Below are 115,343 nucleotides of genomic sequence, written 5' to 3'. Positions count from 1 at the left end.
TCTTGGTGTCGATGCCGTACTGCACGGCGTTGTACAGCTTGCCCGAGGACGACACTTTGGCGCCGTGGGTCAGGTGACCGCCGTGGGCCAGGCTCATGCCGAGGATGGTGTCGCCGGCTTGCAGCAGGGCCAGGTACACGGCGCTGTTGGCCGAGGAACCGGAGTGCGGCTGGACGTTGGCGTAATCGGCGCCGAACAGTTGCTTGGCGCGTTCGATGGCCAGGGCTTCAACCTTGTCGACGTGCTCGCAGCCACCGTAGTAGCGCTTGCCCGGATAACCTTCGGCGTACTTGTTGGTCAGGCCGCTGCCTTGCGCTTCCATCACGCGTTTGCTGGTGTAGTTCTCCGACGCGATCAGCTCGATGTGATCTTCCTGACGTTGCTCCTCGGCATTCATCGCCGCCAGCAGTGCATCGTCGTAACCCTGGATCTGGTCTTGCTTGCTGAACATCGCGTCTCTCCCAGCGGCGGCTGTGCGCCATTCGTCTCGGTGAGGCACTGGTTTTTCGGCAGTGCCCTTTGATAGCGATGGTATGACCGGCTTCGAGTGGTCAAATGCCTATGGACGCCACGCAAAGGTGCGTTTACGACATGGCGGGAAATGGCATGCCAGACACAAACCTCAAATCAGCATGGATCCCTTGTGGGAGCGGGCTTGCTCGCGAAGGCGGTGTGTCAGCAACATGGATGTCGCCTGACACTCCCTCTTCGCGAGCAAGCCCGCTCCCACAGGGTCAGGCGATAGCCTGTCGCACTGCCAGCAACAGCAGGAAATGCACGGGATACAGCGCATACGCCCAACGCCGCATCGGTGGTGCTTTTACGCCTTTTGCATGTCGCAACAAGAACAGCCCGAGCCATGGCGCGATCAGACAAGTGGCGACTGCCGCCATCGCCACGTGATTGCCCAATCGAACGGCGTAATACAACACCTGCCACTGATTGGCCGCCAGGCACACCAACCCCGCCAACAGTGCGAAATACCACGGTCGCTGCATTACCAGCAGCATCGCCAGCGGCAACAGGACGCCAAAGAAACCGAACATCAATCGCTGGGAGAAAAACGCCGCCAGCAGCAACGCCCCCGCCACCAGCAGTCGCGACGCAAGCACCGGCTGCTGCCAGCCACGAACCACCAGCAAGCCCAGGGCAAGGGTGGGCAGCACGTTCAAGGTGTCGGGATTGGGAATGTACATTCGGCAGGGAATTTCACTCACCGCACTAAACAGCAACAACCAACCCAGATAGCGCCACTGGCCACCGGTCGTCGTAGTCCGCACGCGCGCCAGATTGGCCGCCATCGCCAGGCAGAACCACGGAAACGCCAGGCGCCCCGGCACATACAGCCAATCGGCGGAATAACCGACATATCGCAGGTGATCGAGCACCATGCTCAAAAGCGCCAGCCACTTGAGCAGATCCAGTGCCCCGTCGCGCTGCTTTAAGTGCATGGTCTTGTGCATGGTCTTGTGCAATGTCACGTGCATAATTGCCCTTCCACTGTGTATGTTCCCCACAGCGACATCCTGTGCGCTCCACCTGACGATCTTGGGTACAGTGCGCATCCTCATTGACCACGGGACGCTTCACCATAGGCATCTCGACCACGGAAACAGGCCATGACCGACAAGAGCCAACAATTCGCCAGCGACAACTATTCCGGCATCTGCCCTGAAGCCTGGGCGGCCATGGAACAGGCCAACCACGGCCACCAGCGCGCCTACGGTGACGACGAGTGGACCGCTCGCGCCTCCGACGATTTCCGCAAACTGTTTGAAACCGACTGCGAAGTGTTTTTCGCCTTCAACGGCACCGCCGCCAACTCCCTGGCCCTTTCGTCGCTGTGCCAGAGTTACCACAGCGTGATCTGCTCGGAAACCGCCCACGTCGAAACCGACGAATGCGGCGCCCCGGAATTCTTCTCCAACGGTTCCAAACTGCTGATCGCCCGCACTGAAAACGGCAAGTTGACCCCGGAATCGATCCGCGAGGTCGCGCTCAAGCGCCAGGACATCCATTACCCGAAACCCCGCGTCGTCACCCTGACCCAAGCCACCGAAGTCGGCAGCGTCTACACCCCGGACGAAATCCGCGCCATCAGCGCCACCTGCAAGGAACTCGGCCTGAACCTGCACATGGACGGCGCACGCTTCTCCAACGCCTGCGCGTTCCTCGGCTGTTCCCCGGCTGACCTGACCTGGAAGGCCGGCGTCGACGTGTTGTGCTTCGGCGGCACCAAGAACGGCATGGCGGTGGGCGAGGCGATCCTGTTCTTCAATCACAAACTGGCCGAAGACTTCGATTACCGCTGCAAACAGGCCGGGCAGCTTGCTTCAAAGATGCGCTTCCTGTCGGCACCGTGGGTCGGAATCCTGGAAAACGATGCCTGGCTCAAATACGCCCGCCACGCCAACCGTTGCGCGCAATTGCTGGCCGAGCTGGTCAGCGACATTCCGGGCGTGGAACTGATGTTCCCGGTGCAGGCCAACGGCGTGTTCCTGCAACTGTCGGAGCCGGCCATCGCCGCACTGACCGCCAGGGGCTGGCGTTTCTATACCTTCATCGGCAACGGCGGCGCACGCTTCATGTGCTCGTGGGATACCGAGGAAGAGCGTGTGCGTGAGTTGGCGAAAGACATTCGTGAAGTGATGTCCCTCTAAAACTCTGGTTTACACCGCCCCCCCTGTGGGAGCGGGCTTGCTCGCGAAAGCGGTAGTACATTCAGCATCTGCGGTAACTGACCCACCGTATTCGCGAGCAAGCCCGCTCCCACAGAAGCCAATCCAATCGCCCCTCATCGTTCGCGCCTGAAGACTTCGTCTACATTGTTTGTCGAGCCGACCCGCTCACATAACAACAATCAGGAGCGTCAGCATGTCATTGCAAGGCAAAACCCTGTTCATCACCGGCGCCAGCCGCGGCATCGGCCGCGAGATCGCGCTGCGGGCCGCACGCGATGGGGCCAACATAGTGATCGCCGCCAAAAGTGCCGAACCCCACCCCAAGCTGCCGGGCACGATTTTCAGCGTGGCCCGAGAAGTGGAAGCCGCAGGCGGCAAGGCGTTGGCTTTGCAGGTGGATGTGCGTGAAGAGGATGCCGTACATGAGGCGCTGGCCAAGGCCAACGAGCATTTCGGCAGTATCGATGCGCTGATCAACAACGCCGGGGCGATCAAGCTGACCGGGGTCCAGCACCTCGAACTCAAACGCTTTGACCTGATGCACCAGATCAACACCCGTGCCGTATTGCTGTGCAGCCAGGCTGCGCTGCCCTATCTGAAGAAGTCCGGCGGCCACATCCTCAATCTGTCCCCACCGCTGAACCTGGCCACCAAATGGTTCGCCCAATACAGCCCGTACACCGTCACCAAGTACGGCATGAGCATGCTGACCCTGGGCATGAGCGAGGAATTCAAGAACTACGGCATCAGTGTCAACTCGCTGTGGCCACAGACGATGATTGCCACCGCTGCCATCGAGTTTCAGTTGGGATCACGCGAGTCATTCAAGCATGCGCGCACGCCTGCGATCATGGCCGATGCGGCGCATGTGATTCTGAGCAGCGCAAACCGCAGCTTGACCGGACGCTTGTTGATCGATGAGGAAATACTGCGAGAACACGGGGTGACCGAGTTCGAGCACTATCGGTTCGCACCCGACAGCGATGCAGCACTGATGCCTGACTTGTTTGTAGATTGAAACACCGACCATTGTGGGAGCGGGCTTGCTCGCGAAGACGGTGTGTCATTCAACATCAATGTTGACTGATTCGACGCCTTCGCGAGCAAGCCCGCTCCCACAGGTTCTACGATGTGGATCAGTACTCGATGCGCACGTCGCCCTTTGGCACGCTGCAGCACGACAGGATGTACCCTTCGGCTTCGTCTTCCTCGGTGATCCCGCCGTTGTGTTCCATCTCCACTTCGCCGCCCAGCTTCATCACCTTGCAGGTGCCGCAGATGCCCATGCCGCAGGCTTTCGGAATCATCAGGCCAACCTTGGCCGCCGCCGCATGCACGGTTTCGCCCGGGGCCACGCGAATGCTCTTGCCGGAGGCGGTGAACTCCACTTGATGCAGGTCCGCCGCGTCCACTTCCGGTGCCTCGGCCGCTTGTTCGGCATGTTCCTCGGCGTCGGCGCGGGCCTCGGGCGGAGTCGCTCCGAAGGATTCTTCATGGTAGCGCTTCATATTAAAGCCGGCGTTTTCCAGCAAGCGCTTGACCGCGTTCATGTAGGGCGTCGGGCCGCAGCAGAACACTTCGCGCTCAAGGAAGTCCGGAACCATCAGTTCGAGCATCTTGTGGTTCAGGTAACCGCGATATCCGGCCCATGGCTCACCGAAACCGTGCTTCTCGCAAATCAGGTGCAGGCTGAAGTTTTCGATCCGCGCCGCCATATGCTCCAGCTCGCGGTGATAAATGATGTCCTTGGGCGAGCGGGCGCTGTGGATGAATGCCATGTCGACGTTGCCGTTGGTATCGAAGAACCAGCGTGCCATGGACATGCACGGTGTGATCCCCACGCCGCCGCTGAGGTACAGCACTTTCGGGTTTGGGAAATCAATGGCGTTGAACAGCCCCACCGGACCGTGCACCGCCAGTTCATAGCCTTCGCGCAAGGTGTCGTGCAGCCAGTTCGAGACCTTGCCGCCCGGCACCCGCTTGATCGTCACCGAAAAGCTGTACGGCACCGACGGCGAGCTGGAGATGGTGTACGAACGCATGATCGGCTGGCCTTCGATTTCCAGCTCCAGGGTGACAAACTGCCCCGGCTTGAAGAAGAACATGATCGGCTGGTCGGCCATGAAGCAAAAGGTGCGCACATCCCAGGTTTCCTGGATGACTTTGACGCAACGGACGATGTGTCGGCCATTGGCCCAGGTCTGGGTGGTTACCGGATTCAGGAAGCTGTTGGACATGCTGATCTCCACGGCCGACTGTCGGCCTTCATGTTGGCGATTCTGCGTATAGCGCGAATCACCCATTTACCTATCTGCGACATTGACATGCTTATCGCGACCAGCCCCCAACGACCGGGGCTTGCGCGTCGGGAACAGATTGCACCATGTCGCCCATGGATAAGGTTCTGGCCTGCGTCGGCCCCACACTCGCCCCATACCAAGACACATTCTTTACACCTTGCGTAGCAACCCTGAGCAGCACACCTGATTAGCCACTTTCGCCGGCCACACAGAATGGCCTTGAGGATTAAACGATGGACGTCACTACTACCCTGAGCCTGGGCGATCCGCTGGAACCCGCACGCAAGGCCACCGCCCAGATGCTGCAAGAGCGCGAGCGCACGTTCTCGCTGCCGCAGCCGTTTTACTCTGACGAGCGCCTGTTTGATATCGACATGCAGGAAATCTTTCAGAAAGAGTGGCTGATCGCCGGCATGACCTGTGAGATCCCCACCAAGGGCAACTACCTGACCCTGCAGATCGGCAAGAACCCGATCATCGTCATCCGCGGCGCCGAGGGCGTGGTACACGCGTTCCATAACGTCTGCCGCCACCGTGGCTCGCGCCTGTGCACCAGCGACAAGGGCAAGGTCGCCAAGCTGGTTTGCCACTACCACCAGTGGACTTACGAACTCGACGGTCGCCTGCTGTTCGCCGGCACCGAAATGGGCGCCGACTTCGACATGAATCAGTACGGCCTCAAACCGGTGAACGTGAAGACCGCCGGCGGCTACATCTTCATCAGCCTGGCGGAGAACCCGCCGGCCATCGATGACTTCCTGTCGACGCTCAACCATTACATGGAACCGTACGACATGGAAAACACCAAGGTGGCGGTGCAAACCACCTTGATGGAAAAGGCCAACTGGAAACTGGTGCTGGAAAACAACCGCGAGTGCTACCACTGCAACGCGTCGCACCCGGAACTGCTGAAAACCCTGCTGGAATGGGACGACGTCACCGACCCGCGCGCCGACCAGGCGTTCAAGGACCACGTCGCCGCGTCCGCCGCAGCCTGGGAAGCCGAGAAGATCCCTTATGCCCACGCCAGCTTCGGCCTGCGTAACCGCATCGTGCGCATGCCGCTGCTCAAGGGCACCGTATCGATGACCATGGACGGCAAACAGGGTTGCGCCAAGCTGATGGGTCGCATCAAGAACCCGGACCTGGGCTCGATGCGGATCCTGCACCTGCCGCACTCCTGGAACCACTGCATGGGCGACCACATCATTGTGTTCACCGTGTGGCCGATCAGCGCCCAGGAAACCATGGTCACCACCAAGTGGATCGTGCACAAGGACGCGGTCGAAGGCGTGGACTACGACGTGGAGCGCATGCGCCAGGTCTGGGACGCCACCAACGACCAGGACCGTCGCCTGGCCGAAGAAAACCAGCGCGGCATCAACTCCACCGCCTACCAGCCTGGCCCGTACTCCAAGACCTATGAGTTCGGCGTGGTCAACTTCGTGGACTGGTACAGCGAGCGTCTGCTGAGCAATCTTGGGGCCGAGCCTGCGCCGTACCTCAAGGGCGTTCCGGTTCAGGGTTAAATCAACAGCAAAAGCTTCGCGAGCAAGCCCGCTCCCACAATGAATCGGTGGCGTACACAACTTTTGTGAACGACACGGACAAATGTGGGAGCGGGCTTGCTCGCGAAAGCGACCTCATTTTCACCCTGCAACTTAGAACTGTACGAAATATGATCTATCTCGTTCAGACCTAAGCCAGCCGCGCCTCCCAGCCTTCCGCGAACAAGTTATCCACATCTCCACCCACAGCTATTGGGGACAACTGTGGAAATGCTGCAAACTTTTTTCAAAGAAACCAAAGAAAAACCGTGACTTATCCAGAAGCATGCTTCCCTTGGAGGGTTGGTCGTTTTTTGATCGAAAGCCTGAAACGCCCGGACTGCATAGCTTCCAGAGGATGACGAACACCTTATCCACAGAAGCGCCAACAGACTTTGGGGTTAACTTCAAAGTCCCTGTGGAAAACAGCTAAAACCCGCAGAAACCCGGCGTTAGCCTGGAACCGGACAGCGTAAAACCGTCCGTTGATCAAATTATGATCAGAAGCCTGCATACCGCTGTTTATAAGGTCTGCAGCCGATAGCAAACATCTTATCCACAGAAGCGCCAACAGAGATTGGGGGCAAGTCTGCGTCGACGTCAGTACTTATCCCCTTGAAAAAGCTTGGAAAAACCACGAACAAGGCTGGTTGTTTTTTGAACGACACCTTGCAGGGCTTGATTTGTATGGGATGTAGCGAGGGGCGAACATGTTATCCACAGAACCACCAACAGGGATTGTGGGTAAACACGGGAGTTGTTCAGACTTTATTGAGACATGACCGACCTGACTCCAGGTCCAGGTTCAACTCAAAATCTTTGAAGGCGCGCCATCCGAGCAATACCGACGGGACGGATTGCCCGCCTATCAGCGACGGCGGGATGGTGAAGCCCGGGTAATATTTGTAGGTGACAGCCATGGTGCCGCCTTGCAGGGCCAATACGCCGTCGAAGCTTTGAAAGCGCTTGTTGTCGCCGGTGTAAACGGTCGAGCTTCCCGGTGTCAGCGCCTGCACAACGCTGACTTGCCTGCCGGGCGACGCGGCCGTCAGGTAGTCCACATTTCCGCTATCGATGATTGCCAGCGTTGTCCGGCGATCCAGTTGTGCGGCAACCACCAGCCGTTGATTCAGACCCTGGCGGCTATAGAAAATCGGCGCATCACAGCGCGTGGCAGGCAGCGGGTTAAGCTCCAGGGCACTCCTGGTTAGCTTCAAGCGCCCCAGCTTGCTGATCAGATCCAGCCCCAACAGATTCTCCCGGTCGCTGACAAACACCAGGACGTTCCTGAACTTTCGGGTGCCGACTTTCAGCGACTCGAGAATTCCCAACCTCGCGGCCAAGCCCTTTTCACCATAAAAGGTGCTGTAGCGATAATAAGCATCGGGCAACAACCTGATGCCCATCTGTTTCGCCGTCTCGATGTTGACCCGGGTTTGCGGCGCGCCCGTGTCCAGGACAAAACGCGCCGAGACACCATTGGCCGCGGCGACCTCGATAAATGGCTGCACTTGTTTTGCGATGTAAAAGTCGTTGGCATACGGATGGAGCGGCAGCACCTCATGCCGTGCCGAACCGCTGACCGAGAAACTGCCGGTCGCCGCCAGGATAGCCAGTGATTCGCTGCCAAACGTGGAGAACAGAGGCTTCAGATTGGCGTTGGCCGCAATCATCCGGGCATGTTTGCCCTTGATCGCCAGATAGTATTCGGGGAGTTGGTTGGCGGCTTTGGCTTCGAGCATTCTGGCGAAGACCGTCACCGAACAGCTGAGGTGTTTATTGGCATCCAGTACCTTGTCGCACTGTTGCCGCAGTTGCGCCAGGGACGCGCTGCGCCCCTGCTCGGAATTGATCCACCGATAAAAATCCTGATCAGCCTCAGCCCCTGCCACGGGCGCTTTTGACTGGGCGGCAACCGTCAAGCCTGTGGATACCCACATAGCCAATGCAAAGAGCACCAGAAGAGCGAAAGTCTTCATATTCAAGCCAGTCATAAAAACCGGGTTTTATGAGTCAGCGCTGAACGTCTGAAAACTCCCGAAAGCGTGCCGCACCCTGGATCAGCGCATAGAAAACTGTAGCTCACCGCCCTCGTCAGCGTGAGACGGGAAGGAGGGTTCGTGGCGTTGTGGATAACTGGCGCGGGGCGAGCCCTCGAGCAAGCTCAGGGCCTGTGCATAAGATAGGCGTCACCGGTGACGCGGATCATTGGATGAGGGGTGACCTGGCAGGTTTTGATGATCCCGAATCCGTGTCGCTCGTAAAAGCGCCGGGCGCCAGTGTTGGCGGCATAGTCGATCAGGCTCAGGCCATTGAGCCCCAGCCGCTCGGCACGTTCTTGAGCGTGGGCGAGAAACTGCACGCCCAACCCCCGATTGCGCCAGCCTTCATGCAGGGCCAGGCTGGAGATGTACAGGGTATCGGGCACCTCCATGTCGGCGTAAGGCGCCAGTACCGGGTCGGTCGTCGGCTCCGCCAGTGGATCGTGACGCATCACGTAGCTGTGCATCATGCCAATGACCTGGCCATCGGCTTCGGCAATCAGGCAGTTCTGGTAGGAGAAATCCACGTCGTCGCGGGCATACCGAATGGCGCCGACATCCAACAGATCCTGGCTAGGCTCTGCGATCTGGCTCCAGATGTAATCTGAAGCGCCCTCGGATGAGATCTGGAACAACCGCGCAATCTCACGCGCATCCGCGCGCTCTGCCGAACGAAACTCAACTGCCATTGTTCCCCCATAAATTTCGGTGAGATGAAGCCTTTCTGTGGGAGCGGGCTTGCTCGCGAAAGCGGCGGGCCAGGCAATATTCATGTCGACTGACACACCCCCTTCGCGAGCAAGCCCGCTCCCACATTTGATCCAGGGTGACTATTTGTCAGCGGACCACACCTTCTTCAATCAGCAACTTGAGGATCGCTTCAGCCCCCGCTTGTGCCGTAACGCCCTTGAGCACTTGTCCACCGCCGCCACTGGCCTTGGCCGTCGCGGCTTTCATGCGGTCGGCACCGCTCTTGGCCTTGATCACCTTCAGGCGCTTGGGCCGGGGCTTGGCCGGTTGCAGGCTGGCGACCGCGAGCAGTTCATCATCGATGACTTCAACCTCCTGCGCTTGCAGCACGCCGCGTCGGGCCGGGCCATAGGCACTCTGCCGTGGCTTGGGTGCGGCGTTATCCACCGTTGCCAGAAACGGCAGGCGCACCTTCAACCGACGGCGTTGACCGCGCGGCAAGGCTTGCAATACCAGCGCCGAATTGCCATCGATGGATTCGACCTGCGCCAGCCCCACTACCAGCGGCCAGCCCAGGCTTTCAGCCAGCAGGAACGGCAACATGCCCGAGCCTTCACCGGTTTCCGCCTGGCTGCCGGTCAACACCACCTGCGCCCCGGCATCGCGCAGATACTCGGTCAGTGCCGGTAGCGCATCGGCGCCTTGCGGTTGTTCCAGCACATGCAGTTGCTCCAGGCCCATGCCCAGGTAAGCACGCAATGCAGGCTCGGCAATGTCGCCGGCATGCAGCACTTGCAGGTTATCCCCAGCCAGTTGCAGGCCCAGTTCCACCGCCCGTGCATCCTGTTCCGCGCGACGCGGCCGACCGGACGTCGGGTGGGCGCCGATGGACACCAGGCTGATGATTTTCGTGCTCATAACCCTTTCCTTCCCTTAAGCCGCATCGCGCTTGGCGTCGTTGCGGTAAGCCTCTACCGCCTCGATCAAGGCTTGAAGAATCTCCGCGCTCTCACCAATCACCGAGAGGTCCGCGCGCTTGATCATGTCGCAGCCAGGGTCGAGGTTGATCGCCACCACCTTGTCGCAGGCACCAATGCCTTGCAGGTGCTGGATCGCCCCGGAAATCCCCACCGCCACATAGACCCGTGCGGTGACCCAGGTACCGGACGCGCCAACCTGACGGTCGCGAGCCATGAAACCGTCGTCCACCGCCACCCGGGATGCGCCCTCGGTCGCACCGAGGGCTTCGGCGGTCCTGTGGAAAAGTCCCCAGTCCTTGACCCCGTTGCCGCCAGAGAAAATGAACTCGGCCTCGGCCATTGGAATTGCAGCCGGATCGACTGCCACCGCGCCCAGATCTTCGATCCGCGACAGGCTGCGTGCCACGGTTGTGGATAACTCCACCGGCAACGCTTCATGACGGGTTTCGCTGACCGGTTCGGCGCACTCGGCAGCCGCCAGAATCAATCGCGCCAGCGGCCGGGCAAGGTCTTGCAGGCCAGCACCCGCGCGGCCGATGCATTCCTGATCCTTGACTTGCCAGACCCGCGTGGCCGGGCGTTCGCCCAGAGCCGCGGCAAACCGCCGGCCGAGTTCACCACCGCCACTGCGGCTGTCCGGTAGCAACCAGTGACGCGGGCTGAACTGGTTATCCACAGCCCGCAGGCCCTGGACCCGTTGTTCCGGTGCATAACCGTTGAATTCTTCGCCTTCCAGCACCAGCAGGCGGTCGACGCCCGCCGTGGCGAACGTATTTTCCTTGTGCTCGCCAAACACCACCGCCAGCACTGCGCCGTCCTTGCCGGCCAGTTGATGCGCGAGGCCCAGCAAGTCGCGGTCGTGACTGCTCAAGCGACCACCGACCATGTCCGGCACCACGCTGATGTAAAACGCCGGCGCGGCCACCTGATGCAATGGCAACAGCACTTCAACAGCGGCTGAACGTTTGGTTGCCCCGCCCTGCTGAGCGCCACTGCGGTCGATGCGCTTGATGCCGTTGGGGCCGATAAAGCCAATGCCATGGGGATTCTTGCGGATGACGCCGTTAGGCCCCATCCAGCTGTGTTGCGCCGGCTGCATCGCCGCATGCAGCGGATGCAGACGGTTGCGGGCGATCCATTCGGCCCGGGGGTCGCGGCGGATAATGTCGCTCATCAGTGGGCCTCCGCAGGTTCGCGCTTGACGGGTGTCTTGGCCGGCGTGGCGTCGTCGAGCAACGCGTCAGCCACCAGTTCGGCAATGTCCTTGATCAGCGGCCGGGGTTCGACCACGCCTTCGAGCATCGCCGTGCATTGTGGACAACCCACGGCCACCAGTTCGGCACCGGTTTCGCGGATGTCTTCCATGCGCATGTCAGGAATGCGTTGCTTGCCCGGAATGTCGGTGATCGGCGCGCCGCCACCGCCGCCGCAGCAGCGCGAACGGAAGCCGGAACGTTGCATCTCTTTCACTTCGATTCCGAGGGCGCGCAGTACCTCGCGCGGTGCCTCGTATTCGCCGTTGTAGCGACCGAGGTAGCACGGGTCGTGGTAGGTCACGCTGTCGCCTTTGTGCTGACCGAGGTTCAGCGCGCCGGCCTGGATGATTTCCGCCATGTAGGTGCTGTGGTGCTGCACCAGGTAGTTGCCATCGAACGCGCCGTACTCGTTTTTCAGCACGTGGAAGCTGTGCGGATCGCAGGTGACGATGCGGTTGAAGCTGTACTTGGCCAGGGTCTGGATGTTGCGCTTGGCCAACAGCTGGAAGGTTGCTTCGTCGCCCAGGCGTCGCGCCACGTCACCGCTGTCGCGCTCTTCGAGACCGAGCACGGCGAAGTCGATTTTCGCCGCCTTGAGCACTTTGACGAAGGCGCGCAGGGTGCGCTGGTTGCGCATGTCGAAGGCGCCGTCGCCAACCCAGAACAGCACGTCGGTGGATTTCTTTTCGCTGAGCAGGTTGAGGTTCAAGTCCGCCGCCCAGTTCATCCGCCCGCCCGGCGCGAAGCCGCCCGGGTTGTCGGTGGCGATCAGGTTTTCCAGGACTTCCGCGCCTTTGTTCGGCGTGGCGCCCTTTTCCAGGGTCAGATGACGGCGCATGTCGACGATGGCATCGACGTGCTCGATCATCATCGGGCATTCCTCGACACAGGCGCGGCAGGTGGTGCACGACCACAGGGTCTCGGCGTCCACCAGACCGTTGACGATCGGTTGATGCGGATTACCCGCGTGTTCGCCAATCGCCTTACCCGGATACGGGCTGCCGGCGAATTTCGCATCGGTGCCGCCGGCCAAGCCGACGACCATGTCCTGAATCAGTTTTTTCGGGTTCAGCGGCTGGCCGGCGGCGAACGCCGGGCACGCGGCTTCGCATTTACCGCACTGCACGCAGGCGTCGAAACCGAGCAACTGGTTCCAGGTGAAATCCTTGGGTTTTTCCACACCCAGCGGCGCGGTCGGGTCGTTGAGGTCCAGCGGTTTCAAACCGGTGGAACGGCCGCCGCCAAAGCGCTCGGCGCGACGGTGCCAAGCCAGGTGCAAGGCACCGGCAAAGGCGTGCTTCATCGGCCCGCCCCAGGTCATGCCGAGGAACAGTTCCGATACGCCCCACAACACGCCAACCCCGAGAATCGCCGCCAACAGCCAGCCACCGAAGTTTTCCGGGAGGATGCCCGCCACCGGCAGGGTCACCAGGAAGAACGAAGCCGAGAACGCCAACAGGCTTTTCGGCAGGCGCATCCACGGGCCTTTCGACAGGCGCGCCGGCGGGTTGCGCCGACGCAGGTAAACAAAGATCGCGCCGACGAACATCACCGCCGTCATCAGCAGCAGCGCATAGCCGAGGAAACGGTTATGCAGGCCGAAACCATGCACCAGAATCGCCAGCACGATGGACGCCACCGCACCGCCAGCCGTGGCGACGTGGGTATTGGCAATGTATTTGTCCCGCGCCACTACGTGGTGCAAGTCGACCATGTAGCGCTTGGGCATGGCGAACAGGCCACCGATCAGGTCGACTTTCGAAGCCCGGCCTCGGCGCCACATGGCCACCCGCCGCAACGCGCCCAGGACACCAAGGCCGATGGCTGCGAACAACAGGATTGGAAGAAGGGTGTTCAACATGGTGAAGCTCCCAAAGACCGCAGGATCTTGCAGGTCGAGATGCCTTACTCGGTTCCTGTGGGAGCGGGCTTGCTCGCGAAAGCGGTAGGTCAGTCAATTCATGTGCGACTGACAGAATGCATTCGCGAGCAAGCCCGCTCCCACAGGGTCATGTGCAAGCCTTTAGAAGTCTTTGCACAACCGCAGCGCGTCGTAGATCGCCGCGTGTACGTTACGCTGGGCCACGCAGTCGCCGATGCGGAAAAGCAGGTAGCCGTCGCCGCTCTGTTCCAGGCATGGCTGCGGCTTGATCGCGAACAAGGCTTCGACGTCGATCTGGCCTTTGTTACGCGAGCCTTCCTTCAGTGCGTAGTAGATTTCTTCGTCCGGGCGCACGCCGTTTTCAACGACCACCTGGTCCACCACCCGCTCCTCTTTGGCGCCGGTGTATTCGTTTTCCAGCACCGCCACCAGCTTGTCGCCTTCGCGGTAGACCTTCTCCAGCATCATGTCGCCGGTCATGATCACTTCTTTCGGATACATGCTGCGGTAGTAAGTCGGGAACGACGTACCGCCAATCGCCACGCCAGGTTTGATGTCGTCGGTGACGATCTCGACCTGACTGCCCTTGTCGGCAATGAAGTCGGCGGTCGACATGCCGGTGAATTCGCAAATGGTGTCGTAGACCAGTACGTTCTTGCCCGGCGCTACCTTGCCATCGAGAATGTCCCAGCTGCTGACCACCAGACCTTCAGCCGCACCCCAATGCTCGTTCTGCTCGATGAACGGATGACCGCCGACCGCCAGCACCACCACATCCGGACGCAGGTCCATGATGGTCGGCGCATCCGCCGCGGTGCCCAGGCGCAGGTCGACTTTCAACCGTGCCAGTTCCAGCTGATACCAGCGGGTGATACCGGCGATCTGGTCACGCTGCGGCGCTTTCGACGCCGTGGTGATCTGCCCACCGATGAATTCCTTCTTCTCGAACAGGGTCACGTCGTGACCACGCTCGGCGGCCACACGAGCGGCTTCCATCCCCGCCGGGCCAGCACCGACCACCACCACCTTGCGTTTCTTACCGGTGGTTTTCTCGATGATGTGCGGCACGCCCATGTATTCACGGGAGGTTGCCGCGTTCTGGATGCACAACACATCCAGGCCCTGATACTGACGGTCGATGCAGTAGTTGGCACCGACGCACTGCTTGATCTGGTCGACCTGGCCCATCTTGATCTTGGCGATCAGGTGCGGGTCGGCGATGTGCGCGCGGGTCATGCCGACCATGTCGACGTAACCGCCTTCCAGAATACGGGTGGCCTGGTTCGGGTCCTTGATGTTCTGCGCGTGCAGCACGGGAACCTTGACCACTTCCTTGATACCGGCCGCCAGGTGCAGGAACGGCTCCGGTGGATAACTCATGTTCGGAATCACGTTGGCCAGGGTGTTATGGGTGTCGCAACCCGAACCCACGACGCCGATGAAATCGAGCATGCCGGTGTCGTCGTAATACTTGGCGATCTGCTTCATGTCCTCATGGGACAGGCCATCGGGGTGAAATTCGTCACCGCAGATACGCATGCCCACGCAGAAATCGTCACCGACCTCGGCGCGCACGGCCTTGAGCACTTCCAGACCGAACTTCATGCGGCCTTCGAAGGTGCCGCCCCATTCGTCGGTACGCTTGTTGACCCGAGGGCTCCAGAACTGGTCGATCATGTGCTGGTGCACGGCCGACAGTTCGACGCCGTCCAGGCCACCGGCCTTGGCGCGACGCGCAGCTTGCGCGTAGTTGCCGATCACCCGCCAGATTTCTTCCGGCTCGATGGTTTTGCAGGTGGCGCGGTGCACCGGTTCACGAATGCCGGACGGCGACATCAGCGTCGGCCAGTTGAAGCCGTCCCAACGGGAGCGACGGCCCATGTGGGTAATCTGGATCATGATCTTGGCGCCGTGCTTGTGCATGGCGTCGGCCAGATTCTGGAAGTGCGGAATGATGCGATCGGTGGACAGGTTCACCGAGCTCCACCATTCCTGCGGGCTGTCGATGGCGACTACGGACGAACCGCCGCAAATCGCCAGGCCGATCCCGCCCTTGGCTTTCTCTTCGTAGTACTTGACGTACCGGTCGGTGGTCATGCCGCCGTCGGTCGCATAAACCTCGGCGTGCGCGGTGCTGAGCACGCGGTTACGGATGGTCAGTTTGCCGATCTGGATTGGCTGGAACATTGCTTCGAAAGCCATGGCGGGTTCCTCGACTTACAACGGCTTAACGATGAACAAGCCGTCTTCGTGGCCCTCTTCGGAGCCACCGTAGACTTGCTCGGCCACGGTGCGGATCTTGCTGCCGCGAGCGGCGAGAATCTGATCCATCGCACCGGCAAACCAACCGGTGAACATGTAGTCGACCTTGCGCCCGACCTTGCCGTAGACGTAGACGAATGCCGAGTGTTCAAGCTTGACGCTGGCGGTGCCTTTGTCGAGGTCGATGTCCTGGATCTTGAACAGGCCCCAGCCGCGCTGCGACAGGCGTTTCATGTAGTGCTCGAACACTGCGACGCCTTCCAGGCCGTGGCATTCGGCTTCTTTTTCGCACCAGTGCCAGGCGGACTTGTAGCCGGCCTTGTAGAGGATTTCGGCATAGGCTTCAGCGCCCAGCACTTCCTCGATGCCCATGTGGTTGTTGACGAAGAAATGGCGCGGTACATACAGCATCGGCAGGGCGTCGGAGGTCCAGACACCGGTTTCGCTGTCGACTTCGATTGGCAATTGCGGGGCGATCTTGGCCATGGAAACTTAACTCCAGAAAATTCGTTGTGTGTTTTGCGTAGCAGCTGCCGAGGTACGAGGCTGCATTGCGTGTCCGTAGGACCGCCCTCGGGGGCCGCTTCGCAGCCCGACGCAGCCTCGTACCTCGGCAGCTGCTACAAGGGATCGTTGTTCAAAGTGGGCTTATTCGCCCCAAACGTCTTTCAGGACGTTTACCCAGTTCTCGCCCATGATCTTGCGTACCACGCGCTCGGAGTGGCCGCGCTTGAGCAGGGTCTCGGTCAGGTTCGGGAACTCGCCCACGGTGCGGATGCCCAGCGGGTTGATGATCTTGCCGAAGCTGGTCAGTCGACGGGCGTAGCCCTTGTCGTGGGTCAGGTATTCGAAGAAGTCCTGGCCATGGCCCTGGGTAAAGTCGGTGCCGATACCGATGGCGTCTTCGCCGACGATGTTCATCACGTACTCGATGGCTTCGGCGTAGTCGTCGATGGTCGAATCGATGCCCTTGGCCAGGAACGGCGCGAACATGGTCACGCCGACAAAACCGCCGTGGTCGGCAATGAACTTGAGTTCTTCATCGGACTTGTTACGCGGGTGCTCCTTGAGCCCCGACGGCAGGCAGTGGGAGTAGCAGACCGGTTTCTTCGATTCGAGGATGACTTCTTCGGAAGTCTTGGAGCCAACGTGGGACAGGTCGCACATCACGCCGGCCCGGTTCATCTCGGCGACGATTTCGCGACCGAAGCCCGACAGGCCGCCATCACGTTCGTAGCAACCGGTGCCCACCAGGTTCTGGGTGTTGTAGCACATCTGCACGATGCCAACGCCGAGCTGCTTGAACACCTCGACATAGCCGATCTGGTCTTCATAGGCGTGGGCATTCTGGAAGCCGAAGAGGATGCCGGTCTTGCCCAGCTCCTTGGCCTTGCGGATGTCGGCGGTAGTGCGCACCGGCATCACCAGGTCGCTGTTCTCGCGAATCAGCTTCTGGCTCGCGGCAATGTTGTTGACAGTGGCCTGAAAGCCCTCCCACACCGACACGGTGCAGTTGGCCGCGGTCAAACCGCCCTTGCGCATGTCTTCGAACAGTTCACGGTTCCACTTGGCAATAATCAGCCCGTCGATAACGATGCTGTCGGCGTGCAATTCGGCTGGGCTCATCAGGCTGTCCCCTTATTAGCGATTCATGCGCCGAATCATCTGCCGGCGCTTTGGGGCCAGCATATGCCTCGGTGCCTAAGCAGCCGGGTGCAAAAACGACAGGGGGTTTGCCGAAAGCGTCAATCCGCGACAAAGGGTCGTAGTCAGGCACAATCAGCGACCTGTTCAAGGCCCTCGGCTTGGGCCAGAATTCGCCGCATCACTGGAATAGAGCGGCGACCTGAATGAAATCCATCCTTCTGGCTTTGGCACTGATTGCGACCGGCGTACACGCAGCAGAGGAGTCCGACGACAACCCGTGCGACAAAGTCGAAAACGACGTCCAGACCCTCGAGTGCTCGGTCTTCAGCAAAACCACCGCCGAAGACCTGCTCAAGGAAAACTTCAAGGGACTGACCGAACGCATGCAGTCGCAGTACGGCAAAAACCCGTCGCAACTGGCCGACATCAACGCCAAGCTCAAGGCCGCCCAACAGCAATGGCTGAAGACCCGCGACGCAGACTGCGCCGTGGAGGCCTTCCCGGCCACCAGTGGCAGCAAGGCGTTCACCATTGCCCAGAACGACTGCATCGCGCGGATGAGTGACGAGCGGTCGGAGTTTTTGGAGTCGATTGGGCAGGAGTAGTCCCCATCCATCCGTCGAAAGCTGGTATCACCACCGGCTTTCAACCTAAGAAACACCCTTTCCCACAATTTCTTCCGATCGTGCCTACAACTTTCTCCTGAACGCGTTGTTTGGCATGCTTTTCGCGCAATATCCCGACAGATTTCCCTGGTTGGCCACCTGAAAATATAAGTAAAGATTCGCAAATCTTATTAAAGACTTATATTCTTTCATGAACAGCATTCACTGGAATCGAAAGGCCGTTAAGCAACTCTTGAGATTGCATTCCGTTCACCAGATTCAGGTTCGTGATGCCATCACAGCGCTCGCTGGCATGCCGGATGTTGGCAATGTCAAGGCACTGGTCGGTCATGACTTCGCTTATCGGCTGCGTGTCGGTAACTATCAGGTCATGTTCGACTGGGATGGCGCGATCAAAGTGGTCAGTATTCAAGAGGTCAAAAAACGCGATGAACGCACCTACTGACGTTCAAATCATCAATGACGAAAACGGGAACCCCGCGTTCGTCGTCATTCCCTACGCGCAATATATCGCGCAGAAAATCGAGCCTGATCTGATACCCCACGAAGTGGTGAGTCGTATCGTCGATGGCGCCACCCCTATCCGCGCCTGGCGCGAACACTTGAACCTTACACAGGATGAGGTGGCCAAACGCATGGGCATAACCCAGCCTGCCTTTGCCCAACAGGAAACAGTCGCCAAGCCCCGTAAAGCCACTCGCGAAAAAATCGCTTTGGCGTTTGGCATCACTGCCAGCCAGCTTGAGCTGTAAGCTGCTCACCCTCTGTCACTAATGGGATTGAACATGAAAGTCTGCGGCATCGAAATCAAGGGCAGCGAAGCGATCATCGCCGTGGCCACGCTGGACGGTCAGGCGCTGAACCATGTCGCGCTCGCCACCAAGAAAATCGCTCTGGACGATGACGACGAAGCTGCCAACGTCAAAGTGTTCGCAGCCCTGGTCGCGTCGTTTGTCCGTGAGAATTCCATCGACCGCATCGCGATCAAGAAGCGCAGCAAGAAAGGCGAGTTCGCTGGCGGGCCGACCACGTTCAAGATCGAAGGGGTTTTCCAACTGCTGGAGAATTGCGAAGTGACCTTGCTGTCGCCGCAGACCATCACGGCGCAGAGCAAAAAATTCACCGGCGAGCTGCCGGGGACGCTGAACAAGTATCAGCATGAGGCTTATAAAGCAGCGTGTTCGGCGTTGATGAAGAAGTAATCCTCTTTCCAGACGCCCAAGATCAAATGTGGGAGCGGGCTTGCTCGCGAATGCGGTGCATCAGTCAACATCGATGTTGAATTGAATGGCCTCTTCGCGAGCAAGCCCGCTCCCACACTGGATATTTGTTGAGCCTTAAAACTCGATTAGGCTTTAGCGGTACGTCGGTCTTCCCGCGGGCACCGCTCATACTTCGCCCGATAACTGCGGGTGAAATATGACGGCGATTCAAACCCGCAGGCAATGCTCACTTCAAGCACGCTCATGTCGGTCTGACGAAGTAGTTGCCGGGCCTTTTCCAGCCGTAAGCGCAGGTAGAAGTTGCTCGGCGTATCGTTCAGGTGCAAGCGAAACAGGCGCTCCAGCTGCCGCCGCGTCACCTTGATCGATTCCGCCAGTTCCAGGGTGCTGAGTGGCGGCTCGCTGTGCTGCTCCATCTCGCCAATCACATGCACCAACTTCTTGTTGCTGATGCCATAACGCGTGGCGACTTCCATGCGCTGGTGGTCTTTGCGCGGGCGGATACGGCCGAGTACGAACTGTTCGCTGACCTGGATCGCCAGATCGGGACCGTGGGCCTGGGCGATCAGATCCAGCATCAGGTCAATGGACGCGGTGCCGCCGGCGGAGGTGATGCGCCGGCGGTCGATCTCGAACAATTCCTGGGTGACGCTGAGCTGTGGATAAGACTCCTTGAAGGCGTCGATGGCCTCCCAGTGCAGGGTCAGCCGATGGCCGTCGAGCAAACCCGCCTCGGCGAGAATGAAGCTGCCAGTGTCGATCGCGCCCAGGGTCACGCCTTCGTTGTCCAGCCGCCGCAACCAGTGTTCCAGCGCCGGGGTGGCGAACTTCAGGGGTTCGAACCCGGCGACCACCAGCAGTGTCGCGCCTTTTTTCAACGGTTCCAGCGCCGCATCGGCGTTGACCGACATGCCGTTGCTGGCCAGCACTGCCCCGCCGTCAGCACTCAACACATGCCAGCGATAGAGTTCGCCGCGAAAGCGATTGGCGACCCGCAACGGCTCGATGGCCGAGATAAACCCAATGGCCGAGAAACCCGGCATCAACAAGAAGTAGAAATCCTGGGACATGGAGCGCACTCGCTTAGCAGGTAACAAGAGGCCAGGTAACGAGAGGGCGGGCAGCGTAGGGATGTTGATACGCCTGTTGCACGCGGCATTCAAGAGCACAGGTCGCTGCAGTGCAAGAGCTGGTCGCCGCAGTGCGCTTTCACGGCCGCTTAGCTGCGTAACTTGGCATCACCGGCGCATCAGACACCGGAACTCACAATAAACGAACTGCCGAGGAACCTGAGATGAAACGACTGATCAGCAGCTGTGTTCTTGCACTCAGTGGTACCGCTTTGCTGAGCGCCAGTGTCATGGCCGCCGAACCCGCCGCGTGCCAGAACGTGCGCATGGGTGTAGTGAACTGGACCGACGTGATCGCGACCAGTGCCATGACCCAGGTATTGCTCGATGGCCTCGGCTACAGCACCAAACAAACCAGCGCCTCCCAGCAAATCATCTTCGCCGGGATCCGCGACCAGCGTCTGGACCTGTTCCTCGGCTACTGGAACCCGCTGATGACCCAGACCATCACCCCGTTCGTCGACGCCAAACAGGTCAAGGTGCTTGAAGCCCCAAGCCTGCAAGACGCCCGCGCGACCCTCGCCGTGCCGACCTACCTCGCCGACAAGGGCCTGAAAACCTTCGCTGACATCGCCAAGTTCGAAAAAGAACTGGGCGGCAAGATCTACGGCATCGAGCCTGGCTCGGGCGCCAACACCCAGATCAAGGCGATGATCGCCAAGAACCAGTTCGGCCTCGGCAAGTTCCAGCTGGTCGAGTCCAGCGAAGCCGGCATGCTCGCCGCCGTGGATCGCGCCGTGCGTCGCAACGAAGCCGTGGTGTTCTTCGGCTGGGCGCCGCACCCGATGAACGTCAACGTGAAGATGACCTACCTCACCGGCAGTGAAAACGCCCTTGGGCCGGACGAAGGCAAGGCCACGGTATGGACCGTCACTGCGCCGACCTACGCCGAACAATGCCCGAACATCGGCCGTTTGCTGACCAACCTGACCTTCACCGCCGAAGACGAGAGCCGGATGATGCAGCCACTGCTGGATCACAAGGACGCCTTCGAATCGGCCAAGCAATGGATCAAGGATCACCCGCAGGACAAAAAACGCTGGCTTGAAGGTGTCACCACCTTCGATGGCAAACCGGCCGCTGAAAACCTGCAACTGACCAGTAAATAAACCCGAACGTATCTCCGACTCGCAGCCCCCAACGGGCTGCGAACGGGACCACCACGCCTGGCCTAAACCAAAAACTCGCCTGTAAGGAACCGCCAAATGAACCACGACGTCATCATCACCTGCGCACTCACCGGTGCTGGCGACACGACCAGCAAGAGCCCACACGTGCCGGTCACCCCGAAACAGATCGCGGCTGCCGCCGTGGAGGCCGCCAAGGCCGGTGCCACCGTGGTTCATTGCCATGTGCGCGACCCGCAAACCGGCAAGTTCAGCCGTGACGTGGCGCTGTACCGCGAAGTGATGGAGCGCATCCGCGAGGCGGACGTCGACATCATCGTCAACCTCACTGCCGGCATGGGCGGCGACCTGGAAATCGGTGCCGGCGAAAATCCGATGGAGTTCGGCCCGAACACCGATCTGGTCGGCCCGCTGACCCGCCTGGCCCACGTCGAAGAACTGCTGCCGGAAATCTGCACCCTCGATTGCGGCACCCTGAACTTCGGCGACGGCGACACCATTTACGTCTCTACCCCGGCGCAGTTGCGTGCTGGCGCCAAACGCATCCAGGAACTGGGCGTGAAAGCCGAGCTGGAAATCTTCGACACCGGTCACCTGTGGTTCGCCAAGCAGATGATCAAGGAAGGCCTGCTCGACAACCCATTGTTCCAGCTGTGCCTGGGCATCCCGTGGGGCGCGCCGGCGGACACCACCACCATGAAAGCCATGGTCGACAACCTGCCCGCCGATGCGGTCTGGGCCGGCTTCGGTATCGGTCGCATGCAGATGCCGATGGCTGCGCAAGCGGTGCTGCTCGGCGGCAACGTGCGGGTCGGCCTGGAAGACAACCTGTGGCTGGACAAGGGCGTACTGGCGACCAACGGCCAACTGGTCGAGCGCGCCTCGGAAATCCTCAGCCGCCTCGGTGCCCGGGTGCTGACCCCGGCTGAAGGCCGCAAGAAGATGGGCCTGACCAAGCGCGGTTAAACCCACACATCACCTCTGTAGGAGCCGGCTTGCCGGCGAAGAGGCCGGTACATCCGCCGTCATCCTCGGTGGTGCTGAAACCGTCTTCGCCGGCAAGCCGGCTCCTACAGGGATCACCGAATACTTCAGGAAGTCGCCATGAGCTTTATCACCGAAATCAAAACCTTCGCCGCCCTGGGCAGCGGTGTCATCGGCAGCGGTTGGGTGTCCCGCGCCCTCGCCCATGGCCTGGATGTCGTGGCCTGGGACCCGGCACCCGGCGCTGAAGCAGCCCTGCGCAAACGCGTTGCAAATGCCTGGGGTGCGCTGGAGAAACAAGGCCTGGCGCCGGGTGCATCGCAGGATCGCCTGCGCTTTGTCGCGACCATCGAAGAGTGCGTGCGCGATGCCGATTTCATCCAGGAAAGCGCCCCGGAACGACTGGAGCTGAAACTGGAACTGCACAGCAAAATCAGCGCGGCGGCCAAGCCCAATGCATTGATCGGTTCCAGTACCTCCGGCCTGTTGCCGAGCGAGTTCTACGAAAGCGCCACGCACCCGGAACGCTGCGTGGTCGGTCACCCGTTCAACCCGGTTTACCTGCTGCCGCTGGTCGAAGTGGTCGGTGGTAAAAACACCGCCCCTGAAGCGGTGCAAGCCGCGATGAAAGTCTATGAATCCTTAGGCATGCGCCCACTGCACGTGCGCAAGGAAGTACCGGGTTTCATCGCCGACCGCTTGCTTGAAGCGCTGTGGCGCGAGGCGCTGCACCTGGTCAACGACGGCGTCGCGACCACTGGCGAGATCGACGATGCCATCCGCTTTGGCGCGGGCTTGCGTTGGTCGTTCATGGGTACGTTCCTGACCTACACCCTCGCCGGTGGCGATGCCGGCATGCGTCACTTCATGGCTCAGTTCGGCCCGGCGTTGCAATTGCCATGGACCTACCTGCCGGCGCCGGAGCTGACCGACAAACTGATCGATGACGTGGTCGATGGCACCAGCGATCAACTGGGCAAACACAGCATTTCGGCGCTGGAGCGCTATCGTGATGATTGCCTGCTGGCGGTGCTGGAAGCGGTGAAGACCACCAAAGAGAAGCATGGGATGGCCTTCGCCGACTAGCACCTCGCACCTTGTAGGAGCTGGCTTGCCAGCGAAGACGCCAGTACATCCACCGCCATTTTTCGCGGTGCTGAAATCGCCTTCGCCGGCAAGCCGGCTCCTACAGGTATTCATGACCTCAGGATTTGATGACATGCCCGCATTGACCACCTACCAAACCACCATCATCCCCGACTGGGTCGACTACAACGGCCACCTGCGCGACGCCTTCTACCTGCTGATTTTCAGCTACGCCACCGACGCCCTGATGGATCGCCTGGGACTCGACAGCAACAGCCGCGAGGCCAGCGGCAACTCGCTGTTCACCCTCGAACTGCACCTCAACTACCTGCACGAAGTGAAGCTCGACGCCCAAGTCGAAGTGCACACCCAAATCATCGCCCACGACAGCAAGCGCGTGCACCTCTATCACAGCCTGCATCTGGTCGGTGATGACCAGGCCCTGGCGGGCAATGAACAAATGCTGCTGCACGTCGATCTCGCCGGGCCGCGTTCGGCACCGTTCAGCGAACTGTCCTTGAGCCGGCTGCAAGCCATCGTCGCCGAACAGGCAGATCTGCCAACGCCCGAGTACATTGGCCGAGTGATCGCATTACCCCCAAAAAAATAACAAGGAGATCGCCATGAACACCGCCGCTGCATTTGCCGACTTTCGTACCTATCCGTTGATCAGCGCGCTGACTGGCGTGCAGACCCTGGCCGACCGTGTTCTGGTGAAGTGGGCCGACGATCGCGTCAGCCCTTTCCACCATCAATGGCTGCGGGATAACTGCCCATGCCCGCAATGCGTCTACACCGTGACCCGCGAGCAAGTGCTGGAAATCGTCGATGTGGCTCAAAACCTGATGCCCGATAACGCCCGTATCGACAACGACGGCTGCCTGGCGGTGGATTGGCAGGACGGCCACTGCAGCCGCTTCGACCCCGGCTGGCTGCGCGCCCATGCCTATGACGACGAATCCCGCGCCGAGCGTCAGCAGCGCAAGCCTAAAGCCAGGCTCTGGCACAGCGACTTGCAGTTGCCGGTCTTCGAGTATCAAGCGCTGATGAACGATGCCGACGCCTTGTTGCAATGGTTGTTGGCGGTGCGCGATGTCGGCTTGACCCAGGTCCGTGGTGTGCCCACCGAGCCCGGCTCTCTGAAGCTGATCGCCCAACGGATTTCCTTCATCCGCGAGAGCAATTTCGGCGTGCTGTTCAACGTGCAATCCAAGGCGGACGCCGACAGCAACGCCTACACCGCCTTCAACCTGCCGCTGCACAGCGATTTGCCGACCCGGGAGTTGCAACCGGGGCTGCAATTTTTGCATTGCCTGGTCAATGACGCCGAGGGCGGCGAGAGCATTTTTGTCGACGGTTTTGCCATCGCCGATGCGCTGCGTCGCGAAGACCCGGAGTCATTCAAAAACCTTTGCGAAATCCCCGTGGAGTTTCGCAACAAGGACCGTCACAGCGACTACCGCTGTCTTGCGCCGATCATTGCCCTGGATGCGTTGGGGCAGGTGTCGGAAATCCGCATGGCCAATTTTCTGCGCGGGCCGTTCGATGCTTCTGTAGAGCAAATGCCCAAGCTCTATCACGCCTACCGGCGCTTTATCGCGATGACCCGCGAGCCTCGATTCAGGCTGATGCAGCGGCTCAATCCCGGTGAGCTGTGGTGCTTCGACAACCGTCGCACCCTCCACGCCCGCAACGCCTTCGACCCCGCCACCGGCGCGCGGCATTTCCAGGGCTGCTATGTCGACCGGGATGAGTTGTTGTCGCGGATTCTGGTGTTGCAACGCTAGACCGCGTCATCGTTTTTCGCGAGCAAGCCCGCTCCCACATTGGAATGCATTTCAACTGTGGGAGCGGGCTTGCTCGCGAAATCGGTCTATTTATCGACACAGAACCCATTGATTCACAGACAAAAAAAAGCCCCGATCAAGCCGTGACAGGATCGAGGCAGAGGGTACTGTTGAGGAGCTGCCATGCGAGGGTGACCAAACCTTCGTGAAGCGAGCTGAGCCCAGTGTGCCCACTCCTCTGCACGGCAAGTTAGCCGAAAACGACCTGTTCATAGGTATTGCGGCCATTGCGACAAATCGCCCTTGCCGCCACCTTGTGGCCCTACCAGAATCGAGTCACGACACCGTTCCCTGAAGAAGGATTGCGTCATGATGCACGCTGATTTGATAGACCAGGAAGACCTGTTGGGCCAGCTCAAGTCGTTGGGATTCGAAGTGCCCACCGGCTCCACCGCCGAGCAGGCCTGCGAATGCGCGGTACGGGGTCTGAACGACGTTCGGGCGATGACGCTGCGGACCATGGTCAAGCAGATGTACACCAGCAGCGCGACCATCCTGCCGGCGGTGCGCCAGGCGATCGACAAGCAGTTGTTGCCGGCGTTGGCGGAGTATCAGCAGAGCCACACAGGCCGATAAAAAGCCTTCGCGAGCAAGCCCGCTCCCACAGTTGAAATGCATTCCAATGTGGGAGCGGGCTTGCTCGCGAATGCAGCACCTCTGGTTTAAAGCCTTACGCTGGCAAACGTCGACTCATTGCGCGCCTGGCTCAACGCCGACAACGGCCCGGACAACGGCGACAGCACCAGCGCTTGTGGCAACGGCATCATCGCCACTTGCTGGGTAGTGTTGGAGCCTACGCGCTCGTCACGCGGCGGAATGCCGAAGTATTCGCGGTAGCACTTGGAGAAGTGCGGCGTGGATACGAAGCCACACACCGATGCCACTTCGATGATCGACATCGGCGTTTGCTTGAGCAATTGCCGTGCGCGGATCAGGCGCAGCTTCAGGTAGTAACGCGACGGCGAGCAGTGCAGGTATTTCTGGAACAACCGCTCGAGCTGCCGACGGGACACCGCGACATACACCGCCAGTTCGTCGAGGTCGATCGGCTCTTCGAGGTTGGCTTCCATCAATGCAACGATTTCCTGCAACTTCGGCTGGTTGGTGCCGAGCATGTGCTTGAGCGGCACACGCTGGTGATCCTGCTCGTTACGGATGCGCTCGTAGACGAACATTTCCGAAATGGCCGCCGACAGTTCACGCCCGTGATCGCGGCTGATCAGGTGCAGCATCATGTCCAGCGGTGCGGTGCCGCCGGAGCTGGTGAAACGGTTACGGTCGAGGGTGAACAGACGGGTGCTCATGGCCACCCGCGGGAAAGCTTCCTGCATCGCTGCCAGACATTCCCAGTGCACGCTGCAATCGAAACCGTCGAGCAGGCCGGCGCAGGCCAGGGCCCAGCTGCCGGTGCACACCGCGCCGAGGCGGCGGGACTGGCGGGCCTGGCTTTGCAGCCAGGACACGTGTTCGCGGGTAACAGTGCGCTGGATGCCGATACCGCCGCACACGATGACGGTGTCCATTGGCGGGGCTTTGTGCATGGAGGCGTCGGGGGTGATCTGCAGGCCGTCACTGGCCCAGACCTGGCCGCCATCGACGGTGAGGGTGGTCCAGCGATATAGCTCGCGACCGGACAACTGGTTGGCCATGCGCAGGGGTTCCACTGCGGAGGCCAGAGAAATCAGCGTGAAATTGTCCAGCAGCAGAAAGCCGATGGATTGAGGCGCACGGTTCTGGGGTTGGGCCCCGGAGTTGAACGTCGTCATCGCGGTATCTCCTCACACAAAGCGGGTGATGGCCTCAGGCGGAGGCTCTTTTTATTGCCATCGTTCTCGCGTGGGAGACGGGCTTTGTAATGACAGAGCAATTGCCATGCCTAAATTTGAATGCGCGTTCAATAACTCCTAAAAACGACGTCGGAATGTGTCTATATATGTCTTGCAAGGCATGGGGATTTAAATGGCCATCAGGACTGGCAAGCGTCCCGGCCCACGAGCTGTGAGCAATTCGGTAGCACTTGTGGGAACGGCGTTGCGCCGCGTCGGAAAGGAGTGTCACCGCAGGCACGGGTGACGAGTGGTAAAAGGCGGGTTGGTGCCCGATCACTGGCGAGGCGATTTATCTGTAAGCGACGCGCTAAAAGGTGGCGCACTTTCGAGCGGGTGTTCACTTAGCGCGCAGTTTTGACTGGTCTGGCAGTGTGTAGGAGCTGGCTTGCCAGCGAAGAGGCCAATACATCCGACACATCTTCAGCGGTAGAACCACTGCCTTCGCTGGCAAGCCAGCTCCTACAGAGACGTGTGTGTCAACACTCCACCGCACTCACCGCCAACCCACCCCGCGATGTCTCCTTATATTTGTCATGCATGTCGGCACCGGTATCGCGCATGGTGCGGATCACCCGATCCAGCGAAATAAAGTGCTGGCCATCGCCCCGCAATGCCATTTGCGCAGCGTTGATCGCTTTCACCGCGGCAATCGCGTTGCGCTCGATGCACGGCACCTGGACCAGACCACCCACCGGGTCGCAGGTCAGGCCGAGGTTGTGTTCCAGACCGATCTCCGCCGCGTTGCACAGTTGCTCTGGCGTGGCGCCAAGGATTTCCGCCAGCCCGGCCGCCGCCATGGCGCAAGCCGAACCGACTTCGCCCTGGCAGCCGACTTCAGCGCCGGAGATCGAGGCGTTCTTCTTGCACAGGATTCCCACCGCCGCCGCACTGAGGAAGTAGTCGACGACATTGGCGTCGGTCACGGCCTCGCTGAATTTCATAAAGTAGTGCAGCACTGCCGGAATGATCCCCGCCGCGCCGTTGGTCGGTGCCGTGACCATACGCCCGCCGGCAGCGTTTTCTTCGTTGACCGCCAGGGCGAACAGGTTGACCCATTCCATGGCGCTCAAAGTCGAGCCGATCACGTTGGGTTTGTTCAGTTCCTGCAGGCTGCGATGCAGCTTGGCTGCGCGGCGACGCACGTTCAGCCCGCCCGGCAGAATGCCTTCGTGTTTCAGACCTTGTTCAACGCAATCCTGCATGGCGCGCCAGAGCTTCATCAGGCCGCTGCGGATTTCCTCTTCGCTGCGCCAGACTTTCTCGTTGGCCATCATTAATTCAGCCACGCGCAGGTTGTGCTTCTTGCACAGCTGCAACAGCTCGGCGGCACTGGAAAAGTCATAAGGAAGTACGGTGCGATCCAGATCCACGACACCGCTGGAAGCCTGCGCCTCATCGACGACAAAACCGCCGCCGACCGAATAGTAGGTGTCGCGATGCAATTCGCCGTCATCACCTTCGACAATCAAGGTCATGGCGTTGGGGTGAAACGGCAGGTTTTCGTCGATCAGGCGCATGTCCCGAGCCCAGACGAACGGCACCGACAGGCGACCGTCGAGCAACAGCGTGTGGGTTTCGCGCAGGGCCTGGATACGAATGCCGATTTGCGACGGATCGATCGCATCCGGCCACTCACCCATCAGGCCCATGATCACGGCATTGTCGCTGCCATGGCCGATACCGGTGGCGGACAACGAGCCGAACAACTGGACTTCGACACGCCGCACCTGCTCCAGCAACCCGCGCTCGCGCAAGCCTTGCACAAACAACGCCGCCGCCCGCATGGGCCCCACGGTGTGCGAACTGGAAGGGCCGATGCCGATTTTGAACAGGTCGAAAACACTGATAGCCATGACTGCCGAACTCCTGAATGGGCCCACTGCGCACGCGAAAGCGCACGGCGACGGAGCTGCTACGCTCACAAGCTGCAATCCGCCGAGATGACCGCATCATCAAGCTTTTATCGTGTTGTTCGACGTCTCTAACCGACGCACTCATGCCCACCAACGCCGCGTGTCTTTTACGCCGTGTTTTCGCCGTTTTTTTGCGGTTCAGAGGGGAAAAAAGGGCTGAAAAAATCTGTAAACGACGTCACCGACACTGGATGCGACCATCCCTGTACTGGATACGACGCACCCTGTAGGCGTCAGATTTTCACTGGTACATGATCATATCGACTCGATTGCAAGGCGCAGTGGTAGAGCTGTCTCCAGAACGCCATCCAACCGCAACCTATAAGTGCGGTGGTCCAGTCGGAACACTGCCAAAAAAAACACCAAGGAGTCCATCCATGAAAGGTTCCCCGTCGTTGTTGTTGGCCGCCATGCTTAGTCTGCCGGTTCTGGCGCAAGCCGCAGAACCGGCGCAGTGCAGTACCGTAAACTTCTCCGATGTCGGCTGGACCGACATCACCGCCACGACCGCGACCACCAGCGTCGTGCTCGATGCCCTCGGCTACAAGACCAAGACCACCATGATTTCCGTGCCCGTGACCTACAAGTCCCTGGCCGACGGCAAGAACATGGACGTGTTCCTGGGTAACTGGATGCCGACCATGGAAAACGACATCAAGGCCTATCGCGACGCGGGCACCGTGGATGTCGTGCGCACCAACCTCAAGGGCGCCAAGTACACCCTCGCCGTTCCCCAGGCGCTGTACGACAAAGGGCTGCATGACTTCGCCGACATCGCCAAATTCAAGAAAGAACTCGACGGCAAGATCTATGGCATCGAGCCGGGCAACGACGGCAACCGCCTGATCCAGACGATGATCGACAAGAACGCCTTCGGCCTCAAGGACGCCGGCTTCAAGGTCGTCGAGTCCAGCGAAGCCGGCATGCTCTCGCAGGTCGACCGCGCGCAGAAACGCGACACCGCCGTGGTGTTCCTCGGCTGGGCGCCGCACCCGATGAACAAGCGCTTCAAGATTCAATACCTGACCGGTGGTGATGACTTTTTCGGCCCGGATTTCGGTGCCGCCACCGTGGCGACCAACACCCGCAAGGGCTACACGCAGGAATGCAGCAACGTCGGCCAGTTGCTGAAGAACCTGGAGTTCACCGTCGACATGGAAAGCTCGCTGATGGGCAACATCCTGGACGACAAGATGAAGCCTGACGCGGCCGCCAAGGCCTGGCTGAAAAACAATCCACAGGTACTCGATACCTGGCTCGCTGGCGTGACCACCATTGACGGTAAACCAGGCCTGGAGGCCGTGAAAGCCAAGCTCGCCAAGTAATCGCTTATGCCGGGCGGCCTCGGCCGTCCGGGCTGTTTATTTCCTTGCATGCGGACGTTCACTACCATGCTGATTGATCAGAAAATCCCCTTAGGCCAGTACATCGCGGGCTTCGTTGAATGGTTGACGCAACACGGCGCCAGCACCTTCGACGCAATCGCCGTGACACTGGAAACGATGATCCACGGCGTGACGTTTGCGCTGACCTGGTTCAACCCGCTGGTACTGATCGGCCTAATCGCACTACTGGCACACTTCATTCAACGCAAATGGGGCCTGACCGCGTTTGTCGTTGCCTCCTTTCTGCTGATCCTCAACCTGGGGTACTGGCAGGAAACCATGGAAACCCTCGCCCAGGTGATGTTCGCCACCCTGGTCTGCGTGGTCATCGGCGTGCCGTTGGGCATCGTCGCCGCGCACAAGCCGATGTTCTATACTTTAATGCGTCCGGTACTCGATCTGATGCAGACCGTACCGACCTTCGTGTACCTCATTCCTACCCTGACCCTCTTCGGTCTGGGTGTGGTCCCGGGTCTGATCTCGACGGTGGTGTTCGCGATTGCCGCGCCCATCCGCCTGACCTACCTGGGTATCCGCGATGTCCCGGAAGAATTGATGGACGCCGGCAAGGCCTTTGGCTGCTCGCGCCGTCAACTGCTCTCGCGAATTGAACTGCCTCATGCCATGCCAAGCATCGCGGCCGGTATCACCCAGTGCATCATGCTGTCGTTGTCGATGGTGGTGATCGCCGCACTGGTGGGCGCCGACGGCCTGGGTAAACCCGTGGTCAACGCACTGAATACCGCTGATATCGCCCTGGGCTTCGAAGCAGGCCTGGCGATCGTACTGCTGGCGATCATGCTCGACCGTATCTGCAAACAACCCGACGCCAAAGTAGGGGGTGACGCATGAGCATTATTCGCTTCGATAACGTCGACGTTATCTTCTCCAAGGATCCACGCGAGGCACTCAAGCTGCTGGATCAAGGCATGACCCGTAACGAGATCCTGAAAAAGACCGGGCAGATTGTCGGCGTTGAAAAAGCCAGCCTGGACATCGAAAAAGGTGAGATCTGCGTACTGATGGGCCTGTCCGGCTCAGGTAAATCCAGCCTGCTGCGTTGCATCAACGGCCTCAACACCGTCAGCCGCGGCAAGCTGTTCGTCGAGCACGAAGGCAAGCAGATCGACATTGCGTCCTGCACCCCGGCAGAACTGAAAATGATGCGCACCAAGCGCATCGCGATGGTGTTCCAGAAGTTCGCCCTGATGCCCTGGCTGACCGTTCGCGAGAACATCAGCTTCGGCCTGGAGATGCAGGGTCGTCCCGAGAAGGAACGCCGCAAGCTGGTGGATGACAAGCTTGAGCTGGTGGGCCTGACCCAGTGGCGCAACAAGAAACCCAACGAGCTCTCCGGTGGTATGCAACAACGCGTGGGCCTGGCCCGTGCGTTGGCGATGGACGCCGACATCCTGCTGATGGACGAACCGTTCTCGGCCCTCGACCCGCTGATCCGACAAGGTCTGCAAGACGAACTGCTGGAACTGCAACGCAAGCTGCACAAGACCATCGTCTTCGTGAGCCACGACCTCGATGAAGCGCTGAAACTGGGCAGCCGTATTGCAATCATGAAAGACGGCCGGATCATCCAGTACAGCAAGCCGGAAGAAATCGTCCTCAACCCTGCGGACGACTATGTGCGGACCTTCGTGGCCCACACCAACCCGCTGAACGTACTGTGCGGCCGCAGCCTGATGCGTACGCTGGACAACTGCAAACGCATCAACGGCTCGGTGTGCCTCGATCCGGGCGGCGATTCGTGGCTGGACCTGGCCGAAGGCAACACCATCAAAGGCGCACGCAAGAACGGTTCGTCAATGGACCTGCAGAACTGGATTCCGGGGCAAGCCGTCGAAGGCCTGGAACGCAAGCCGACGCTGGTGGACTCCAATATCGGCATGCGCGATGCGCTGCAGATTCGTTATCAGACCGGCAACAAACTGGTGCTGCACGACAACAACCATGTGGTGGGGATTCTGGGCGACAGCGAGCTGTATCACGCACTGCTCGGCAAGAACCTGGGGTAAGGCAGCAGAAACAAAAACGCCGCGAGAGAATCGCGGCGTTTTTGTTTGAGCACGATAGACGCTGTCTCTGTAGGAGCTGGCTTGCCAGCGAAGGCGGTGAACCAGATATACCGAGGTGCGGCATTCGCTGGCAAGCCAGCTCCTACAAAGGCAATGCGGTGGATCAGATGCACCGAGGTGTCGCGTTCGCTGGCAAGCCAGCTCCTACAAAGGCAATGCGGTGGATCAGATGCATCGAGGTGTGGCATTCGCTGGCAAGCCAGCTCCTACAAAAGCCAGGTGGTGTGTCCGAGACTCTGTAGGAGCCGGCTTGCCGGCGAAGGCAGTGTGTCAGACACACCACGGCGGGGCATTCGCTGGCAAGCCAGCTCCTACAAAAGCGGTGCGGTGTGTCAGGCACACCGCACCGCCATTACTCAGCTGTAAACCCGGCCAAGGAGCTGCCGATGGCTTTCAAACTGATCGAGCACGTCACGGGTGATCTGATCCTGGGTGAAGCCCATCAAATCGTAGTCCTGGCTGCCGTTGTGCAGGTACACCTCGGCACGGTAGTAACGCTGACGCGCCTCATCGGACTGAGCCGATTCAGTCGGCGTGGCCAGGTAACCGTCCAGGCTCACTTCGTAGACGAAAGGGTTGCCCTCTTCCATCTCGACCCGTACGCCCATGCAACGCTTGGACTTGCCCAGCAGAGTCTGAACCTCCAGACCTTGAGCACGCATTTGCGCCGTCGCATCTTGCAATGCCGGGCTGACATGCTTGTCCATGAAGCGCTGAACGATCGACTGGCTCGGTTGCAGGTCCAGTTGGGTCAAGCGCTCGCTGAAACCACGACGACCGCGCGCAGCCAACTCCGCTTGCTCCTGTTCGATCTGCACGTCCTGGCGCATGGCCTTGTGCAGGCCGAACATGAAGAACACCAGCACCACCGAGAACGGCAGACCGGCCAGCACCACCATGGTTTGCATGGCTTCGAAGTTACCGGCGAACAGCAGGCCGATGGTGACCAGGGTGATCACCACCGACCAGAAGATCCGCAGCCAGTGCGGCGCGTCTTCATCGACGGTACCGCCCTTGCAAGACAGGTTGGCCATCATCACCGCGCCGGAATCCGCCGGGGTCAGGAACAGCACGAAACCGACAAAGATCGACACGCCGATCACCACCTTCGACGCCGGGTAATGCTCAAGCAACTGGTAGATCGCCATGGACGGCTGTTCCAGCGCCGTCTTCCCGAGCTCCACCGCCCCGTGATTCATCACCAGGTCCAAAGCCGAGTTACCGAAGATCGACAGCCACGCCAGGGTGAAGCCCAGTGGAATCAGCAGCACGCCGGCTACCAGTTCGCGCACGGTGCGACCACGGGAAATACGTGCGATGAACATACCCACGAATGGTGCCCAGGAAATCCACCAGGCCCAGTAGAACAGAGTCCACAGGCCCAGCCAGCGGTCGGACTTCTCACTGTCGCCTTCGTACACATAAAGGTCGAAAGTCTTCAGCACCACGCCATTCAGGTAGTCACCGACGTTCTGCACGAAACCGTTGAGCAGGTGCAGGGTCGGGCCGAACAACAGGACGAAAATCAGCAGGCCGCTGAACAGCACGATGTTCAGGTTGGACAGACGACGGATGCCGTTTTCCACGCCCGACACGGCAGCGATGGTCGCCACGGTGCTCATCACGATGATCACGATCAGCAGGTTGGTGTTGCTGTGCTCCATGCCGAACAGGTTTTCCAGCCCCGACGACACTTGCAGCGAACCAATCCCCAGGTTGGTCACCAGCCCCAGCAGCGTCACGAACATGCCGAAGCCGTCCACCGCATGCCCGGCCGCGCCCTTGACCCAACGCTCGCCCACCAGCGGATACAACGCCGAACGCAACGCCAGCGGCTGGTTATGCCGGTAGGCAAAGTACGCCACGGCCAACCCCACCAACGCATAGATCGCCCAGCCATGCAGGCCCCAGTGCAGGAATGTCAGCTGCACGGCCTGACGTGCCGCCAGGTTGCTGCCGGCCACGCCTTCCGGCGGATTGAAGTAGTGGTCCAGCGGCTCGGACGCACCGAAGTACAGCAACGAGATGCCGATACCCGAGGAGAACAGCATCCCCGCCCAGGCGCCGTAGCTGAAGTCCGGGGTGTCGTCCTTGCTGCCCAGTTTCAGTTTGCCGTAGGACGAAAACGCCAGGCCAACGACGAAAATCAGGTAGGCGGCAATCACCACCATGTAGTACCAGCCGAAGCTGCGGGACAACCAGGCTTGCGCCGTACCCAGCATTCTGCCGGCCTCTTGCGGGGCGATGATCAGAATGGCGGTCAACAACAGAATCAACGCGGTAGAGGTGTAGAACACCCAACCGTTGACCGTCACCTTCTCGGGTGGGGTCTTTATTAGCGAGGCAGAACTCATGGCACAGATGCTCCGGGCAGTGCGAGAGAAGAACGCAAGACAAACGAGTTACCCGACCAATCGGTTAGTGGGCAGCCGACCGGCGGGTGATATAAAGACAGCCCGAAAAAAGCCCGAAGCCCTTGAGACGCCGTGGCGTATAGGCTTCGAGCTGTTTCGGATGTCGGTTTGTCGCCATTTACACGTAGGAAAAATCTGTAAGCAGCGACGATTTGTCGCAGATCTTATTCTTTGTTGATTGAACGTTCAATCAAAACAAAATAGACTGGCCCTCAATCCGGTAGCCGTTTGACGTCTGCCGGAAGGCCTAAGGAGATGTGCAAGATGCCCAAGGTCGGTATGCAACCCATCCGCCGCCAGCAATTGATCGAAGCCACTTTGCAGGCCGTCGATCAGGTCGGAATGGGGGACGCCAGCATTGCGCTGATCGCCCGTTTGGCCGGTGTCTCGAACGGCATCATCAGTCATTACTTTCAGGACAAGAACGGCCTGATCGCCGCCACCATGGGGTACCTGATGACAGTCCTGAGCGAGAACGTCACCCTGCGCCGGCAGGCGCTGACAGATGACAGCCCGCGGGCGCATCTGCAGGTGATCATCGAAGGCAACTTCGACGCCAGCCAGGTCAATGGCCCGGCAATGAAAACCTGGCTGGCCTTCTGGGCCACCAGCATGCACCAGCCGTCTTTGCACAGGTTGCAGCGGATCAACGATCACCGTCTGTATTCCAACCTGTGTTGCCAGTTCCGCCGCGTGCTGCCGCTCAATGATGCGCGCAGTGCCGCCCGGGGCCTGGCAGCGTTGATCGACGGTTTGTGGTTGCGCGGCGCGCTGTCGGGAGACGCTTTCGACACCGAGCAGGCGCAACAGATCGCTTACGAATACATGGATACCCAACTGGCCAAGCGGGTGAGTTAGAGCACACATAAACGCTCAACCACCGAACCGCGCCAGCCACTTAATGCTCTTGCGAGGACTTTATGGCCCGTTTCGAACTGCAAAAACTCTACATCGATGGCGCGTACAGCGACGCCAGCAGCGACGCCACTTTCGAAGCCATCAACCCGGCTAACGGTGAAGTCCTCGCAAAAGTACAACGCGCAACCAAGGAAGACGTGGAGCGCGCCGTAGTCAGCGCCGAAAAGGGCCAGAAAATCTGGGCTGCGATGACCGCCATGGAGCGTTCGCGCATCCTGCGTCGTGCCGTGGAAATCCTGCGTGAGCGCAACGACGAACTGGCCGCCCTGGAAACCCTGGACACCGGCAAGTCGTACTCTGAAACCCGCTACGTCGACATCGTCACCGGCGCGGACGTACTCGAGTACTACGCAGGCCTGGTACCGGCCATCGAAGGCGAGCAGATTCCGCTGCGCACCACTTCGTTCGTCTACACCCGTCGCGAGCCGCTGGGTGTCGTGGCCGGTATCGGCGCGTGGAACTACCCGATCCAGATCGCCCTGTGGAAATCCGCACCGGCCCTGGCCGCCGGTAACGCGATGATCTTCAAGCCAAGTGAAGTCACCTCGCTGACCACCCTGAAACTGGCCGAGATCTACACCGAAGCCGGTCTGCCAAACGGCGTGTTCAACGTCCTGACCGGCAGTGGCCGTGAAGTCGGCACCTGGCTGACCGAGCACCCGCGCATCGAAAAAGTCTCCTTCACCGGCGGCACCGACACCGGCAAGAAAGTCATGGCCAGCGCCTCGAGCTCTTCGCTCAAGGACGTGACCATGGAACTGGGCGGTAAATCCCCGCTGATCATCTGCGACGACGCCGACCTCGATCGCGCCGCCGACACCGCGATGATGGCCAACTTCTACAGCTCCGGCCAGGTCTGCACCAACGGCACTCGCGTGTTCGTTCCGGCCCACCTGAAAGCCGCTTTCGAAGCCAAGATCGTTGAGCGCGTTGCGCGCATCCGCATCGGTAACCCGGAAGACGAAAACACCAACTTCGGCCCGCTGGTCAGCTTCGCCCACATGGAAAGCGTGCTGGGCTATATCGCCAAGGGCAAGGAAGAAGGTGCCCGCCTGCTGTGCGGCGGCGAACGTCTGACCGACGGTGATTTCGCCAAGGGTGCATTCGTGGCCCCGACCGTGTTCACCGACTGCACCGATGACATGACCATCGTCCGTGAAGAAATTTTTGGCCCGGTGATGGCGATCCTCACCTACGAAACCGAAGAAGAAGTGATCCGTCGCGCCAACGACACCGACTTCGGCCTGGCCGCCGGTATCGTCACCCGCGACCTGAACCGCGCACACCGCGTGATTCATCAGCTGGAAGCCGGTATCTGCTGGATCAACGCCTGGGGCGAGTCCGACGCGAAGATGCCGGTTGGCGGCTACAAGCAGTCGGGTGTCGGCCGTGAGAACGGCATCAGCTCGCTGAACAACTTCACCCGCATCAAATCGGTACAGGTCGAGCTGGGCGATTACGTCTCGGTGTTCTAAGACGCCCCCGCACAACCTGTAGCAGCTGCCGAGGCACGAGGCTGCGTTTCTGTAGCAGCTGCCGAGGTTCGAGGCGGCGTTGGGCTGCGCAGCGGCCCCCCGAGGGCGGTCCTGCGGACACGCACCGCAGCCTCGTGCCTCGGCAGCTGCTACAGGCGACCTGAACCAACTTCAAAGAGGGTGCATTCAATGTCCCAAGAATTCGACTACATCATCATCGGTGCCGGCTCAGCCGGTAACACCCTGGCGACCCGTCTGACCGAAGACGCAGGCGTTACCGTCCTGCTGCTGGAAGCGGGCGGCCCGGACTACCGCCTCGACTTCCGCACTCAGATGCCGGCCGCCTTGGCGTTCCCGCTGCAAGGCCGTCGCTACAACTGGGCCTACGAAACCGATCCTGAGCCACACATGGACGGTCGTCGCATGGAATGCGGTCGCGGCAAGGGCCTGGGCGGTTCCTCGCTGATCAACGGCATGTGCTACATCCGCGGTAACGCCATGGACTACGACGGCTGGGCAAAACTGCCAGGCCTGGAAGACTGGACCTACCTCGACTGCCTGCCGTATTTCCGCAAGGCCGAAACCCGCGACATCGGCCCGAACGACTACCACGGTGGCGAAGGCCCGGTCAGCGTGACCACGCCGAAAGCCGGCAACAACCCGTTGTTCCACGCCATGGTTGAAGCCGGCGTGCAGGCCGGTTACCCGCGCACCGAAGACCTCAACGGTTACCAGCAGGAAGGCTTCGGCCCGATGGACCGCACCGTGACGCCGAAAGGTCGTCGTGCTTCCACCGCCCGCGGCTATCTGGACGTGGCCAAAAAGCGTTCGACCCTGACCATCGTCACCCACGCCCTGACCGACAAGATCCTGTTCGAAGGCAAGCGTGCGGTCGGCGTGCGTTACCTGGTCGGCGCTGCCGAAGAACGCGTCGAAGTCAAAGCGCGCAAGGAAGTGCTGCTGTGCTCCGGCGCCATCGCTTCGCCGCAGATTCTGCAGCGCTCCGGCGTCGGCCCGGCCGAGTTGCTGAACAAGCTCGACATTCCGGTGGTTCACGACCTGCCGGGCGTTGGTGAAAACCTGCAGGATCACCTCGAGCTGTACCTGCAATACGCTTGCACCCAACCGGTCTCGCTGTACCCGTCGCTGCTGTTGCACAACCAGCCGGCCATCGGTGCCGAGTGGCTGTTCAATGGCACCGGCATCGGCGCGAGCAACCAGTTCGAAGCCGGCGGTTTCATTCGTACCCGTCCGGAATTCGAATGGCCGAACATCCAGTACCACTTCCTGCCGGTAGCGATTAACTACAACGGTAGCAACGGTGTGAAAGAGCACGGCTTCCAGGCGCACATGGGCTCCATGCGTTCGCCAAGCCGTGGTCGCATCCAGGCCAAGTCCAAGGACCCGCGCCAGCACCCGAGCATCCTGTTCAACTACATGGCCACCGAGCAGGACTGGCAGGAATTCCGCGACGGCATCCGCCTGACCCGTGAAATCATGCAGCAACCAGCGCTGGACGCCTTCCGCGGTCGCGAGATCAGCCCAGGCATCGAGGTGCAAACCGACGAGCAACTGGACAAGTTCATCCGCGAACATGCCGAGACCGCTTTCCACCCGTCCTGCTCGTGCAAGATGGGCACCGACGACATGGCTGTGGTCGATGGCGAAGGTCGCGTGCATGGCATGCAAGGCCTGCGTGTCGTCGATGCCTCGATCATGCCGATCATCACCACCGGCAACCTCAACGCACCGACGATCATGATGGCCGAGAAAATCGCCGACAAGATCCGTGGTCGCAAGCCATTGCCGCGCAGCACAGCCACCTACTATGTGGCGGGTGAAGCGCCGGTGAAGGGCAAGCCGGTGCGGGAAGTGAGCCAGACGGCGTAAGGCGTTACACCGCGTCACGGCCATTCGCGAGCAAGCCCGCTCCCACATTTGATCTGGATGTACTGAAGATCCAGTGTGGGAGCGGGCTTGCTCGCGAAGAGGCCCGGTCAGGCAACACCTCTCCCCCGGGCAATCACTCGCAAGTCCGATCCAAACTTGATCCTCCCCCCTCGCAAGCCTAATCTAGCGCCACGCAATCGTTTCACCCCTCCCCTCGCAGTACCGCTCCACCGCCACTCCACTCCAAGGAGGTTCACGAATGTTCGATTTCTACCCCCAGCTCAAGCAGCGCTTCGCTGCCTTGCGTACGGGTGCCGAATTCTTTTCCCTGCGTTATGTGCGCGAATCCGGGCAGTACTTGTCGGTACGCAAGAACGTCGCCGAACCGCCAAGCCTGAGCCGTGACGAAGGGGCGATGCTGACCGTGCGGGTCAATGGCGTAGAGGCCTATGCGGCGACCAACGATTTGTCGCAACAAGGCCTGCAAACCGCCATCGAACGTGCCGAACTCCAGGCCCGTCGACTCAAGCCGCACGCCTTGCTGGACTTGCGTGAACAGGCCGTTTCCAGCGACCGCGCCGATTACTTTTCACCCAACCTCGACCGGGCCTTCCCGTCCCTGAGCGACTGCTACCAACTGCTCGGCGCCGAGTCGGCCGCCGTGCCCAGGGACGAGCGCCAGGTGAACTGGCAGGTCAGCCTTGGCATCACCCACGTCGAGCAGATCTACCTCAACAGCGCCGGTGCCGAGCTGCGCCAGGCCCAACGTTTTGTCTACCCAGGCCTGGACGTCACAGCCTACGACGGCAACGACAGCCAGACCCGCAGCCTTGGCCGCGAGAACTTCGGCCAGCAAGGCGCGGCGGACGTCATCAGCCGCTGCGGCCTGATCGGTGCCGGCGCCCAGGTGGCCGATCAGGCCCTGCAATTGCTCATGGCGCCAAACACCCCGCAGGGCAAGCGCGACCTGTTGCTGATGCCCGACCAGATGATGCTGCAAATCCACGAGTCCATTGGCCACCCGCTGGAGCTGGACCGCATCCTCGGTGACGAGCGCAACTACGCCGGCACCAGTTTCGTCAAAGCCAGTGATTTCGGCAGCCTGCAATATGGCTCCAGCCTGCTCAACGTGACCTTCGACCCGGACATCCCCGAGGAGCTCGCCAGTTACGGCCATGACGACGACGGCACGCCCGCCAGCAAACAATTCCTGATCCGTGAAGGCCTGTTGCTGCGCCCGCTGGGCGGTGCGTTGTCGCAATTCCGTGCCGGTATGGACGGCGTCGCCAATAGCCGCGCCTGCGGCTGGAACCGCCCGCCCATCGACCGCATGGCCAACCTCAACGTCGAACCGGGCGATCGGTCCATTGAACAACTGATCGGCGGTATCGAACTCGGCGTGCTGATGTCGACCAACCGTTCATGGTCGATCGACGATGCACGCAACAAATTCCAGTTCGGCTGCGAGTGGGGCCAACTGATCGAAAACGGCGAACTCAAGGGCGTGGTGAAGAATCCCAATTACAGGGGCATCTCCGCGCAGTTCTGGAAAAGCCTCAGCGCCGTCGGCGATGCCAGTACCGTCAAGGTCCTCGGCACACCGAACTGCGGCAAGGGCGAACCGAACCAGGTGATCCGCGTCGGTCACGCGTCGCCGGCCTGCGTGTTCAGCAACGTTGATGTATTCGGAGGAGACGCCTGATGAATCCTTCAAACAGCCAGTCCGCGTCGTTCAAGGCGCTGGTCAACAGCCTGCGTGCAGCCCTTCACGAGCCCGAGCAGTTCACCCTCAGCTACGCCGCCGAATCGTCTGCCTTCGTGCGTTTCAACCACGCCAAGGTGCGTCAGGCCGGTCAGGTGCAGCAAGCGAATATCGGCCTGAAACTGATCAACGAAGGCCGCCATGCCGACCTGAACATCACCCTGGCCGGCGATCCCCAGGTTGATCTGCAACGTTTGAACGAAGGCCTGCAACAGCTTCGGGAAACCCTGCCGCTGCTGCCTCAGGATCCTTATTTGCTGCTCAACCACAATGGCTGGCAGAGCAACAATGTGCAGGCGCACCCGCTGCCGGACACCGAGCAAGTGGTTGCTGAAATCACCCAGGCCGCCGAAGGCCTGGATCTGGTCGGTTTTTATGCTGCCGGGCCTATCAGTCGCGGCTTTGCCAGTTCTTCGGGCGCTTTCGGCTGGCATCAGGCCAACAGTTTCAACTTCGATTTCAGTCTGTTTCACGAGAACGGCCAAGCGGTGAAAGCCAGCTACGCCGGGCACCTCTGGAGCAGCGAAGGCTTTGCCAAACGCTTCCAGCAAGCCCGCGAGCAGCTTGAGTTTCTGGGTCGGCCGTTGCGCACTTTGGCGCCCGGCCAATACCGCGCCTACCTGGCACCGGCGGCGCTGGAAGAAATCATGGGCATGCTGTGCTGGGGTGGTTTCTCGGCACAGTCGATTGCCAGCAAAAGCAGCCCGCTGCAAAAACTCTACGCAGGTGACAGCACTTTCAGCCCGCTGGTCTCGCTGGATGAAAAAGTCAGCGGCTCGCTGAGCCCGGCGTTTTCCGATGAGGGTTATCCACGCAGCGATCTGGGGTTGATCGTCGACGGTAAGGCCGGGGCGCAACTGGTCAGCTCGCGCAGCGCCGCGGAATACGGTTTGAGCGCCAATGGCGCCAGCGGTGGCGAGTCACCGAGTGCACTGAACATGAAAGCCGGGGATTTGCCTGATGCTGACATCCTCAAGCAATTGGGCACGGGGTTGTACATCAGCAACCTGTGGTACCTGAACTTCTCGGATCAACCGGCCGCACGCCTGACCGGCATGACCCGGTTTGCCACGTTCTGGGTCGAGAACGGCGAGATTCAGGCACCGGTCAGCACCATGCGTTTTGATGACAGCGCCTTCAGCCTGCTCGGTTCGCAGCTGGAAGCGCTGACCCGGGAACGCGAGTTGCTGTTGTCGGCCAGCACCTACAGCCAGCGGGCTACCGCTTCGGCGTTGTTGCCGGGGGCGTTGGTCAGCCGACTGACCCTGACGCTGTAAACACGCATACCCCTGTAGGAGCGAGCTTGCTCGCGATGGTCGTGAACGATGACGCATGCTGCCTGGAAAAATGCGCCGCCTTCACATTCATCGCGAGCAAGCTCGCTCCTACAGGAACGGTGTAAAGCTCACACTGACAAGAGATCCCATGCCCAACCGCCCGCCTCTCGACCCTGTCACCGCCCGCTGGGTGCCGTGGGTTGTCGCCATCGCGTTTTTCATGCAGTCCCTCGACGGGACGATTCTCAACACCGCCCTGCCGGCCATGGCCCGCGACCTGGCCGAAGACCCATTGCGCATGCAGGGCGTGATCATCGCCTACATGCTCACGGTCGCGTTGCTGATCCCGGCTTCGGGCTGGATCGCCGATCGCTTCGGCACCAGGAAAATCTTCTTCGGCGCGATCCTGTTATTCAGCCTTGGCTCGTTGCTCTGCGCGCTGTCGACCAGTTTGAGCCTGCTGATCGGCGCTCGGGTGATCCAGGGCCTGGGCGGCGCATTGATGCTGCCGGTCGGGCGGCTGGTGGTGTTGCGCGCCTACCCGCGCTCGGAGCTGGTGCGAATCATGGGTTTCATCACCATACCCGGGCTGCTCGGCCCCTTGATCGGCCCGACCATGGGCGGCTGGATGGTGCAATACCTGACCTGGCACTGGATCTTCCTGATCAACCTGCCGGTGGGCCTGGTCGGTTGCTACGCCGTGTGGAAATTCATCCCGGACCTGCGCGGCTCAGAGCGTACCCGTTTCGACGGATTGGGCTTTATGCTGTTCGGCGCGGCGATGATCCTGATCACCATCGCCATGGAAGGCCTGGGCGAATTGCACCTGCCGCACCTGCGGGTGATGTTGCTGCTGTTCGGCGGCATGGCTTGCCTGGCGGCGTACTGGCTGCGTGCCGGGCATATCGAAAACCCATTGTTCGCACCGTCGCTGTTCAAGACCCGGACCTTTGCCGTCGGCATTCTCGGCAACCTGTTCGCCCGTCTCGGCAGCGGCGCCCTGCCCTTTCTGGTGCCGTTGCTGCTGCAAGTGGCGCTGGGCTATTCGCCGTCCCAGGCCGGGATGAGCATGTTGCCGCTGGCGGCGGCGGCGATGATCGCCAAGTGGGTGGCGCGGCCGCTGATCGAGCGCTTGGGTTATCGCATCGTGCTGACCGGCAACACCCTGGCACTGGGGATCATGCTGGCGGGCATGGGCCTGGTCAGCGAGCAGACGCCGTACTGGCTGCTGCTGTGCCTGCTGGCGATCCTTGGCGCGATCAACTCCTTGCAGTTCACCGCGATGAACACCGTGACCCTGATCGACCTCGACGACGCCAGCGCCAGCAGCGGCAACAGCCTGCTGTCGGTGGTTGCGCAACTGTCCCTGAGCCTCGGCGTGGCCTGTGCCGGTGCGCTGCTCGGGGGGTTTACAGCAGAGATTGGAAACGATGGTGTGGACACGGTGCTGGGCGCGTTCCAACTGACATTCGTCACCGTCGGAATCATGGCGATGCTGGCTGCGACGATTTTCTCGCAACTTTCACCAAAGGATGGCCGACGGATGGTCAGCCGCGAGCACGATATAGAGCACTGACTTGTAGCAGCTGCCGAGGCACGAGGCTGCGTCGGGCTGCGTAGCGGCCCCGGAGGGCGGTCCTGCGGACACGCAACGCAGCCTCGTGCCTCGGCAGCTGCTACGACTATTCGTCCAGAATTTGCAGGTGAAGAGCACGGGACTGGTACACTGCGCGACATTTTGTTTTGCAGGCCAGTCCCGTGACCACCATCGCCACCGAATTTAATACTTTGCCGCTGTCCGCCGCCATGCTGGCTAACCTCGACTCCCTCGGTTATGCCCAGATGACGCCGATCCAGGCGCAAAGCTTGCCGGTGATCCTCAAGGGGATGGACCTGATCGCCCAGGCCAAGACCGGCAGCGGCAAGACCGCAGCCTTCGGCATCGGCCTGCTGAACCCGATCAATCCGCGCTACTTCGGTTGCCAGGCACTGATCCTGTGCCCGACCCGCGAGCTGGCCGACCAGGTCGCCAAGGAAATCCGTCGCCTGGCCCGTGCCGAAGACAACATCAAGGTCCTGACCCTGTGCGGCGGCGTGTCCCTCGGCCCGCAGATCGCTTCGCTGGAGCACGGCGCGCACATCATCGTCGGCACTCCGGGGCGCATCCAGCAGCACCTGCGCAAAGGCTCGCTGGTACTCCACGGCCTGAACACCCTGATCCTCGATGAAGCCGACCGCATGCTCGACATGGGTTTCTACGACTCCATCGAAGAAATCATCATGCAGGCCCCGGAGCGTCGCCAGACCCTGCTGTTCTCCGCCACCTATCCGGTGGGCATCAAGCAGCTGGCCTCGAAGTTCATGCGCAATCCGCAGCAGGTGAAGGCCGAGGCGTTCCACGACGACACGCAGATCGAGCAGCGCTTCTACGAGATTTCCCCGGACGACCGCATGAGTGCGGTGACCAAGGTGCTTGGCCACTTCCGCCCGGCGTCCTGCGTAGCCTTCTGCTTCACCAAGCAGCAGGTTCAGGAAACCGTCGATCACCTGACCGCCAAAGGCATCTCCGCCGTCGGCCTGCACGGCGATCTGGAACAACGTGACCGCGACCAGGTGCTGGCGATGTTCGCCAACCGCAGTACTTCGGTACTGGTCGCCACCGACGTCGCTGCCCGCGGCCTCGATATCGATTCCCTGGACATGGTGATCAACGTCGAATTGGCCCGTGATTCGGAAATCCACATCCACCGCGTCGGCCGTACTGGCCGCGCCGGTGAGAAAGGCCTGGCAATCAGCCTGGTGGCGCCGTCCGAAGCACAGCGTGCACAAGCCATCGAGCAATTGCAGAAAACACCGCTGACCTGGGATCAAGTGGACAACCTCACCTCCAAGGGTGGTGGCCCGCTGCTGCCGCAGATGAGCACCCTGTGCATCGCTGCCGGTCGCAAGGACAAGGTCCGTCCGGGCGACATTCTTGGCGCACTGACCGGTGACGCCGGCATCCCCGGCGCCCAGGTCGGCAAGATCGCGATTTTCGACTTCCAGGCCTATGTGGCCGTGGAGCGTGGCGTTGCCAAGCAGGCCTTGCAGCGTTTGAACGACGGCAAGATCAAGGGCCGTTCGTTGCGCGTGCGTATTTTGTAAGCAGTCACTGTGTAGGAGCCGGCTTGCCGGCGAAGGCGGCGTGCCTGGCACACCGCGCTGCCCGATTCGCTGGCAAGCCAGCTCCTACAGGAATTGTGCCTGTAGTGGAATTTGTGTGAGGACACCGTTTTGCGCTCTACCGAAGTCGTGATCATTGGCGCTGGCGCCGCAGGGTTGATGTGTGCGCTGACCGCCGCCGGGCGCGGGCGCAAGGTGTTGCTGCTCGACCATGCCAACAAGGCCGGCAAGAAAATCCTGATGTCGGGCGGTGGCCGCTGCAATTTCACCAATATGTACACCGAACCGGGCAATTTCCTTTCGCAGAACGCGCATTTCTGCAAATCCGCCCTGGCCCGCTACACCCAGTGGGATTTCATCGGCATGGTGGCCAAGCACGGCGTGCCGTACCACGAGAAAAAACTCGGCCAGTTGTTCTGCGATAACAAATCCAGCGACATCCTCGAAATGCTGCTGAACGAGTGCGATCAGGTCGGCGTCAGCCTGCACCTGGACACATCGATCCAGACCATCGAGAAACTCGAGAAGGGTTATTTGCTGGACACGACGCTCGACCAAATCACCTGCGAATCCCTGGTGATTGCCACCGGCGGCCTGTCGATCCCGACCCTGGGCGCCACCGGTTTCGGTTACCAGGTGGCCAGGCAATTCGGTCACGAGCTGCTGCCGACCCGCGCCGGTCTGGTGCCGTTCACCATCACCGATCAGCTCAAGGCCTTGTGCACCGAGTTGTCCGGTACGTCGGTGGATTGCCTGGTGAGCTGCAACGACCAGAGCTTTCGCGAGAACATCCTGTTTACCCACCGCGGCCTCAGCGGCCCGGCGATTTTGCAGATCTCGTCGTTCTGGGAGTCCGGCGATACCGTCGAGATCAACCTGCTGCCGGATCACGACGTGCTGGACTGGCTGCAACAGCAACAGGCCGAACGTCCCAACAGCGAGTTGAAAACCCTGCTCGGGGAAATTTTCACCAAGAAGATGGCCAACCTGCTGGCGGACAACTGGTTCGTCTCCAAACCGATGAAGCAGTACACCCACGCGGAACTGGCCGATATCGCGGAAAAACTGGCGAGCTGGAAAGTCGTGCCGGCGGGCACCGAAGGCTATCGCACCGCCGAGGTGACCCTGGGCGGCGTCAACACCAATGAAGTGTCGTCCAAGACCATGGAATCGCTGAAAAGCCCGGGCCTGTACTTCATCGGCGAAGTGCTCGACGTGACCGGGCATCTGGGCGGCTTCAACTTCCAGTGGGCGTGGGCCTCCGGTTACGCCGCGGCGCAGTACGTCTGATCGCACCGCGTTATCGTTCTTCGCTGGCAAGCCAGCTCCTACAGAAATGCGCTGGACCTGTAGGAGCTGGCTTGCCAGCGAATACGATTTATCTGACACACCGAATTGCATCGTTTGCCTGCAAGCCGGCTCGTAGATCAGGGAAGGAACAAATTTTGCTGTCTGATGTGATCGACGCCATTGCGTCGGCGTCATTAGTGGCTCAATTTAGCGTCATTGCCTCGGAAGGCCTTCGCATTTCATGTCATCGACTTCATTCCGCCAGTCTCTGCGTCGCCTCTGGGCGCTGGATAAATTCAGCTACAGCGTGCGGGTATTCATTGCCCTGACCGGCACCATGGCGCTGTGTTGGTATCAGGACGAAATGGGCCTGTTGATCCCGTTGTTCCTGGGGATTATCGCCAGCGCCCTGGCCGAGACCGACGACAGCTGGCAGGGCCGTCTCAACGCGCTGGCCGTGACGCTGGTGTGTTTCGCGGTTGCCGCCCTGTCCGTTGAACTGCTCTTCCCCTACCCCTCGCTGTTTATCATCGCCTTCGCCCTGGCCGCGTTCTGCCTGACCATGCTCGGCGCCCTCGGCGAGCGCTATGGCGCGATTGCCTCAGCGACGCTGATTCTGTCGGTCTACACCATGATCGGCGTGGACCAGCGTGGCGGTGCGGTCATCGACGTCTGGCACGAGCCGGTGCTGCTGGTGGCCGGTGCCGCCTGGTACGGCCTGCTCTCGGTCTTGTGGCAGGCGCTGTTTTCCAATCAGCCGGTGCAGCAGAGCCTGGCGCGGTTGTTCCGCGAGCTGGGCTTTTACCTGAAGCTGAAATCCTCGCTGTTCGAACCGATCCGGCAGATGGACGTGGAGGCGCGGCGCCTGGAACTGGCCCAGCAGAATGGCCGGGTGGTGGCGGCACTGAACGCCGCCAAGGAGATCATTCTGCACCGGGTCGGCAACGGTCGCCCGGGGTCGAAAGTCAGCCGCTACCTCAAGCTGTACTTCCTCGCCCAGGACATCCACGAACGCGCCAGCTCATCGCACTACCCCTACAACGCCCTGGCCGATGCCTTCTTCCACAGCGACGTGCTGTTCCGCTGCCAACGCTTGCTGCGCCAGCAAGGCAAAGCCTGCCGGGCCCTGGCCGAATCGATCCAGATGCGCCAGCCGTTCACCTATGACGCCAGTTTCGCCGAGGCCCTGAGCGACCTGGATGCCTCCCTCGAACACCTGCGCGTCCAGAGCAACCCGGCCTGGCGCGGTTTGCTGCGCTCATTGCGGGCACTGGCGGCCAACCTTGGCACCCTCGACCGCTTGCTCAGCGACGCCAGCAACCCTGACGCCCTGGCCGACGCTACCGACAGCAGTTTGCTTGACCGTTCGCCGCGCAATCTCAAGGACGTGTGGCTGCGCTTGCGCACGCAGCTGACGCCGACCTCGCTGCTGTTCCGCCATGCCCTGCGATTGCCCCTGGCATTGAGTATCGGCTACGCCATGGTGCATATGATCCACCCGTCCCAAGGTTACTGGATCATCCTCACCACACTGTTTGTCTGCCAGCCGAACTACGGTGCCACCCGACGCAAACTCGGTCAGCGAATCATTGGCACCGCCATCGGCCTGACCCTGGCCTGGGCGCTGTTCGACCTGTTCCCGAACCCGCTGATCCAGTCGTGCTTTGCCATCGCCGCCGGGGTGGTGTTCTTTATCAACCGAACCACCCGCTACACCCTGGCGACGGCGGCGATCACCCTGATGGTGCTGTTCTGCTTCAACCAGGTGGGTGACGGTTACGGGCTGTTCCTGCCACGGCTTTTCGATACCTTGCTCGGCAGCCTGATCGCCGGGCTCGCGGTGTTCCTGTTCCTGCCGGACTGGCAGGGTCGACGCCTGAACAAAGTGCTGGCCAACACGCTGACATGCAACAGCATTTACCTGCGCCAGATCATGCAGCAATACGCCGCAGGCAAAAGCGACGACCTGGCCTACCGCCTGGCCCGCCGCAACGCGCACAACGCCGACGCGGCGCTGTCGACCACACTGGCCAACATGCTGATGGAACCGGGACACTTTCGTAAGGAAGCGGACGTGGGCTTTCGCTTCCTGGTGCTGTCGCACACGCTGCTCAGTTACCTGTCGGGCCTGGGTGCGCACCGGGAAACCCGGCTACCGGCGGACGTGCGCGGGCACTTGATCGAAGGGGCCGGGGTGAAGCTGGCCGCCAGCATCGACGAGATCGCCCAAGGGCTGGCGAGCAAGTCTTCGATTGCGATTCAGAGCGATGAAGAAGAAGCACTGGCCAATGAACTGGAACAGATGCCCGATGAAATCGATGAAGGCCAGCGGCTGGTGCAGACGCAACTGGCGCTGATTTGTCGGCAGCTCGGACCGTTGCGGACATTGGCGGCGCATCTCATCAAGGACACCAGTGAGGATTGAGATCCAGGCTCCCTTCGCGGGCAAGCCCGCTCCCACACTGGATTTACGTCGCTCACAGAACCCCTGTGGGAGCGGGCTTGCCCGCGAAGAGGCCATCAACAACAGCACAGAACCTGGATCTGTCCACTCACATCCCATGCTGCTTCATCAACTTGTCATAACTCCCGTCCGCCTTCATCGCCGCGATCTCGCGGTCGAAACCGGCGACGATCTGCTCATGCTGCGGATTTTTCAGGCTGACCAGAATGTGCAGGCTGTTCTCGCTTAATGGCTGGGGCAGGAATTCCACGGCATTACGTACCTTGGGTGACTCGCGGGCCAGGTAGTAGCGGGCGACGTATTCGTCTTCCAGAGTGAGCTTGACCCGATCGGCCGCGAGCATGCGCACCGCCATGGCGAAACTGTGCACGGGGATTTTCTGCAGCGAGTCGTCGTTGTCGAACGCGGGCGAATAAGCGTAGCCACGCACGATGGCAATCGGATAAGTGTGCAGTTGCTGCAGGTTATTGAACTCGATGGGCGCGTCTTTGCGCTTGAGGAAACGCACGCGATTGAGCAGATACTCGCCGGAATACTGCCCAAGCCTGGTCCGCTCCTCGGTGTACCAGGCGTTGACCAGCACGTCGTATCGGCCCTCGCCCAATCCCATCAAGGCCCGTGCCCAGGGCACCTGCTCGAACTCACTGGCATAGCCGGCCCTGGCGAGCGCGGTACTGACAATATCCGTGGCCAAGCCACCGTTGACGAGCGTGGCATCGGTAAAGGGGGGCCAGGCATCGGCGACCAATCGCAGTTTTTCTGCCGCCGCTCCCTGAACCAGCAACAGCAATCCAATCAAAGCAAAAGCTCGATGCAATCGCGGCATGCTAGAGAATCCTTAGCGGGCGGGTTGCCCGACGTGTTTTCAGCCAAAACCCCAAGGCCTCGTACCGGAATGACCCGGGTACTAAACATTAGCTCATCGAAGCCATAGCACAGCGCTTCGATCCAGATTACACAAAGAAGACATCTGCGCGAGAAATGAATGATGGCATTTTGGCCTATGTCACAGATTCTTCCGCCATAAAGACTTCTGGCGTGAGTGCGCTTAGTATCGAAACGACGTTTTCAGGGAATCAAAACATGACAGTCGATTGGATCTGCAAACACCACAGCGACCTGGGCAAGGAGCAGCTGTACGCCATTTTGCAGCTGCGCGCAGAAGTGTTCGTCGTCGAGCAGCAATGCGCTTATCAAGACGTGGATGGCCAGGACCTGGAAGGTGACACTTGTCACTTGATGGCCTGGGACGGTAATCAACTGGTGTCCTATCTGCGGCTGCTCGACCCGGAACTGCAAGGCGGGGACGTAGTGATCGGTCGGGTGATCATTGCTCCACACGCTCGAGGCGCCGGGCTTGGACATGAGTTGATGGACCAGGCGTTGAAGCAGATAGAAGAACGCTGGCCGGAAACGCCGATCTACCTCTCAGCCCAGACGCATTTGCAGGGGTATTACGGGCGGTACGGCTTTGTCGTGGCGGGTGAGGAGTTTATCGAGGATGGCATTCCGCATATCGGAATGCGCCGTCCGTAAGGACCTCTTCGCGAGCAAGCCCGCTCCCACATTTGATCTCTATCGCACACAAAACCTGTGCTCACTGCTGATCTAATGTGGGAGCGGGCTTGCTCGCGAAGACGTCGGCTCAGGCGCTACAGATTTCAGGGATACTCCAGCACCGCCTTGATCTGCCGTAGATTACGCTCGATCCACCCCCGATCAATCGCCCCCCACTCGCGAACCCGATAGCGCCCCGCATGGTTGCGCGCGCCTTCTTCCTGCTCGAATTCACAAACGATATCCAGATCCGCCAACGCCGCGATGGTGTCCTGTGCCGTGCGCCGGGGCATGCCGGTGACCTCGGTCAGCGCCGGGACGCTGCTGGCCAGCCCGCTGTCGATCAGGTACGCCACGTACAACCGGCGATAGAAGCTGCTCTTGGTCTTGCTCACGTCCATCCAATGCTCCTTAAAAGATCGCAGCCTGCGGCAGCGCCTACAGATCCCGCCACGTCAGGTAAACCCGCACATCAAATTCCACCTGGTGATAACCCGGCAGCATGTGCTCGCACAGTTTGTAGAATGCCTTGTTGTGGTCCGATTCCTTGAAGTGCGCCAGCTCATGTACCACGATCATTTTCAGGAACTCGCAAGGCGCTTCCTTGAACAGCGAAGCGATGCGGATTTCCTTCTTGGCCTTGAGCTTGCCACCCTGCACCCGGGATATCGTGGTGTGCAGGCCGAGTGCGCGGTGAGTCAGGTCCAGGCGGTTGTCGAACAGCACCTTGTCGATGGCCGGAGCATTACGCAGGTATTCCTGCTTGAGGTCCAGGGCATAGGTGTATAGCGCCTTGTCGCTCTGCACCCCGTGTTTTTCCGGGTAGCGCTGGCTCAGGTAGTCGCCCAGCCGACCGTCGGCGATCAGCTGGCGCACCTGATCCTGCAAGGTAGCGGGATAGGCCTGGAGATATTTCAACACGGTCATCGGGGCGGCAATACACGTCACTGGAAGGTCGCCAGTGTAGCGAATTCAGCGAGGCAGCGCGCTCCAGTCAAACGGTTGGACAAAGACCCCGGTGTCTTCGGCCATCATCGGCCGGGCCACCAGAAAACCTTGCACATATTCACAGCCGTTGGCTCGCAGCCATTCATACTGTGCGACGGTTTCCACCCCTTCGGCAATCACCAGCATCCCGAACTGCTTGCACAGGTCAATCACGCTGCGCACCAGCACCGCATCCCTTACCGACTCCGGCAACCGGGCGATCAGAGAGCGGTCGATCTTGAGAGTGTCCAGCTCCAGGTCACGCAAGTGCGACAGGGAGCACGGTCCGGCCCCGAAGTCATCCAGTGCCACTCGTACGCCCAGGTTACGTAGCAGGCGCAATTGCTTGCGGGTTTCCTCGGGGTTGTGCATCAAGGCCTCCTCCGTGACCTCGACCTCCAGATGACGCGGCTGCAAACCATGGCGCTCCAGCACCTGGCGCAACTCGGTGACCAGGTTGGGCATGCCGAACTGCGTACTGCTCAAACTGACGCCCAGCACCAGATCCTCGGTAAACAGGGACTCCCAGGCTTTGCGTTGCCCGGCGCTGCGATGGTAGATCCAGCTGCCCAGACGGCTGATCAGCCGCGCCTCCTCGAGCAATGGCAAAAACAGCCCCGGAGGTACATCGCCAACGCTTGGATGCTGCCAGCGCAACAAGGCCTCGAAGCCACGAATCCGCCCGTCCGCAATTGCAACCTGAGGCTGATACACCAGATTGAAATCGCGGTTCTCGATGGCCGTGCGCACACTTTCTTCCAGCATCAGCCGCGAGCGCGCCCGGCCGTTCATTTCCTGATCGTAGAAGCGATACTGCTGACGGCCGGCACGCTTGGCTTCGTACATGGCGATGTCGGCCGCCCGCAGCATCCCGTCGAGATTGGCGCCACAATCAGGGAACGTGGCGATACCGATGCTGGCACCCAGGGCGATATCGAGGCCATCGATCTGCTGACAGATCGACACCCGCTCAATGAGCTTCTCGGCAATCTTCGCCGCCTGCTCGGGGAACTCCAGATCCAGCAGCGCGGTGAATTCGTCGCCGCCCATCCGCGCCAGAATGTCGAAGGGCCGCAAACAGGCCTTCAACTGCTCGGAGACCCAGCGCAGCACCCGATCACCGGCATCATGCCCGAGCGAATCATTGACTCGCTTGAAGCCGTCGAGGTCCAGGTACATCAAGACCCAGGAACTGTTGGAACGCTCACCGCGCAGCAGCAAATTCTCTACGGTCTGGTAGAAACCCCGGCGGTTGAGCAGTCCGGTCAGCGGATCGGTGACCGCCTGAAACTCCAGTTGCTGATGCAGATGGCGCACCACCGACATGTCCAGCACGGTCACGACCATCGCATGTTGCTCGGCCGGCAATGGCGCGCAGGACAAGGCCACCGGCACCTGCTGGCCGGGCGCCGTACGTAGCAGGGCATCGTGCAGGCGCAGGGTTTCGCCGCGTTTATATCCGGCCAGCAACTCGGAATCGGCCCAGATCGGGATATGCGGTTTTTGCAGGTAGTCCAGGAACTCCTTGCCTTGCAGTTCCTGCACCGTGGCATTGAGCAACCGCGACATCGCCGGATTGGCAAAACGAATCAGACCGTCCTCTCCCAGCACCAGAATGCCTTCGGCTGTGTTATCCAGCACCGATGCATTAAAGGCACGAGCCGCTTCCAGGTCATGACTCAGACGCTGCAAGGCCCGGCGGTTACGTTGGTGTTCGAGCAACGCCTGAACCTTGGGCGTGAAGATTTGTGGGTCGAACGGCTTGAACAGGTAATCCACCGCACCACTGGCATAGCCCTTGATCACGGCGTCCTGGGACTGTTCGTTGGCGGTCAGGAAAATGATCGGCGTGAGACGGGTTCGCTGGCTACCGCGCATCAGGCGTGCCACTTCATAACCGTCCATACCTGGCATCTGCACGTCCAGCAGCACCAGGTCGATATCGTGTTCAAGCAACAAGCCGAGGGCCTCGAAACCCGAGGCGGCAGTAATGACCCGCCAGTCCTGGCGCTGTAACAACGCGCACATGCTGATCAGGTTTTCAGGGTAATCGTCGACGACTAAAAGGGTTGAGCTGCCTTCTACTGGCGTGGGTTGCGCGCATTCCATGCTGCTTCTCTAATTGCGGGGCGTCAGACCGGTTTCTCGTGAAAACCGGACAAATTCTGTGCTTTCACTCTAGACCCGGTTCTGCAAAAGCAGAAGGTGTCAGTAAGCCATCATTTAGTCATTGTGTCTTTTTGCCGACTAACGGTCGATGGTTCAGGCCGATGAAAAACGGAAAGATGGCATTTCGACAGGATGTTGACGTCAACCACCCGTCAGACGAACGTTAACAAAATATCCCGCTACGCTTATAAAGGCCGCCCCAAAGGCGCGCCCTAGAGCTTCTGGCACGCCCGTGCAGCATGAATCGAGTGGAAGAACCGACATGATCGATCTCGCAACCTGGAACCTCAGCGTCCCCGTCGGCAGCCCGCCGTACACCGTCGAAACTTCCAAACTGGTGAATGGCTTCAAAGATCAATACTTCCATTCCGACACCGGCACATTGTTTTTCTGGTCGCCCGTGACCGGTTCCCGTACCGAAAACGCGATTTATCCGCGCACCGAATTGCGTGAAACCTACAGCAACGGCACGTTGCGCAACTGGTATTACCCGGATGCCGACAATTTGTTGCATGCCACTCTGGCAGTGAACCAGGTGCCGAGTTCCGGGAAAATCGTCATCGGCCAGATCCATGCCTATCAAAGCCAGAAACCTCTGGTGAAAGTCGAATACCAATACAAAACCAGTACAGCCACCGGCAATATCGTCGCCAAGGTCCGGATGCATCCCGATGACAATGAGGGCCGGGTGATCATCGTTGCGACGGGGGTGAAGCTCGACCAGGAGTTCAACTATCTCATTCACCTCAGCCCCGGTGGGGCCTTGGGCATCAGCGCGGCGGGTTACCAATGGGATACCAATATCAGCGCGACGTGGCGCGACAAACCGCTGTACTTCAAGGCCGGGGTGTATGTGCAGGACAACACCGGGTACACCAGTGAAGGCGGGAAAGTGACTTTCAGCAAGCTGGATATCGATCACAATCAATGATGTCGAGGCACCGTTGACCCTGTGGGAGCGGGCTTGCTCGCGAAGGCGTAATGTCAGGCGACATTAATGTTGAATGACACACCGCTTTCGCGAGCAAGCCCGCTCCCACACTGACCGCGTCGACCATGGATCATCGCCCACAAAAAACCCGCCTTTCGGCGGGTTCTTCGTTTGTGCAGCTTAACGCCCGGGCTTAGTTGACCTTGGCGTTCAACTCACCTTTCAGGTAACGCTGATACATGCCTTCCAGCGAGATCGCCTTGATCTTCGAAGCGTTGCCGGCAGTACCGAAGGCTTCGTAGCGAGCGATACATACGTCGCGCATGGCGGTGACGGTGGCGCCGAAGAATTTACGCGGGTCGAACTCGCTCGGGTTGGTGGCCATCAGGCGACGCATGGCGCCAGTGGATGCCAGGCGCAGGTCGGTGTCGATGTTGACCTTGCGCACGCCGTGCTTGATGCCTTCGACGATTTCTTCAACCGGTACGCCGTAGGTTTCCTTGATGTCGCCGCCGTACTGGTTGATGATCGCCAGCCACTCTTGCGGAACCGAAGACGAACCGTGCATCACCAGGTGGGTGTTCGGAATGCGCTTGTGGATTTCCTTGATGCGGTCGATGGCCAGCACGTCGCCGGTAGGCGGCTTGGTGAACTTGTAGGCGCCGTGGCTGGTGCCGATGGCGATGGCCAGGGCATCCACCTGAGTACGTTTTACGAAGTCAGCGGCTTCTTCCGGGTCGGTCAGCATCTGGCTGTGGTCCAGAACGCCTTCGGCACCGATACCGTCTTCTTCACCGGCCATGCCGGTTTCCAGCGAACCCAGGCAGCCCAGCTCGCCTTCTACCGAAACGCCACAGGCGTGAGCCATGGCCACGGTCTGTTGGGTCACACGGACGTTGTAGTCGTAATCGGTCGGAGTCTTGCCGTCTTCACCCAGGGAACCGTCCATCATCACCGAGCTGAAGCCCAGCTGGATGGAGCGCTGGCAGACGTCAGGGCTGGTGCCGTGGTCCTGGTGCATGCACACCGGGATGTGCGGGAATTCTTCGATGGCGGCCAGGATCAGGTGACGCAGGAACGGTGCGCCGGCGTATTTGCGAGCACCGGCCGAAGCCTGGACGATCACCGGGGAGTCAGTCTTGTCAGCGGCTTCCATGATGGCGCGCATCTGCTCAAGGTTGTTGACGTTGAAGGCTGGAACGCCGTAGCCGAACTCGGCTGCGTGGTCCAGCATCTGGCGCATGCTGATAAGTGCCATTGTGTGTATCTCTCCCGGTTGAGGGTCGTTAATCGTGCCAGCCTGCCGTAGCGGCGGCGGCTATTCAAGTTATTGCAGATCGGGGGTTGGCCCGGCCTGCGAATTCGGTAACTACTTTAACGCATCCCCTGTAGGAGCCGGCTTGCCGGCGAAGGCGTCCGATTGAACACTGCATGCCTCAAGGGCCTCTTCGCTGGCAAGCCAGCTCCTACAGGTTTGACGCAAGCCTTCAATTACTGCGCTTTACAGCCACGGCCAATCAAATCATTGGTGGCGACCCAGTAAACCAGGCCTTCCTCACCTTTTATGTGAAACGCCAGCATGTCATTGCTGTACAGCGAACCCGATGCACCCGGTTCCTGCTTCAAACGGTAGACCTGATCGGCACCGCCCAGACGCACGTCGACTTCCCTAAGGCTGTCGTCGGTGTAACGCCACAGCACTTTGGCTTGGCTGTCGCAGGTCCAGGTGGTCCAGTTATCTGCAGGTGCCGACGACTGGAACAGGTTCAACTGAGCACAACCGGCCAACAGCGCCAGCGCCGTGACGGCGATAAAACCTTTCATCCGTGTCCCTCGACTGACGGCGCACGCCGCCAGCCCTGAGTAAAGAGTCAGACCCGTCAAGGGCAGCCATGTTCCTTGGCAGGTGTCTGGGTCTCGTATTTATCCAGGCCGTCAGGCCCGGAGCGCTTGTTGAGCACCGGGTTGGTTTCGGCTTGCCAGTCAGCCTGGTAACAGCCTTTGTCCGACTCGGACGGCGCCGGCTCCGCAGTGGCCTTCGGGTTACTCCCGCAAGCCACCAGTGAACCGGCGACGATCAACAGCGCTAACGTCTTGACCATGTCAACACTCCCTTGCCTGGTCAAACGGGCGACCCTCAGGCCTTGGCCCGGCTTTCCAGGACTTCAACGGCTGGCAGAACCTTGCCTTCGACGAATTCGAGGAACGCGCCACCACCGGTAGAAATGTAGGAGATCTGCTCGGCCACGCCATATTTGTCGATGGCGGCCAGGGTGTCGCCACCGCCGGCAATGGAGAACGCCGCGCTGTCTGCGATAGCCTGGGCCAGCACTTTGGTGCCATTGCCGAACTGGTCGAACTCGAACACACCGACCGGACCGTTCCACAGGATGGTCTTGGACGACTTCAGCAGCTCGGCGAAATTCGCCGCGGTCTGCGGGCCGATGTCCAGGATCATGTCGTCGGCAGCAACGTCAGCGATCAGCTTGACGGTCGCGGCGGCGCTTTCAGCGAATTCCTTGGCAACCACCACGTCCACTGGCAGCGGCACGCTGACTTTGGCGGCGATGGCGCGAGCGGTGTCGAGCAGATCCGGCTCGTACAGCGACTTGCCGACCGGGTGACCGGCAGCGGCCAGGAAGGTGTTGGCGATGCCGCCGCCGACGATCAACTGGTCGCAGATCTGGCTCAGACTGTTCAGTACGTCGAGTTTGGTCGACACCTTGGAACCGGCAACAATGGCAGCCATTGGCTGGGCTGGAGCGCCCAGGGCCTTGCCCAGTGCATCCAGTTCAGCAGCCAGCAACGGGCCTGCAGCAGCGACTTTGGCAAACTTGGCCACGCCGTGGGTCGAACCCTCGGCACGGTGAGCGGTACCGAAGGCGTCCATCACGAACACGTCGCACAAAGCGGCGTACTGCTGGGCCAGGTCGTCGGCGTTCTTTTTCTCGCCTTTGTTGAAGCGCACGTTTTCGAACAGCACGATGTCGCCGGCCTTGACGTCAACGCCGCCCAGGTAGTCGGCCACCAGCGGCACTTCACGGCCCAGGGCACGGCTCAGGTAATCGGCAACTGGCTTGAGGCTGTTCTCGGCCGAGAACTCGCCTTCGGTCGGACGGCCAAGGTGCGAGCAGACCATCACGGCCGCGCCTTTTTCCAGGGCCAGCTTGATGGTCGGCAGCGAGGCCAGGATACGCGCATCGCTGGTGACAACACCGTCCTTGACTGGGACGTTGAGGTCTTCGCGAATCAGTACGCGCTTACCTTGCAGATCGAGGTCGGACATCTTCAACACGGTCATGGGTCGCACTTCCTACGGTTTTTTTGAAGTTGCTGTTTGCAGATAGTGTTCCGCAACATCCAGCATACGGTTGGCAAAACCCCATTCGTTGTCGAACCAGGCCAGGATGTTCACCAGCCGTGGGCCGGAAACGCGGGTCTGACTGGCATCGACGATCGCCGAATGTGGGTCATGGTTGAAATCACAGCTTGCGTGGGGCAGCTCGGTGTAAGCCAGCAGGCCTTTGAGCGGGCCGCTGGTGGCGGCGTCGCGCAGGATCCGGTTGACCTCGGTGGCGTCGGTCGCGGTGGCGGTCTGCATCGTGATATCGAGGCAGGACACGTTGACCGTCGGCACCCGCACGGCTTTGGCCTGGATTCGCCCGGCAAGTTCCGGCAACAGGCGTTCGATGCCACGCGCCAGACCGGTGGACACCGGAATCACCGACTGGAACGCCGAACGGGTGCGGCGCAGGTCTTCGTGGTGATAGGCATCGATGACCGGCTGATCGTTCATCGCCGAGTGAATGGTGGTGATCGACACGTAATCCAGGCCAATGGCCTGATTCAGCAGGCGCAACAGCGGCACGCCGCAGTTGGTGGTGCAGGACGCGTTGGACACCAGCAGTTCGTCACCGGTCAGGCAATCCTGGTTCACGCCGTAGACGATGGTCGCGTCGACATCCGTCTCGCTGGCCATCGGCTGGGAAAACAGCACACGCGGCGCACCGGCGTCGAGAAAACGCTGGCCGTCCTCGCGAGTGTGGTAAGCGCCTGAGCACTCCAGCACCAGATCGACGCCCAGGGACGCCCAATCGATGCCTTCGGGGGTGGCACTGCGCAGGACCTTCACGCAGTCGCCATTGATATGCAGGCAATCGCCGTCGACCTTCACCTCGCCGGGAAAACGCCCGTGGGTGGAGTCGAAGCGTGTCAGGTATTCGATGCTGGCCATGTCGGCCAGATCGTTGATCGCGACAATCTCGAACCCGGCCTTGTCGCCTCGCTCGAACAACGCACGCAAGACGCAACGACCAATCCGGCCGTAGCCGTTGAGTGCAACTTTGTAGGGACGCGGTTGAGGCATGGGGTTCTCGATAGACGCAGGCAGACGAATTTTCATTAACAACACCCCCTTGTAGGAGCTGGCTTGCCAGCGAAGGCGGCCTCAAGAACACTGCAAGGCTTGAGGGCCTCTTCGCTGGCAAGCCAGCTCCTACAGGGGATCGCGGCGGCAAGAGCCACCGCGTCGTGTTTTAGTCTTCCAGCAGCTCTTCCGCCTGACCCAGGATGTTTTCCAGGGTGAAGCCGAACTCTTCGAACAAGGCCGACGCAGGTGCCGACTCGCCGTAAGTGGTCATGCCGATCACGCGACCTTCCAGGCCGACGTACTTGTACCAGTAGTCGGCGTGGGAAGCTTCGATGGCGATACGGGCGCTGACCTGCAACGGCAGAACCGATTGCTTGTAGCCGGCGTCCTGGGCATCGAACACGCTGGTGCACGGCATGGAAACCACACGAACCTTGCGGCCTTGCTCGGTCAGTTTGTCGTAAGCCTGAACGGCCAGACCGACTTCGGAACCGGTGGCGATCAGAATCAGCTCAGGCTCGCCCGCGCAGTCCTTCAACACGTAACCGCCACGCGCGATCTCTTCGATCTGAATCGCATTGCGGGTTTGGTGCTGCAGGTTCTGACGCGAGAAGATCAGGGCCGAAGGACCGTCCTTGCGCTCCAGTGCGGACTTCCAGCACACCGCCGATTCAACGGCGTCGGCTGGACGCCAGGTATCGAGGTTCGGGGTGCAGCGCAGGCTGGCCAGTTGCTCGATTGGCTGGTGAGTCGGGCCGTCTTCGCCCAGACCGATGGAGTCGTGGGTGTAGACGTGGATCACACGCTGCTTCATCAAGGCCGACATGCGCACCGCGTTGCGCGCGTATTCCATGAACATCAGGAAGGTCGCGCCGTAAGGCACCAGGCCGCCGTGCAGGGCAACGCCGTTCATGATCGCGGTCATGCCGAACTCGCGCACGCCGTAGTACATGTAGTTGCCGCTGGCGTCTTCGGCGGTGACGCCTTTGCAACCTTTCCACAGGGTCAGGTTGGAACCGGCCAGGTCAGCCGAGCCGCCAAGGAACTCAGGCAGCAGCGGGCCAAATGCGTTCAGGGCATTCTGGCTGGCTTTACGGCTGGCGATGGTTTCGCCCTTGGCCGCCACTTCGGCGATGTAGGCCGAGGCTTTTTCGCTGAAGTCAGCTGGCAGGTCACCGCTCAGGCGACGAATCAGTTCGTTGGCTTCAGTCGGGAACGCGGCGGAGTAAGCAGCGAAACGCTGGTCCCACTCGGCTTCGACAGCTTTACCTGCTTCCTTGGCGTCCCACTCGGCGTAGATGTCCGCCGGGATTTCGAACGGGCCATGATTCCATTTCAGCGCCGCACGGGTCAGGGCGATTTCCGCGTCACCCAGCGGGGCGCCGTGGCAGTCTTCCTTGCCTTGCTTGTTCGGCGAACCGAAACCGATGGTGGTCTTGCAGCAGATCAGGGTTGGCTGCGAGCTTTTGCGCGCAGTCTCGATCGCGGTCTTGATCTCTTCCGGGTCGTGACCGTCGACGTTGCGGATCACTTGCCAGTTGTAGGACTCGAAACGCTTCGGCGTGTCGTCGGTGAACCAGCCTTCGACTTCGCCGTCGATGGAGATGCCATTGTCATCGTAGAAGGCAATCAGCTTGCCCAGACCCAAGGTGCCGGCCAGGGAAGCGACTTCGTGGGAAATGCCTTCCATCATGCAGCCATCACCCAGGAACACGTAGGTGTGGTGGTCGACGATGTTGTGGCCAGGACGGTTGAACTGCGCCGCCATGACTTTTTCAGCCAGGGCAAAACCCACGGCGTTGGCCAGGCCCTGACCCAGTGGACCAGTGGTGGTTTCAACGCCCGGGGTGTAGCCGAGTTCCGGGTGGCCCGGGGTGCGGCTGTGCAGTTGACGGAACTGCTTGAGGTCATCGATCGACAGGTCGTAGCCGGTCAGGTGCAGCAGCGAGTAGATCAACATCGAACCGTGGCCGTTGGACAGCACGAAGCGGTCACGGTCGGCGAACGATGGATTGCTCGGGTTGTGCTTCAGGTAGTCGCGCCAAAGTACTTCGGCGATATCCGCCATACCCATAGGGGCACCGGGATGGCCGCTGTTGGCTTTTTGCACGGCATCCATGCTGAGGGCACGAATGGCGTTGGCACGCTCACGACGGCTAGGCATCGCTGATCTCCTGGGGTTTGAATAAACGAAACGGAAAAAAGGCGAGCATTTTCCCTCACCGGGCCGCCTCGGGGCAATGACAGATAGTCATCTGGAGGCGTTTTTCCAATGGATAACGACGGTTTCTACTGATGAAACCTTTCCGCTGCTCGTTTGTTGACTGAAGCTAACGTTAAGAAGTGCCATCTATCGAGCAATATCAAAACTTTTTGATATTGCTCTTGCGATGCATTCGACCCGTGACTAGACTGCCGGCCCTATGAACTTACGCGTGCCCTCCATTCAACATGACGATTGCGATGAGCTGGCGGCCTTGTGCAAGGCTGGCGGCGATCCCCTGCGGTTGAATGTTTTGCGCGCACTGGCCAACGACTCGTTCGGTGTGCTGGAACTGGCGCAGATCTTCGGCATCGGCCAGTCAGGCATGAGCCACCACCTCAAGGTACTGGCCCAGGCCGACCTGGTGGCAACGCGCCGCGAAGGCAACGCGATTTTCTACCGTCGCGCCCTGCCCCACACCGAGCTGCTGGGCGGCAAACTGCACGCAGCGCTGCTCGAAGAAGTGGACAACCTGAAGCTGCCGGCCGATGTGCAGGCGCGCATCGCCCAGGTCCATGGGCAACGTGCGGCAGCCAGCCAGGACTTTTTCTCACGGGTTGCGGAGAAGTTTCGCGCCCAGCAAGACTTGATCGCCGGCCTGCCGCAATATCGCGAAAGCGTGGTGGCCCTGCTCGACAAGCTGAGCTTCGACAAAGACGCAACGGCCATTGAAGTCGGCCCCGGCGATGGCGCATTCCTGCCGGAACTGGCGCGCCGCTTCTCGCAAGTCACGGCGCTGGATAACAGCACCGCGATGCTCGAACTGGCGCGTCAGGTCTGCGAACGCGACAAGCTGACTAACGTTAGCCTGCAACTGGCCGATGCATTGAATGGCGTCAGCCTCAAGGCCGATTGCGTGGTACTGAACATGGTGCTGCACCATTTTGCCGCGCCGGCCGATGCGCTCAAGCACATGGCCCGCTTGCTGCAACCAGGCGGTAGCCTGTTAGTGACAGAGTTATGTAGCCACAACCAGAGTTGGGCCAAGGAGGCCTGCGGTGATCTCTGGCTGGGGTTTGACCAGGACGATTTGGCCCGTTGGGCCACCGCTGCGGGACTCGCTCCCGGGGAAAGCCTCTATGTAGGCTTACGCAATGGTTTCCAGATCCAGGTCCGCCATTTTCAGCGACCGACTGGCGACACTCACCATCGGTAATTTCAGGAAAACATCGAGATGAGCGAATACTCCCTTTTCACCTCCGAGTCCGTGTCTGAAGGGCATCCGGACAAAATCGCCGACCAGATTTCTGATGCGGTGCTGGACGCCATCATTGCTGAAGACAAGTTCGCCCGTGTGGCGTGCGAGACTCTGGTGAAAACGGGCGTGGCAATCATCGCCGGCGAAGTCACCACCTCGGCCTGGGTTGACCTGGAGCAGATCGTTCGTGACGTGATCACCGACATCGGCTACACCAGCTCCAACGTCGGCTTCGACGGTGCGACCTGCGGCGTGATGAACATCATCGGCAAGCAGTCCCCTGATATCAACCAGGGTGTCGACCGTGCCAAGCCTGAAGATCAGGGCGCCGGCGACCAGGGCCTGATGTTCGGCTACGCCAGCAACGAAACCGACGTGCTGATGCCAGCGCCGATCACCTTCTCGCACCAACTGGTGCAGCGCCAGGCCGAAGCCCGTAAATCCGGCCTGCTGCCTTGGCTGCGCCCGGATGCCAAGTCGCAGGTCACCTGCCGCTACGAAAACGGCAAGGTTGTCGGTATCGACGCCGTTGTTCTGTCGACCCAGCACAACCCGGAAGTGTCGTACAACGACCTGCGCGAAGGCGTGATGGAGTTGATCGTCAAGCACGTGCTGCCTGCCGAACTGCTGTCCAAGGACACCCAGTTCCACATCAACCCGACCGGCCAGTTCATCATTGGTGGCCCGGTGGGCGACTGCGGCCTGACCGGCCGCAAGATCATCGTTGACAGCTACGGCGGCATGGCCCGTCACGGCGGTGGCGCGTTCTCCGGTAAAGATCCATCGAAGGTTGACCGTTCGGCCGCCTACGCCGGTCGTTACGTGGCCAAGAACATCGTTGCCGCCGGCCTGGCCGATCGCTGCGAGATCCAGGTTTCCTACGCCATCGGCGTTGCCCAACCGACGTCGATCTCGCTGAACACCTTCGGCACTGGCAAGATCAGCGATGACAAGATCGTCAAACTGGTCCGCGAAGTGTTCGACCTGCGTCCATACGCGATCACCACCATGCTCGACCTGCTGCACCCGATGTACCGCGAAACCGCGGCGTACGGCCACTTCGGTCGCACCCCGGCAACCAAGACTGTTGGCGAAGATACCTTCACCACCTTCACCTGGGAAAAAACCGACCGCGCCGACGCTCTGCGCGCTGCTGCCGGCCTGTAAGACTTCCCCGCAACACCCGAAGCCCCGCACGGTTCGCGCCCTGCGGGGCTTTTTATTAGGACTCGCTTTACACCGCGTCGCGGCCTTCGCGGGCAAGCCCGCTCCCACAGGGGGAATGCGTTCCAAATGTGGGAGCGGGCTTGCTCGCGAAGAGGCCAGCACAGCCACCGGAAATACCCGGCAAAACACCCCCTCGCTGCACCGACGGATACTGACCTAGCCTTCACGTACCTCACCGAGCAAGGACGCTCAAGATGCTTCCCGACCTGCGCCTGTTTTTCGCCGCCTTACTGACCCTTGCCTGCCTGAATGCCAGTGCCACCGAGTGCCCGGACTGGCCATCCGAACGCGCCCTGAACGAAGTCGGCAAACTGCAGCAACAAATCGACCTCTGGGACGACAACTATCACCGCCAGGGCCGCTCCCTGATCGCCGATGATCTCTACGACCAGTCCCGCGCACGACTCACCCAATGGCGCCACTGTTTCAACCTGAGCCCGCCCGCCGAACCCTTGCGCACTGCACGCGGCACGCTGCCCCACCCCATCGCCCACACCGGCCTGGACAAACTGCACGATCAAACCGCCGTGGAAAAATGGCTGCGTGATCGAACGGACGTCTGGGCCCAGCCTAAAATCGATGGCGTGGCGGTGACCCTGGTTTACCGCAACGGCCTGCTGGCCCAGGCCATCAGCCGTGGCGACGGCGAGAGCGGTCAGGACTGGACGGTTCCGGCACGGCAAATTCCGGCCATCCCGCAACGGCTATCGCAGCCCCGGGACTTGCTCGTGCAAGGCGAACTGTATTGGCGCCTGACCGATCATGTGCAAGCCCGGGCCGGCAGCCTCAACGCTCGCGCCACGGTGGCCGGCCTGATGGCGCGCAAGGTGTTGAGCGCCGAGCAGGCCGCCGGTATCGACCTGTTTGTATGGGACTGGCCACAAGGCCCTGCCAGCATGTCCGCCCGCGCCGCAGCACTGACTGCGCTGGGATTCCCGAGCACCACGGCATACAGCCAGCCAATCGGCACCATCGTTGACGCCGAACGCTGGCGCGAACACTGGTATCGCTCACCCCTGCCCTTTGCCAGCGATGGCATCGTCCTGCGCCAGACCCAGCGCCCAGCCGCCGAACGCTGGCAGGCCAAGCCACCCTACTGGGCCATCGCCTGGAAATACCCTTTCGCCCAGGCACTGGCCGAAGTCCGCCAGGTTCACTTCAGGATCGGCCGGACCGGGCGGATCACTCCGGTACTTGAACTGACCCCGGTAATGCTCGATGACCGGCAGATCAAACGTGTCAGCGTCAGCTCCCTGCAACGCTGGCAGGCGCTGGACATCCGTCCGGGTGATCAGGTCGCCATCAGCCTGGCCGGGCTGACCATTCCCAGGCTCGATGGCGTCGTATTGCGCAGTAGCGAACGCGTCGAATTGAACGTGCCGCAGGCAGCGGACTTTCATTCGCTGAGTTGCTGGCAACCGACCCCGGGCTGCGAAAGCCAGTTTCTCGCGCGCCTGACCTGGCTCAGCAGCAAACAGGGGCTGGCGCTGCCCAATGTGGGTCCGGGCACTTGGGAAAAAATTCTTGCAACAGGTCGCCTGAACGGTCTGCTGGATTGGTTGACCCTCGATGCCCAAGAGCTTGCTACCATTGACGGTTTCGGCGAACGCAGTGCGGCTCGCCTTGCAGACAGTTTCAACCTGGCCCGGCAACGCCCGTTCGCGCTCTGGCTGAAAGCCCTGGGACTACCGCCAACAGGTCAGGCACACCTTGGCGATGCATGGCAGGTACTGGCACAGCGAGATATCGAACAATGGCAGGCCGAGGCAGGTATCGGGCCCGGACGCGCGGCGCAACTGAACGCTTTTTTCCGCGACCCACAGGTCCTGGCCTTGAGTGAAACATTACGTGATGCGGGGATTGGCGGCTTTTAGCTGCCAGCCCTGAGCCCACCGGGAACCCCACGGGACCGCTGGGCTCCAACAAGCCATTGCCACACCGGCCTGCTTGCCTTCTTACATGGAGCTTTTATGAAATTTCTTTCACCGCTCGCCCTGTTGACCCTTTGCAGCGTGCTGGCCACCCCGTTGATGGCGGACGAGGAAGCGCCGGGGCTGACCGGTTGCGCCGCCAAGAAGCAAGGCATCATCAACCAGATCGAATTGGCCAAGGTCCACGGCAACGCCGACCAGCAGGCCGGCCTGGAAAAAGCCCTCAGCGAAGTCGAAGCGAACTGCACCGATGCCTCGCTGAAGAAAGAACGGGAAAACAAGGTGCTCGATGCCAAGCACGAAGTCAGCAAGCGTCAGGCGGACCTGGACAAGGCCATGAGCAAAGGCGACCCCGACAAGATCAACAAGCGCAAAGACAAACTCGCCGATGCCCGCAAGGAATTGCAGGACGCACTTGATGAGCTGGATAAATAAGCACTGGCAACGAACATCGATCTTTGGTGCTACTAAAGCAGCCTTCGCGAGCAAGCCCGCTCCCACACTGGATCACCGTCGAGCACAGATTTTGTGTCCACTGAAAATCAAATGTGGGAGCGGGCTTGCTCGCGAAGACGTCAGACCGAACAACACCAATCAATGATCCCGAAACGCCTTATGACACGCACTGCAAGCATCTTCGACTTTCTGTACCGCCGGCCCCAGGTTGCTTACCTTGTAGGGTTGAACCTGGCTGGCGATCACCAATTCACCGGTGGCGCTCTCAAGGTCACGGGCCATTGTCTGAAAGCGTGCCTGTTGCTCCCAGACATCGCTCTTGGCGCTGGTGTGATCGTCCTCGCGCACTTGCGGGAAATGTTTCCACGGCTCACGGGACAGCACATCGAGTTTCACCGCGCCCTCGGCGAACTTCGGCCCATCGAAGGCAATGCGCCCACGCAACATGCCACCCAGGTCTTCTCCAGTCTTGAGCATCTGCTTGAAAATGGCCTTGCGCTGGCCGAGCGGCGAGTTGGGGTCGACGCCGCCACAAGCGGACAGCGTCAGGCAGGCCAGCAATACAACAGAAAGTCTTTTAAGAGTCATGGTGGCTTCAGGTCACGGAAACGGCGGCCAGTATCCTCGTGTCATCGGCAAAGACCAATAGCCCTATTATCAACAAGGGTTGCCTGAGCGCATGGAGCGCTCAGGCAACCGGCAAAGGAATCACTCCATGAACAGCCGTTTCAAGGCATGGCGTCACAGCCTGGCCTGGACCCTGCCGATGGTGGCCCTGCTCGCAGGCTGCACCGGTGGCGACAAGCAACAACCGAAAACCCATGCCCTGGCTACTTACTCCAGCGCTACATGGGACGCGCTGCCGGCGGTGTCCGACACCGACCTGGTCGCCGGTTTCGGTTCGTGGCGCAGCGCCTGCACCCGACTCAAGGCCGACCCGGTCTGGGGTGGCACCTGTGCAGCCGCCGCCACGGTGCCGCAAACCGCCAGCGACATCCGTGGCTTTCTTAAGCAGAACCTCGACGTTTATGGCCTGCGCGCCGCCAACGACAACCCCGACGGCCTGATCACCGGCTACTACGAACCGGTCTATCCCGGGAGCCTGACCCAGACCAGCGCTGCCAATGTCCCGGTGTATGGCGTCCCCGAGGACATGATCATCGTCGCCCTCGACAGCATTTACCCGGAACTCAAGGGCAAACGCCTGCGCGGACGGCTCGAAGGTCGCGTGCTCAAGCCGTACGACGATGCGGCAACCATCGAAAACAAAGGGGTCAAGGCGCCGGTCGTGGCCTGGCTGACCGATCCGATGAACCTGCAGTTCCTGCAGATCCAGGGCTCGGGTCGCATCCAGCTCGACAATGGTCGTCAATTGCGCATTGCCTATGCCGATCAGAATGGCCATCCGTATCGACCGATCGGCCGCTGGCTGGTAGAGCAAGGTGAGTTGAAAAAGGAAGACGTGACCATGGGTGCCATCAGCACCTGGGCCAAGGCCAATCCGTCACGGATTCCCGAACTGCTCGGCAGCAACCCCAGCTATGTGTTCTTCACCCGCAACCCGGACAGCAACGAGGGTCCGCGCGGCTCGTTGAACGTACCGTTGACCGCCGGTTACAGCGCAGCGGTGGATCGCAAGGTGATTCCGCTGGGCAGTCTGTTGTGGCTGTCCACCACCAAACCGGACGGCACAGCCCTGGTTCGCCCCGTGGCAGCACAGGACACCGGCGGCGCGATTGCCGGCGAAGTCCGGGCGGATCTGTTCTGGGGTACCGGCGATGCGGCCGGGCAATTGGCCGGGGACATGAAACAGCAGGGGCAGATCTGGATGCTCTGGCCCAAAGGTGCTGCGCTGCCGCAAGTGCCGCAGGTGGCGGATGCGGTCAAAGCCAATCCTTGAGCAACTGATTACTGTAGGAGCCGGCTTGCCGGCGAAGGCGGCGGGCTGATCAACAATTATGTCGCCTGACACTCCGCTTTCGCCGGCAAGCCGGCTCCTACAGGTCAATGGTGTCGGCGAAGATCTTTTAGACCGACACCACAAAGAAACTCACGATCAACGCCATTCCCACGAACCACACCAGCGACCGCAGCGTCGCCCAGTCCGCCAGGTAGCAAATGATGTAGAGCAGGCGACTGGTGATGAACAACACCGACAGCACGTTGATCGTCACCAGTTCGGCATTGCCGGCCAGGTGCGCCACGATCACCGCCGCGGCAAACGCCGGGGTCACTTCGAAACTGTTCAAATGCGCCGCGTACGCCCGTCTGCCCAAGCCATCCAGAGAGTCGAGAAAATCCCGAGGGTCATGATTGTCTTTCAGCCTGAACCCGCCGCTGATCTTGGCGGTCCACGTACACACATACGGCAGGAAAATCGCGATCAAAATGCACCACAGAGCCACCGTCATAACGCCGTCCTTTCTTCCAGTTGTGGAGGGTTGAATTCCATCGGGGCGATCAAAACTTCATCACCAGTATGCCGATCAGTACCAGCCCGCAGGCCAGGAGCCGGGGTCGACCAAAAGGCTCCTTGAGGTAACGCATGCCAAACAGCACCACTAGAATCACACTGATCTCGCGCAGTGCCGCCGCTTCGGCAATCGACCCCAGCTGCATCGCCCACAGCACCAGAGCGTAGCTGAACAACACGCAGAACCCGACCGCCAGGCCCAACCGCCACTGCTCGCGCCAGAACAGCATGAACGCGGGGCGCTTGCGCACTAACGCCAACAGCGGAAACGGCCAGGCGCTGAGCAAGGTGACCCAGACCAGGTAATCCAGTGGATGAGACCAGCGTCGCAATGCCTGCCCGTCGATGTACGTGTAGCAACCGATGCACAGGCCGATCAACGCCACCACCGGCAACATCGACCACGGCAGGCGCGCACCGCCACCGCCCTGCCAGAGCAGGCACAACATGCCGAACGGGATCAGCAGGATGCCGAAAATCTGTTGAGGGGTCAGCACTTCCCCGGCAAAGATCAGCGTCAGCGCCAGCACCACCAACGGTGACAGGCCGCGCATCAATGGATAGACCAACCCGAGGTCGCCAACCCGATAGGCCTGGATCAGTAAATAGCGATAGAGCAACTCGAACGCCGCCGATGCCAGGATCCATGGCCAGATCTCCAACGGCGGCACGCTCAGGAACGGCAACATCAGCGCGACAAAGAGCAGTGCCACGCTGTCCATGCAGGCCACTACCAACAGCCGTTCCGCACTGAACTTGATCAGGGTATTCCACGCCGCATGCAACAGCGCCGCCACCAACACCAACGCCGTCGCAAGCACGGCCTACTCCTTTTGTTATCTCCACGATCCCTGTAGGAGCGAGCTTGCTCGCGATGGACGTCAACGATAACGCGTGCTGCCTGGATAAACGCGCTGCCTTGATGTCTTTCGCAAGCAAGCTCGATCCTACAGGGGCCAGGTACAGAATTGATTCGCCATATTTCAGTGGCTGTTTATACTGCAAGCGACCACGCCGCACTCAGTTGCGCACAGACTAATTCCTATAAAAATTCTGCCCGGCCCGCTCTCGTCGAGAACGGTCGTCGGCCTGCGTATGCCTGATCACAGCGTCAAGACTACCGACAGAGACCTTGCGCATGCCACTCGCTTTACTAGCCCTCGCTGTTGCCGCCTTCGGCATCGGCACCACCGAATTCGTCATCATGGGTCTGTTGCCCGACGTCGCTCGCGACCTCGGCGTGAGCATTCCCGATGCCGGATTGCTGATCACCGGCTATGCCCTGGGCGTGGTGTTCGGCGCGCCGATCCTCGCCGTCGGCACCGCCAACATGCCGCGTAAAGCCACCCTGCTGGGCATGACACTGATGTTCATCCTCGGCAACATGCTCTGCGCACTGGCGCCGAATTACGCCACACTGATGGCCGCGCGAGTGATCACGGCACTGTGCCACGGCGCATTTTTCGGCATCGGTTCGGTAGTGGCTGCCGGGCTGGTCGCCCCCAACAAACGGGCCCAGGCAATTGCCATGATGTTCACCGGCCTGACCCTGGCCAACGTGCTCGGCGTGCCGTTGGGCACCGCACTCGGGCAATACGCGGGTTGGCGCTCGACCTTCTGGGCGGTGTCGGTGATCGGGGTACTGGCTGCGATTGCGCAATGGGTCTGGCTGCCGAAACACATCGCGATGGATAAAGCCAACCTGGCCAGCGAGTTCAAGGTGCTGGGCAAGGCCAGCGTATTGCTGGCCCTGGGCATGAGTGTGCTGGCCTCGACCAGCCTGTTCAGTGTGTTCACCTACATTGCGCCGATCCTGCAGGACATCACCGGCGTCAGCCCTCACGGCGTCACCCTCATGTTGCTGTTGTTCGGCGTTGGCTTGACCGCCGGCAGCATGCTCGGTGGTCGCCTGGCGGACAGTCGGCTGCTGCCATCGCTGGTGGGCATGGCATTGGCGGTGCTGGTGGTGCTGGCGGCGTTCACGCAAACCAGTCACTCGGTGATCCCGGCTGCGATCACGCTCGTGCTGTGGGGGACTTTCGCCTTTGCACTGTGCCCGATCCTGCAGTTGCTGATCATCGATCAGGCTCATGAAGCACCGAACCTGGGGTCGACCTTGAACCAGAGCGCCTTCAACCTCGGCAACGCCGCCGGCGCATGGATTGGCGGCCTGGTGGTGGCCAGTGGCGCGGACCTGGCGGACTTACCCTGGACCGGTGCATTGGTCAGCGGGCTGACCGTGCTGACTGCGCTGTTCTTCATCTATCGCCAGCGTCGGGGTGCGACTGCACTTGGTGTAGTGGGCCGAGCATCACCTTGATTGTTTTTTGATCAACTGCGGATCGGGCGTATCGCTCTGATCCGCTGATTTCTTCGGCGGCCCGCTTTCGCTGCGAATCTGTGCATGGCTGATCAGCGCGAAAATAAAACTGCCACCGATGATGTTCCCCGCCAGCGTCGGCCCGGCGAACACCAGCCAGAAATCCTTCCACGGCAACTCACCCGCAAACACCAGATACGACACCTCGGCCGAACCGACCACGATGTGAGTGAAATCCCCCAGCGCCATGAGGTAGGTGATGAGGATGATGATCCACATCTTGGCGCTCTCCATGGACGGAATCATCCAGACCATGGTGGCGATCATCCATCCGGAGACGATGCCCTTGGCGAACATCTGACTGGCATGGTTTTCCATGACCTTGCGGCCGATATCGAGGAAAGCGACATCGGTCTTGCTGTCAAAGATCGGCAGCTCCAGCATCACGTACGCCACCAGCAAGGTGCCGCAAAGGTTGCCGATCAACACCACCGTCCACAGCCGCAGCAGCCGGGCGAAGTTGGCCAGTGTCGGCTTGGTCATCACCGGCAGGACAGCGGTCAGGGTGTTTTCGGTGAACAGTTGCTGACGGGCCAGGATCACCGCGAGAAAACCGGCGCAATAACCGAAACTCGCTATCACCTTGAACCCTTCACCGTCCGGCAGCCGCGAATTGAGCAATCCCATGGCCATCAGCGACAGGCCCATGGTCAACCCCGCCGCCAGCGCCGACCACCACAACGCGGCAATGCTGCGCTCCAGTTCCTGATCGCCCTGGGTGCGGATGATTTCATGCAACACCGCGGCACGGGGTGGCTGGCTCTTTTCGACTTCGTGCTCTTCTTGCGCCGAAAGGTTCGGGGTCTTGCCGTCTTGTGCCGAGTTCATGGTGTGCGCAACCGGTGGCGGGCTATTTAGCTACGACACGCGGGGTTCACGGCTGTTCAGTGCCCAGACAAATCTTCGGCGAATACAGAACCGCTTTCGCGAGCAAGCCCGCTCCCACATTGGAATGCGTTTCAAATGTGGGAGCGGGCTTGCTCGCGAAGAAAGCGACGCCGATCTTACTGAGCGGCGTCATCGTCCTTGAACTGGTCCTTGACGTACTTGATCTCGGTCCGGCCGTGGGGCGCCGGCAAGCCGTCTTCACCGAGGTTCACGAAGACCATTTTCTCGACCGTGAGGATGCTCTTGCGGGTGATCTTGTTGCGCACTTCACAGGTCAGGGTGATCGAGGTACGGCCGAACTCGGTTGCGGTGATGCCCAGTTCGATGATGTCGCCCTGGCGCGAGGCGCTGACGAAGTTGATTTCGGAAATGTACTTGGTGACCACACGCTGATTGCCCAACTGGACGATGGCGTAGATCGCCGCCTCTTCGTCGATCCAGCGCAACAGGCTGCCACCGAACAATGTGCCGTTGGGGTTGAGGTCTTCAGGTTTTACCCATTTGCGGGTGTGGAAATTCATATTCGCTCCTGACCATCTTGCCGATTGATGCCAGGCATCATGGCAGAGCCCGGACTAGAGCTCTATAAAGCTTCGACTATGGTCTCGATTACCGTTCGGACATTGACCGACAGAAACGCTTTGGAAGATCAGCATAGCCCGCTATAATCGCCCCCGTTTCAAAACGGTAACCTCTTATTGCTACCGTTTTCCCGCCACCTGTCCGAGGGGCGCTGCAGCAGGTTCGACCTGTCAGGCTCGGATGGGGCGTTGCCTGGCCTTAAGCCAGACACTAAACGCACAACGGCGCCCATTCGCATACATTACGAATGGAGGCTCTTCATGAGCGCTGTTATCACGCCTGCAGATTTTACCGATTACAAAGTCGCCGACATGTCCCTGGCTGCCTGGGGCCGTCGCGAAACCATCATCGCCGAATCCGAAATGCCAGCCCTGATGGGTCTGCGCCGCAAGTATTCCGTTGAGCAACCGCTCAAGGGCGCGAAGATCCTCGGCTGCATCCACATGACCATTCAGACTGCCGTGCTGATCGAAACCCTGGTTGCCCTGGGTGCCGAAGTTCGCTGGTCGTCCTGCAACATTTTCTCGACTCAGGATCAGGCCGCCGCGTCCATCGCCGCTGCCGGCATCCCGGTTTTCGCCTGGAAAGGCGAGACCGAGCAAGAGTACGAGTGGTGCCTGGAGCAAACCATCCTCAAGGATGGCCAGCCATGGGACGCCAACATGATCCTCGACGACGGCGGCGACCTGACCGAGCTGCTGCACAAGAAATACCCACAGGTTCTGGACCGCGTCCACGGCGTGACCGAAGAAACCACCACCGGTGTTCACCGCCTGTTGGACATGCTGGCCAAGGGCGAGCTGAAAATCCCGGCCATCAACGTCAACGACTCGGTGACCAAGAGCAAGAACGACAACAAGTACGGCTGCCGTCACAGCCTGAACGATGCGATCAAGCGCGGCACCGACCACCTGCTGTCCGGCAAGCAAGCGCTGGTCATCGGCTACGGCGACGTGGGCAAGGGTTCCGCCCAGTCCCTGCGTCAGGAAGGCATGATCGTCAAGGTTTCCGAAGTCGACCCGATCTGCGCCATGCAAGCCTGCATGGACGGTTTCGAAGTGGTTTCGCCGTTCATCGACGGTATCAACAACGGTACTGAAGCCAGCATCGACAAGGCACTGCTGGGCAAGATCGACCTGATCGTGACCACCACCGGCAACGTCAATGTTTGCGATTCGAACATGCTCAAAGCCCTGAAGAAGCGTGCTGTTGTCTGCAACATCGGTCACTTCGACAACGAAATCGACACTGCTTTCATGCGCAAGAACTGGGCATGGGAAGAAGTGAAGCCACAGGTTCACAAGATCCACCGCACCGGCGCTGGCGATTTCGACCCGCATAACGACGACTACCTGATCCTGCTGGCCGAAGGCCGTCTGGTTAACCTGGGTAACGCAACCGGTCACCCGAGCCGCATCATGGACGGCTCGTTTGCCAACCAGGTTCTGGCGCAGATCTTCCTGTTCGGCCAGAAGTACGCCGACCTGTCGCCAGCCCAGAAAGCCGAACGCCTGACCGTTGAAGTACTGCCGAAGAAACTCGACGAAGAAGTGGCCCTGGAAATGGTCCGTGGCTTCGGCGGCGTTGTGACTCAACTGACCAAGACCCAGGCCGACTACATCGGCGTGACCGTCGAAGGCCCGTTCAAGCCGCACGCTTACCGCTACTGATAGGCCGGCTCTTCCTGTGTAGGAGCGAGCTTGCTCGCGATGGACGTTAACGATAACGCGTGCTGTCTGGATAAACGCGTTGCCTTGAGGTCTTTCGCGAGCAAGCTCGCTCCTACAGGGGGCCAGCGTCCGCCTTATGAGTTTCCAAGGATATGACCATGTCCCAAGATCGTCGCTACAGCTTCGAGTTCTTCCCTACGAAGACCGATGCTGGGCAAGAAAAGCTGCTCGCCACTGCTCGTCAGCTGGCCACCTACAACCCCGATTTCTTCTCCTGCACTTACGGCGCCGGCGGTTCGACCCGTGATCGCACGCTGAACACCGTTTTGCAGCTCGAAAGCGAAGTCAAAATCCCTGCCGCTCCGCACCTGTCCTGCGTGGGCGATAGCAAAGCTGACCTGCGCGGCCTGCTGGCCCAGTACAAGGCCGCCGGCATCAAGCGTATCGTCGCCCTGCGCGGTGACCTGCCTTCGGGCATGGGCATGGCCAGCGGTGAAATGCGCCACGCCAACGACCTGGTTGAATTCATTCGTGAAGAAACCGGCGATCATTTCCACATCGAAGTCGCCGCCTACCCGGAAATGCATCCGCAAGCGCGCAACTTCGAAGACGATGTCGCCAACTTCGTGCGCAAAGCCAACGCTGGCGCCGACAGCGCGATCACCCAGTACTTCTTCAACGCCGACTGCTACTTCTACTTCGTGGAACGCGTGCGGGCGCTGGGTGTGAATATCCCGATCGTGCCGGGCATCATGCCGATCACCAACTACAGCAAGCTGGCGCGCTTCTCCGATGCCTGCGGTGCGGAAATCCCGCGCTGGATCCGCAAGCAACTGGAAGCCTACGGCGACGACACCCAGAGCATTCAGCGCTTTGGCGAACAGGTCATCACCGAGATGTGCGAACAATTGCTGCAGGGCGGCGCTCCAGGGCTGCACTTCTACACGCTGAACCAGGCTGAAGCGAGCCTGGCGGTGTGGAACAACCTGAAGCTGCCGCGTTAAAAGTCGTTAAAGCAAGATCAAAAGATCGCAGCCTGCGGCAGCTCCTACAGAGAAATGTGTATTCCCTGTAGGAGTTGCCGCAGGCTGCGATCTTTTGCTTTCAACGCACTGTTAATGTGCGGCAATCCACGGAGTTAGAGCATCTGCGGTCAGTTTCTGGCTCTTTCCGGTTTCTCGTCGTAATCTCAAGCCCATGCCTTTGATCACGCAGTTAATCGCCGTGCTTGCCTTCACTTGCCTGAGCTTCGCCGCCCGGGGCGAGAAGCTGCGCATTGTCACGGAACCGTGGGCGCCTTACGTATACGAAGACAACGGCATATCACTGGGGCTGGACTACGAAACCACCGCGATTGTCTTCAAGCGCCTGGGCATTGAAGTGGAATGGCAGTTCCTGCCCTGGAAACGCTGCCTCTCGATGCTTGAATCGGGTCAGGCCGATGGCGCGCTGGACATCTTTCACAGCGACGAGCGTGATGCGACCCTGCTCTACCCCAGCGAACCCCTGTCTGAAGTCCAGTTCGTGATGTTCTACGCCAATGACCGGCCCCATCCGTTTCGCACCCTCGATGAATTGCGCGGCCTGACCGTAGGCACCTCGCCGGGTTACCTGTACAGCAAGGACTTCAGCGATTCGACGCTGTTCACCCGCGAGCCGGCCCCCACCCATGAAGCCAACTTCGGCAAACTGGTACGTGGACGGATTGACCTGCTGATTACCGACCGCCGGGTCGGCCAGCATTTGCTCGACGAACTGGGCATCCGCGACAAAATCACCGAAAACCCTACGGTCATCAGCCAGCAAAGCCAGTTTCTCGCGGTGCGGCGCAACGCGGGCATGGATCTGCTGGTGCAGCGTTTCGGTGCCGAACTCAAACGTTTCAAGCGCGAGCCCGCCTACGCTGAACTGAGTGCCCGCTATGGCGCGGAACCGGCCGCCAGCGTGAAGGCTGAAAAGACCACGGCGGCCTCGGAAAAAACCGTTGAGCAGCATGAAAGCAGCGCGCAGTGATTGCTCTGTTATACTCCGGCCTTCCCGCCAGGCTCACGCCCGGACGCTCGGAATCGTTAAAGGCATCTCGACCCCGCTACTGCGCAGCTTTCAGCCCGCGCGAGCGCTTGCAGACGAGCCTTCGAGACCCAGCAGGACCGGACGGGATAGCGTCTCCTTAAACGCCATTCGCGCCAGGCAAGACTCCCATTGGGCCAAGCCCTAACTAAAACAGGATTTCTCATGTCCTTTGCTTCCCTCGGTCTCTCCGAGGCTTTAGTCCGCGCCATCGAGGCGGCGGGCTATACCGAGCCTACTCCGGTGCAACAGCGGGCCATTCCCGCCGTGTTGCAAGGTCGCGACCTGATGGTCGCGGCACAGACAGGTACTGGTAAAACCGGCGGTTTCGCCCTTCCGATCCTGGAGCGGTTGTTCCCCAACGGTCACCCGGACAAATCCCAGCGTCACGGCCCGCGCCAACCACGCGTGCTGGTCCTGACCCCGACCCGCGAACTCGCCGCGCAAGTGCATGAAAGCTTCAAGGTCTATGCCCGTGACCTGAAGTTCGTCAGCGCCTGCATCTTCGGCGGTGTCGGCATGAACCCTCAGGTTCAGGCCATGGCCCGTGGCGTAGACGTGCTGGTGGCCTGCCCTGGCCGCCTGCTCGACCTGGCAGGTCAAGGCAGCGTCGATCTGTCCCACGTGGAAATCCTCGTGCTGGACGAAGCCGACCGCATGCTCGACATGGGCTTCGTCCATGACGTGAAGAAAGTGCTGGCGCGTCTGCCGGCCAAACGCCAGAACCTGCTGTTCTCCGCGACCTTCTCCAAAGACATCACCGACCTCGCCGGCAAGCTGCTGCACAACCCGGAACGCATCGAAGTCACGCCGCCGAACACCACGGTCGAGCGTATCGAACAGCGTGTGTTCCGCCTGGCCGCCAGCCACAAGCGTTCCCTGCTGGCCCACCTGATCACCGCCGGCGCGTGGGAACAGGTGCTGGTGTTCACCCGCACCAAGCACGGCGCCAACCGTCTGGCCGAGTACCTGGACAAGCACGGCCTGAGCGCCGTCGCGATTCACGGCAACAAGAGCCAGAACGCCCGCACCAAAGCCCTGGCCGACTTCAAGGCCGGTACTGTGCGCATCCTGGTCGCCACCGACATCGCCGCTCGCGGCCTGGACATCGACCAGTTGCCACACGTGGTCAACTTCGAACTGCCAAACGTCGATGAAGATTACGTGCACCGTATCGGTCGTACCGGCCGTGCCGGTCGTTCGGGCGAGGCGATTTCGCTGGTAGCACCGGACGAAGAAAAACTGCTGAAAAGCATCGAACGCATGACTAGGCAGAAAATCGCCGACGGCGACCTGATGGGCTTCGATGCGAGTGCCGTGGAAGCCGAGAAACCAGAAGTACGCGAGCGTCCGGACATGCGTAACCCGCGCAATCCACGTGGCCCGCGCGGCGACGGTCCGAACGGCAGCGGTGGCGGCCGCAAGGACAAAGGCAAGGACAAGGGCAAGGAAAAACCGGCGGGTGAGCGCGGTGAGCGTCCGGCCCGTCAGCAAAAGCCTCGCGAAGGAACCCCGGCCCGCGAACAGCGCCAGCCGAGCCAACCACCACGTGCCGCTGCTGACCGTGCCCCGGACGAGTTCCTGGACGACGATATCGATAACTTCGGTAACCGCGTCGACTACGTGCCGCAGCAAAAGCCGGCTCAAGGCCGTGGTCGCCGTCCGGGTGCTCCGGCACAAGGCACCGCGGCAGGTTCGGGCGCTCCCCGTTCCGGCAAACCACAAGGTCGCCAGAACGGTCCGCGCAACAGCGACGGCGCCACCACCGGCACCCCACCGGCCAAGCGCAACGGCCCACGCAGCGGCGCGCCACGTGATGGCCAAGCCCGCCGCGAAGACTCGCGCAATCGCCGCCCCGCCCGTGACGAGCAACCTCGTTCGGAACCGGCCGTGCAGAACCCGCGTGGTCCGGCACCGAAGATCATGCACAAGGAGTCCAAGGCTGACCGCTTCCCGACACCTGAGCAACTGGATCAACTGCCAAGCCGCCCTCGTGGTGAGAAACCAGCGCTGCTGACCCGCAATCGCTGAGTTATCGCCGCAATAGAAAATGCCCCGAACCGCAAGGTCCGGGGCATTTTTGTTGGTGCTGGATCGGCTTCTGTAGGAGCCGGCTTGCCGGCGAATGGGCCCTCGAATTCCGCAGTGACCTTCGGGGCGCCTTCGCTGGCAAGCCAGCTCCTACAGGGTTTTGCGTACGGCAATAAAAAACGCCCGTGTTCGGGAGAACAGCGGGCGTTTTTTTGTCAGGCGAAAAATTATTTCGCTTTGATACCTTCAAAACTGACGTACAGATCGACGGCGTCAGACTGTGGACCCAAGTCCATCATCTTGCCGAAATCGGAACGCTTGATGCTGGTAGTGCCCTCGAAGCCTGCACGGTAGCCGCCCCATGGATCCTTGCCTTCACCCAGGAAAGTGGCCTTGATCACGACTGGCTTGGTTACGCCAGCAATCGTCAGGTCGCCGGTCACATCGGCCGTGTCTTTGCCAGCAGCGTTTTTACCAGTGGCTTTAACGCTGGTGGACACGAACGTGGCCTTGGGGAAATCAGCCACTTTCAGGAAGTCTTTGCTGGAGACGTGCTTGTCACGTTCAGCGTTGTTGGTGAAGACGCTGGCGGGGTTCACGTTGAACTCGATCTTGCTGTCTTCAGGCTTGGCAGCGTCGAAGCTGAACTTGCCGTCCATGGTCTTGAAGGTACCGGTGATGTAGCTGTAGCCCAGGTGGCTGATCTTGAAGTTGACGAAGGCGTGCTGGCCTGTTGTATCTACAACGTAGTCAGCAGCCATCACATTTGCGGACAGCAGGGCCGAACCGATTGCCAGGGCGGCGAGAGTCTTTTTCAACATGCTTTGTTTTCCTTGGGAGTCGAGGTTGAACTTCAGGCTTTGCGACCCAGCATTCGCTTGAGGGTCACATCACGGTCGATAAAGTGGTGCTTCAATGCTGCCAACGCATGGAGCACGGAAAAAATTACCAGCACCCACGCCAGGTAGAGGTGAATCGCACCGGCGTTATCTGCCTGGTCCGGCAGTCCGGAAACCAGGGCAGGCACTTCAAACCAGTCAAACACCGGTATACCGGCACCTTCTGCGGTGGAAATCAGGTAACCGGCAATCATCACAGCGAACAGACAGAGATACAAAAAGGCATGGCCGAACCTGGCGCCCAGACGCGTCATGCGGCTGTAGCTGGCCAGGGTTGGCGGCGGCGGGCTGATGAAGCGCCACAACACGCGCAATACCATGACCCCCAGCAGAATCATACCAATGCTCTTGTGCAGATCCGGACCGTCTTTGCGCCATGGGTCGTAATAGCCGAGGCCGACCATCCACAGCCCAAGGGCGAATAAACCGAATACGGCCAGTGCCACGCCCCAGTGCATGAAGATACTGACCCAGCCGTAGCGGGAGGTAGAGTTACGTAGCTGCATTGCCTAGATCCCTGTAAGTGCTGGCCCAAGACTATCGAGTTATCCATCGAATTAAAGCCGAAAATTTCGCTTTGAAATATCGATAAATGCGATCAAGAGTCTGAAATAGGCGAGTTAAGAAAAGATTAAAGGCCGATGTGTATACAAAAATGTAGCCCAACTCAATAACACTTCCTGCAAATGGTTTATTCGATTGTGAAAGCGGATTTCTCCAGGCATAAAAAAACGCGGCATTTACGCCGCGTTTTTTTTATGCCCCAGGGCTTATTGCGCCTTGGTATCCGTTGCCGGGGTCGCTGCGGGTTTGGCCGTTGGCTTCTTGGCCGGCTCGGCTTTCTTGGCAGGTGCCTTGGCCGGGGCTTTTTTCGCTTCGGTCTTGGCTGCCGGTTTCGCCGGGGCTTTGGCCGGAGCCTTCTTGGCCGGCTCGGCTTTTACCGGTGCCGCAGGCTTCGGTGCTTCCACCGGTGCCCGCGCGGCGGCCGGGGCTGGCGCCGGAGCAGGTGGGGCAACAGGTTCAGGTGCCTTGACCGGTTCCGGTTTTTTCTCGTCATCCGAGCCACCGAACAGGTTGCTGAAGAAGTTGCCCTTCTTCGCAACCACCGCGCCAGCACCCGCCGCTGCGGCAGCTGCCGGAACCACTTTCGCCGGTTCAAACGACTTGCCGGCCGCCAGGTCTTCAACTTGGCTGGCTGCACGTTGACCGGTGCGCAATGCACCTTCCAGGGTGCCCGGATACAGGGTGTCAGTGTGTTCGCCGGCGAAGGTTACACGCTGGACCGGACGTTCCCACAGGCGCCAGAATTTGCTGATCTGGCCTGGACCGAAGGCCAGGTAGGCACCGCCAGTCGACGGGTCGGTGCTGTAACGACGGATTTCATAACCGGTGAACGAACCGCGCGCCTGTGGATAGAACGTGTGCAGGCGGATCAACACCTGATCGACCATCTGCTTGTCGCCGAACGCCTGCATCACCCGCGCGTTGTCGCCGGACAGGTTGATCACCACGTTGGCACCGCCCTTCAGGGCAGGCTCGATCCACAACATGCCCAGGCCGGTGTTGCTGTAGACCTCGCCGGACATGCGCGCCTTGCTTTCCCACACCGGCGTCTTGAACTTCAGCATGATCTGGTCACGCCAGCCGTAGTTGGTGCCCTTGATCGCCGCCAGGTGCTGGGCGTCCAAAGCCGGAGTCATCTGGATCTTGTTCAGGGCGCGCAAGGGTACGGCCAGCACCACGTAGTCAGCCTGATAGCTGACGCTGTCGACTTTGACGGTCACGCCGTCCTTGTCCTGAATGATCGCCGAGACCGGGGAGCTGGTCTTGATGGTTTTCAGTTGTTTGACGAAGGCCTGCGCCAGCACCGGGCTGCCGCCGACCAGACGCGAAGCACGCAGGTCACGATCGGAAACGCCACGGTAAACGCGGCTCTGCTGAGCGTAATACAGCAGCGACAAGCGCGAAGGCTCGTCGTAGCGGGTACGGATCTGCTGGTTGATCAGCTGGCGCGCGGTGGCCGGCAGGTTCTGCTTGTCGAGCCAGCTCGACACGTTGACCTGATCCAGCGCGTGCAAGGTGTTGTTGGCGGCCGGGTTCTGCGGGTCATCGATCGAACGCGCCAGGTCGTCGAGGGTTTTCTCGTAACGCTTGAGCGCTTCGGCAGTGGCCGGCTCCTTGGTGGCAAGATCGGCAGCGCTGTAATACACGCCGTCGATCAGGTAGCCAGGAGTCCGCACGAACTCAGGTGCCGGCGTGGTGCTCAGCTTGAAGTTCGAAACGTACTTGTTCAGCACCGGTTGGGTCTTGTCGTTGCCGATCCACTCGCTGGTGGCCATGCCGGAACGGCCGCCCAGGCTCGACTTGGCTTCCAGCAGAGTGACCTGCCAGCCCTTGTTCTGCAGCTCGTACGCGGCCGTCAGGCCCGACAGGCCGCCGCCGACCACGATCGCGGTTTTATCCTTGGCCAGCGCAGACACGCTGAACAGCCCCAACATCACCAGCGCACAGGCGCGCAGCCAACCGACAGACATTCAGCGAACTCCGGAATTACACGAGGAAAACAGCAGTTTTTGCGAGCCAGACGGCCCAAGAGCCGCGAAGGATACGTTAGCCGTCAGACGCCTGCCAGCAACGTCTATCGGCCTGGACAAAGTAGTTCATTCGACACAATGGGTTGTTCCCGTGACACGCATTGCATAGGCTTGCGCGATTGTTTGTCCGCGCGTCTCACGGACCGCCTCCAGGAGAGTGAAAATGGGCCTGAATAATCAGTGGATGCAACGCGATCTCGCCGTGTTGTGGCATCCCTGCACCCAGATGAAAGATCACGAGCAATTGCCACTGATCCCGATCAAGCGCGGTGAAGGCGTGTGGCTGGAAGACTTCGAGGGCAAACGCTACCTCGATGCGGTCAGTTCCTGGTGGGTCAATGTGTTCGGGCACGCCAACCCGCGGATCAACCAGCGCATCAAGGACCAGGTCGATCAGCTCGAACATGTGATCCTTGCCGGCTTCAGTCATCAACCGGTGATCGAACTGTCCGAGCGCCTGGTGAAGATGACGCCGGAAGGCCTGACCCGGTGCTTCTACGCCGATAACGGCTCATCCTGCATCGAAGTCGCGCTGAAAATGAGCTTTCACTACTGGCTCAATCGCGGTCAGCCGAACAAGAAACGCTTCGTCACCCTGACCAACAGCTACCACGGCGAAACCATGGCCGCGATGTCGGTGGGCGACGTGCCGCTGTTCACCGAAACCTACAAAGCGCTGTTGATGGACACCATCAAGGTGCCGAGCCCGGACTGCTACCTGCGTCCCGAGGGCATGAGCTGGGAAGAGCATTCGCGCAACATGTTCGCAGCCATGGAACAGACCCTGGCCGAAAACCACGACAGCGTCGCCGCCGTGATTGTTGAACCGCTGATCCAGGGCGCCGGTGGCATGCGCATGTATCACCCGGTGTACCTCCAGTTGCTGCGTGCGGCCTGCGACCGCTACGGCGTGCACCTGATCCACGACGAAATCGCCGTCGGCTTCGGCCGCACCGGGACGATGTTCGCCTGCGAACAGGCCGGTATCCGTCCGGACTTCCTGTGCCTGTCCAAGGCCCTGACCGGCGGTTACCTGCCATTGGCGGCGTGCATGACCACCGACGAGGTCTACAGCGCCTTCTACGACGACTACCCGACCCTGCGCGCCTTCCTGCACTCCCACAGCTACACCGGCAACCCGCTGGCGTGCGCGGCGGCCCTGGCGACCCTGGATATTTTCGAAGAAGACAACGTCATCGAGAACAACAAGGCCCTGGCGCAGCGCATGGCCTCCTCCACCGCGCACCTGGTCGATCACCCGAATGTCTCCGAAGTACGTCAGACCGGCATGGTGCTGGCCATCGAGATGGTCAAGGACAAGGTCACCAAGGAAGCCTACCCATGGCAGGAACGTCGCGGCCTGAAGGTGTTCCAGCACGCACTGGAACGTGGTGCATTGCTTCGTCCATTGGGCAGCGTGGTGTATTTCCTGCCGCCGTATGTGATCACCCCGGAGCAGATCGATTTCCTGGCCGAAGTGGCCAGCGAAGGGATCGACATCGCCACCCGTGACAGTGTCAGCGTGGCAGTGCCGAAGGACTTTCACCCAGGGTTCCGTGATCCTGGCTGATGATTCCACTCGCGATCCTGTGGGGTCTGGCAGTCCGCTTTCGCTGGCAAACCAGCTCCTACAGGTCAGGGTCGTACACAAAATTTGCGGCAGTCAGTTCCTTGTAGGAGCTGGCTTGCCAGCGATAAGGTCGGCACGACCTTCAAATGATTTGCACTTTTTCAGAGACTCCGCATGAGACTGTCCCGCTTCTTCATCGACGCCCCCTTGAGCACCGGCGAGCACGAATTGCCCGAAGCCCAGGCCCATTACATCAGCCGCGTGCTGCGCATGGCCGAGGGCGATGCGTTGCAGTTGTTCGACGGCTCGGGCCAGGAGTTTCGCGCCAGGCTGGTCGAAGTCGGCAAAAAACGCGTCGTGGTGCAGATCGATGAAAGCTTCGCCGGGCAGGTCGAGTCGCCGCTGCAAATCCATCTCGGCCAGGGCCTGTCCCGAGGCGAGCGCATGGACTGGGCGATTCAGAAAGCCACTGAATTGGGTGTCACTGAAATCACCCCGATCTTCACCGAACGCTGCGAAGTCCGGCTCAAGGACGAGCGCGCCGACAAGCGCCTGCTGCATTGGCGTCAGGTGGCGATCAGCGCGTGCGAGCAGTGCGGGCGTTCACGGGTACCGGTGATTCATCCGCCGCTGTTGCTGGCTGACTGGTTGAAGCAGACGCAAGCCGGATTGAAGCTGGTTTTACACCCGGTGGCCGAGCCGTTGGTGAGCCACGCCAAACCTTCAAGTCTGGCATTCCTGATCGGTCCAGAGGGCGGTTTATCCGATGCCGAAGTCGATCAGGCCAAGGCCAGCGGCTTCCACGCCGCCCGCCTCGGTCCACGGGTGCTGCGCACCGAAACCGCACCGGTTGTTGCACTGGCGGTGGCCCAGCAACTTTGGGGTGACTTCTAGTGCCTCTTCGCGAGCAAGCCCGCTCCCACATTGGAACGCATTCTGTGGGAGTGGGCTTGCTCGCGAATGGCCGCGACACGGTCTAGAGGCCGATCTGGCTGCTACTGCACCGGATCGCTCACCGGTTTGGCAATGATTGCCTTGAGTTCGCTGGTCATCGGGAATTCAAGGTTCAAACCCTTCGGCGGGATCGGCTGCTCGAACCAGCGTTTGTAGATGCCATTGATCTCGCCCGAACTGTACAGATCCGCCAATGCGCCGTTGACCAGCGCCAGGAACTGCGGATCGCCCTTGCGCACCATGCAGCTGTAGATCTCCCGTGATTGCTCCTCCCCGACCACCACCCACTTGTGCGGGTCATTGGCCTTGGCGCGCTCGCCGTAGAGCAGCGCGTCGTCCATGTAGAACGCCACCGCCCGGCCCGATTGCAGCATCTGGAAGGCTTCGCCGTGGTCCTTGGCACTGATCACGAACATGTCGATCTTGTGATCGACGTTGTAGCTTTTCAGGAAGCGCTCGTTGGTGGTGCCGGCGGTAGTCACCACGTTCTTGCCGCGCAGGTCGGCGAAGCTCTTGATCCCACTGTCCTTGGCCGTCAGCAACTGGCCTTTGACGTAGATGAAGCCGTAGGAGAACGCCACCTGCTTCTGCCGCTCGGCGGTCACGCCGGTGGAACCGCACTCCAGGTCCACGGTGCCGTTCTGCACCAGTGGAATGCGGGTTTGCGAGGTCACCAGGTTGTACTTCACCTTCAAGTCCGGCAGCGCCAGTTGCTGCTGGATGCGCTCGACGATCTTGCCCGCCAGATCCACCGAGTAACCCATCGGCGTGCCGCTGTGATCACCCACGTAGGAGAACGGCACTGAAGCGTCGCGATAGCCCAGGGTGATGCTGTTGGCGCTGGCGATCTTGCTCAGGGTGCCGGTCAGCGGCGCTTCATTGGCTTGAACCTGACTGCCGAGCAACAGGCCAAGCGTACAAGCGAGCAACGTGATTTTTTGCATTGTTATTCTCCGTTGTGGGTGTTGGTTTATCAGACGCGTGCCGCGATGACGGTGATTTCCACCAGCACCTGCGGGCGGGCCAGTTCGGCCTGCACGGTGGTGCGGCTCGGTGCCTGTCCCGGCGATAGCCAGGCCGACCAGACCTCGTTCATCGCGGCGAAATCCTCGGTGATGTTCTTCAGGTAAATGGTCGCACTGAGCAGATGATCCTTGTCGCTGCCCGCCTCGGCCAGCAAGGTATCGATTTTCGCCAGCACTTCGCGGGTCTGGCCGCTGGCATCCCGGGCATCGCCCGGCACCTGCCCGGAGAGAAACACCAGGTCGCCAAAGGTCACGGCGCCAGACAAGCGCGGGTTGCTGTGCAGTCGGGTAATGGTCATTGCAGTGTCCTCCTTAGAAATCAGTATTCAGGCGACCCGGTGGCTGAAACCCTGAAGGTCAATGGACGGCTGGCGCTCGCCGATCAGCTCGCTGAGCAAGCGCCCGCTGCCGCATGCCAGGGTGAAACCCAGCGCGCCGTGGCCGAGGTTGAGCCACAGGTTGCGATACGCTGTCGCGCCCAGCAACGGCACGCCGTTAGGGGTGGCCGGGCGCATGCCGGCCCATTCGACGGCTTCGTCATAGGCGCCGGCATTTGGAAAGGTGTCATGGGCCTGACGCTTGATCAGCACCAGGCGCTTGGGGTCCAAAGCAGGGTCGAAGCCGACAATGTCGACCATTGCCGCCACTCGCAATTGCTCGCCGATGCGCGCGTAGACGATCTTGCGGTCGTAGTCGGTGATACTGACGTCCGGCGCTCGGTGACCAGCGCCGATCGGCACGGTCAGGCTGTAGCCCTTGAGCGGATAAAGCGGCAGTTGCAGCCCGGGAAGCGCCAACAGCGGGCTGCGGTGACCGGCGGCGATCACCAGTTGATCGACCGGCAGCACTTGCTCGCCCAGTTCGATGGCGTTGACGCTGCCGTTGCTGTGGCGAATGCCGGTTACCGCTTGCCCGAGACGAAACTCGCAACGGCCGGACGCTTGCAGCCGGGCGGCCAGTTGCTGGCAAAAACCGTGGCAGTCGCCCACCTCTTCGTCCGGGGTGTAGATCGCCCCGACAAAGGGCGCATCGATCAGCGCCGGTTCCAGTTGCGCGCATTCGGCCGGCGACAACACCTGCTGTTGCTGCGGATCGGCCAGGCTCTGGCGCGCACGCTCGAAGCTGCTGTTCTGGCGGAAAGTCACCAGTTTGCCATTGCGCCGCCACTGGAATCCCGTCAGCCCATCGCCCTCGCGCCAGGACTTCAATGTGTCCTGGCTGAACAGCGCCAGACGCAGCAGGTGCGAGGCGTTCTCGCGGTTGACCGAGCGGCGGCAGGCGCCGAGGAACGATGCCATCCAGCGCCACTGGGCCGGGTCAAAGCGCGGGCGCAGCTTCAACGGTGAGTCGCCGCGCAGCATCCAGCCGATGGCTTGCAAAGGCACACCGGCGTCGGCCAGGGGCGCGACATAGCGATAGGACAACTGGCCGCCGTTGGCGAAGCTGGTTTCGCTGCCCAGCGAATCCCGTGCCTCGACCACCGTCACCTCAAAGCCGTCGCGCACCAGCGCATAGGCCGTTGCCAGGCCAATCACGCCGCCTCCGATGATGCACACACGCTGAGCCATGTCCGTCCTTAAAACCGTTGTGAAGACGAGGCCAAGGTTAGAGCCAGGTGACAGACGTTGAACAATGCATAAAGATGGCAAACCCATAAACAAAGGTTATGGACTTGCCATGCGCCTTCGCCATATCGAGATTTTCCAGGCCATCCGCCAGACCGGTTCGATCAGCGCTGCCGCGCAATTGCTGCACGTCTCGCAGCCGGCGGTGAGCAAGGTGTTGCAGCACGCCGAGCAACAATTGGGTTTCCCGCTGTTCCTGCGGGTACGCGGCAAGTTGCAGGCGACGCCGGAAGCGCTGGAACTGGAGCGTGAAGTGGACAAGGTCAGTGAAAGCCTGCAAGGCGTGCGACGCCTGGCGCAGAGCCTGCGCCGCGAACCGGGCCACAGCCTGCGCATCGGTGCCACCCCGGCGCTGGCCCTGTCATTGCTGCCGCCGGCCATTCACGAATGGACCGGGCGTTACCCGGACATCGCTTGCGAACTCTCCAGCGCCCACAGTCGCGAACTGGTGCAGAACCTGTTGATGCGCGAAGTGGATGTCGCCCTGACCCTGCAACGCCCGGATCACCCTGGACTCAAGGCCCAGGCGCTGGCCTCGGGGGTGCTGGTGGTGTTGGCGCCCGACGGTTTCTGGCCGGCGGCCGACGCCGGCCAGCCACTGCCGCTGATGGCGCTGGCGAATGCGCCGCTGATCGGGCTGTCCAGCGCCGATCCGTTGGCCGCGCGGCTCGACAGTTATCTGGAAGCCGTCGAGCCGCCGCCCCGGATACGCATCGCCGTACAGACCTATTCACTGGCCCGGGCCATGGTCGAATCCGGTGCCGGCCTGGCGGTGATCGACCCGTTCACCGCCCTCGGCGCATCACCGGGCACCACGACCATCCGCCCGCTGGCCCCGCCACTGCCGATCACCCTGTACGCCGTGACTCGCGCCAGCGAACCACTGCCGCACACGCTCAATGACCTGTTGCAGATCTTCAGCCGCCGCGCCCGGGAGCAATTGGAGAACCTGAGTCCTGCGCAACCCTGAAGCCTGATGAACAACCTGTGGGAGCGGGCTTGCTCGCGAATGGCCGCGACACGGTCTAGAGGACATAAAAGAAAATCGCCACGAAGTGCAACAGGCTCCCGGCGATGACAAACAGATGCCAGATCCCGTGGGCATGTCGCAACCGATGGTCGAGGGCGAAAAAGATAATCCCGACGGTGTACAACACACCGCCTGAAGCCAGCCACGCAAACCCGGCACCGCCCAGTGCCGCAAGCAACGGCTTGACCGCCACCAGTACGATCCAGCCCATCACCGCATAAATCACGATCGACAGAATGCGTGCTTCCGAACGCGGCTTGATCTCTTGCAGTATGCCGATCAGCGCCAAACCCCAGACAATCCCGAACAACGTCCAGCCCCACGGCCCGCGCAGGGTCACCAGGCAGAACGGCGTGTAGCTGCCGGCGATCAACAGGTAGATCGAGAAGTGATCGACCTTCTGCATAATCTCTTTCTTGCGCCCGCGCACGCTGTGGTACACGGTCGAAGCGCTGTAAAGCACCAGCAAGGTAAAGGCGTAGATCGCCATGCTGACAATCTTCCACGGACTGCCGTCGAGACTGGCCAGCACAATCAGCCACACCCCTCCGATAAACGCCGCCACTGCCCCGACCAAATGCGTCCAGGCGTTCAGTCTTTCCCCGTGATACATGCGTTGCTCACCTCGAATTTCATTACCGCAGAGCGCAAGGCTCAGCCCTGAAGCTTAAAAGCGCAATGTTTCAAAACACAACTCCCCTGTAGGAGCCGGCTTGCCGGCGAAGGCGGTGATTCAGACAAATCGCGGCGCGGCATTCGCTGGCAAGCCAACTCCTACACAACCCAGCATGCGCGAGTTTGAGGAATTGGGCACAATCGAGTCATTCCAAAAAGAGTCCGCCCCATGCTGATCGATGAAGAGTTGACCCTGAAAAAACTCGAGGTGTTCCTGGCCTTCATGCGCACCGGCAACCTGGCGCGGGCCGCTGTCGAGTTGCAGACCAGCAACGTCAGCGTGCATCGGGCGATCCATTCCCTGGAAAGCGCCCTGCGCTGCCCGTTGTTCAAGCACGAAGGCCGCAACCTGACACCGCTGGAAAGCGCTTATGTGCTGGAAGAACGGGCGCAGAAGCTGATTCAGGACGTCGTCGAAAGTGTGCGCCTGACCCGCGAAGCCGCCGGGTTCTCGGCTGAACGCTTCAAACTGGGCTCACTGTATTCCCTGACGGTGAAGACCGTGCCGCAGCTGATCATGGGTTTGAAGATCCGCCGCAGCGAGCTCAACATCGACCTGATTCTGGGCTCCAACATCGACCTGCTCTACAAGCTCAAGAACATGGAAGTCGATGCGATCCTGGTGTCGCTGGACGACACCGTCAATGACCCGGATTGCGAACAGATCCCGCTGTTTTCCGACGACATTTTCCTCGCCACACCCGCCGACTCGAAGTTTGCCCAGCGAACCGAAGTCGACCTGGCAGAGGTCCGCGACGAAACCTTCATCACCCTGACCCAGGGCTTCGCCACCCATCAGGACGGCAAGCGGGTGTTCGAGCAGGCAGGGTTCGAGCCGAAGGTGGCGATGCAGGTCAACGACATCTTCACGCTGCTGAGCATGGTCAGTTCGGGCGTGGGTTATGCGTTGCTGCCGGGGCGGATTGCGGCGGTGTACGAAAACCGGGTGAAGCTGATCCCGTTGCAGGAAAAGTACCGTTTGCAGCAGCACATTGGCGTGGTGTTCCTGAAGGCCAAGGAACGTGATCCGAACCTGCTGGCGTTGCTGGCGGAGTGTCGGATGTATGCCAATCGCCAGGCTTGAAAACGAGTCGCGCCCTTCGCGAGCAAGCCCGCTCCCACATTCGATCGCATTCCAAATGTGGGAGCGGGCTTGCTCGCGAAAGCGTCAGACCCGACAACTCAGCCCCTGAACCTAGCCGACAATCCCGCGAACAATGAAGAACAACAGAGAAGGCCCCAACAGGCACCCAAGCCCGGTGTGGAACGTCGCAGTCAACGCACCATAAGGCACCAGGCGCCGATCCGTCGCCGCCAAACCGGCGGTCACGCCACTGACCGTCCCCGCCAGCCCACCGAACACCATCGCCGAACGCGGATTGTCCAGGCCCATCCAGCGCGCCGCCATCGGTGTACCGACCATCACCAGAATCGCCTTGATCAGACCGGTGGCAATCGACAGCGCCACCACATCGGAACTGGCGCCGATCGCCGCACCGGTCACTGGCCCGACGATGTAAGTCACCGCACCGGCGCCAATGGTGGTCATGCTCACCGCGTCGCGGTAACCGAATGCCCAGGCCATGCACGCGCCGACAATGAACGGCAGCACCGTGCCCAACAGCAGCGCGATCACACCAATCAAACCGGCCTTTTTCGCTTCGGTGGCCTGCACCTCGAATGCCGTGGCGACGATGGCGAAGTCCCGCAGCATCGCGCCGCCCATCAACCCGATGCCGGAAAACAGCGTCAAGTCCGCCAGGCCTTTTTGCCCGCCGGTCATCGTGCCACCGACCCAGGCCAGTACCAGGCCGATGACGATGGCGATGGCAGAGCCGTGAATTCGCCCGAAGGTCAGGCGTTTGGAGAGAATTACCGACACCCACATGATGATGCCGACGAAAGCGAATGCGGTGACCAGACTGTTAGTTGCCAGGCCTTTCTCAAAGAGTTCCCACATATCAGCGGCCTCCTACTGGAGTGCCAACCGGTGCCACTTCCACCGGTTCATCGGGCAAGGGTTCGCCTTTATGGGTCCGGCTGATCAGGGCAATGGTGCAACCGCAAACCACCACCGAACCGATCGCCGCCAGCACCGCCACCGGACCACCGTGCAGCGCCGTGACCACGTTTTGTTGCGCCGCCATCGCGACCACCACCGGAATGTACATGGCGCCCCAGAAGCCGACGCCCATCTCGCAATCCTTGGTCATGCCGCCACGCCTGTGCATCCACAGCCGTGCGCAAATCAGCAGGATCATCGCGATCCCGACACCGCCGACGTTTGATTTCACACCCAGCAACACACCGAGCATGTCACCCATGATCACCCCTGCCAGCGTACAGATCGCCAACAGCGCCACACCGTAAATAATCATTGTTGTAGTCCTCAAAGTGCATCGTCGAATGTTGTTTTTGTTGTTCGAAGCCTGAAGCCGGATGATCTAGGAGTGACGGCTTCCCTCCTCTCGCATCAGCGCCTGCAAGGTATCGAGCCGCGCACCGTCGAAGGCAATCACGGTGCCTTGCTCGAACACCCGGCGCGCCAGTCCGGTCAACACCGCACCGGGCGGCAGTTCGATCTGTAGACGCACGCCACGTTCGTAGGCGCTTTGTACCGTGCCGCGCCAATCGACGATGCGGCACATGTTGAAGGCCAGGTCGTCACGCAAGGCTTCCGGCTTGATCAGCGGACGCGCGCGACTGCCGCTCAGGTAACCGGTCTTCGGTGTGTGCAGCGACACTTTGGCGAAAGCTTCAGCGAGGGTTTGTGCAGGGGCCTCCAGCAAAGGGCAGTGCGAAGGCACACTCACTGCCAGACGCTTGGCCAAGCCCGCTCCGCAACCTTTCGCCAACTCGGCCACCGCTTGCATCGCCACATCGCTACCGGCAATCACTACTTGGTTATCGGCGTTGATATTGGCCAGATAAACCGGCGTTTCTGCGCTATGCACCCGGGCCAGCAGTACCTCCACCCTGGCCAGGTCCAGACCGATGATTGCGGTCATGCCGTAGCCTTGTGGATAAGCCTGCTGCATCAGCTCACCGCGCAGGCTGACCAGATGCAACGCATCGCTGAAACTCAAGGCACCGGCCACCACCGCTGCCGGGTAAGCGCCGATCGACAATCCGGCCACGTAGTCCGGGGTCATGGCCAACTGGCGTGAAGCGGCGACGCCGGCGATCAGCAGGCAAAGCTGAACCGCCCTCGTCGACTGCAACGCCTCGGCAGAATCCAGCCGCATGACATCTTCACCGAGCAGATCGCTCGCCTCGTTCAGCGTTTGCCGAGGCAAACGCGCCAGCATGCCCGGCTGCTGCGCACCCTGACCGGGGAACACCAGCAAGCTGCTCACGCGGCTTGCTCCTGTGGATTCCACGGGTCTGTAACCAAAGTGGCTTGAGTGGCATTTTTCAACAGGACCCGCGACGAAGCACCGGCCCATTCGCGCAAGGCAACGGCGCCCGACGGTGTCTGCAGTTGCAGGTCCACGCGGCACACGGCTGTATCAAGAACGGCCACCAACGCCTGCGCGTCGACACGACTCAACGGACGTGGCGCACGCAGGATCAGATCGAGGTCGCTGCCCTCGTGCAATGCGGCAATTCCACTGGCCAACTCGAACCCGGCACTGCCGCTGACACCCCAGGTCCAACCGCTGTTATCGAGGTGTGGGCGCAGTTGCGCCAAGGCCCGCAGCGCCGGGAAATCACGCTGGCCTTGAACATGGCACAGCTCTTCAGGTCGCACTCGTCGCGTAATGGCGGCGACTTCCATCTGCGTCGCAAATCGCTGTTCGCGCAGCGTCCCACGCACGCCCACTGCCACCTGTCCCGCCGCGCACAAGGCACGACGGACCACCACCGGCTGCCCGGCACTGATCGACTCGATCACCCACGAAGGCGCCTCCGCAGGCAACCGCTGCGCGGTCATGCCCCACAGCAGGTCATGGGCCAGAAACGTATTCACCACTGCGCCCTCAGCAATTGGCGAACCTTGCTCGACGCTGCACGATTGCTCGCACCGAGGCGACCACTCAGATCACGACCACCGGCAGCCACATCGCCAATCGCCTGATGCAGGCACTCTGTCACCCGTACCAGATCCGCCGCAGTCGGCTGCTCGATCTGCTCCACCGACAAGGTTTCCCACAGCAGCCCGAGGCTGGCATAGCTGTCGATGTCATAGGCCATCGGTGGCACGCTGGCCGCCAGGGCTTCGAGCTCTTCGACGCTGCGCAAGGTCACCCGCGCCGCCGACGCCTTGCCCATGGCATGCACCATCACCCCCGGATCGCGCAGGGCGATCAAGCGATTGGCCTGATAACCGTGGGCCAGGAACGCCCCGGACATTGCCTTGCCCACCAGCAAACCGATCACCGCATGGCCGGCCAGACGGGCACGGGCGTAACTGCCCGCCGCTGCGGCCAGCGCCTGATGAATGCCGAGAGCTTCCTCGCGGCGACCGTAAGCCTGGCTCGGAACGTCGACGATGGCGACCAGGGCACGTTTCTGTGCCTTGTTCAGATCGGCGGCGATGACTTCATCCACGGCCTTGGCCAAGCCCCAGCCTTCGAGCAAACCCACTTCGCCATTGCGAGCACGGACGAAGCGGTTTTCCGGATCGGCCACCACCGCGATGAAACGCACAGGCTGATCGCCCAGCGAACCGTCCGCGACCTTAAGCGAAGCGGGCAAACCCTCGACCGCTTTCGCCCCGGCACTCAAGGCGTTGAACCAGTTCAAACCACGCAGGGAATACGAGCTCATGGGCGTTCTCCTTGGTACAGATCGCGAACCACGGACGGCTCGATTTGCGGTTCGGCGTCCAGACGCGCCAATCGTTGCAGAAACAGTTCGGCCTGACGGCTGCGCAGTTGCGCCGGCAAACCTTGCTTGAGCAATTCACCCACCTGCTGGCGAATCTGCGCCACGTCGTCGGCAACATAGCGATCCACCAGACCACTGGCGAAGCGCTGCTCGCCACCGGTCAGGCTCCAGATGAAGGGCCGGTCGCGGGAGTCGTACTCCTCGAGTCCGGCTTCCTGCTCGATCACCTGTGGGCCGTTCAGGCCCAGTCGCGCTTCCTGGGTCACCAGCAGGTAGCTGCACAACCCGGCGGCAATCGACATGCCGCCAAAACAACCGACGCTGCCCGCCACGACTCCGACCACGGGTTGGTACTGCTGCAAATCGACAATCGCCGCGTGAATGTCAGCAATCGCCGCCAGACCGAGGTTGGCTTCCTGCAAACGCACGCCGCCGGTTTCCAGCAGCAGCACGGCGCGAGTCGGGATGCCGTTGCGGTTGTCTTCGGCGGCCAGTTCCAGTGCGCCGGCAATTTTTGCCCCGCCGACTTCACCGAGGCTGCCACCCTGGAAGGCACCTTCGATGGCGGCGATCACCACCGGCAAACCGCCGAGGCTGCCCTTGGCGATCACCACACCGTCGTCGGCTTGCGGCACCACCCCCTGGCGCGACAGCCACGGCGACATGATCCGTTGAAAGGGATCGAGCAATTCGCGAAAGGTGCCGGCGTCGAGCAGGGCCTTGGCCCGTTGCCGCGCACCGAGTTCGACGAAGCTGTGCTTGTTGAGCAGGGATGCGCTGTCAGTCATGGCCGATCTCCTCGAAGCCCTGTTCCAGGCGCAGGCGCACCACGCCGGGGGTGGCGCCGAAATCGTGGATGTCGATATCCATCGCCGGCGGCGTCTGGCCGTCGAACATCCGAGCGAACAGATGCTGCCAGCGTTGTTCGCTGCCATTGACCGAGGTCTGCACATTGATTGTCAGCTTGCCGGCCTGACCCGGTTCGATCAGCACTTCCAGATCACCCGAGCCGACACAGCCCACCAGGGTACGACCGCGTGGCGGCTGCCCGGCGGGGAATTCAAAGGATAAGGTTTCCATCAAAAAGCTCCCTGGATGAGGCCGTCGCCAGACGCGATACGGTCGATGAACAGGCAGGCTGCGAGCAGGTCGGCAGCGCCGCCGGGCGAGGCATTCAATGCGATGAGTTGTTGGTCCAGCTCATGCAGCCGACGACGTCCGGCAAGGCTGGCGCTACCCCCCGCGTCGAGCACTGCTTGGGCGCCGAGTTGCATGGTTTGCAGACCTTGTTCACCGGCACGGTAAAGCACGCAGGTGTCAGCCAGATTCGTCATGATCGCCAGCAGCGCGTCGAGCCGGGCGTTCTGCTCGCCATGACCGGCGGCACGGCTGCATTTGAGTTGCGGCAACGCGCGTTGCATCACCGCCGGGAAGCCCAGTTGCGCTTCTTCACGGGCGCCCCGTGCGCCGTAGCGTTGGGCGACTTGAGCGCCGTGGCTGAGTGGGCGCGGCGCGTAACGGTCGTCGAGCAGAGCCAGGCGCGCCGCACGAATCGATACGCTGCTTGCAGCCGTGGATTCAGGGTCCAGCGCCGCGGCAGTGACCAACAGGCCCAAGGCCCAGATCGCCCCGCGATGAGTATTCACGCCGCCCGTGGTGTCGAGCATTGCTTGCTCGCCTTCGCGACCAATTCGGCCGACGGCCTCGCGCAGGGGCAGGCCGATCTCACCGAACGCTATCGCGGCATCGGCCATCGCCTTGAAGGTCGGCCACAGGGACAGTGCCGAGGCGTGCATCAGCCCCAGGTGCAAATCGGCGTGGGCGCCATTGCCGCGACGGTCGACCAGTGCCGGTTTTGGCGACAAATCAGCCTCGTCGATCAGCACATCCACCGCCAGGTCCGCCAGCCGTTCGGCCAGGCTCAGGGTTTTGGTTTGCAGATTAAGTGCGTGCATTACCAGCTCCTGAACTTGGCGGGCGGGTTGTAGAGGCCACCGGACCACTCCACCAGATCAGCCACGCTTTTCGCCGCAAGCAGTTCGCGGGTGGCATCGGTGCGGAGGATGCCGAGGTCTTCGGGCAAGGCGATCAGGCCTTCGCGGCGCATACGCGCGGTGTCTTTCGGGTTGTGGCGCAGGCCGATGGCGGTTACCCCGGCGACGGCGGCGATCATCGCCTGACGCTCTTCCAGCGAGCGCGCCTTGTACAGATAGGCGATGCCTTCTTCAGTCAGCAGGTGGGTCACGTCGTCGCCGTAGACCATGATCGGCGCCAGTGGCATGCCGCTTTTCTTCGCGACATCAATGGCATCGAGGGTTTCAACGAAGGTCGGCTTGCCGCCCTCCTGGAAGGTCTCGACCATCTGCACCACGAGTTTCTTGCCGCGTTCGAGCATCGGTTCGGCCACATCGGTGTTGCGCATGTCGAGCCAGGCCGGCGTGCCGTGGCGACGACCGCGCGGGTCGTGGCCCATGTTCGGTGCCCCGCCGAAACCGGCCAGACGCCCGCGAGTCACGGTGGAAGAATGACCGTCGCCATCGACCTGCAAAGTCGCACCGATGAACAGGTCCACGGCGTATTGCCCCGCCAGCTGGCTGAACATCCGGTTGGAACGCAGGGAACCGTCGCGCCCGGTAAAGAACACATCCGGGCGCGCCGCAATGTAGTTTTCCATCCCCAATTCGGTGCCGAAGCAATGCACGCTTTCGACCCAGCCGCTTTCAATCGCCGGAATCAGCGTCGGGTGCGGGTTGAGCGTCCAGTTGCGGCAGATCTTGCCTTTGAGGCCGAGGGATTCGCCGTAGGTCGGCAGGATCAGTTCGATGGCCGCGGTATTGAAACCGATGCCGTGGTTGAGGGATTGAACGTTGTGTTTTTCGTAGATACCGCGGATCGCCATCATCGCCATCAACACGTGTACGGGCTTGATATGCCGTGGGTCGCGGGTGAACAGCGGTTCGATGTAGAACGGCTTGTCGGCCACCACCACGAAGTCGACCCAGGACGCCGGGATGTCCACCCGCGGCAAGTCGCTGACGTCGTCCACCAACTGGTTGACCTGGACGATGACGATGCCGTCGCTGAAGGCCGCCGGTTCGATCAGTGCCGGGGTGTCTTCGGTGCTCGGTCCGGTGTAGATGTTGCCGGCGCGGTCGGCCATGAAGCCGGCCGAGAGCACGACGTTGGGAATCAGGTCCACCACCAGCCGCGCGTAGAGTTCGATGTAGGTGTGGATCGCGCCGATTTCCAGCAGGCCGTCTTCGAGCAACTGGCTGATGCGCAGGCTTTGGGTGCCGGCGAAAGAGAAGTCGAGCTTGCGCGCGATGCCGCGTTCGAACAGGTCCAGGTGCTCGGAGCGCCCGACGCTGGGCATGATCATGTGCAGGTCATGCAGCTTCGCGGGATCGGCCTTGGCCAGGGAACGTGAAAGGAAATCCGCCTGCTTCTGGTTGTTGCCTTCGAGCGCCACGCGGTCGCCCGGCAGGATCAACGCCTCCAGCGCCGCGACGATGTTATCGGTGGGCAACACCACACCGTCGGCAAGACCTCGCACCAGCTCGAGGCGCCGCTGCTTTTCGCTGCGCCGCCGCGTCCATCGCGAGTCGGGGGATATTGTTGTTGTCATGACCACTCCACGGGTTCGCTGTCGTGGGGGTCACATTAGGAGTGTTGGGTGGGGGCATCAATCAAGCAGAGTGGTGGATCGTTACGCTCAGGGTAATGGTTGCCTGGACTGACGCCTTCGCGGGCAAGCCCGCTCCCACAGTGGCTCTACGGTGCACACAAAACCTTGTAGGAGCAGGCTTGCCCGCGAAGGGGCCGGTCAGATCACAACTGAATCGGGATCAGTTGATTAACCCGGCATCCACCAACAACGCCTCCAGCGCCAACAGATCCGGCACTTTCGCCACCTGCTCCCCCACCTGCACCGCCGCCTGCTCCAGCGCACACAACGGCACATCCACGTAACTCAACTGGCTGTCGAGCTTGCAGGAGCGCGGAATCCCCTGCACCAGCAGAGCAATGAATTTCAGCTCGGGCCGCCCGCCAAGGGCGTTGAGAATGACGATCCGCGCACGCTCGCCAATGACAGTTTTCTGCCCGCAGGCCGATTCGAAACTCAGCAGCGGAATCTGCCGGTCGCGCCACCTCACCAGGCCCAGGTACCACGGTGGCGTGTCGAGGTCGAACGTCCCCGGTTGCTGGTAACCGATCAGCTCGGCAACGGCGACGTTGGGCAGGATCAGGTTGCGGTCGGCCAACGGCAGCAGCAGGCCGGTGAGGTTGCTGGTGCGGTGCTCAAGCATGGGTCTTGCTCCACAAGGCGATGCTTTCGAGCAGCACCGATTCCTGGTACGGCTTGCCCAGGTAGTCGTTGACGCCGATGGCCATGGCGCGGTCGCGGTGCTTCTGCCCGGTGCGGGAGGTGATCATGATGATCGGCAGGTGTTGCAGGCGTTCGTCGTTGCGCACTTGCGTCGCGACTTCGAAGCCATCCATGCGCGGCATCTCGATGTCCAGCAGCATCAGGTCAGGCATGTGCTCTTCCAGCAGCAGCATGGCATCGACCCCGTCCTTGGCAGTCAGCACGTTCATGCCGTGGCGTTCGAGCAAGCGGCTGGTGACCTTGCGTACGGTGACCGAGTCGTCGACCACCATCACCAACAGCGGGCGCTGCGGTTCGGCCTCGACCTCTTGCCCCGCCGGACGCTGAGGTACACGGGCCTGCATGGCGCGGATCGGCGCCAGCAAATCCAGGATCAACACCACCCGGCCATCCCCGAGAATCGTCGCCCCGGACACCCCTTGCACCGACGCAAACTGCGGCCCCAGGCTCTTGACCACGATTTCGCGAGTGCCGGCCATGGCGTCCACCTGCACCGCGATGTGCCGTTCGTTGCACTGCACCAGCAACACCGGCAATGGCAGGCTCTGGCCCAACAGTTTCGGGCGTGGGCTGGTTTTCAGCAGCTCGCCCAGATAGCACAGTTCGTAACGTTGCCCGGCGTATTCGTAGGTCGGCGCATCGAAACGGAAATACCCTTCGAGTTCATTGGGCAAGACGCGAACGATGCCGTCGATGGTATTGAGCGGGATCGCGTATTGATCCTCACCGCACTGCACCATCAACGCCCGGTTGACCGATACGGTAAACGGCAGGCGAATGCGGAAATGCACGCCCTGCCCAGGCACCGAGTCGATGCTCATGGTACCGCCCAGTTGCCGCACCTCTTCGTGCACCACGTCCATGCCGACGCCGCGCCCGGAGATCTGGGTGATTTTCTCGGCGGTGGAAAACCCCGGCTGCAGGATGAACTGCAACACGTCGTGATCACTGATGACGCTGTCCGGGGCGAGCAGGCCGCGCTTGATCGCCTTGCGCCGCACCGCGTCCAGCGGCACACCCGCGCCGTCGTCGCGGATGTCGAAAATGATGTCGCCACCTTCGCGCAACAGATCGAGGGTGATTTTGCCTTTGGCCGGTTTTCCCGCCGCCAGCCGCGCTTCGACAGACTCCAGGCCGTGGTCGACGGCGTTGCGCAGCATGTGCTCCAGCGGCGCGGCCATGCGTTCGAGGACGTTGCGATCCATTTCACCTTCGGCGTTATCGACGATGAAATCCACGTCCTTGCCCAGTTCGCTGGACACCTGCCGGACGATGCGCTGCAAACGCGGGAGCATCCGCTCGAACGGCACCATGCGCGTGCGCATCAGGCCTTCCTGCAATTCGGTGTTGATGCGGCCCTGCTGTTGCAGCAGGTTTTCCGTATCCTGATTGCGTCGCTCAAGGGTTTCCTTGAGGTCGAGCAAGTCGGAGGCCGATTCGAACAGCGCCCGGGACAGTTGCTGCAACTGTGAATGGCGGTCCATTTCCAGCGGGTCGAATTCTTCGTAGCCCAGGCGTTCGGCATCGACTTGCTGGCGACTGAGGATCCGCCCCTGGGTTTCGGTATCGAGTCGGCGCAACTGGTCGCGCATCCGTTCGATGGTGGTTTCCATCTCACTCAGGGCAATGTGTGCATCGTTGACCTGCTGTTCGATCCGGCCACGGAAGATCGATGTTTCACCGGCCAGGTTGACCAGATCGTCGAGCAATTCTGCCGAGACCTTGACCATGTCGGCGCCGGCATCGGACGGCGGCGCCAGCGGCTCGGCTTTGGGCGTGGCCGGCGGTACAACCGGCGCGGGCGCTTCAGGCACGACCGGGTGGCTGAAGTTCTTGATCGCATCGATCAGGCGGTCGGCCGGCGGCATCGGCTCACCGGCGCGGGCCGCATCGAGCATCTGCGCCAAGCGGTCATGGCTGCGTTGCAACAGCGCGAACAATGGCTCCGTCGGTTGCAACACGCCAGTGGACAGGCCTTCGTAGAGGAACTCCAGTTCATGGGCCAGATCGCCAATCGCGGCGATTTCCACCATGCGCGCGCCGCCCTTGAGGGTGTGCAGGTCGCGCAGCAGGGTTTCCACTTCCTGGCGATTCGAAGGCTGTGCCTGCCAGCGCTCCAGCGCCGCCCCGGAGCTTTCGATGATGTCGAAACCTTCCTCGAGGAAGATCTCCAGCAACTCCGGATCATGGGTGGCCGAATCATTAGTGGCCGCCAGTTCGCTGACCTCGGCGGCGCCCGAGTGGCCCTGCCGGTAGGCGCGAATGGCCTCAATCAGCTCAGCGCAATCGCCCAGGGGCTGGTTGTGCTGTAACTGGTCAAGGTACTGCGCCAAGCGGTCATGGCTCTGCTGCAACAGCACCGCCAATGACTCGCTGTAGGCGTAGCGACGATCCACCAGGCCTTCGTAAAGGCTTTCCAGTTCATGGGCCAGATCGCCGACCGGCCCGACCTCGGCCATGCGCGCGCCGCCTTTGAGGGTGTGCAAATCCCGGTGCAGGGACGACAGCGGCGCGGCGTTGTCCGAGTCGCGCAACCAGCGCTGCAAGGCCTGGCCGGCGCTTTCGAGGATATCCACCGCTTCTTCAAGGAAAATCGCTACGATTTCATCGTCCACGCCGACAGCACGGTCCTCTGTAGGAGCTGGCTTGCCAGCGAAGGACTCACCGGCACTGCGTTTACCCAGTGAAAACGCGTCATCGTTAACGTCCATCGCTGGCAAGCCAGCTCCTACAGCGGGTTGCGCCGTGTGCTCTAGATCGGCGGTGGCAGCACCCAGCTCGCGGATGCTCAGGGTGCGGCTGCCATCACTGCGGATCAGGCCCATGGCCGACGGATCAAGGCTCTCGTCGAGCAGTTCGCGCAAGGCCCTGATCCGTTGCGGTTGCGGGCTGACTTCCTGGCCCGCGGCCAGTTCGTCGAGCATGTTGATCAGCGCTTCGTGGGCATACTGTGCCTCTTGGAAAAACCGCTCGCTGACCGCCAGGCTGCTTTCTTCCACGGCACCGTACAGGTCGAGCAATGCTTCGCACAGCTCATCCACCGGGTGCAGGTCGGCCAGATGGGCGCCTTCGCCGAGGGTGGTCAATTCGTCCAGCAGCGCGCTGAGTTCCTGACGTTCGCCGGGGTGTTGCTGCCAACGCTGCAGCAGGCTTTCGGCGTCCAGCAGGATGTCCATGCCCTGGGCGAGGAAGTTGTTGATCAACTGCGGATCGCGCTTGATCCGCAGCCCGGTGTTCGGTGTGCTCAGGAGGGTTTCCAGACGCTCGGCCAGCAGCGCCTTGGCTCGCTCAATCAAATGCAGGGCGCCGGGAATTGCCGCCAGCGGATCGCGCTTGAGCTGACGCAAGCCGAGGCGGAACAGCCCTTCCGCTTCCAGCAACAGTTCGACTTCATCCAGATCCAGCGCGATCAGGTGCGCCTTGTATTCCCGGGCCAGTTGATCCAGCGGTGCGGCCAGCTCGGCAATCGGCAAGACGCCAGCCATGGAGGCACTGCCCTTGAGGGTGTGCAAGGCGCGCTGCAATTCGTCGCTGGCCGGCAACGGCACGTGCTCGGCGGCCTGATCAAGGAAGCGGTTAAGCGTGCCGAGGTGCGATTCGGCTTCTTTGCGGAAGATCTCCAGCAACAGCGGGTCGAGGGCCGCGACATCTTGCGTATCTTCATCGGACACCGGTTCATCGCCCTTGGCCAGGGCATGGGCACGGGCAGCCAACTGGTCGACATCGTTACGCTGACGCTGGGCATTGGCGGCGTATTCAGCCACCAGCTCCGGCAGCAGCTGCAGCACATCGCCGATCAGTTGCTGCACCGTAGCGCCTGGCTCCACGCTGTCTTCCAGTACGCGGTTGAGCAGGTTTTCCACGGCCCAGGCCAGCTCCCCCAGCACCAGGGCGCGCACCATCCGGCCGCTGCCCTTGAGGGTATGGAACGCTCGGCGCAGTTCGCTCAGAGCCGAGCGGTTGTCGGGGTTGACCGACCAGCGCGGCAAGTACTCGCGCAGGATTTCCAGGACTTCGTCGGTTTCCTCGAGGAACACCTCGCGCAGTTCCTCGTCCACCGGTTCTTCGCCGGCGGGCGGCGGCAGCAGGCTGCCCGGGGTGTTCAGGGCCGGCGGGTTCAGGCTCGAGACCGGGCTGGCGAGCACATCGGCCAGGGTCTGGACGATCTGCGGACCATCCAGCTCCTGCATCATCTGCATGACCTGCGCTTCGCTCGGGCTGAGCACCTGATCAAGCACTGGCACATGCTGCTCACTGGGGAAAAACCCGAGACTCGCCAGGCTTTTCTCCGCAACATCGAGCAGGTTTTCACCCTGCGCTTGCGGGTCATCACTGAGGCGCTCGAGGTAGTACTCGATGCTGGTGATCACGTCGGCCAGGCTGTCCAGTTCCTGCCAGCCCGGTTGACCCGGTTCGAGCAGTAGGTGCTCGCGGATAAAGTGATTGCAGGTTTCGACCAGGCTCGCCGCCCGGCTCAATGGAATCATCGCCAGCGCGCCGCGTACCTGGGTCAGCAAGGCCGGCAGTGCCTGCAAATGCTGGCGGTCCCAATCGGCGTCGATGTAGTCGACGATCATGTCCTTGGCCTGCTGCAAACAAATGCGGGCCTCCTTGATCACGATCTGATGGATCTGCGTCAGGTCAGTGGTCGGCAGGCGGTTGTCATCCTGGCTCTCCGGCTCCACGGTACCGACCATGCCGGCCAGCGTCGCTTCGACGTACAGCAAGGCCCCGGCAACGTCCATGAGGATGGCATCGTTGGGTTCGCGCTGGCCCTGAGCGAGGCTGAGTACCACGGCCAATTGGTCGATGATCACCTTGCGCGGCTGGCCGAAGCCCAGGACCGCCAGGGTGTCGGCGATTTGCCGCAGCGGCGCCAGCAGGCTGTCGAGGTCAGAGGTGTGCTGGCGGTCACTGCGCACGAACAGATCCAGGCGCTCCTTGACCCGCACCAGCTCTTCGCACAGCGCTGCCAGCACCGAGCGCATGGCGTCACGGTCGGGACCGGCCAGCCGCGCGCGTTCTTCATCGACCATCGCGCTGTCGGGCAGCGCGTCGTCCAGTGAGTAGCGTTCTTTCATGGTCAGCATCTGCCCGGTGGGATGTTCGGCCTTGGCAATGTAGAAGAGCAAACTCTTGAGCAACTCCGGCGGTGCCGGTTGGTTGACGCCGCACATGCCTTCTTCGAGCAGGCGCTTGAGTTCCTTGTCGGCATCCCTGAACAGACTGCGCAAGGCCGGACTGTTGGCAATCGCACCGCCCTGCATGCCTTCGACCAGGGCCGAAGCCACTTGCCACAACGGGCTCAGGGGGGCATTGCCGCACAGTGCTTCAAGGCGAGCGAAGACCTTGGCCAGGTAATCGAGGTTGGTGTCGCTGTCCTGTTCACGCAGGAACCCGACCAGCGCCATTTGCAGCATCTGCCGCAACTTGCGCAGCACATTGGGTAAGTCGTCCGGTTCCAGCTGCGCCAGCGTTTCTGCATCCAACGCTGGCAACTCGAGCAATTGCGGACTGAACAGGCTGGTTTCCGACAGCAGGCTTTCGCCACGGGCACTGCGCAGGTCGTTGATCAGGGGCAACACCACCAGTGGCAAATCGCGGCGCGCGCCTTGCACCCGGTCCAGGTAGATCGGCAATTGCCCGAGGGCCTGCATCAACAGGTGCAACGCCTCGTCGCGATGGCTGACACGGTTGCCCTGCAAGGCCACGGCCAGTTGTTCCATTTCTTCGGCGAGCAACGCCGCGCCGTAGAACTCGACCATCTGCAAACTGCCGTGGACCTGATGGATGCACGCCAGGCATTCATCCAGCGCCTGCGTCGCCTGCGGGTCATCGAGCAGGTTTTCGATCGCGTGATGAGCCTGTTTCAGCGTTTCGGCAATCTCGCCCTTGACCCACTCGAGGGCCACATAGTCGTGCCGATCACCCATAACCACTCCAATCACAATTCAGATACCCATGGGCGGTTCAAGCTTTATCCACAACCTGCGCCTTGGCATCCGGCAAGGTGAAACCGGACACCGAACGACGCAACTGACTGGCCATTTTCGCCAGGTTGCCGATGCTGTCGGCCGTGGCGGTGGAACCCGACGACGTCTGCGAGGTGATCTGCTGGATCACGTTCATCGTCAGGGAAATCTGACCGGCCGACGACGTCTGCTGTTGCGCAGCGTTGGAAATACTCTGGATCAACGCCGCGAGCGTCTTGGAGACACCTTCGATTTCTTCCAGGGCCACACCGGCATCCTGCGCCAGTCGGGCGCCACGCACCACTTCGGTCGTAGTCTGCTCCATGGAGATGACCGCTTCGTTGGTGTCGGTCTGGATCGCCCGCACCAGGGTTTCGATCTGCCGGGTAGCGGCGGACGAGCGTTCGGCCAGCCGCTGCACTTCATCGGCGACCACGGCAAAACCGCGACCGGCGTCACCGGCCATGGACGCCTGGATGGCCGCGTTGAGGGCCAGGATGTTGGTCTGGTCGGCAATGTCATCGATCAGGCTGACAATGTCGCCGATTTCCTGGGAGGACTCGCCCAGGCGCTTGATGCGCTTGGCGGTGTCCTGGATCTGCTCGCGAATGTTGTCCATGCCGTGGATAGTGTTGTGCACCACCTCGTTGCCCTTGTTGGCGATTTCCACCGAGCGTTCGGCAACCGCCGAAGATTCAGCGGCGTTGGCCGACACCTGGTCGATGGACTCGGCCATGTCGTTGATCGCCATGGACGCTTCGGAAATCTGCTGGGCCTGATGCTCCGAGGCCTGGGCCAGGTGCATGGCGGTGGCCTGGGTTTCCTGCACGGCGGCGGCGACCTGTCCGGCAGTGAGGTTGATGGTCGCGACCAGATCGCGCAGCTGGTCGACGGAGTAATTGATCGAGTCGGCGATGGTGCCGGTAAAGTCTTCGGTCACCGAGGCGGTCACCGTGAGATCGCCGTCGGCCAGGTCTTCGATCTCGTCGAGCAAGCGCATGATCGCGTTCTGGTTACGCTCGTTTTTCTCGGCGGTTTCCCGCAGCTGACGATTGGTTTCGCGCACCATCACCATGCCGATCAGAATGATCGAAGCCAGCGCCAACAAGCCCAGTACATAACCGCCAATGGTGTCGGTGGTGCGGCCGCCGACCATGTTTTCGAAACCGCTGGCCAGGTGTGAGGCCTCGTCGAGCAGGGTTTGCGACAGACTGAAAATGTTTGAGGCCGACTCGCGGACCTTGAACAGCTCCGGCGAGGTTTCGAGGATCTCGTCCACCGAGCCCGAGACGAACTCGAATAGCTCGGCGATGTCCGCGAGCCGCGCACGGGCGTCGCGGTCTTCGACCTGGCTGACCTTGAGCGCCGGGTCACCCTGGAGCATGCCGTTGAGCACCTTGCCGAACTGCGTCGCGTCACGTCCGAACGCATCGGCGGCCTGCTGTGAATTTTCGTCGCCGGCCAATACCGTGTTGACCGCGCCGAGGATCCGCTCGGCCAGCAGCGACTGGCGCTGGGCCATCGCCACCTGCGCCGCCGGAGCGCCCCGCTGCAGGAGGATCTCGACGACTTTTTCGTACTCGACCTGCAATTGCGGCACGGTTTCGGCCAGGGTCGCGGCGACCTGATGCAGCGACAGTACGGTTTGCTCGCTGGAAAGAATCGCATCGGTATTTTTCAGCAGGCGCTCCCAGTCCTGTTGCACCGCACGCATTTCTGGACGCACGGTGGAGGGGGCCGGCGGCAGGCCGGTGGCCGGGTCGCCCTTCTTCAGATAACCCCAGCGCTGGGCAAAATCGTTGCGCGCATCGCTGAGCAACTTGAACGCGGCAGCCTTGCCGGCGGCAGCTTCGGTGGCGTTCTTGGCGATACGCTGGGACAGCACACGCAGTTCGCCAGCGTGGCCGATGTACTGCTTGTCGTAGATAGCCTGGGTGTTGAGGTACGCGAAGTTGGCGAACAGCAGCATGATGAAGACGATCAGCGCGATGAACAGCACGATAATCTGCGACCGGCTGCGCGACCCTTCGACTGGCTTGCCTGCTTTTGCTTTTATCATCGGTCCTCGCCTGTTAACCCACTTCCGGGCCTGCCCGGAACCCTGTGGGAGCGGGCTTGCTCGCGAAAGCGGTAGATCAGCCAATATCAATGTTGAATGGATTGCCGCCTTCGCGAGCAAGCCCGCTTCCACATTGGATCTGTGGTATTCCGGTTAAATCGCGACGTTCATGAATCCCTGGGACTGCGCCAACGCAAACGGGCTGAACACCTGCCAGCACTGCTCACGCTGAAACCGGCCTTTGACGAACGCCGCCATCGCTCCCTTCAACTCGTCTGCCGGCACCGGCTCCAGGCTGTCCTGGGCAAAGTGCTGGAGGCCGAAGACTTCATCGACCAGCAACCCGGCAAACACCTCTTCATGTTCCACCACCAACACCCGCCGCTGTCGGCGCGCTGCCGAAAGCTCGTGCCCGAAGAAGCCGCACAAATCCATGACCGGCAACAAACGCCCGCGCAGGTTGGCGACACCCTTGACCCATGGCTTGACCCCCGGTAGCTGGGTAAAGCGCGGCTCGTGCAAGACTTCGCTGACTTCGCTCATGGGCGCGACGTACCAGTGCTCGCCCAGGCGAAAACCGATGCCGCTCCAGCTGTCCCGCCGGGCCGGCTGGGACGGCAAGTCCGCCGCCAGCAAACGACAGCGCTGGTCGATTTGCAGCAGCAGTTCGAAAGCCGTCAGCGCTTCGTTCATGGCCTGATGATCAACCGGCCAGCACGTTGTTCAGGGTCTTGATCAGGGTGTCTTCATCGACCGGTTTGGTCAGGTAGTCCCTGGCGCCCTGGCGCGTGCCCCAGACCTTGTCGGTTTCCTGATCCTTGGTGGTGATGATGATCACCGGGATGTGCCCGGTTTCCGGGTCCTTGGTCAGCTGGCGGGTCGCCTGGAAGCCGTTGAGGCCCGGCATGACGATGTCCATCAGGACCGCGTCGGGCTTTTCCTGGCGGGCCAGGGCCACGCCGTCGGCGCCGTTTTCGGCTTTCAACACTTCATGACCGTGCTTTTCCAGCATGCCGGTCAGTTTGTACATTTCGGTCGGCGAATCATCGACGATCAGAATACGTGCCATGGTCTTCCCCATTTCTTGTCGGCGCCGGGCCCGATGGCCGAGCGTCACTGTGCGTGTCCTACTGCGGCAAAACGGCGGCGAAACCAGGAACATGGGCCTGGATCGCATCAAGCAATTCTTCCTTGCTGAAAGGCTTGGTCAAAAACTGGTCGGAACCGACGATACGCCCCTTGGCCTTGTCGAACAGCCCGTCCTTGGATGACAGCATAATCACTGGCGTGGACTTGAACGCGCTGTTGTTCTTGATCAGGGCGCAGGTCTGATAACCATCCAGGCGCGGCATCATGATGTCGACAAAGATGATGCCGGGGTGGTTGTCGGCAATCTTGGCCAGGGCATCGAAGCCGTCGATGGCCGTAATGACCTCGCACCCGACGCTCCTGAGCAGCGTTTCGGCGGTGCGACGAATCGTCTTCGAGTCGTCGATCACCATGACCTTCAAGGCGCTGGGGTGCTGTTCCATAAGATGCTCTGCGTCGCCTTTACGAATCAAATTGTCCGCTTGCGGGTAATTGGCGGCTCGAAACCCTTGATACTCAAGGGCCAGCACGGCATGGCAGCCTTTTTAGCACAGTCTCCAGAACCAATCTATCGGCCGACCGGGGCGATGGTTTTTCCTTGACCGGGAACACACTCAGCGCCACTCTGACGCCACTTTTATACGCTGATCTTTTGTAGGAGCGAGCTTGCTCGCGATGATCGCCAACGATGACGCGGGCTGGCTGGATAAGCGTGTTGTTCTCGGGTTCATCGCGAGCAAGCTCGCTCCTACAGAGATCAACATAGCTCCCAAATTTCGAGGAAAACCCAATGAGCGTTCGCGTCGGGATTGTCATGGACCCTATCGCCAGCATTTCCTATAAAAAGGATAGCTCGCTGGCCATGTTGCTGGCCGCGCAGAAGCGTGGCTGGGAATTGTTCTATATGGAACAGCGCGACCTGTATCAGGGGGAAGGCCAGGCCCGGGCCCGGATGCGTCCGCTGCAGGTTTTCGCCAATCCGGAAAAATGGTTCGAACTGGGCACCGAAAGTGACGCGCTGCTGAGCGACCTGGACGTGATCCTGATGCGTAAGGATCCGCCGTTCGACATGGAGTTCGTCTACTCCACTTATTTGCTGGAACAGGCCGAGCGCGCTGGCGTGCTGGTGGTCAACAAGCCGCAAAGCCTGCGCGACTGCAATGAAAAACTGTTCGCCACGCTGTTCCCGCAGTGCACGCCGCCGACCGTGGTCAGCCGCCGCGCCGACGTACTGCGTGAATTCGCCGCCAAACACGGCGACGTGATTCTCAAGCCGCTGGACGGCATGGGCGGCACTTCGATTTTCCGCCACCGCGCGGGCGATCCGAACCTGTCGGTGATCCTCGAAACCCTGACCGCCCTCGGCGCCCAGCAAATCATGGGCCAAGCTTACCTGCCGGCGATCAAGGACGGCGACAAGCGCATCCTGATGATCGACGGCGAGCCTGTCGATTACTGCCTGGCACGGATTCCGGCCCAGGGCGAAACCCGTGGCAACCTCGCTGCCGGTGGCCGTGGCGAAGCCCGTCCGCTGACCGACAAGGACCGCTGGATCGCCGCGCAAGTCGGCCCGACCCTGCGTGAAAAAGGCCTGTTGTTCGTTGGCCTGGATGTGATCGGCGAGCACCTGACCGAGATCAACGTCACCAGCCCGACCTGCATTCGCGAAATTGATAACGCGTTCGGCACCGACATCGGCGGCATGCTCATGGATGCCATCGATCAGAAGCTCAAGGCACGTTGATTAGCTAAACCAACATTGCGTTATCATGCGCGGCCTGTGAAAAACGCGATGTTGGTTTCCTTGTCATGACCCTCCCGTCCGATCTGCCTGCCGAACTCGCCCACCGTGGCGTGCGCCCGGCCGATCGCCTCGGTTTTACCCTGTTTCTGGCGGCGCTGATCCACCTGGCCTTGCTGCTGGGTGTCGGGTTTGCAGTGGTCGAGCCCAAGCAGATCAGCAAAACCCTGGAAATCACCCTCGCCACCTTCAAAAGCGAAAAGAAGCCTGAAAAGGCCGATTTCCTCGCACAAGAGAATCAGCAAGGCAGCGGCACCCTGGATAAAAAGGCGATTCCCAAGACCACCGAGGTCGCGCCGTTCCAGGACAACAAGGTGCAAAAAGTCACGCCACCGCCGGCCGCCAAGCCTGAAGTGCAGGAAGCCCCGCCGAAGGCTGCCGTGACCACCGTGGCGCCGAAGCCGAAAAAAGCCCCGGCCAAGACCGAGGAACCCAAGACCGAGGTCAAACCCCAGGTCCAGGCGCCGACGTTCGACAGCGAGCAACTGTCCAGCGACATCGCCAGCCTCGAAGCGGAACTGGCCGCCGAACAACAGCTGTACGCCAAGCGCCCGCGTATTCACCGCTTGAGCGCGGCCTCGACCATGCGCGACAAGGGCGCCTGGTACAAGGATGAATGGCGCAAGAAAGTCGAGCGTATCGGCAACCTCAACTACCCCGACGAAGCGCGTCGCAAGCAGATCTATGGCAATTTGCGATTGATGGTGTCGATCAATCGCGACGGTTCGCTGTATGAGGTGCTGGTGCTGGAATCTTCAGGCCAGCCGCTGCTGGACCAGGCGGCACAGCGGATCGTCCGGCTGGCGGCGCCGTTTGCACCGTTTACCGGGGATTTGTCGGATATTGACCGGCTGGAAATTATCCGCACCTGGAAATTTGCCCGCGGCGATCGCCTTTCCAGCAACTGACCGGCATATACCCCTGTAGGAGCTGGCTTGCCAGCGAAGGCGGTCATTCATTCAAATTTGATGTCGACTGACACGACGCCTTCGCGAGCAAGCCCGCTCCCACAGGAATCCGAGTCTTCAGTGGGGATTTGAGGCATTTCCTGTGCATCCCCAGCTTGTCAGTTCGCCCCCCGAACGCCACACTAGCGCACATGAAAAACGTCATCCCCAGCTACCTCAAGCATCAATTCCTGATCGCCATGCCACACATGGCCGACCCGAACTTTGCGCACACCTTGACCTACATCGTCGAGCACACGGCCAATGGTGCCATGGGGCTGGTGGTCAACCGTCCGCAAGAGCTGAACCTGGCCGATATCCTCGAGCAATTGCGCCCGGAAATCGAACCGCCTGCGCTCTGCCAGCATGTGCCGATCTTTATCGGCGGCCCGGTGCAGACCGATCGCGGCTTCGTCCTGCACCCCAAGGGGCAGAGCTTCCAGGCGACCGTTGATCTGGAAGGCGAGTTGTCGCTGTCGACGTCCCAGGATGTGCTGTTCGCCATCGCTGACGGCATCGGACCGGCGAAAAGCCTGATCGCCCTCGGTTACGCCGGTTGGGAAGCCGGGCAGCTTGAAGCCGAACTGGCGCAGAACGCCTGGCTGAACTGCCCGTATGACGCCGACATCCTGTTCAACACCAGCAGCGAACTTCGTCTGGAAGCGGCCGCCAAACACCTGGGCGTCAACCTCAGCCTGCTGACCAGTCAGGCGGGGCACGCCTGATGGCCCTGCGGCTGATTCTCGGATTCGACTACGGCACCAAACAGATCGGCGTTGCGGTCGGCCAGGTGGTTACCGGCCAGGCTCGCGAGCTGTGCACCCTGAAAGCGCAAAACGGCATTCCCGACTGGAATCAGGTCGAAGCCCTCATCAAAGAGTGGAAACCCGATGCCGTGGTGGTCGGCCTGCCGTTGAACATGGACGGCACGCCCAGTGACATGTGCGCCCGCGCGGAAAAGTTCGCCCGGCGCCTGAACGGCCGCTTCAACCTGCCCTTTTATACCCACGATGAACGTCTGACCACCTTCGAGGCCAAGGGCGAACGCCTGGCCCGGGGCGGCCAGAAGGGCAGTTATCGCGATAACCCTGTCGATGCCATCGCTGCCGCCCTGCTGCTGCAAGGCTGGCTTGACGAAAACACCGCACTGTTTGAATCCTGAAGAACCGCTGTGCGTCTCTCTTAGCTACAACCCGAGCCACTTCCCGCACAAGCCGGCCCGGGCCCAAGAAGGAGCAACCATGAGCCTGCCCAATCCCGTCGAACTGATCAGCCAGATGGCGACCCGTCTCAAGGTCCACCTGGAACACCGTGGCATCAGCGACCCGCGCTTCATCGGCATTCGTACCGGCGGCGTCTGGGTGGCCCAGGCCCTGCTCAAGGAACTGGGCAGCAATGAGCCCCTCGGCACCCTGGATGTTTCTTTCTACCGCGACGATTTCAGCCAGAACGGCCTGCACCCGCAGGTTCGCCCTTCGGCGCTGCCGTTCGAGATCGAAGGCCAGCACCTGGTGCTGATCGACGATGTGCTGATGAGCGGTCGCACCATCCGCGCGGCCATGAACGAACTGTTCGACTACGGCCGCCCGGCCAGCGTGACGCTGGTGTGCCTGCTGGACCTGGATGCCGGCGAACTGCCGATCCGCCCGAACGTGGTCGGCGCCACCCTGTCACTGGCGGCCCACGAACGCGTGAAATTGTCCGGCCCCGAGCTTGCGCTCGAACTGCAAGACCTCGCCCTTTAATTCGCCCTATTGAGAGTCCCCCTTGCGATGACGCCTCTAGAAACCAAGCGCCCGCTGCAGCTCAATGACCAGGGCCAGCTGCGCCATTTCCTCTCGCTCGACGGTTTGCGCCGCGAGCTGCTGACGGAAATCCTCGACACCGCCGACTCCTTCCTCGAAGTCGGCGCCCGGGCCGTCAAGAAGGTCCCGTTGCTGCGCGGCAAGACCGTGTGCAACGTGTTCTTCGAGAACTCGACCCGCACCCGCACCACCTTCGAACTGGCGGCCCAACGCCTGTCGGCGGACGTGATCACCCTCAACGTGTCCACGTCGTCGGCGAGCAAGGGTGAAACCCTGCTCGACACCCTGCGCAACCTGGAAGCCATGGCCGCCGACATGTTTGTCGTGCGCCACGGCGATTCGGGCGCCGCGCACTTCATCGCCGAACATGTCTGCCCGCAAGTGGCAATCATCAACGGCGGTGACGGCCGGCACGCGCACCCGACCCAGGGCATGCTCGACATGCTGACCATCCGCCGGCACAAGGGCGGTTTCGAAAACCTTTCGGTGGCCATCGTCGGCGACATCCTGCATTCGCGGGTCGCGCGCTCGAACATGCTGGCCCTGAAAACCCTCGGCTGCCCGGACATCCGCGTGATCGCGCCGAAAACCCTGCTGCCGATCGGCATCGAGCAATACGGCGTGAAGGTCTACACCGACATGACCGAAGGCCTGAAAGACGTCGACGTGGTGATCATGTTGCGCCTGCAGCGTGAACGCATGACCGGCGGCCTGCTGCCGAGCGAAGGCGAGTTCTACCGTCTGTTCGGCCTGACCACCGCGCGCCTGGCCGGCGCCAAGCCCGATGCCATCGTGATGCACCCGGGGCCGATCAACCGTGGCGTGGAAATCGAGTCGGCGGTGGCCGATGGCCCGCACTCGGTGATCCTCAACCAGGTGACCTACGGGATCGCCATTCGTATGGCCGTGCTGTCCATGGCCATGAGCGGGCAGACTGCCCAGCGTCAATTCGAGCAGGAGAACGCCCAGTGAAACTCAGCATTCTCGGCGCCCGCGTGATCGATCCGGCCAGTGGCCTGGATCAAGTGACCGATATCCACATTGAAGCCTGCAAAGTCGTCGCCCTTGGCGCAGCGCCTGCCGGTTTTGTCGCCGTCGACACGATCGACGCCAAAGGCCTGGTCGCCGCTCCCGGCCTGGTCGACCTCAACGTTGCCCTGCGCGAGCCGGGTTACAGCCGCAAAGGCACGATTGTCAGCGAAACCCGCGCGGCGGCGGCTGGCGGCGTCACCAGCCTGTGCTGCCCGCCGAAGACCAAACCGGTGCTGGACACCTCGGCGGTGGCCGAACTGATCCTCGACCGCGCCCGTGAGGCCGGCAACACCAAAGTCTTCCCGATCGGCGCCCTGAGCAAAGGCCTGGACGGTGAACAGCTGGCCGAGCTGGTTGCCTTGCGCGACGCTGGTTGCGTGGCCTTCGGCAATGGCCTGGAGAGCTTCCGCAACACCCGCACCCTGTGCCGGGCACTGGACTACGCGGCAACTTTCGACCTGACAGTGATTTTCAACTCCCAGGATTACGACCTGGCCGAAGGTGGCCTGGCCCACGAAGGCCCGACCGCCAGCTTCCTTGGCCTGCCGGGCATTCCGGAAAGCGCCGAAACCGTCGCCCTCGCCCGGGATCTGCTGCTGGTTGAACAGACCGGCGTGCGCGCGCACTTCAGCCAGCTCACCAGTGCCCGCGGCGTGCAGCTGATCGCCCAGGCCCAGGCCCGGGGCCTGAAGGTCACGGCGGATGTCGCCCTGTACCAGCTGATCCTGACCGACGAAGCCCTGATCGACTTCAGCAGCCTGTATCACGTCCAGCCGCCGCTACGTACCCGCGCCGACCGCGAGGGCCTGCGCGCAGCGGTGAAATCCGGCGTGATCTCGGCCATCTCCAGTCATCACCAACCCCATGAGCGTGACGCCAAACTGGCACCGTTCGGCGCGACCGAGCCTGGCATCAGCAGCGTTGAACTACTGTTGCCGCTGGCGATGACCCTGGTCGAAGACGGCTTGCTGGACCTGCCGACGCTGCTCAAACGCCTGAGCGCCGGCCCTGCCGAGGCCTTGCGCCTGCCAGCGGGTAACCTGGCGGTGGGCGGCGCGGCAGATATCGTGCTGTTCGACCCGGCGGCCTCGACCGTCGCGGGTGAAAACTGGTTGTCGAAGGGCGAAAACTGCCCGTTCATTGGCCACAGCCTGCCGGGCGTGGTGCGTTACACCCTGGTGGATGGACGGATCAGCCACCAGGCGTAAGACCCTGTGGCGAGGGAGCTTGCTCCCGCTGGACTGCGCAGCAGGCCCATCTTGGGGCCGCTACGCGCCCCAGCGGGAGCAAGCTCCCTCGCCACATTAATCAGCGACGCTGGGCGTTACGCAGTGAAACCTGATCATTCAGCGTCCAGAAGTCATACAGCACCCCCACGAAGAACAACCCGCCCGTCAGCAGGTACAGCAGCCCGCTGATCCATTTCCCCTGATACATCCGGTGCACGCCGAATACCCCGAGAAACGTCAGCAGAATCCACGCCACGTTGTATTCGATGGGGCCAGCGGTAAACCGCAGGTCAGCCTCGCGGTCCATGGACGGGATCAGGAAAAGGTCGATCAGCCAACCGATCCCCAGCAAGCCAAAGGTGAAGAACCAGATCGTCCCGGTCACCGGCTTGCCGTAATAGAAGCGGTGAGCGCCGGTAAAACCGAAAATCCACAGCAGGTAACCGATCACTTTGCTGTGGGTGTCTTGCTGCTGGACAGCCTGTTGATAGGGGTTCATGAATGGCCTCGATTCACACGATAGATAAATATTCTTTAATTCTTTGTGACTTTTTTACAGGCACCCGACGTATGGCAAGTGCTACCTTCACGCCTGTCAAAGCCTTGTAACACCGGACTCCTGTCCGACAATTGCGCCATTTTGCCGCTTTTTTGCCACCATTGCCCGCCAGGTTGAATCGACCAACGGCCTCGGAAGCGGCAAAAAAGCTGTTATAAAGTTGCGCGCTAACTTATTAAGAGCCTTGCCTAATGCGTTCATTTTTCAAGACATGGCTAACCATTTGCCTTTTGATGCCACTGGCCGCCCACGCCACCAATCGTGAGCAACGTCTTCCTAACGTTAATGGTTACACCCCAAAATCCCATGCCTCTGCTCCTTCGAGCAAAGACAAAAAATCCGCTAAATATGCTCCAACCCTGGTCAGCGACAAAAGCGGCCTGGTTCCACCAATGGGCACCAAGGAAAGCAGCAACGTGCTGAGCCGCGCTGTGAACGTCCTCGGCACTCCCTATCGTTGGGGCGGCAGCAGCCCAAGTAAAGGCTTCGATTGCAGCGGCCTGGTGAAATACGCGTTCAACGACGCCACGTTCGACCTGCCACGCACCTCCAACGCCATGGCCAGCGGTCATGGGGAAAAAGTCGATCGCAACGACCTGAAACCGGGCGACCTGATTTTCTTCAACATCAAGAGCCGTCGGGTCAATCACGTTGCCATTTACCTGGGCAACGACCGCTTCATCCACGCGCCTCGTCGTGGCAAATCGGTGTCCATCGACACGTTGAATAAACCGTACTGGGAAAACCACTACGTGGTTGCCAAGCGGGTTCTGCCGAAAGAGCCGAATCAGTTGCGTGTCGTTCAGCGCTGATTTCAGTGCCCTGAATCTGTATCGAACATAATGGCCCCTTCGCGAGCAAGCCCGCTCCCACTTTGGAATGCATTCCCTGTGGGAGCGGGCT

The 115,343-nt window shown here is 61.0% G+C and carries 102 protein-coding genes and 1 riboswitch (1 of these 103 running past the window's edge); of the genes, 49 read left to right on the top strand and 53 right to left on the bottom strand.

The features are described from left to right. Both glyA and AC07XF_RS04240 read right to left on the bottom strand, forming a co-directional pair. Positions 1-451: the beginning of a serine hydroxymethyltransferase gene (gene glyA / locus AC07XF_RS04245; protein ID WP_477777287.1), read on the bottom strand. The gene continues 803 nt to the left of window position 1, outside the view; only the first 451 of its 1,254 coding nucleotides appear in the window; its start codon is at positions 449-451; its stop codon lies beyond the left edge, outside the window. Positions 452-734: 283 nt separating this feature from the next. Next, positions 735-1,451 (bottom strand): TraX family protein, encoded by a 717-nt coding sequence (locus AC07XF_RS04240; RefSeq protein ID WP_495025602.1) that lies wholly within the window; start codon positions 1,449-1,451, stop codon positions 735-737. 168 nt (positions 1,452-1,619) lie between these two features. On the opposite strand from AC07XF_RS04240, the gene AC07XF_RS04235 reads away from it, so the two are divergent. Continuing rightward, positions 1,620-2,660 carry a threonine aldolase family protein gene (locus AC07XF_RS04235; RefSeq protein WP_495025520.1) on the top strand — a complete coding sequence of 347 codons (1,041 nt, stop codon included), beginning with the start codon at positions 1,620-1,622 and terminating at the stop codon, positions 2,658-2,660. A 214-nt stretch (positions 2,661-2,874) separates the two neighbouring features. Continuing rightward, on the top strand, positions 2,875-3,699 hold the full coding sequence (locus tag AC07XF_RS04230; protein ID WP_495025519.1) for an SDR family oxidoreductase: 825 nt from the start codon (positions 2,875-2,877) through the stop codon (positions 3,697-3,699). A 118-nt stretch (positions 3,700-3,817) separates the two neighbouring features. On the opposite strand, the gene gbcB is transcribed toward AC07XF_RS04230, so the two are convergent. Beyond that, the gene (gene gbcB / locus AC07XF_RS04225) at positions 3,818-4,918 is read right to left on the bottom strand and encodes a glycine betaine monooxygenase reductase subunit (protein ID WP_495025518.1); all 1,101 of its coding nucleotides are present in this window, start codon (positions 4,916-4,918) and stop codon (positions 3,818-3,820) included. A 296-nt stretch (positions 4,919-5,214) separates the two neighbouring features. Here gbcB and gbca point away from each other — a divergent pair, with 296 nt between their 5' ends. Next, a complete protein-coding gene (gene gbca, locus AC07XF_RS04220) occupies positions 5,215-6,510 on the top strand; it encodes a glycine betaine monooxygenase oxygenase subunit (RefSeq protein ID WP_057712996.1) in 1,296 nt (431 codons plus the stop codon). A 779-nt stretch (positions 6,511-7,289) separates the two neighbouring features. Here gbca and AC07XF_RS04215 read toward each other — a convergent pair. The 8 genes from AC07XF_RS04215 to AC07XF_RS04180 form a co-directional block, all read right to left on the bottom strand. Beyond that, the gene (locus tag AC07XF_RS04215; protein ID WP_495025517.1) at positions 7,290-8,522 is read right to left on the bottom strand and encodes a retropepsin-like aspartic protease; all 1,233 of its coding nucleotides are present in this window, start codon (positions 8,520-8,522) and stop codon (positions 7,290-7,292) included. 170 nt (positions 8,523-8,692) lie between these two features. Next, positions 8,693-9,259, bottom strand: a complete 567-nt coding sequence (locus AC07XF_RS04210) for a GNAT family N-acetyltransferase (RefSeq protein ID WP_495025516.1) — start codon at positions 9,257-9,259, stop codon at positions 8,693-8,695. Between the two features lie 148 nt (positions 9,260-9,407). Beyond that, positions 9,408-10,178, bottom strand: a complete 771-nt coding sequence (gene etfB, locus AC07XF_RS04205; RefSeq protein WP_495025515.1) for an electron transfer flavoprotein subunit beta — start codon at positions 10,176-10,178, stop codon at positions 9,408-9,410. 15 nt (positions 10,179-10,193) lie between these two features. Beyond that, the gene (gene etfA, locus AC07XF_RS04200) at positions 10,194-11,414 is read right to left on the bottom strand and encodes an electron transfer flavoprotein subunit alpha (RefSeq protein ID WP_495025514.1); all 1,221 of its coding nucleotides are present in this window, start codon (positions 11,412-11,414) and stop codon (positions 10,194-10,196) included. Continuing rightward, the gene (dgcB, locus tag AC07XF_RS04195) at positions 11,414-13,357 is read right to left on the bottom strand and encodes a dimethylglycine demethylation protein DgcB (RefSeq protein WP_495025513.1); all 1,944 of its coding nucleotides are present in this window, start codon (positions 13,355-13,357) and stop codon (positions 11,414-11,416) included. The genes etfA and dgcB overlap by 1 nt, the downstream gene beginning before the upstream one ends. A gap of 162 nt (positions 13,358-13,519) precedes the next feature. Next, positions 13,520-15,580, bottom strand: a complete 2,061-nt coding sequence (dgcA, locus tag AC07XF_RS04190) for a dimethylglycine demethylation protein DgcA (RefSeq protein WP_007994448.1) — start codon at positions 15,578-15,580, stop codon at positions 13,520-13,522. Between the two features lie 15 nt (positions 15,581-15,595). Continuing rightward, entirely contained in the window at positions 15,596-16,126 is a 531-nt protein-coding gene (locus tag AC07XF_RS04185) for a DUF5943 domain-containing protein (RefSeq protein ID WP_007975505.1), read from the bottom strand. A 162-nt stretch (positions 16,127-16,288) separates the two neighbouring features. Continuing rightward, positions 16,289-17,266 carry a dipeptidase gene (locus AC07XF_RS04180; protein ID WP_495025512.1) on the bottom strand — a complete coding sequence of 326 codons (978 nt, stop codon included), beginning with the start codon at positions 17,264-17,266 and terminating at the stop codon, positions 16,289-16,291. Positions 17,267-17,490: 224 nt separating this feature from the next. Here AC07XF_RS04180 and AC07XF_RS04175 point away from each other — a divergent pair, with 224 nt between their 5' ends. The 4 genes from AC07XF_RS04175 to AC07XF_RS04160 all read left to right on the top strand — a co-directional run bounded on the left by AC07XF_RS04175 (position 17,491) and on the right by AC07XF_RS04160 (position 19,115). Beyond that, a complete protein-coding gene (locus AC07XF_RS04175; RefSeq protein WP_495025511.1) occupies positions 17,491-17,892 on the top strand; it encodes a lysozyme inhibitor LprI family protein in 402 nt (133 codons plus the stop codon). A 211-nt stretch (positions 17,893-18,103) separates the two neighbouring features. Further along, positions 18,104-18,358, top strand: coding sequence for a type II toxin-antitoxin system RelE family toxin (locus AC07XF_RS04170; RefSeq protein WP_495025510.1), 255 nt, complete (start codon positions 18,104-18,106; stop codon positions 18,356-18,358). Then, positions 18,342-18,665 (top strand): helix-turn-helix domain-containing protein, encoded by a 324-nt coding sequence (locus AC07XF_RS04165; protein WP_310056298.1) that lies wholly within the window; start codon positions 18,342-18,344, stop codon positions 18,663-18,665. Before AC07XF_RS04170 ends, AC07XF_RS04165 begins: the two co-directional genes overlap by 17 nt. 33 nt (positions 18,666-18,698) lie before the next feature. Next, positions 18,699-19,115 carry a DUF3010 family protein gene (locus AC07XF_RS04160; RefSeq protein WP_495025509.1) on the top strand — a complete coding sequence of 139 codons (417 nt, stop codon included), beginning with the start codon at positions 18,699-18,701 and terminating at the stop codon, positions 19,113-19,115. A gap of 146 nt (positions 19,116-19,261) precedes the next feature. On the opposite strand, the gene AC07XF_RS04155 is transcribed toward AC07XF_RS04160, so the two are convergent. Beyond that, positions 19,262-20,206: a GlxA family transcriptional regulator gene (locus tag AC07XF_RS04155; RefSeq protein WP_477762892.1), complete on the bottom strand. Its 945-nt coding sequence runs from the start codon at positions 20,204-20,206 to the stop codon at positions 19,262-19,264. Between the two features lie 224 nt (positions 20,207-20,430). Here AC07XF_RS04155 and AC07XF_RS04150 point away from each other — a divergent pair, with 224 nt between their 5' ends. The 6 genes from AC07XF_RS04150 (at position 20,431) to AC07XF_RS04125 (ending at position 25,886) form a co-directional block, all read left to right on the top strand. Continuing rightward, positions 20,431-21,375 (top strand): choline ABC transporter substrate-binding protein, encoded by a 945-nt coding sequence (locus tag AC07XF_RS04150; protein ID WP_495025508.1) that lies wholly within the window; start codon positions 20,431-20,433, stop codon positions 21,373-21,375. Between the two features lie 96 nt (positions 21,376-21,471). Continuing rightward, on the top strand, positions 21,472-22,359 hold the full coding sequence (gene cdhC, locus AC07XF_RS04145; RefSeq protein WP_495025507.1) for a 3-dehydrocarnitine:acetyl-CoA trimethylamine transferase CdhC: 888 nt from the start codon (positions 21,472-21,474) through the stop codon (positions 22,357-22,359). A gap of 138 nt (positions 22,360-22,497) precedes the next feature. Further along, the gene (locus AC07XF_RS04140) at positions 22,498-23,463 is read left to right on the top strand and encodes an L-carnitine dehydrogenase (RefSeq protein ID WP_495025506.1); all 966 of its coding nucleotides are present in this window, start codon (positions 22,498-22,500) and stop codon (positions 23,461-23,463) included. A 133-nt stretch (positions 23,464-23,596) separates the two neighbouring features. Beyond that, positions 23,597-24,073, top strand: a complete 477-nt coding sequence (locus AC07XF_RS04135; RefSeq protein WP_495025505.1) for a thioesterase family protein — start codon at positions 23,597-23,599, stop codon at positions 24,071-24,073. Positions 24,074-24,086: 13 nt separating this feature from the next. Further along, positions 24,087-25,250 carry a gamma-butyrobetaine dioxygenase gene (locus tag AC07XF_RS04130; protein ID WP_495025504.1) on the top strand — a complete coding sequence of 388 codons (1,164 nt, stop codon included), beginning with the start codon at positions 24,087-24,089 and terminating at the stop codon, positions 25,248-25,250. 369 nt (positions 25,251-25,619) lie between these two features. Continuing rightward, positions 25,620-25,886 (top strand): hypothetical protein, encoded by a 267-nt coding sequence (locus AC07XF_RS04125; protein WP_495025503.1) that lies wholly within the window; start codon positions 25,620-25,622, stop codon positions 25,884-25,886. 86 nt (positions 25,887-25,972) lie between these two features. Here the strand turns inward: AC07XF_RS04125 and gbdR are convergent, their stop codons facing one another. Both gbdR and AC07XF_RS04115 read right to left on the bottom strand, forming a co-directional pair. After that, entirely contained in the window at positions 25,973-27,076 is a 1,104-nt protein-coding gene (gbdR, locus tag AC07XF_RS04120; RefSeq protein WP_007975492.1) for a choline metabolism transcriptional regulator GbdR, read from the bottom strand. A 539-nt stretch (positions 27,077-27,615) separates the two neighbouring features. Next, positions 27,616-28,992, bottom strand: coding sequence for an L-serine ammonia-lyase (locus AC07XF_RS04115; RefSeq protein WP_007985947.1), 1,377 nt, complete (start codon positions 28,990-28,992; stop codon positions 27,616-27,618). A gap of 437 nt (positions 28,993-29,429) precedes the next feature. On the opposite strand from AC07XF_RS04115, the gene AC07XF_RS04110 reads away from it, so the two are divergent. The 3 genes from AC07XF_RS04110 (at position 29,430) to choV (ending at position 32,464) form a co-directional block, all read left to right on the top strand. After that, entirely contained in the window at positions 29,430-30,377 is a 948-nt protein-coding gene (locus AC07XF_RS04110) for a choline ABC transporter substrate-binding protein (RefSeq protein ID WP_007985945.1), read from the top strand. 66 nt (positions 30,378-30,443) lie between these two features. Then, positions 30,444-31,289 (top strand): choline ABC transporter permease subunit, encoded by an 846-nt coding sequence (gene choW / locus AC07XF_RS04105; RefSeq protein WP_104450084.1) that lies wholly within the window; start codon positions 30,444-30,446, stop codon positions 31,287-31,289. Next, positions 31,286-32,464 carry a choline ABC transporter ATP-binding protein gene (choV, locus tag AC07XF_RS04100; protein WP_007985940.1) on the top strand — a complete coding sequence of 393 codons (1,179 nt, stop codon included), beginning with the start codon at positions 31,286-31,288 and terminating at the stop codon, positions 32,462-32,464. The genes choW and choV overlap by 4 nt, the downstream gene beginning before the upstream one ends. Before the next feature lie 416 nt (positions 32,465-32,880). Here the strand turns inward: choV and AC07XF_RS04095 are convergent, their stop codons facing one another. Further along, positions 32,881-34,821 (bottom strand): BCCT family transporter, encoded by a 1,941-nt coding sequence (locus tag AC07XF_RS04095; protein ID WP_495025601.1) that lies wholly within the window; start codon positions 34,819-34,821, stop codon positions 32,881-32,883. A 381-nt stretch (positions 34,822-35,202) separates the two neighbouring features. Here AC07XF_RS04095 and betI point away from each other — a divergent pair, with 381 nt between their 5' ends. From betI to yccS, 9 genes are all read left to right on the top strand, one after another. Next, positions 35,203-35,796, top strand: a complete 594-nt coding sequence (betI, locus tag AC07XF_RS04090) for a transcriptional regulator BetI (RefSeq protein WP_007985937.1) — start codon at positions 35,203-35,205, stop codon at positions 35,794-35,796. Positions 35,797-35,858: 62 nt separating this feature from the next. Continuing rightward, a complete protein-coding gene (betB, locus tag AC07XF_RS04085; protein ID WP_495025502.1) occupies positions 35,859-37,331 on the top strand; it encodes a betaine-aldehyde dehydrogenase in 1,473 nt (490 codons plus the stop codon). Between the two features lie 189 nt (positions 37,332-37,520). Further along, entirely contained in the window at positions 37,521-39,221 is a 1,701-nt protein-coding gene (gene betA / locus AC07XF_RS04080) for a choline dehydrogenase (protein WP_495025501.1), read from the top strand. A 259-nt stretch (positions 39,222-39,480) separates the two neighbouring features. Continuing rightward, entirely contained in the window at positions 39,481-40,923 is a 1,443-nt protein-coding gene (locus AC07XF_RS04075) for a TldD/PmbA family protein (RefSeq protein WP_495025500.1), read from the top strand. Next, complete coding sequence (locus AC07XF_RS04070; RefSeq protein WP_495025499.1) at positions 40,923-42,260, top strand: TldD/PmbA family protein; 1,338 nt, start codon at positions 40,923-40,925, stop codon at positions 42,258-42,260. Before AC07XF_RS04075 ends, AC07XF_RS04070 begins: the two co-directional genes overlap by 1 nt. A gap of 148 nt (positions 42,261-42,408) precedes the next feature. Then, positions 42,409-43,836: a multidrug transporter subunit MdtD gene (mdtD, locus tag AC07XF_RS04065; protein ID WP_495025498.1), complete on the top strand. Its 1,428-nt coding sequence runs from the start codon at positions 42,409-42,411 to the stop codon at positions 43,834-43,836. A 230-nt stretch (positions 43,837-44,066) separates the two neighbouring features. Further along, positions 44,067-45,404, top strand: coding sequence for an ATP-dependent RNA helicase DbpA (gene dbpA, locus AC07XF_RS04060; RefSeq protein WP_230853210.1), 1,338 nt, complete (start codon positions 44,067-44,069; stop codon positions 45,402-45,404). Between the two features lie 129 nt (positions 45,405-45,533). Then, complete coding sequence (locus AC07XF_RS04055) at positions 45,534-46,712, top strand: BaiN/RdsA family NAD(P)/FAD-dependent oxidoreductase (protein WP_495025497.1); 1,179 nt, start codon at positions 45,534-45,536, stop codon at positions 46,710-46,712. A gap of 241 nt (positions 46,713-46,953) precedes the next feature. Beyond that, complete coding sequence (gene yccS, locus AC07XF_RS04050) at positions 46,954-49,137, top strand: YccS family putative transporter (RefSeq protein ID WP_495025496.1); 2,184 nt, start codon at positions 46,954-46,956, stop codon at positions 49,135-49,137. A gap of 127 nt (positions 49,138-49,264) precedes the next feature. Here the strand turns inward: yccS and AC07XF_RS04045 are convergent, their stop codons facing one another. Next, complete coding sequence (locus AC07XF_RS04045) at positions 49,265-50,002, bottom strand: substrate-binding periplasmic protein (protein WP_495025495.1); 738 nt, start codon at positions 50,000-50,002, stop codon at positions 49,265-49,267. 257 nt (positions 50,003-50,259) lie between these two features. On the opposite strand from AC07XF_RS04045, the gene AC07XF_RS04040 reads away from it, so the two are divergent. After that, a complete protein-coding gene (locus AC07XF_RS04040) occupies positions 50,260-50,712 on the top strand; it encodes a GNAT family N-acetyltransferase (RefSeq protein WP_495025494.1) in 453 nt (150 codons plus the stop codon). Between the two features lie 125 nt (positions 50,713-50,837). Here the strand turns inward: AC07XF_RS04040 and AC07XF_RS04035 are convergent, their stop codons facing one another. From AC07XF_RS04035 to AC07XF_RS04025, 3 genes are read right to left on the bottom strand one after another with little or no spacing between them, the layout of a single operon-like run. Next, positions 50,838-51,134, bottom strand: coding sequence for a winged helix-turn-helix domain-containing protein (locus tag AC07XF_RS04035; RefSeq protein ID WP_495025493.1), 297 nt, complete (start codon positions 51,132-51,134; stop codon positions 50,838-50,840). Positions 51,135-51,171: 37 nt separating this feature from the next. Then, positions 51,172-51,660, bottom strand: coding sequence for a YgjP-like metallopeptidase domain-containing protein (locus AC07XF_RS04030; protein ID WP_007981619.1), 489 nt, complete (start codon positions 51,658-51,660; stop codon positions 51,172-51,174). A gap of 45 nt (positions 51,661-51,705) precedes the next feature. Then, positions 51,706-53,829, bottom strand: a complete 2,124-nt coding sequence (locus AC07XF_RS04025; RefSeq protein ID WP_495025492.1) for a putative bifunctional diguanylate cyclase/phosphodiesterase — start codon at positions 53,827-53,829, stop codon at positions 51,706-51,708. Between the two features lie 322 nt (positions 53,830-54,151). On the opposite strand from AC07XF_RS04025, the gene AC07XF_RS04020 reads away from it, so the two are divergent. Then, complete coding sequence (locus AC07XF_RS04020; RefSeq protein ID WP_495025491.1) at positions 54,152-54,820, top strand: polysaccharide lyase family 7 protein; 669 nt, start codon at positions 54,152-54,154, stop codon at positions 54,818-54,820. Positions 54,821-55,013: 193 nt separating this feature from the next. Here the strand turns inward: AC07XF_RS04020 and fba are convergent, their stop codons facing one another. From fba to tkt, 6 genes are all read right to left on the bottom strand, one after another. Beyond that, positions 55,014-56,078: a class II fructose-bisphosphate aldolase gene (gene fba, locus AC07XF_RS04015; RefSeq protein ID WP_007981624.1), complete on the bottom strand. Its 1,065-nt coding sequence runs from the start codon at positions 56,076-56,078 to the stop codon at positions 55,014-55,016. A 233-nt stretch (positions 56,079-56,311) separates the two neighbouring features. Continuing rightward, positions 56,312-56,644 carry an MliC family protein gene (locus AC07XF_RS04010; protein WP_495025490.1) on the bottom strand — a complete coding sequence of 111 codons (333 nt, stop codon included), beginning with the start codon at positions 56,642-56,644 and terminating at the stop codon, positions 56,312-56,314. Positions 56,645-56,700: 56 nt separating this feature from the next. Next, positions 56,701-56,922, bottom strand: a complete 222-nt coding sequence (locus AC07XF_RS04005) for a hypothetical protein (RefSeq protein ID WP_495025489.1) — start codon at positions 56,920-56,922, stop codon at positions 56,701-56,703. A 35-nt stretch (positions 56,923-56,957) separates the two neighbouring features. Continuing rightward, positions 56,958-58,121 carry a phosphoglycerate kinase gene (locus tag AC07XF_RS04000; protein WP_495025488.1) on the bottom strand — a complete coding sequence of 388 codons (1,164 nt, stop codon included), beginning with the start codon at positions 58,119-58,121 and terminating at the stop codon, positions 56,958-56,960. A 12-nt stretch (positions 58,122-58,133) separates the two neighbouring features. Next, positions 58,134-59,186 (bottom strand): erythrose-4-phosphate dehydrogenase, encoded by a 1,053-nt coding sequence (gene epd / locus AC07XF_RS03995; RefSeq protein ID WP_495025600.1) that lies wholly within the window; start codon positions 59,184-59,186, stop codon positions 58,134-58,136. Positions 59,187-59,355: 169 nt separating this feature from the next. Then, positions 59,356-61,353 carry a transketolase gene (gene tkt / locus AC07XF_RS03990; RefSeq protein WP_495025487.1) on the bottom strand — a complete coding sequence of 666 codons (1,998 nt, stop codon included), beginning with the start codon at positions 61,351-61,353 and terminating at the stop codon, positions 59,356-59,358. A 259-nt stretch (positions 61,354-61,612) separates the two neighbouring features. Here tkt and AC07XF_RS03985 point away from each other — a divergent pair, with 259 nt between their 5' ends. From AC07XF_RS03985 to AC07XF_RS03970, 4 genes are all read left to right on the top strand, one after another. Then, entirely contained in the window at positions 61,613-62,608 is a 996-nt protein-coding gene (locus AC07XF_RS03985) for an ArsR/SmtB family transcription factor (protein WP_495025486.1), read from the top strand. 18 nt (positions 62,609-62,626) lie between these two features. After that, positions 62,627-63,817: a methionine adenosyltransferase gene (gene metK, locus AC07XF_RS03980; protein WP_007981638.1), complete on the top strand. Its 1,191-nt coding sequence runs from the start codon at positions 62,627-62,629 to the stop codon at positions 63,815-63,817. Between the two features lie 254 nt (positions 63,818-64,071). Continuing rightward, entirely contained in the window at positions 64,072-65,751 is a 1,680-nt protein-coding gene (ligB, locus tag AC07XF_RS03975; RefSeq protein WP_495025485.1) for an NAD-dependent DNA ligase LigB, read from the top strand. A 96-nt stretch (positions 65,752-65,847) separates the two neighbouring features. Further along, positions 65,848-66,243, top strand: coding sequence for a DUF1090 family protein (locus tag AC07XF_RS03970; protein WP_204929440.1), 396 nt, complete (start codon positions 65,848-65,850; stop codon positions 66,241-66,243). Between the two features lie 159 nt (positions 66,244-66,402). On the opposite strand, the gene AC07XF_RS03965 is transcribed toward AC07XF_RS03970, so the two are convergent. Next, the gene (locus AC07XF_RS03965; RefSeq protein WP_495025484.1) at positions 66,403-66,852 is read right to left on the bottom strand and encodes a c-type cytochrome; all 450 of its coding nucleotides are present in this window, start codon (positions 66,850-66,852) and stop codon (positions 66,403-66,405) included. Positions 66,853-66,979: 127 nt separating this feature from the next. On the opposite strand from AC07XF_RS03965, the gene mltA reads away from it, so the two are divergent. Continuing rightward, on the top strand, positions 66,980-68,164 hold the full coding sequence (gene mltA, locus AC07XF_RS03960) for a murein transglycosylase A (protein ID WP_495025483.1): 1,185 nt from the start codon (positions 66,980-66,982) through the stop codon (positions 68,162-68,164). A gap of 127 nt (positions 68,165-68,291) precedes the next feature. Here the strand turns inward: mltA and AC07XF_RS03955 are convergent, their stop codons facing one another. Together AC07XF_RS03955 and AC07XF_RS03950 are read right to left on the bottom strand one after the other, a co-directional pair. Next, positions 68,292-68,675, bottom strand: coding sequence for an MAPEG family protein (locus AC07XF_RS03955; RefSeq protein ID WP_495025482.1), 384 nt, complete (start codon positions 68,673-68,675; stop codon positions 68,292-68,294). Positions 68,676-68,724: 49 nt separating this feature from the next. Then, on the bottom strand, positions 68,725-69,558 hold the full coding sequence (locus AC07XF_RS03950; protein ID WP_007981649.1) for an EamA family transporter: 834 nt from the start codon (positions 69,556-69,558) through the stop codon (positions 68,725-68,727). Between the two features lie 317 nt (positions 69,559-69,875). Here AC07XF_RS03950 and AC07XF_RS03945 point away from each other — a divergent pair, with 317 nt between their 5' ends. After that, positions 69,876-71,057 (top strand): MFS transporter, encoded by a 1,182-nt coding sequence (locus AC07XF_RS03945; protein ID WP_495025481.1) that lies wholly within the window; start codon positions 69,876-69,878, stop codon positions 71,055-71,057. Here AC07XF_RS03945 and AC07XF_RS03940 read toward each other — a convergent pair. After that, positions 71,049-71,945 carry a formate/nitrite transporter family protein gene (locus AC07XF_RS03940; RefSeq protein ID WP_495025480.1) on the bottom strand — a complete coding sequence of 299 codons (897 nt, stop codon included), beginning with the start codon at positions 71,943-71,945 and terminating at the stop codon, positions 71,049-71,051. The two genes, AC07XF_RS03945 and AC07XF_RS03940, sit on opposite strands and share 9 nt — an antisense overlap. 176 nt (positions 71,946-72,121) lie before the next feature. Beyond that, complete coding sequence (locus AC07XF_RS03935; RefSeq protein WP_007994339.1) at positions 72,122-72,526, bottom strand: acyl-CoA thioesterase; 405 nt, start codon at positions 72,524-72,526, stop codon at positions 72,122-72,124. Between the two features lie 198 nt (positions 72,527-72,724). Continuing rightward, positions 72,725-72,824, top strand: a riboswitch (S-adenosyl-L-homocysteine riboswitch). Between the two features lie 23 nt (positions 72,825-72,847). Here AC07XF_RS03935 and ahcY point away from each other — a divergent pair. The 4 genes from ahcY to rhlE2 all read left to right on the top strand — a co-directional run bounded on the left by ahcY (position 72,848) and on the right by rhlE2 (position 78,358). Next, positions 72,848-74,257 carry an adenosylhomocysteinase gene (gene ahcY / locus AC07XF_RS03930; RefSeq protein ID WP_007981660.1) on the top strand — a complete coding sequence of 470 codons (1,410 nt, stop codon included), beginning with the start codon at positions 72,848-72,850 and terminating at the stop codon, positions 74,255-74,257. Positions 74,258-74,415: 158 nt separating this feature from the next. Then, entirely contained in the window at positions 74,416-75,261 is an 846-nt protein-coding gene (metF, locus tag AC07XF_RS03925) for a methylenetetrahydrofolate reductase [NAD(P)H] (RefSeq protein WP_495025479.1), read from the top strand. Positions 75,262-75,454: 193 nt separating this feature from the next. After that, entirely contained in the window at positions 75,455-76,270 is an 816-nt protein-coding gene (locus AC07XF_RS03920) for a substrate-binding periplasmic protein (RefSeq protein ID WP_495025478.1), read from the top strand. Between the two features lie 222 nt (positions 76,271-76,492). Further along, positions 76,493-78,358, top strand: a complete 1,866-nt coding sequence (rhlE2, locus tag AC07XF_RS03915; RefSeq protein WP_495025477.1) for an RNA helicase RhlE2 — start codon at positions 76,493-76,495, stop codon at positions 78,356-78,358. Positions 78,359-78,585: 227 nt separating this feature from the next. On the opposite strand, the gene AC07XF_RS03910 is transcribed toward rhlE2, so the two are convergent. From AC07XF_RS03910 to AC07XF_RS03900, 3 genes are all read right to left on the bottom strand, one after another. Next, positions 78,586-79,179 carry a YceI family protein gene (locus AC07XF_RS03910; protein WP_007994347.1) on the bottom strand — a complete coding sequence of 198 codons (594 nt, stop codon included), beginning with the start codon at positions 79,177-79,179 and terminating at the stop codon, positions 78,586-78,588. A gap of 32 nt (positions 79,180-79,211) precedes the next feature. Next, entirely contained in the window at positions 79,212-79,763 is a 552-nt protein-coding gene (locus tag AC07XF_RS03905; protein WP_495025476.1) for a cytochrome b, read from the bottom strand. Between the two features lie 264 nt (positions 79,764-80,027). Continuing rightward, positions 80,028-81,791, bottom strand: a complete 1,764-nt coding sequence (locus tag AC07XF_RS03900; protein WP_495025475.1) for a flavin monoamine oxidase family protein — start codon at positions 81,789-81,791, stop codon at positions 80,028-80,030. A 223-nt stretch (positions 81,792-82,014) separates the two neighbouring features. Between AC07XF_RS03900 and AC07XF_RS03895 the strand changes: the two genes are divergently transcribed. Together AC07XF_RS03895 and AC07XF_RS03890 are read left to right on the top strand one after the other, a co-directional pair. Then, positions 82,015-83,421: an adenosylmethionine--8-amino-7-oxononanoate transaminase gene (locus AC07XF_RS03895; protein WP_495025474.1), complete on the top strand. Its 1,407-nt coding sequence runs from the start codon at positions 82,015-82,017 to the stop codon at positions 83,419-83,421. 174 nt (positions 83,422-83,595) lie between these two features. Next, on the top strand, positions 83,596-84,315 hold the full coding sequence (locus AC07XF_RS03890) for a 16S rRNA (uracil(1498)-N(3))-methyltransferase (RefSeq protein WP_495025473.1): 720 nt from the start codon (positions 83,596-83,598) through the stop codon (positions 84,313-84,315). Between the two features lie 101 nt (positions 84,316-84,416). Here the strand turns inward: AC07XF_RS03890 and AC07XF_RS03885 are convergent, their stop codons facing one another. Genes AC07XF_RS03885 through AC07XF_RS03875 form a run of 3 tightly spaced genes read right to left on the bottom strand, consistent with a single transcriptional unit; the run spans position 84,417 to position 86,968 of the window. Beyond that, positions 84,417-85,319 (bottom strand): transporter substrate-binding domain-containing protein, encoded by a 903-nt coding sequence (locus AC07XF_RS03885; protein ID WP_495025472.1) that lies wholly within the window; start codon positions 85,317-85,319, stop codon positions 84,417-84,419. 29 nt (positions 85,320-85,348) lie between these two features. After that, positions 85,349-85,699: a RidA family protein gene (locus AC07XF_RS03880; protein ID WP_007975437.1), complete on the bottom strand. Its 351-nt coding sequence runs from the start codon at positions 85,697-85,699 to the stop codon at positions 85,349-85,351. A 27-nt stretch (positions 85,700-85,726) separates the two neighbouring features. Further along, positions 85,727-86,968 (bottom strand): D-amino acid dehydrogenase, encoded by a 1,242-nt coding sequence (locus AC07XF_RS03875; RefSeq protein ID WP_495025471.1) that lies wholly within the window; start codon positions 86,966-86,968, stop codon positions 85,727-85,729. 109 nt (positions 86,969-87,077) lie between these two features. On the opposite strand from AC07XF_RS03875, the gene AC07XF_RS03870 reads away from it, so the two are divergent. Then, positions 87,078-87,995, top strand: coding sequence for a LysR family transcriptional regulator (locus AC07XF_RS03870; RefSeq protein ID WP_495025470.1), 918 nt, complete (start codon positions 87,078-87,080; stop codon positions 87,993-87,995). Positions 87,996-88,050: 55 nt separating this feature from the next. On the opposite strand, the gene trhA is transcribed toward AC07XF_RS03870, so the two are convergent. Then, a complete protein-coding gene (gene trhA, locus AC07XF_RS03865) occupies positions 88,051-88,668 on the bottom strand; it encodes a PAQR family membrane homeostasis protein TrhA (protein WP_495025469.1) in 618 nt (205 codons plus the stop codon). 231 nt (positions 88,669-88,899) lie between these two features. On the opposite strand from trhA, the gene AC07XF_RS03860 reads away from it, so the two are divergent. After that, a complete protein-coding gene (locus tag AC07XF_RS03860; protein ID WP_495025468.1) occupies positions 88,900-89,814 on the top strand; it encodes a LysR family transcriptional regulator in 915 nt (304 codons plus the stop codon). A gap of 111 nt (positions 89,815-89,925) precedes the next feature. On the opposite strand, the gene madM is transcribed toward AC07XF_RS03860, so the two are convergent. The 15 genes from madM to pilG form a co-directional block, all read right to left on the bottom strand. After that, positions 89,926-90,690: a malonate transporter subunit MadM gene (gene madM, locus AC07XF_RS03855; protein ID WP_007987763.1), complete on the bottom strand. Its 765-nt coding sequence runs from the start codon at positions 90,688-90,690 to the stop codon at positions 89,926-89,928. Position 90,691: 1 nt separating this feature from the next. Then, positions 90,692-91,108 (bottom strand): malonate transporter subunit MadL, encoded by a 417-nt coding sequence (madL, locus tag AC07XF_RS03850; RefSeq protein WP_495025467.1) that lies wholly within the window; start codon positions 91,106-91,108, stop codon positions 90,692-90,694. Positions 91,109-91,174: 66 nt separating this feature from the next. Beyond that, on the bottom strand, positions 91,175-92,086 hold the full coding sequence (gene mdcH, locus AC07XF_RS03845) for a malonate decarboxylase subunit epsilon (RefSeq protein WP_495025466.1): 912 nt from the start codon (positions 92,084-92,086) through the stop codon (positions 91,175-91,177). Then, complete coding sequence (locus tag AC07XF_RS03840; RefSeq protein ID WP_495025465.1) at positions 92,083-92,703, bottom strand: malonate decarboxylase holo-ACP synthase; 621 nt, start codon at positions 92,701-92,703, stop codon at positions 92,083-92,085. The genes mdcH and AC07XF_RS03840 overlap by 4 nt, the downstream gene beginning before the upstream one ends. Next, positions 92,697-93,500 (bottom strand): biotin-independent malonate decarboxylase subunit gamma, encoded by an 804-nt coding sequence (gene mdcE / locus AC07XF_RS03835; RefSeq protein WP_495025464.1) that lies wholly within the window; start codon positions 93,498-93,500, stop codon positions 92,697-92,699. Before mdcE ends, AC07XF_RS03840 begins: the two co-directional genes overlap by 7 nt. Beyond that, entirely contained in the window at positions 93,497-94,348 is an 852-nt protein-coding gene (locus tag AC07XF_RS03830) for a biotin-independent malonate decarboxylase subunit beta (protein WP_495025463.1), read from the bottom strand. The genes mdcE and AC07XF_RS03830 overlap by 4 nt, the downstream gene beginning before the upstream one ends. After that, on the bottom strand, positions 94,341-94,640 hold the full coding sequence (locus AC07XF_RS03825; RefSeq protein WP_007975424.1) for a malonate decarboxylase subunit delta: 300 nt from the start codon (positions 94,638-94,640) through the stop codon (positions 94,341-94,343). The genes AC07XF_RS03830 and AC07XF_RS03825 overlap by 8 nt, the downstream gene beginning before the upstream one ends. Further along, on the bottom strand, positions 94,640-95,515 hold the full coding sequence (locus tag AC07XF_RS03820) for a triphosphoribosyl-dephospho-CoA synthase (RefSeq protein ID WP_495025462.1): 876 nt from the start codon (positions 95,513-95,515) through the stop codon (positions 94,640-94,642). The genes AC07XF_RS03825 and AC07XF_RS03820 overlap by 1 nt, the downstream gene beginning before the upstream one ends. Further along, positions 95,515-97,185: a malonate decarboxylase subunit alpha gene (gene mdcA / locus AC07XF_RS03815; RefSeq protein WP_495025461.1), complete on the bottom strand. Its 1,671-nt coding sequence runs from the start codon at positions 97,183-97,185 to the stop codon at positions 95,515-95,517. Before mdcA ends, AC07XF_RS03820 begins: the two co-directional genes overlap by 1 nt. Before the next feature lie 220 nt (positions 97,186-97,405). Then, on the bottom strand, positions 97,406-97,867 hold the full coding sequence (locus tag AC07XF_RS03810; protein ID WP_495025460.1) for a chemotaxis protein CheW: 462 nt from the start codon (positions 97,865-97,867) through the stop codon (positions 97,406-97,408). Further along, a complete protein-coding gene (locus AC07XF_RS03805) occupies positions 97,860-103,880 on the bottom strand; it encodes an Hpt domain-containing protein (protein ID WP_495025459.1) in 6,021 nt (2,006 codons plus the stop codon). Before AC07XF_RS03805 ends, AC07XF_RS03810 begins: the two co-directional genes overlap by 8 nt. A gap of 37 nt (positions 103,881-103,917) precedes the next feature. Then, positions 103,918-105,978 carry a methyl-accepting chemotaxis protein gene (locus tag AC07XF_RS03800; RefSeq protein WP_495025458.1) on the bottom strand — a complete coding sequence of 687 codons (2,061 nt, stop codon included), beginning with the start codon at positions 105,976-105,978 and terminating at the stop codon, positions 103,918-103,920. Positions 105,979-106,131: 153 nt separating this feature from the next. After that, positions 106,132-106,671, bottom strand: coding sequence for a chemotaxis protein CheW (locus AC07XF_RS03795; protein ID WP_495025457.1), 540 nt, complete (start codon positions 106,669-106,671; stop codon positions 106,132-106,134). 10 nt (positions 106,672-106,681) lie between these two features. Beyond that, entirely contained in the window at positions 106,682-107,047 is a 366-nt protein-coding gene (gene pilH, locus AC07XF_RS03790; RefSeq protein ID WP_007987790.1) for a twitching motility response regulator PilH, read from the bottom strand. A 58-nt stretch (positions 107,048-107,105) separates the two neighbouring features. After that, entirely contained in the window at positions 107,106-107,510 is a 405-nt protein-coding gene (gene pilG, locus AC07XF_RS03785; RefSeq protein ID WP_085716384.1) for a twitching motility response regulator PilG, read from the bottom strand. A 347-nt stretch (positions 107,511-107,857) separates the two neighbouring features. Between pilG and gshB the strand changes: the two genes are divergently transcribed. From gshB to AC07XF_RS03750, 7 genes are all read left to right on the top strand, one after another. Continuing rightward, positions 107,858-108,811 (top strand): glutathione synthase, encoded by a 954-nt coding sequence (gene gshB / locus AC07XF_RS03780; RefSeq protein ID WP_495025456.1) that lies wholly within the window; start codon positions 107,858-107,860, stop codon positions 108,809-108,811. A 65-nt stretch (positions 108,812-108,876) separates the two neighbouring features. After that, on the top strand, positions 108,877-109,776 hold the full coding sequence (locus AC07XF_RS03775) for an energy transducer TonB (RefSeq protein ID WP_310056111.1): 900 nt from the start codon (positions 108,877-108,879) through the stop codon (positions 109,774-109,776). 191 nt (positions 109,777-109,967) lie between these two features. Beyond that, positions 109,968-110,540, top strand: a complete 573-nt coding sequence (locus AC07XF_RS03770) for a YqgE/AlgH family protein (RefSeq protein WP_495025455.1) — start codon at positions 109,968-109,970, stop codon at positions 110,538-110,540. After that, positions 110,540-110,977 carry a Holliday junction resolvase RuvX gene (ruvX, locus tag AC07XF_RS03765; RefSeq protein ID WP_110660097.1) on the top strand — a complete coding sequence of 146 codons (438 nt, stop codon included), beginning with the start codon at positions 110,540-110,542 and terminating at the stop codon, positions 110,975-110,977. Before AC07XF_RS03770 ends, ruvX begins: the two co-directional genes overlap by 1 nt. A gap of 79 nt (positions 110,978-111,056) precedes the next feature. Beyond that, entirely contained in the window at positions 111,057-111,560 is a 504-nt protein-coding gene (pyrR, locus tag AC07XF_RS03760) for a bifunctional pyr operon transcriptional regulator/uracil phosphoribosyltransferase PyrR (RefSeq protein WP_204929468.1), read from the top strand. 27 nt (positions 111,561-111,587) lie between these two features. Further along, entirely contained in the window at positions 111,588-112,592 is a 1,005-nt protein-coding gene (locus AC07XF_RS03755; RefSeq protein ID WP_007939362.1) for an aspartate carbamoyltransferase catalytic subunit, read from the top strand. Next, positions 112,589-113,860 carry a dihydroorotase gene (locus tag AC07XF_RS03750; protein ID WP_495025454.1) on the top strand — a complete coding sequence of 424 codons (1,272 nt, stop codon included), beginning with the start codon at positions 112,589-112,591 and terminating at the stop codon, positions 113,858-113,860. The genes AC07XF_RS03755 and AC07XF_RS03750 overlap by 4 nt, the downstream gene beginning before the upstream one ends. A gap of 100 nt (positions 113,861-113,960) precedes the next feature. Here AC07XF_RS03750 and AC07XF_RS03745 read toward each other — a convergent pair whose 3' ends face one another. After that, complete coding sequence (locus AC07XF_RS03745; RefSeq protein ID WP_495025453.1) at positions 113,961-114,380, bottom strand: NINE protein; 420 nt, start codon at positions 114,378-114,380, stop codon at positions 113,961-113,963. Positions 114,381-114,631: 251 nt separating this feature from the next. Between AC07XF_RS03745 and AC07XF_RS03740 the strand changes: the two genes are divergently transcribed. Next, positions 114,632-115,252 carry a C40 family peptidase gene (locus AC07XF_RS03740; RefSeq protein WP_495025452.1) on the top strand — a complete coding sequence of 207 codons (621 nt, stop codon included), beginning with the start codon at positions 114,632-114,634 and terminating at the stop codon, positions 115,250-115,252. Positions 115,253-115,343: the final 91 nt, after the last annotated feature.

The organism is Pseudomonas sp. GW821-FHT01C01, from assembly GCF_059422645.1.
Note: the sequence above shows the minus strand (reverse complement) of the source record. Positions and strands in the feature narration are given on the sequence as shown.

Coding starts and splice junctions, on each gene's coding strand:
- AC07XF_RS04240 (WP_495025602.1), bottom strand. CDS start 1,451: ATGCACTTAAAGCAGCGCGACGGGGCACTGGATCTGCTCAAGTGGCTG.
- AC07XF_RS04235 (WP_495025520.1), top strand. CDS start 1,620: ATGACCGACAAGAGCCAACAATTCGCCAGCGACAACTATTCCGGCATC.
- AC07XF_RS04230 (WP_495025519.1), top strand. CDS start 2,875: ATGTCATTGCAAGGCAAAACCCTGTTCATCACCGGCGCCAGCCGCGGC.
- gbcB (WP_495025518.1), bottom strand. CDS start 4,918: ATGTCCAACAGCTTCCTGAATCCGGTAACCACCCAGACCTGGGCCAAT.
- gbca (WP_057712996.1), top strand. CDS start 5,215: ATGGACGTCACTACTACCCTGAGCCTGGGCGATCCGCTGGAACCCGCA.
- AC07XF_RS04215 (WP_495025517.1), bottom strand. CDS start 8,522: ATGACTGGCTTGAATATGAAGACTTTCGCTCTTCTGGTGCTCTTTGCA.
- AC07XF_RS04210 (WP_495025516.1), bottom strand. CDS start 9,259: ATGGCAGTTGAGTTTCGTTCGGCAGAGCGCGCGGATGCGCGTGAGATT.
- etfB (WP_495025515.1), bottom strand. CDS start 10,178: ATGAGCACGAAAATCATCAGCCTGGTGTCCATCGGCGCCCACCCGACG.
- etfA (WP_495025514.1), bottom strand. CDS start 11,414: ATGAGCGACATTATCCGCCGCGACCCCCGGGCCGAATGGATCGCCCGC.
- dgcB (WP_495025513.1), bottom strand. CDS start 13,357: ATGTTGAACACCCTTCTTCCAATCCTGTTGTTCGCAGCCATCGGCCTT.
- dgcA (WP_007994448.1), bottom strand. CDS start 15,580: ATGGCTTTCGAAGCAATGTTCCAGCCAATCCAGATCGGCAAACTGACC.
- AC07XF_RS04185 (WP_007975505.1), bottom strand. CDS start 16,126: ATGGCCAAGATCGCCCCGCAATTGCCAATCGAAGTCGACAGCGAAACC.
- AC07XF_RS04180 (WP_495025512.1), bottom strand. CDS start 17,266: ATGAGCCCAGCCGAATTGCACGCCGACAGCATCGTTATCGACGGGCTG.
- AC07XF_RS04175 (WP_495025511.1), top strand. CDS start 17,491: ATGAAATCCATCCTTCTGGCTTTGGCACTGATTGCGACCGGCGTACAC.
- AC07XF_RS04170 (WP_495025510.1), top strand. CDS start 18,104: ATGAACAGCATTCACTGGAATCGAAAGGCCGTTAAGCAACTCTTGAGA.
- AC07XF_RS04165 (WP_310056298.1), top strand. CDS start 18,342: ATGAACGCACCTACTGACGTTCAAATCATCAATGACGAAAACGGGAAC.
- AC07XF_RS04160 (WP_495025509.1), top strand. CDS start 18,699: ATGAAAGTCTGCGGCATCGAAATCAAGGGCAGCGAAGCGATCATCGCC.
- AC07XF_RS04155 (WP_477762892.1), bottom strand. CDS start 20,206: ATGTCCCAGGATTTCTACTTCTTGTTGATGCCGGGTTTCTCGGCCATT.
- AC07XF_RS04150 (WP_495025508.1), top strand. CDS start 20,431: ATGAAACGACTGATCAGCAGCTGTGTTCTTGCACTCAGTGGTACCGCT.
- cdhC (WP_495025507.1), top strand. CDS start 21,472: ATGAACCACGACGTCATCATCACCTGCGCACTCACCGGTGCTGGCGAC.
- AC07XF_RS04140 (WP_495025506.1), top strand. CDS start 22,498: ATGAGCTTTATCACCGAAATCAAAACCTTCGCCGCCCTGGGCAGCGGT.
- AC07XF_RS04135 (WP_495025505.1), top strand. CDS start 23,597: ATGCCCGCATTGACCACCTACCAAACCACCATCATCCCCGACTGGGTC.
- AC07XF_RS04130 (WP_495025504.1), top strand. CDS start 24,087: ATGAACACCGCCGCTGCATTTGCCGACTTTCGTACCTATCCGTTGATC.
- AC07XF_RS04125 (WP_495025503.1), top strand. CDS start 25,620: ATGATGCACGCTGATTTGATAGACCAGGAAGACCTGTTGGGCCAGCTC.
- gbdR (WP_007975492.1), bottom strand. CDS start 27,076: ATGACGACGTTCAACTCCGGGGCCCAACCCCAGAACCGTGCGCCTCAA.
- AC07XF_RS04115 (WP_007985947.1), bottom strand. CDS start 28,992: ATGGCTATCAGTGTTTTCGACCTGTTCAAAATCGGCATCGGCCCTTCC.
- AC07XF_RS04110 (WP_007985945.1), top strand. CDS start 29,430: ATGAAAGGTTCCCCGTCGTTGTTGTTGGCCGCCATGCTTAGTCTGCCG.
- choW (WP_104450084.1), top strand. CDS start 30,444: ATGCTGATTGATCAGAAAATCCCCTTAGGCCAGTACATCGCGGGCTTC.
- choV (WP_007985940.1), top strand. CDS start 31,286: ATGAGCATTATTCGCTTCGATAACGTCGACGTTATCTTCTCCAAGGAT.
- betI (WP_007985937.1), top strand. CDS start 35,203: ATGCCCAAGGTCGGTATGCAACCCATCCGCCGCCAGCAATTGATCGAA.
- betB (WP_495025502.1), top strand. CDS start 35,859: ATGGCCCGTTTCGAACTGCAAAAACTCTACATCGATGGCGCGTACAGC.
- betA (WP_495025501.1), top strand. CDS start 37,521: ATGTCCCAAGAATTCGACTACATCATCATCGGTGCCGGCTCAGCCGGT.
- AC07XF_RS04075 (WP_495025500.1), top strand. CDS start 39,481: ATGTTCGATTTCTACCCCCAGCTCAAGCAGCGCTTCGCTGCCTTGCGT.
- AC07XF_RS04070 (WP_495025499.1), top strand. CDS start 40,923: ATGAATCCTTCAAACAGCCAGTCCGCGTCGTTCAAGGCGCTGGTCAAC.
- mdtD (WP_495025498.1), top strand. CDS start 42,409: ATGCCCAACCGCCCGCCTCTCGACCCTGTCACCGCCCGCTGGGTGCCG.
- dbpA (WP_230853210.1), top strand. CDS start 44,067: ATGCTGGCTAACCTCGACTCCCTCGGTTATGCCCAGATGACGCCGATC.
- yccS (WP_495025496.1), top strand. CDS start 46,954: ATGTCATCGACTTCATTCCGCCAGTCTCTGCGTCGCCTCTGGGCGCTG.
- AC07XF_RS04045 (WP_495025495.1), bottom strand. CDS start 50,002: ATGCCGCGATTGCATCGAGCTTTTGCTTTGATTGGATTGCTGTTGCTG.
- AC07XF_RS04040 (WP_495025494.1), top strand. CDS start 50,260: ATGACAGTCGATTGGATCTGCAAACACCACAGCGACCTGGGCAAGGAG.
- AC07XF_RS04035 (WP_495025493.1), bottom strand. CDS start 51,134: ATGGACGTGAGCAAGACCAAGAGCAGCTTCTATCGCCGGTTGTACGTG.
- AC07XF_RS04030 (WP_007981619.1), bottom strand. CDS start 51,660: ATGACCGTGTTGAAATATCTCCAGGCCTATCCCGCTACCTTGCAGGAT.
- AC07XF_RS04025 (WP_495025492.1), bottom strand. CDS start 53,829: ATGGAATGCGCGCAACCCACGCCAGTAGAAGGCAGCTCAACCCTTTTA.
- AC07XF_RS04020 (WP_495025491.1), top strand. CDS start 54,152: ATGATCGATCTCGCAACCTGGAACCTCAGCGTCCCCGTCGGCAGCCCG.
- fba (WP_007981624.1), bottom strand. CDS start 56,078: ATGGCACTTATCAGCATGCGCCAGATGCTGGACCACGCAGCCGAGTTC.
- AC07XF_RS04010 (WP_495025490.1), bottom strand. CDS start 56,644: ATGAAAGGTTTTATCGCCGTCACGGCGCTGGCGCTGTTGGCCGGTTGT.
- AC07XF_RS04005 (WP_495025489.1), bottom strand. CDS start 56,922: ATGGTCAAGACGTTAGCGCTGTTGATCGTCGCCGGTTCACTGGTGGCT.
- AC07XF_RS04000 (WP_495025488.1), bottom strand. CDS start 58,121: ATGACCGTGTTGAAGATGTCCGACCTCGATCTGCAAGGTAAGCGCGTA.
- epd (WP_495025600.1), bottom strand. CDS start 59,186: ATGCCTCAACCGCGTCCCTACAAAGTTGCACTCAACGGCTACGGCCGG.
- tkt (WP_495025487.1), bottom strand. CDS start 61,353: ATGCCTAGCCGTCGTGAGCGTGCCAACGCCATTCGTGCCCTCAGCATG.
- AC07XF_RS03985 (WP_495025486.1), top strand. CDS start 61,613: ATGAACTTACGCGTGCCCTCCATTCAACATGACGATTGCGATGAGCTG.
- metK (WP_007981638.1), top strand. CDS start 62,627: ATGAGCGAATACTCCCTTTTCACCTCCGAGTCCGTGTCTGAAGGGCAT.
- ligB (WP_495025485.1), top strand. CDS start 64,072: ATGCTTCCCGACCTGCGCCTGTTTTTCGCCGCCTTACTGACCCTTGCC.
- AC07XF_RS03970 (WP_204929440.1), top strand. CDS start 65,848: ATGAAATTTCTTTCACCGCTCGCCCTGTTGACCCTTTGCAGCGTGCTG.
- AC07XF_RS03965 (WP_495025484.1), bottom strand. CDS start 66,852: ATGACTCTTAAAAGACTTTCTGTTGTATTGCTGGCCTGCCTGACGCTG.
- mltA (WP_495025483.1), top strand. CDS start 66,980: ATGAACAGCCGTTTCAAGGCATGGCGTCACAGCCTGGCCTGGACCCTG.
- AC07XF_RS03955 (WP_495025482.1), bottom strand. CDS start 68,675: ATGACGGTGGCTCTGTGGTGCATTTTGATCGCGATTTTCCTGCCGTAT.
- AC07XF_RS03945 (WP_495025481.1), top strand. CDS start 69,876: ATGCCACTCGCTTTACTAGCCCTCGCTGTTGCCGCCTTCGGCATCGGC.
- AC07XF_RS03940 (WP_495025480.1), bottom strand. CDS start 71,945: ATGAACTCGGCACAAGACGGCAAGACCCCGAACCTTTCGGCGCAAGAA.
- AC07XF_RS03935 (WP_007994339.1), bottom strand. CDS start 72,526: ATGAATTTCCACACCCGCAAATGGGTAAAACCTGAAGACCTCAACCCC.
- ahcY (WP_007981660.1), top strand. CDS start 72,848: ATGAGCGCTGTTATCACGCCTGCAGATTTTACCGATTACAAAGTCGCC.
- metF (WP_495025479.1), top strand. CDS start 74,416: ATGTCCCAAGATCGTCGCTACAGCTTCGAGTTCTTCCCTACGAAGACC.
- AC07XF_RS03920 (WP_495025478.1), top strand. CDS start 75,455: ATGCCTTTGATCACGCAGTTAATCGCCGTGCTTGCCTTCACTTGCCTG.
- rhlE2 (WP_495025477.1), top strand. CDS start 76,493: ATGTCCTTTGCTTCCCTCGGTCTCTCCGAGGCTTTAGTCCGCGCCATC.
- AC07XF_RS03910 (WP_007994347.1), bottom strand. CDS start 79,179: ATGTTGAAAAAGACTCTCGCCGCCCTGGCAATCGGTTCGGCCCTGCTG.
- AC07XF_RS03905 (WP_495025476.1), bottom strand. CDS start 79,763: ATGCAGCTACGTAACTCTACCTCCCGCTACGGCTGGGTCAGTATCTTC.
- AC07XF_RS03900 (WP_495025475.1), bottom strand. CDS start 81,791: ATGTCTGTCGGTTGGCTGCGCGCCTGTGCGCTGGTGATGTTGGGGCTG.
- AC07XF_RS03895 (WP_495025474.1), top strand. CDS start 82,015: ATGGGCCTGAATAATCAGTGGATGCAACGCGATCTCGCCGTGTTGTGG.
- AC07XF_RS03890 (WP_495025473.1), top strand. CDS start 83,596: ATGAGACTGTCCCGCTTCTTCATCGACGCCCCCTTGAGCACCGGCGAG.
- AC07XF_RS03885 (WP_495025472.1), bottom strand. CDS start 85,319: ATGCAAAAAATCACGTTGCTCGCTTGTACGCTTGGCCTGTTGCTCGGC.
- AC07XF_RS03880 (WP_007975437.1), bottom strand. CDS start 85,699: ATGACCATTACCCGACTGCACAGCAACCCGCGCTTGTCTGGCGCCGTG.
- AC07XF_RS03875 (WP_495025471.1), bottom strand. CDS start 86,968: ATGGCTCAGCGTGTGTGCATCATCGGAGGCGGCGTGATTGGCCTGGCA.
- AC07XF_RS03870 (WP_495025470.1), top strand. CDS start 87,078: ATGCGCCTTCGCCATATCGAGATTTTCCAGGCCATCCGCCAGACCGGT.
- trhA (WP_495025469.1), bottom strand. CDS start 88,668: ATGTATCACGGGGAAAGACTGAACGCCTGGACGCATTTGGTCGGGGCA.
- AC07XF_RS03860 (WP_495025468.1), top strand. CDS start 88,900: ATGCTGATCGATGAAGAGTTGACCCTGAAAAAACTCGAGGTGTTCCTG.
- madM (WP_007987763.1), bottom strand. CDS start 90,690: ATGTGGGAACTCTTTGAGAAAGGCCTGGCAACTAACAGTCTGGTCACC.
- madL (WP_495025467.1), bottom strand. CDS start 91,108: ATGATTATTTACGGTGTGGCGCTGTTGGCGATCTGTACGCTGGCAGGG.
- mdcE (WP_495025464.1), bottom strand. CDS start 93,500: ATGAGCTCGTATTCCCTGCGTGGTTTGAACTGGTTCAACGCCTTGAGT.
- AC07XF_RS03830 (WP_495025463.1), bottom strand. CDS start 94,348: ATGACTGACAGCGCATCCCTGCTCAACAAGCACAGCTTCGTCGAACTC.
- AC07XF_RS03825 (WP_007975424.1), bottom strand. CDS start 94,640: ATGGAAACCTTATCCTTTGAATTCCCCGCCGGGCAGCCGCCACGCGGT.
- AC07XF_RS03820 (WP_495025462.1), bottom strand. CDS start 95,515: ATGCACGCACTTAATCTGCAAACCAAAACCCTGAGCCTGGCCGAACGG.
- mdcA (WP_495025461.1), bottom strand. CDS start 97,185: ATGACAACAACAATATCCCCCGACTCGCGATGGACGCGGCGGCGCAGC.
- AC07XF_RS03810 (WP_495025460.1), bottom strand. CDS start 97,867: ATGCTTGAGCACCGCACCAGCAACCTCACCGGCCTGCTGCTGCCGTTG.
- AC07XF_RS03805 (WP_495025459.1), bottom strand. CDS start 103,880: ATGGGTGATCGGCACGACTATGTGGCCCTCGAGTGGGTCAAGGGCGAG.
- AC07XF_RS03800 (WP_495025458.1), bottom strand. CDS start 105,978: ATGATAAAAGCAAAAGCAGGCAAGCCAGTCGAAGGGTCGCGCAGCCGG.
- AC07XF_RS03795 (WP_495025457.1), bottom strand. CDS start 106,671: ATGAACGAAGCGCTGACGGCTTTCGAACTGCTGCTGCAAATCGACCAG.
- pilH (WP_007987790.1), bottom strand. CDS start 107,047: ATGGCACGTATTCTGATCGTCGATGATTCGCCGACCGAAATGTACAAA.
- pilG (WP_085716384.1), bottom strand. CDS start 107,510: ATGGAACAGCACCCCAGCGCCTTGAAGGTCATGGTGATCGACGACTCG.
- gshB (WP_495025456.1), top strand. CDS start 107,858: ATGAGCGTTCGCGTCGGGATTGTCATGGACCCTATCGCCAGCATTTCC.
- AC07XF_RS03775 (WP_310056111.1), top strand. CDS start 108,877: ATGACCCTCCCGTCCGATCTGCCTGCCGAACTCGCCCACCGTGGCGTG.
- AC07XF_RS03770 (WP_495025455.1), top strand. CDS start 109,968: ATGAAAAACGTCATCCCCAGCTACCTCAAGCATCAATTCCTGATCGCC.
- ruvX (WP_110660097.1), top strand. CDS start 110,540: ATGGCCCTGCGGCTGATTCTCGGATTCGACTACGGCACCAAACAGATC.
- pyrR (WP_204929468.1), top strand. CDS start 111,057: ATGAGCCTGCCCAATCCCGTCGAACTGATCAGCCAGATGGCGACCCGT.
- AC07XF_RS03755 (WP_007939362.1), top strand. CDS start 111,588: ATGACGCCTCTAGAAACCAAGCGCCCGCTGCAGCTCAATGACCAGGGC.
- AC07XF_RS03745 (WP_495025453.1), bottom strand. CDS start 114,380: ATGAACCCCTATCAACAGGCTGTCCAGCAGCAAGACACCCACAGCAAA.
- AC07XF_RS03740 (WP_495025452.1), top strand. CDS start 114,632: ATGCGTTCATTTTTCAAGACATGGCTAACCATTTGCCTTTTGATGCCA.